Source organism: Streptomyces sp. NPDC051907, from assembly GCF_040681075.1.
Taxonomy (GTDB): domain Bacteria; phylum Actinomycetota; class Actinomycetes; order Streptomycetales; family Streptomycetaceae; genus Streptomyces.
Genome location: NZ_JBFAYB010000006.1, coordinates 57,672 through 171,706, shown reverse-complemented (window position 1 = coordinate 171,706; position 114,035 = coordinate 57,672). Strand labels below are relative to the sequence as shown.

Sequence of the window (114,035 nt, the reverse complement as noted above, 5' to 3'; positions counted from 1 at the left end):
CCGCTAGAGCCAGTCCTTCCGCTTGAAGACCACGTACAGGCTCGTGCACACCACCGCCATCAGCACCACCGCGAACGGATACCCGCCCGCCCAGTGCAGCTCCGGCATGTTGTCGAAGTTCATGCCGTAGATCGTTCCGACAAGCGTGGGTGCGAAGAGAATCGCGGCCCACGAGGAGATCTTCTTGAAGACGTCGCCCTCGCGGCGTTGACCCGCACGAATCGCGATCTGGGGCGTGTTGACCTGCGGAGATGCGGGTTTCCGGCCCTTTCACCGTGACGTCGACTTGCAGGGTCGATACTCCCCAGGCACTCCCCAGGGCGGCTTGATTCTCCCCAGGTTCTCCCCAGCCTCGCTGCCGGGGAGCACGGGTCGCTGCTGGCCAGGAGTCCGATCCAGGTGCCGGCAGGTGCTACGCAAAGTTAATGGACCGGCCAGACAGGTTGGATCTCGTCCGCCAGGGATGGAGTCCGACTCAGAACTGCCGGGAGTCGCGCGGGCTTGCGAAGTGGTACATGAGCCGCAGGGTGAGCTCCTCAGCGATGGTCGGTACCGCGTCGCTGATGTTCGAGGCGTCCCAGATCTCGTCGGGCGGGACGTGCACTGGGCCACCGCGTCCATTTCGTGCCAGGACCGCGCCGGTGGAGGTCCTGGCGGCTTCCAGGCTCATTACGGTCACGAGATCGGCGGGATCGAGGGCCATCGCGGGGGCAAAGCGGGTTCCCGGGACATCATCGAGACGCAGTAGGAGTTGCAGCAGTTCAGCAACACGCTGCTGTGTGTGTTCTGGGTCGAGTACCGGCATGAGCATGCTGCTTGATCGAGGGAGTGACTCCCAGCAGCTTCGCTGGCCAGACCGAGTAATGACCAGACCGCGGCAGCTCCCCTGCCGCGAATCGCGGACGCACGCAGCGGCAAAGTTGGTTTCGAAAATGCTGGATACCTCTTCGGTCGCTGTAAAGAACCCTTCTGCTCGGCCCAGGGAAACGAGCTCATCCGGCAGCCGGTTCAACCGGCGAGCAGGCAACCGCATGCCGCTCTCCGGGAGTAGGTGCACTTCCATCGTGGCGCTCTCGCTGGACCGTGGTGGAAGTAGGTCTTTGCGCCAAGAGATCGACAGAGGCTCTTCGACGAGGGAGTTCGCGATGGGAGAGGCGTCTGCGGCGTCCGAGCGTGAACTCGGCAGCTTGGCGTCGCTTGCTCTTGGGGAGGGCAGCGCCTTGATGGTGGCAATAGTCAGAGCCGCGGCGTTGTCTGCGGCGATGAGCTGGAAGCCGCCGTCATCCGTGTGTTGCTTGTTGCCGTCGGCCCGATCGCTGATACCTCGGATGACCAGTGCCGGAACTTGACCGGCCATGGACGCGGCGCTGGCGAAGCCCGCTCCCTCCGTCTCGATCGCTGCGACGCCGTTGTAGTGCACATCCAGAAGATCTTGAAGAGCGGAGCTCGGGGCGTTCACCACCACCTCACCGGCAGCGATTGGTTTGAAGTGGACTTCGGGCGTCTCTCGGTCCGCAGGCAGTAGAGATTGGGACCAGTCAGGATCCAGCACGGCGAAGTGGGCTGCTTGCTCCAAGCCGTGCGATGCATTCCATGTCTCGGGCCGCGTCTTGAAAGACTCTTCCTGCTTGCCACCTTGATAGGCGAGTACTCGGGTCGCAACGATCACATCGCCTAGCGCGACGTCGTGCTTCATGCCGCCAGCGATGCCCGTGAAGAAGACGGCGTCCGGGGCGATCATGTGGATGGCGCGCTCAGTCAGAACGGCTGCGCCATGATTTCCCTGGCCGACTCGAGCGAGGTATACCTCCCAGCTCGTTCCCGGGATACGGCAGCGCTCGAAGATCGTTCCCGACCCATGGTCGATACGCTCTGGGTCCATCACCTGTGCCCGCACAGCTCGGTACTCCAAGAGAAGCGCGGTGAAGACAACGATCTTTCCGCTGGACGAACGCACGTAGCACCTCGCGAACAATGGCTTGCCTACCCGAGCGATCGTGAGGTCCTGCACCGATGCGCCTGGGACGTGGTCACAGCTTAACGCTGCGGTGTGACAACGTTGTTCGGGAGTGGGAGAGTCGAACTCAAGTAGGGCTGTCGCTCGAATTTTCGGATGGGGGATGCCGTGGCCGAGGCGGAGGATGTCACCGAAAGCAGGCTGCTGTTGGCAGAGTATGACCGCATCAAAGAGGAGCAGAAGGCCCGGATCGGGTTTCGCGACAACCTGCTCTACTTCACGCTCGCTGCTTCGACTGCGGTTTTGGCGATCACCGTCCAGAACAAGCACGCTCAACTCTTGCTCGCTGTCCCCGTTATCTGCCTAGTCCTAGGGTGGACTTACCTGGTAAACGACGAAAAGATATCAGCGATCGGTGGCTACATTCGCGACCAACTGGGGCCAAGGCTGGCCGAGATCAATGGTATGCCTAGTGGTGTCATTTTCAGGTGGGAGATCTATCACCGTGGTGACGTGAACCGCAGAACCCGTAAACGATTACAAATAGCTGTCGATCTGTTCACATTCTTGGCTTTGCCGATGACTTGCGTGATCGTATTCTGGTGCTCGCGCGCAGTTCACCCGGTGCTCTTGGCCGCTTCTATCATGCAGACGGTATCCCTCACCGCTCTGGGCTGGCAGTTCCTGCGTTACGCCGAGCGCTAGAACATGGCTGACCGGCGACCTCTTTGCCCCGACTGAGGTTCGGGCAAGATCGGCACCCGCAGATCTTGTAAACGCGCCGCTCAGGGATTGGTTAGAGGTGGTGCGGCGGAGTCTCGGTTGGCCTCCGGGGGAAGATCATCTCCCAGATTTCTCCCATGGGTGGAGGGTCGTTGCGTCTCGGGTGCGTCTTGGCAACGATTGCTGGCGCGAGTTTGCAGACCGCCGCCCAGGGTGTGACGGGGGACGAACACCTCGCACTCAGGTTCACCGTTGGAAGGCCAGGGAACACCAGCTGTCGTCATGGTGGCTCGGTCACCTCCGTGGGGTCCTCCGGGAGATGACCGTGCAGGCGATACCCCATCTCGTCGGGGTGCCGGGTGACGCGGGCCAGTCGCCAGGCTGCCTCGTACGACATACGGCCATGATTCTGGGCGTGGAGCCGCACTGCCAGCAAGCTGGTGACCGGATCGAGAAGCCACCGCAGGAGCATCACCTTCACTGGAACTCGCCGGCAATGGCGGTGAGGGCACGGGCGGCGTCCTCGTCGCCGAATGCCTTGACGGTGCCTGCGAGTAGGACGAGTAGTTCCTTGCAGCCTTCGGGGCTCAACTTGCTGACGAAATCGTGGATCACCTGAGCGACGACGACCCATTGCTGTCCGGGTTGCCACTGTCTGACTGTGCGGACCAGATCTTCGAGATCCGTACCGGCTGGTGGTCCACCCAGGCGGGGCCAGTTCTCGGCTGAGCCTTCCAGAGCTGTGTAGAGCCGGGCGGCGGCGGGGTTGGCGAGGATGTGATCTTGGAGGAATTCCTCGCGTGCTTTGGCCTGGCGACGGGCCAACTCATCCAGCTCAAGTTCGCGGCGCAGCAGCTCTTCCTGGCGACGGTGGCTCTGCTGTAGCCGCTCCGCGGCGAACGCGCTCTTCCGGGTTGTTTCATCCACCTCGATGCTTACGGTGGCGTCCACGACGATCACCCCCGCGCCGCCGAGAGGCAGGGCTTTCGCGAGTGCGGTGCCGATGTCCTGCTCGGCAGCGTCTGGGCGGAGGACATCACAAGCGGCGGCTGCCTCATCGATCACGGTCCTGACGAGTTGCCCGGCTGCGTAAGGGGCCGCAGGGACGTCGGTGTCGTCGCGGCGCCGCCAGGCTGCTCGGACGTGTGCGCAGAAGTGAAGCGTCGGGTCCGCGCTGCGCGGTCGGTCGGAGAAGGTGGAGACCCAGGTGGCACCGCCCGGCTGGGAGGCGCTTTCGGGGGCGGGGCGGCGCTTCATGCGGCTTCGGGCTCCTCTGACTTGTCTGCCCCGGGGTGTTCCTGCAGCAGGAGCTGCTGGACCTTGGCGAGGTCGGCATCGAGGAGGGAGGAGAGTTCGAGCTTCAGGCTTGCCCGGTCGGGCGAGTACGCGCGGTCTTCGCTCTGGACCCATACTTGTGAGCAGGTGCGCAGGGCCTCGCGCAGGGTCGGGCCTTCAGGACCACGGACGGCCACGGCCCGGCGAAGGGTGTCGAGGATGATCGGTCGCAAAGGCGGCCGCTCGAGGGCCGCATCGAGCCACAGGAAGACGGCCCGGTCGAGTTCGCGATCCCCCGCTGCTCCGTTCGCCTGACGCAGGAGAGTGCGCCACCCGGTGACAAGGCCGGCGACTGGAGGGCGGAAGTCTTCCTCTTCGTCAGCGCCCGGCGTGGTGTCGCTGTGGAGCACCAGCGGTACTCGGTCGGCTTCTGGCGCAGACGACGCGGCGAGAGCCGTGAACGTACGGTGGCCAACGGTGTCCCGGATCTTCTCGTCACCACACCAGTCGACGACGTACCCGAAGAGCGTCTTCCGGACGGAGGCGTCCGCCCACAGCACCTGGATCGCTTCGCGCAGACTGTCTACGACCTCTGGCAGCCCACTGTTGGCCACGCGCTTTAGGCGGCGTAGTGCCTTCCCGGTGTGACGTCGCCCGAACTGTCCGGTGCAGACCTCGACGACGGCCTGCTGGAGGGAGGGATCCTTGCGCTTGGCCCAGGACAGCAGTAGGGAGTGCACATAAGGAGCGCTGGCTGCGTGGATCGCCGCGTTATCGAGCAACTTCACAGCCAAGGGCCACAGTTCTTTATCAGTGCCGTGGACGTACCACGCCGTGACGATGGCCTCTAACGGTTCTTGTCTGCGATGGCGTACGGCCCAGCGCAGCGCGAACTCACCGATGCGGCCGGCCAAGGCGCGGCGGGCGTCCTTGGTGATGGTCTCCAGGGCTTCCTTGTTCGTTCCTGTGTCGTCGACCGGGACCTGGGCGAGCCACTTCAAGAAGGAGGTACGGGCCAGCGGACGGTCGTTCCAGAAGTACTCAATCGCGGCGTCATCCCAGTGCGGGCGGTCGAAACGGAGGGTTCCGTCCTCCTCGCGGCACGCCTTGATGGCCTTGGTCATGGCGATCACGCCCGGGGACTGTTGACCGTGGACGGCGACAGGGGTGTCGCGTTTGTCGAGCGTGTCGGTCAACTCCGCTGCCTTGGCGTATACATGGCCCACCGGGTCGCCGCGCAGGACGGCTGCGGTCAGAAGGAAGCTCCGTTCGAAGCTGGTCCGGACGCGGTCTTTTGGTTCGTGCCACTCGTAGAGCGCGTCTTCCCAGTTGCTGAGAACAGCCACGACATTCGCGATCTGCTCGTCGAGGGAGCGGCGCCGCTCGGCGGAAGTCTGCTGCGCCGATTTTCGGGCGACGTCCGAGAGGTCATCGGCCGCGAGTCGTTCGGCCTTTCGGTGCTCATCGAGCATGAGAGGCGTGACATTCAAGATGTCCGTGGGCGTCATGCCGCCGATGAGGCGGCTTATACCGGTGCTGTCGAGCCAGGAACTGACCGGGAACGACGGCTCCTGTGCCAGCAGCCAGCGGGTGGCGATGTCGTGGGGGTGGATCTCGCCCAGATCCGGCGCGCTGCTCGGCGGTGCGCCGTGGCTGATCCGTCGCCATTGTTCCGGGCGGGTGAGGACGATGAGTCGGTTGTCCCGCCGTGCCAGCTGCTCACCGAGCTTTCCTAGGCCGGAACCGAACGTGTCGGCTACCTGAAAGCCATCTTCGTCTGGCGGGAGCTCGAGCAAGAAGCCGCACCGGTGGTCATGAGGCAGGCGTCGTGCAGGGAAGTGCTGGGCACCGCCGAAAGAGAGCGGGCGCACTTCTGTGATCAAGCCTTCTTCCACGAGCTGCTCGAGAAGGGCGTATGCGGTCGTGGTCCTGCTGCTGTTCGGTGGGCGGTTGATGACCAGTACGGAACCTGAAGGTCGCAGGGCCTCGAGGGCATGGGCAAAAGGACTGCCGGTCCGGTCTGTTTCTTCGTAACGGGGCTTGGCGAAAACCTTGCGGATCACCGCCAAGTATTCAGCCTCGATGGGCGCGTCGGCATCCAACGTCTGCTCGAACACGTATTTCGTGCCGATCATCTCGCCCATGTTGATTAACGCGCGCTGGAGCGTGGCCGCCTGCCCGACGGCCTCGATCGCCGCCGGGGACGGGGGTGCCGTCCTGCCCCGATCAGCTAGTCGCTGTGCTGCCGGTTCCGGGCTATGCGGTGGGATAACAGGGGCAGGGGGGTATGGCGTGGATGCGGATCCTGACTGTGAGTCCGCCGGTGCGGCTACTTCAGGGCGAGCGCGCGCTATTGACTCGGCGTTGGCGTCGACGCCTGCCGTGGGTGCGTCGGCGGAGAGGGCGGAGCCCTCCGCATGGTTGGTCCTTTCTCCGTCGCTGTAGCGATCGGGCAGCGGCGGACGCGCCGGTGAATCTTCTCCGGCGCCGTACGGGCTTCCGGTAGCCGGAACGGACTGCTGCTGCGTGTAGTCCTGCTCGTCGTCGAGAGCCATCAGGTGCGCCGCCTCTCAGCCGATGGTTCCGTCGATCTCGACGCCGACCTGTTCCGCCGCCGCCTCGACGACCTTCGCGGATTGGTCCACGCGTACGCGGCCGGTCTGAGAAATGTCCTGAGCGCGTACGCCGACCTGGTGACCGGTGAGTTGTTCTGCGCGCTGTGTGACGGAGACTCCGGGGCGTGCTGGCCGCTCCTCCTCGTCGCCGAAGGGAAGTTGCCGCCCGTAGATCTCCTCCAAATCCACGCGCAGCGCACCCAGTAGATCCCTGAGCTCCGGATCGTCTCCCTGCAGCAGAGCTGGACGAGCCAAATACACCTGGAGTGCTCCGCGGGCCTCGGTGATGCGCTCGATCCGCCCAGAGGACAGTTCAGCCGGACGGACGGTCAACGGCCCGACCGTACCTTCGACTTGTTCCGGTTCCTCCACGGGAACCCGGCCCGCACGCCGATCGAGAACCGCTCCGGCCCGGTCGAACAGGAACTTGACTGCCTCAGTGAGTGCGGTCCCGACGAGCATCGGAAACGTCAGTGGATCCACGGATGTATGCCCTCCCCGTTGATTGCGCTTCCCGCTGTGTACGTGCAGGCGCAAAACCTGACTGACCGTACGTTCGCTCTCACTCAGAGAGAAGGACCCTTCCAGTCACGCAAGGTGATGTCCTAAATACTCTTGGCGTTCATGTGTGCGATGCCTTTGACGTGGACGCGGTCCGATGGCGCCCGGCTGGCGCGCATATGGCAGAAGCACTTCCGGCCGGAATCATGCGGAACGGCCCGCGTGCGAGCATCCTGGCTTGGCCGAAATGCGGTAAAGGGCCGTACGGCTCCGCCGTGCCTCAGGAGGAGTGAGGCTGGCCTGACACCACGGAAGGCAGTATGGCTGCCCGTTCTCGCTGGTGGCGGTGTCGGCCTCGGGCCTCGGCGCTCGCTCCCTTCGCTGGGGCCGCCCTGGCTGCTCCGCTTGGCGGATACCCCCGCGTCTTCGGGATGCTCGCACTCGTCGCCGGACTAGCGGCACTTATCGCACTCGGGAGCATGCCGCGCTCCACAAGCGCCGCGCGGGATGAGCCCAGAGGCCGCTCAGCCGCCGCATGAGTCAAAGGAAAGCTTACGGAAGGCGTTGCGGATGTCCGCCAAGGGCTGGCGGTCGCGGGTGTAGTAGAGCTTGTTGGTCAGAAGCACTGCCCAACGTTGCTGACGCGGCGAGATCCACATGCCGGTGCCGGTGAAGCCGTAGTGGACCCAGGTGTCATCCACGAGGGCGCTGCCGGGCGCAGGGTGCCAGAACAGGCCCCGTACGGGCTCCAGTTCACCGGTCTGGACCGTCAGCGATTCGGTGGCCCAGGTGCCACCGAACCCTGCGCGGCCGGGTGCCGTGGTCGTGTCGAGCATGTAGCGGAGGAAGGCAGCGAGGTCGTCCAGGACTGTGAACGCGCCGGCAATCCCGCATACTCCGCCCAGGAGCCGCGCGGAGAAGTCGTGGGCGATGCCCTTGAGATGGGCGTCGGTCTCCTGGTCCAATTCAGTTGGGGCGCAACGTGCGGCGATCTCGGTGGGCAAGGGCCCGAAGCAGGTCGCAGCCATGCCCAGCGGCCGCCAAGTCCGCTCCGTCGCGAACTCGTCGAGTCGCTGGCCGGCGAGATACTCGGCGAGGTAGCCGAGGATGAGGGCGGCTCGATCCGTGTACTCGACGGCCTCACCTGGTGAGCGGTGCTGGGCCTCGTGGAGGACCCCGTCACGAACGTCTTGCGGGTCCGTGCCGTAGAGGCTCTTGAGCTGAGCTCGCAGCGGGACGCCAGCGGTGTGTGTCAGCAGCTGGCGAGCGGTTACGACACCGAGCGGGTGGTCCTCGACTTCGGACCAGAAGCTGCCGAGCTGGATGTCGAGGTCGAGTTTGCCTTCCTCCCAGAGGGCACCGATCAAGGCCCACACCGAGAGAATCTTCGTCAGGCTGGCGGCATCGAAGATGGTGTCGCGTCGCATAAGCACATCGGGATCGGCGGGGTCGAGCACTCCGGTGGAGCCGGAGGAGCGGATGCCGGCAGCGTCACCTACGGCCCACACCGCGCCTGGGTAGACCTTGTCGCGGACTCCTTCGCTCAGGAGTTGTTCGATGCTGTCGAGGCGGTACGTCATGGTCTCCCTGTTCGCCGTGTGCATCCCGCCGGGTCAGCCTAGTGACGGGGGCAGGTTCGGTGGGTTATCGGCGTGGCGGCATCGTCTTGCTGTGAGACGTTCAGGTGAACTGGCGGCCAAGGTCCACTAGCGCTTGAGCGGTCGCTGAGAGCGGGTAGCAGGCGGCGTTCGCGTAGCCCGCCTGCCGGAGCGCGGGCAGCAGGCCCGCAGCGGTCCGCAGCCGATCCAGGTCGCGGCCGAGCGTGGCGGGGTGGGTGAAGTCGGTGGATACTCCGGATGTGGCGAGGACTTCGCTGAGGCCGGGCACGGGCTGGTACATGACGGGCAGGCCGCAGGCTTGGGCCTCCAGCGCCACCAGTCCCATGGCCTCCAAGGTGGTGGACGGTATGGCAAGTACGTCGTGCTCGGCGAAGGCTTTCCACAGCTGTGGACGGCGGAGCCAGCCGAGGTACTGAGCGCGCAGGCCAGTCCGCTGAAGGAGCGGGGCCAAGGCGTGGAACTGGGCTCTGGGGGCGGCGATGCTCAGCTCGACGCCTGGAATGTGCGCCAGGCTTGCGACCAGCCGCTCGACGCCCTTCTCGGCTGTCAGGCGACCCGCGTACAGCACCCTCAGTTGGCTGGTCGAGGTCCGGGCGGGCCGGGTCGGCGGACCCGTGAGCAGGCGGTCCGGGATGCCCCATGGGATGCGGACGAGCTTTCGTCGGTCGACTCGTGGGGCGAGTTTGAGCAGGTGATCGGCCATCGCGCTAGTGGGGACCACGATGGCGTCAGCGGCCCTCGCGGTCTCGCGTAGGACCTGAAGCTGTTCGCGGTGGGCCTCGGCGAAGATCAGATCGGTGCCGTGGACCAAGGCGATCCTGGGGTGTGCCGGCAGCGCTCGGAGTAAGGCTGGAGTGGCGCCGAAGGTGAGGTGTTGCAGGTGCAGTACGCCGATCTGTCCAGGGCTGATGGCGGTCACCAGAGCCCTGCGTAGGGCTCCGACGTAGCGACTGAAGCCGACACCTCCCAGGCACTTCCCGGATACCGCCAACAAGTCGAGCCCGGGCGGCAGAGTGGGTCGGGGACCGGTGGGGGCCAGCATGAAGGCCCGCGCGGGGATGAGTGGTCTGTGGCCGGTGTACAGGTCGAGGAAGAGTTCGACGCTGCCGCCAGGGCTTCGGGCCGGGAGGTCCAGGAACGTGGCGGCCAGCGAACCCGCGGCGGGGCGTACGACGGGGGGAGTCACAGTGCTCCTTGACGGATCTCTTCGTACAGGCGGGAGATGCCGATGCCCTTCGTCGCCGCGTACTTGGCGTAAGCCTGCTGGTAGCTGGCCGGGCTGCCGTGGGTGGTGAGGAAGACCAGCTTCCCGAAGGTCATCCTTGGATAGACGCGGGCGGGCCTGGCGACACGGATCTCCAACGTCCAGCGGATCGCGTGGCCCTGGTGGCCGAGCGGGGCGGAGACGTGGACCCAGATGCCGAGGGCGCCGATGGTGCGGTCCCCGTTGAGCAGCTGTGCGTACGTTTCCGAGCTGGTCTTCTCCAGGGTGACGCCCAGGTAGAGCACTCCAGGCTTCAGGACCAAGCCAGCCGCAGGGATGGTGTGTTCGGTGTACGCGGTGGGGGCGGCGGCGTCCAGGTCGGCCTCGCAGGCGCGGATCGTGTCGCCCAGGCGCCAGTCGTAGGCGTTGGGCGAGAGCCGTGCGGGCTCGTAGGGGGAGATGGTGATCTCTCCCGCGCTGATGGCGGCGGCAATGGCGGGCCCCGTAAGGATCATGAGGCCACCGCCTCGACGCGTGCCGTGTCGAGCCAGTAGCGGGAGGACTGTGGGCCTGCGGCGCCCTGGTACTTGCCGCGGTACAGGTCGACGTCACCGGTGGAGACGAAGAACATGATCTGCCCGATCTTCATGCCCGCGTACACCCGCAGTGGGCGGATGGGCGAGAGCATCAGGGTCCACTGGCCGTGGAAGCCGATGTCGCCGATCGGTGCGGTGATCTCGACGAACAGGCCGAGGCGGCCGACGGATGAGCGGCCGAAGAGCAGGGGGACGAAGACGTCCGATCCGACCTCCTCGATGGTGTGCCCGAGATACAGCTCGCCAGGCTGGAGGACGTATCCGTTGGTGTCGATCAGGACCGAACGTGTCGGGTTGGCGTGGTGGGCGTCGATCACCTTGGCCGTGTACATCAGCAGGGTCGGACCGAGGCGGACGTTGTAGCTGTTGGGGTTGGTCTGGTCCGGGGCGAAGGGGGTGATGCGTAAGCGCCCGTCGGCCACGGCGGCTTTGATCTCGGGTCCGGTGAGGATCATTGCTCGCCGCCTTCTGGGGACTGGTCGGAGGTGGGGAGTGACGAGTTGGTCAGGACGCGGCACACGGCCTGCCCGAGTTGTATGCCTGCTTGGTGAGTTCGCCTGCCCAGGTAGCTGTCGGCGAGGTAGTCGGTGGTCAGTACGGTGCGGATCGCCGGGGGCAGGGGAGCAGGGGCGACGACCAGGGGGCCAACGAGTTCGGTGAGGTGGTCGAGCAGCTTGTCGTGGTCCTGGACGTGCGGCTCGGGGAGGAAGGCGTGCACGAGCTGGTTGCCGAAGGGCTCGATGGCCAGCAGGTCGCCGAGGGTCAGGGTGGTGCCGAGTTGTACGGGACGCAGGGCGGTCTCGTTGAGGACGACCGCGTCGGCGCCGAGGCCGGAGTGCAGTCGGCCGGCGATCTCTTCGAGCAGTTCGCGGCGGTCCAACAGCGTATTGCGAAGGCGCTCGTTCACTGCGCCGAGGGGGCTCCTCAGCTGGAGCCCGAGGGCCGAGATCTCATCCATCAGTGAGGCGAGTTGGTGAGGCGCGCCAGAGGAGCCGGGGAAGGCGCTGGTGCGGGCTGCCCAGCCGCTGCCGACGGGCTCGGCGGCGGCGTATCCGACGCCGAGTTCGCGCGCCTTGACCACGAGGGTGTCGCCGACGCGCACGGGACCGAAGCTGTCGCTGTGGCAGTGCCCGGCGAAGATGACGTCGGCGGACGGGCATGCGGCGGCCAGTTTCAGGTCCTCCTCGAAGCCGGAGTGGGACAGCACCATCCAGGCGTCGGCGCGGTGATGGTGCTCCAGCATCACTTCGCGCAGAGCCTGAGCCGGGTCGCTGACGTGATGACCGGCACGCTGGTGAAGTGGGATGGCGTTGAACGCCTGCGGGCCCATCACCGCTGTGACGGCGACTCGTCGCCCTCCGATGTCCTGGATGCGTACGCGGGCTGTCCTCGGCGGTTGTGTTCGCGCACACCGTCATCCGGTGCAGCTGCGGCTCGAAGTAGTGCGGCCAGCCGTGGTTTCCGGGTGCGAGCAGGTCGTAGAGGGTGGTGAGGAGCTCCCGCTCGATGCGCCCCTGGCCGAGGCGGTAGTAGCCGCTGCCCTCGAAGAAGTCGCCGCAGTCCACGATCAGGCTGTCGAGCCTGGCTGCGTGCAGGTGAGCGAGCATCGGGGTGGCCGAGTCGAAGGTGGAGTGGACGTCGGTCGTGGCGATGATCTGGCGGAGCTGCCGGTTCACGGGGTCACCTCGCAGATGTCTGCTCCGAGGGCGTGCAGCTTGACGGGCAGGTCGGCGTGGCCGCGCCGGAGCTGTTCGAGGCCGCCGAGGGTGGTCACGCCGCGAGCGGTGAGTCCGGCGATGAGCAGGGCGGAGCCCGTGCGGATGTCGGTGGCTTCAACTCCGGCACCCGTCAGCTGCTGCGGCCCGGCGAAGCGGCACTGCGTGGGCGAAAGCTCGTCGATCGTGGCTCCGAGACGGACGAGCTGCGGCAGCAGGTTGCCGTGGCGGCCGGGGTTGATCTCGTCGGCGAACAGGTGGATGCCGGGCAAGGTGAGGGCCAGGGCTATCAGTGCCGGCTCGAAGTCCGCGTCCAGGCCGCCGGGGGACAGCGAGGCAATGGCCCGCAGTGGTCGACCGGTGGGCTGGGCCTCCTGAGCCTGGACGGCGAGGGTGCCGTCCTCGGCGTCGGCGGGTACGCCGAGCCAGCGCAGCGCATTGACCAGAGGAGCGATGTCGTCGCGACGTACGCCTAGAATCTGGGCGTTGCCGCCGGTCACCGCGACGGCGCAGGCCAGGGTGCCTGCCTCGATCTTGTCGCCAGGCACCCTCCACGCGATCTCCCCACCGGAGGCGGACGCGGGCGGCTGGAGCACGAGGACGGTCTCGCTGACCCGGCACTCCCACCCGGTGGTTTTCAACGCCTCCACGACGCTGAGTACTTCGGGCGACAGATTGGGCTGCCCCAGACGCAGCGGACGTCCGGCGACGACCGCGCGCAGGACAGCGGCGATGCTCGCCCCACGGGACCGGAAAGGGAGCATGATCGAGACCGTCCCGCGTCCACCCGTGGCCGCCTCCACGAGGTAGCCGTGGTCATCGACGGTCGAGCGGTCGCCGAAGCGTTCGCACACCTTGAAGTGCAGGTCCATCCCGCGTTTCCCGATGGCGCAGCCGCCTGGCCACGGCAGGCGGGCCCGTCCGTAGGCGCCGAGCAGCGCTGGGACCAGGTAGTACGAAGCCCGGATCCGGGCAGCGACCTCGGGATCCGCATCCGGTTGCGGTTTGTCGCTCGGCAGGATCAGCGTGGTGTGCGGATCGCTGACCGGGCGGGCAGCGTGCCAGCCGGCCTGCTGGAGGAGGGTGAGCATCGTCTCGACGTCCGTGTTCGCCGGGAGATTGCTCAGGTGCACGGGGCGGTGCAGGGCCGCGTTCTTCGACCCGTCGACGGTCACCGCCCCGGCAAGCGGAACGCTCGGTCGCACGGCGACCACTTCGGCTGCGACTGGGGAGATTCGTACGGCTGGCAACGGTCAACTCCTCATCTGGGCCACCTGCGTTGGGGCTACTGGGAGCCGGGCGCTGAACTCGAATTCGGCCCAGCAGCGCTTGCCGGAGGGCAACACATCGAATCCGTGGCGGTCGGCGAGCGCGACGACGAGGAACAGGCCGCGCCCGTCTTCCGCGTCCGCATCCGGCAGCCTGACTTCGGGGACTGCGGAGCTGGTGTCGATCACCGCGACCCGCAGTGCCTTGCCGTTCAGGTCAGCCTCGGCTGTGATCGAGCCTTCGTGCGCGTGCCGCACCGCGTTGGTGATCAGCTCTGAGGCCACCAACTCAGCTGCATCCAGGAGTTCAGGCCCGAGAGCGGCACCCCAGTCCCGTCTCTCCTCCGCGATCTGCCGGCGCGCGGACGCGGCACCCGCAGATGTGCCGGAGACGGGAATCCGGATGTGATGCGCTTCCATGAGCGGCCTCCTGATTGGTTCGGCCACTCCACGCAATCGCCACCCGGGCCTCTTGAACCAGGACGTGTGCTGGAGCTGCATCGTCTATGCAGGAGCTGCATCACGGTGAACTGCCCGTCCATTACGCTCGGTTGAGCAGGCAGGATCGGCGGCGGCAGAAGGAGCCGTGGCACAGATGGCCGAAGCGCAAAGCGAAGCGAGACGGATCGGTGAAGTGATCCGTCAGGCACGCGTATTACAGCGGCGCTCGCAGAAGGACGTCGCCTCCGCCCTGGGCTATCACCAGTCCAAGGTGAGCCGCCTGGAGAACGGCAGGGGCACGGACGACGTCCGCATGCTGCGCGCAGTCGCGCAAGTGCTGGCCGTTCCGGCACACCGCCTCGGCCTAGCCGTGGCCTCGGACATCAACCCCTCCGAACCCGAGACAGAGGACATGCGCCGCCGTACCGTTCTCGCCGCTGGCATCGCCGCGCTCGCGGCCCCGACCGTCCCTGGCACCGCCCATCAGGACCTGGTCCAATCCCTGCTGCCCGGAGCAGCCCGCCTGACAGCCGAACCGGTGCCGGATTTCCAGAGCCTGCGAGATCAGATCGCAGGCGTACGCCGTCTCTTCTGCACCTGCGACTACACGAAGCTGGAGGGCACGCTGCCTGTTCTGATCGGGCAGTTGCGGCAGGCCATCAGCGAAAGCCCAGGCTCGACCGACCTGTCCGGCCTCCTCGCCACGGCCTACCAGACCTCGGCGAGCCTTCTGCTCAAGCAGAGCGACCAGGGCAACGCGTGGCTCGCGGTCGGACGCGCCATGTCCGAGGCCGAACGCTCGGGCGACCCCGTCGTCCTCGCCTCCAGTGTCCGCGTGCACGCCCACGCCCTGGCCCGCGACAGCCACACCGCTCAGGCCGTCACCCTTGTCCGGCACACGGCCGACCAGCTCACGGGCTCGTACGACCAACGCTCCCCCAGGTACCTCGCGGCTCTCGGCCTGCTGCTTCTGCGCGGGGTCACCGCCGCCAGCAGCGGTGGTGATCGTTCCGCCACCCAGGACTTCCTAGCCGAGGCGAAGGACGTGGCCCGCTACGTCGCGCTCGACAGCCCCGACGCCTGGGCCAACTTCAGCCCGACCAACGTCGCCCTGCACGGCCTCAGCGCGGCCGTCGTCTTCGGTGACGCGGGTGTCGCCCTGGACACCGCCCGGCCTCTCATGCGCCGCCACATCCCCGTCCCCGAGCGCCGTGCCGCACTGTGGATCGAGGCCGGCCGCGCCTACAGCCAGCAGGGCCGCCTGGCGGACGGGTACCAGGCCCTCCGCATCGCCGAGAGCTGCGCTGCCCAGGACATCCGGCGCCCGGCCGTGCGCGAGCTGGTGGCCGACATGGCAGCCCGCGACCGCCGTCGTACGCTGCCTGAACTGCACCGCTTCAGTCGTCAACTGGGAGTCCCCGCGTGAGCGATCAGCCCGACCAGCAGGCCAAGAAGCCCTTCCTGTACGTCGTCGTGTGCGCCTGTGGCATCGCCGGTGACGTCGGCAAGCTGATCACCGCAGCCCAGAAGGCGAACTGGGACGTGGGTGTCGTCGCCACCCCGCAGGGCCTCGGCTTCCTGGACACCGAGGCGGTCGAGGCACAGATCGGCTACCCGATCCGCTCAGCCTGGCGCTCGCCCGGCGACCCTCGGCCGCTGCCGCCCGCCGACGCCATCGCCGTGGCCCCAGCCAGCTTCAACACGATCAACAAATGGGCAGCGGGGATCTCCGACACCCTGGCGTTGGGCATACTGTGCGAGGCATACGGCTTCGGTATCCCGACGGCCGTCCTCCCGTATCTCAACTCCGCCATGGCGGCCCATCCCGCATACGGCCAGAGCCTGGAGCGGCTGCGCGGGATGGGCGTCCTACTCGGCTCCTACGAGCCCCACAAGCCGAAGGCCGGCGGCGGTGCCGACCGCTTCCCCTGGGAGGAAGCGCTGGAGCTGCTCACTCCCAAGCTGTCCACACCGGCCTGATCAGCGCCGTCGCGCTGGGGGTGCTTGCGGCGGTGGAGTGGCTGCTGCCGAGGGAATGGAGGCAGCGGAGCGTTGCGCGGCGCTGTGGGCCCGGGCTGCCTGTGCTCGGGGACCGGGGGAGTGGCGCTCGCCGAGGCGGCGGATGCGCCAGGTCAGGGTGCGGGCGGGGCTGTGGGCGTCGTCCAGGGTGCGCTGGCCGAGCGCTTGGTCGAGGACAGTGGTCGCATTGTGCCCGGCAGCTTCTGCTTCGGCGAGCACGGTGGCGAGTGCGTCCCAGGCGGCATCGTTGAGGATGCGCTCGGCGTATTCGGGAACGGCCTGTTGGAGATGGCGGGCGTAGCGGTTCTTCATCTGGGGGCTGGGGGCGCGTTGCGCGAGGCCCGCCATGACCGGCTCGGCGATCCGCGCGTAGACGACCTGAAGGTGGACGAGGGCCTGTTCGGCTGCCGCTTCCTGCTGGGCATGCTGGCGCATGCGGTGCCAGTGTGCGGCGAACGCCACCGCGGTGAGCACGGTATCCAGGAGCATCGCGAACCCTGACCCGTCACTGTCCGAGGGCCGTTCGCGCCAGATGGCTTGGACGCTGCGGCGTAGGGCGCGGGTGCTGTCGAGGTCGGCCGTGATGCGGGAGCGGGTGGCGCGCTCGAAGGCGGCGGTGGCCTGTTCGAGTTCGGCCCGCACCGCGGCCGGTGCGCCGATCGGGAGCAGGTCCATCACCGCGCCGAGAGCGACCAGCTGTCCCTGGGCGGTCGGGTCTTCGCCGTGCGTGAGGTGGTGGGGGATACGTTCCGTGGCGGCGGTGGCCTCGTGCCACGGGTCACCCGGCCGGACGGTGACCGGTTCCGGGCTGGTGGTGGCGAGGCTCCTGCGGATCTTGGGCAGCGACAAGTCGGGGGCGAGCGTGGAGCCCGCGTAGAAGACCGGCTCGCCCTTGTCGTTGGTGTCGCCGGGCAGGGCGAAGTTGCAGCCGAGCGCGTCGCCGGAGGGGCCGAGTTTGAAGCGCACGGTCACGCCCGTTGCCTCCAGCAAAACGAAGAACTCGGCCTCGTCGGACGCAGCGGCAACCGCGCGGCGCACCCGCAGGCGCAGGACATCGCGGGTGGCGGCGTCCTGGCCCAGGCGTTTGGCCTTGAAGTGTTCCTTGCTGGTGGGGCGCTTGGCGGCGGTGCCGTCTCCCGGCTTCAATCGCCGGAGCCCGTAGTCGATTTCGATCTTGCGGGCCTCGCGCTGAACGGCACGCTGGTCGTAGCCGCGTTCGGGGCGTCGGCCGTCCTGACGTACGAGGGTGGCGGCGATGTGGATGTGGTCATCGGCGTGGCGGACGGCCACCCAGCGGCAGGCTTCCTCGTCACCGTCGGGGGCGATACCGGCGGCGGCCACCATGCGGCGGGCGATCTCCGCCCACTGGTTGTCGGTGAGGATCGGGTCTTCGGGGGCGGCGCGTACGGGGCAGTGCCACACGGTGTCCTTGGGCGCCTTGTCGCCCAGCATCTTCACGGGCTGGTCGAGCTGCGCGACGAGCTGGGCCATCGCGTCCTTCGGATCGCGGTGGGGGCTGCGGCCGGGGTCGGGGGCGAAGCCGTTCCAGGAGGCCACCAGATGCGGGTCGATGTGCTCGTTGGCCCGGCCCTTGCCGTAGAGGTAGCCGATTGTGCGTCGCGTGGCAGCGGGGCCCGAGCTGAGGATGATCTTTGGTATCACCCGCTCACCGCCCTTCAGTGACCTGAGCGATGGCGGTGTCGGCTGCGGCGATGGCCGCCTCGACTCGCTCCAGGAGACGTTGGACGGTGGCGGGGTGGGGCCAGGTGCCGTCCTTGTTGAGGTGGTGGGCGAGCTGGTTGAGGTTGCTGCCGATCTTGCCGAGCTGCCCGTTGGAGGCCATCAGTGCTTTGACCATGGCGCGGTAGTCGGCGACGGCCGCCGTGGGGTCGTCGGCGCGGGCGGCGGCGAGCGAGCACTCGGCGACGTAGCCGCCTAGCGTCATGCGACTCAGGGCGGCCGCATTCTTGACGAGGGCGAACTCGTCGTCGTTGTAGCGGGGGTGGACGCGGCGCTCGCGCAGCTGCTTGTCGCGCAGGCCGGTCAAGTTCGGCCTGGAGGGACTCCTTGACCTCGTCGAGTCGTTCGCGACCCACACCTAGTCCCTTGTCGCGGATGGCCTTCTCGATATGGCGGCGGGAGACGCGGCCGCCACGTCCGAGCGGAGCGGTCCGACCGATCTCCATGGCCTGGGCGAAGGTGGCGCTCGGTTGCCGAACACGACGTGTGGCTTGCGCCTTCTCGGGATGAGCCACTTGATCCACGGTCTCCTTGGCCAGGTTCTCGATGGACGCCGGTTCCGTTGTGGCAGCCACATCGCGTTCTGGAGCGGTTTCCGTCGTGGTGTGGCGATCGACCTCGGGTGGCTCCGTGTGCGTGGGGCGGCGTTGGACGAGGAGGTAGAGGTGCACCGCACCGGCCAGCGCCAGGGGAGCGATGGCCGAGATGATCCCGACGGTGATGTCGTCGAGCGCGAGCCCGGGGCGGCGTGCTTGCTGGTTGAGGCGGACGGCGTGCAGGACGTTGGCCCAGATGCTGGTGGCGGTGGCGGTACCGACCAGCGCCGGAGACGTACAGCCGAGGGCGCAAGGGCGCGGTACGCAGGACGAGAAGAGCGCCGATGCCGATGGCGATGAAGCCGTCGATCACGAGAGGGAAGGCGTAGGTGAGAGCCGGGTGGATGTGGCTGGCGGCGGCCATCTGACGCAGGGCGTCATAGGAGAGCGCGAAGGCGGCCACGGCCAGGAGCGCCACACCGGTGCGGATTGCCGCGGCCAGCGTCGCCGGTACGGAGGTGGGGGCATGGGTGAGCGAAGACAAGGGCGGAATGGCTCCGAGGGAAGAACGGAGGGCTAGTGCGCCCGTGGAGGGCCGGAACCCGTCGCGACTCGTCGCATGCCTGGTCAGAGCAGATGCGAGAGCGGTGATGATGTCGAGTCGACCCGTTGCGGGCAGATGACCCGTCACGGTGCTGACCTGCACGGCGACGAGTCGCGACGGGTCGTGGCGGGTCAGGCGGCGGTCGTGGAATCCGGCTCGGATTCGGGGCAGTAGCGTGCCCAGGCGTCGGCGAACTGCAGGCGCGTGAAGCCGCGTGCCTGGACGCCGCCAGGGAAGCGGCGGTTGGTCGCGCCGCTGGTGTAGTCCTTCAGCAGGATCTGCAGGCCGCGCGGGGTGAGGCCCTTGTCGGTGTATCCGGGCCAGGGGGACTCGTCATCCTTGTTCAGGATGTCGAGGAGGCGGCTTGTGCGGAGCGCCGATGGGTTGCCCTCGGCGGCGAAGGCGCGGCGGATGTCGCCCAGGAGGCGGATGCCGAGGCTGCTGTTGTCCTGGTCCTGCTCGGCCTCGTGCTTCGTCATCGTCTCGCAGGCGGCACGGGCGAGTTGTGGCCATTGGCCGCCGGCGAGGTCGGCGACGGCGATCAACGGCTGCCAGGTGTCGGCCGCGCGGTCCTCGACCGGCATGGTCGGCGTCAGATCCATCGCTTCCGCGTGGAGCGGGGCCAGCCACCCCACGAGCCTGTCGCGCAGGGCGTGCAGCACGGGGGTGTCCCGTACGGTGCGGAATTCCTCGACCTTCTCGCCCGGCCTACGGCGGCGCATCCGGACCACGACCGAACGGTCCATGATCGTGTCGGGCAGGTCACCGATCCCGGCGAGGGCTGCCATGGCAAAGGTGGGGAACTTCGACACTTCGTGGTTGGGCCCGGAGACCCGCAGAGTGGGCCGGTTGCGCTGATGACCTGCGTTGAGCAGGCCGCGCATCTCCTCGTTCTTCTCCGCGACCTTCACCGAACCAAAGAGGGTGTCGGCCTCATCGACCAACAGTGTCGGCGGGTTGTCGGTAATCGACCGGAACACCGCGGCGGCTGAGGCGTTGACCGTGATGAGCGGGTCGTGGACAGTCTCGGTGATCACGTCCAGCAGGCGGGACTTGCCGCACCGTTTGGCGGGGCCGACGATCGCGAGACGCGGGGCGTGCTGCCACGCCGTTTGCAGGTGGGTTGCCGCCACCCACAGTGTCACCGCCGTGAGGGCCTCCTCGCTCGGCAGTACGACATAGCGCCGGAACTGCGCCCGCAGGTCGGCCAAGACCTGCTCGCCCTCGGGCAGCGAAGCGGGGTCGGACGGGGATATTGACGCCCCACCTATCGCGAGCTGCGAGCAGGTCGGCTGAGTGCCTTCGGGAGAGGGAATCGGGATGTCGGCTTCCAAGGGGCGGCTCCTTCACTGACGGTCGCCGGCAGGGGCGACCAGGTATGGAAAACGGGGCGGGGAATCCGGCAGCGCCGGGGTATGTGGACAACACAGCCACACCTGGTGCGCGAAAGTCCAGACTTGGTTCTGAAACCCTTCACGACTTTTTCGGCGACCCCATGACGGTAGAACCGAAGTCCCGGTTGACGAAATCGCCCACCAGAATGCGTCGACACCGCCATCGCTCACAGCAGACAGGGAAACGCTTTCCAAGTGACCGGCGCGCAAGCTACAACACACCAATGCCGCCACGCCCCCTCGAAATCGGACCCGCCGGACAGGCCGCCGCCCAAGCCATCGAGCGCATCCGCACCGCACGCGGTCACTCCCAGCGCCAGCTCGCCGCCCTGGTCACCGCGCGCGGCCGACCCATGACTTTCACCGCGCTCTCCCGCCTCGAACGCACGGTCCGGCGCTGCGACATCGACGATCTCGTCGCCCTCGCCGCCGCCCTCGGCGTCTCCCCCTGCGCGCTCCTCGGCGGTCCCGTCGAGCCCCTGGAGTCGGTCAGTGCGGGCGCAACATAGCCGACGATCGCCGGTTACCCAAACCGGCGATTCTCCGCATCATTGAACCTCCCAGCGAGACCCCCGTCTCCAAGTTATCCGTGAATCCTTGCGCAGCAGGATCCCCGGCGAGTGGAAACAGAGGCCCTCCGGGAAATCCTGTGGCGACGCACGGTTGCAGTCGTCGCGACAAGCCATTCCTCATCGTGTCCCCTATTGAAGGATCCCTCTTGCCTGAAGTCGCCTCGCTTTCCTCCGTCTATTCGTCCGCCCGCTCGGATTCCTCCGCCGTCGACCGCGCATTTCTTGGCGTGCGGGAAGCGGCTGCCTACCTCGGTCTTTCGCCTCGCACGCTCTACGTCTGGCGGCACCGCCGACAGGGGCCGCCGAGTTTCCGGCTGGGCGCCCGCGGGCGTGTGACGTACCGGCTCGATGCGCTCGATGCCTGGATACGCGAGCAGGAGCAGGCCGACTCGCGCTCAAATCCGGCCCTGGATCCCGTGAGCGCGGCCCCGCAGCGCCGCGCCGACTACTCGGCCACGGCCTGACGTCCCAGCGTCAACGGCACTCCCACCCCCGATCCTGAGGACGTACTTGGCCGGCTACATCGAAGACCGTTGGATCAACAAGAAGAAGGACCCCACCAGCGGCAAGCGGGAGCGCACCGCTCGGTACGGGAAGGGCTCGCGGTACCGCGTCGCCGGAATCCCCGGCGTCCGGAACATGTCGTTCGACACGCTGGAGGACGCCAAGGCGTGGCTTCGCAGGGCCGGAACCGACAGCGAGCGCGGCGAGTTCGTCGACCCGCGTGACGGCTCCATCACGCTGGCCGACTACGTCACCCGCTTCTGGAAGGACGGCGTGAGGGGCGCACCGGCCACGATCAAGCGCGTCGACGAGCGCGTACGTCTCCACATCCTTCCGCACCTCGGCACGGTGGGCCTGAGGGACGTCTCCGCGACCGTCCTGCGCAGCTACATCGCCACGCTCGAAGGCGAGTGCGCGCCGCGCTACGCCCGCCAGATCCTGACCACCCTCTCGAACATCTTCGAGACGGCCATCGACGACAAGCGCCTCGTACGCAACCCGATGCGCGCCAAGTCGGTGCGCTGGCCCAAGGTGCCGGAGGACCAGCGGGAGGCATGGCCGCTGGAGACCGCGCAGCGCATGCGGGACGCGATCAAAGCGCGCTACCGCATCGCGGTCGTGGTCGCCCTTGGTTGCGGGCTGCGGCAGGGGGAGGTCTTCGGCCTCTCACCGGAGGACGTCGACTTCCAGCGCGGGATCATCCGCGTGCGCAGACAGGTCCAACTGCTCAACGGTCGCTTGTACTTCACCCTGCCCAAGGGCGGGAAGACGCGCATCGTGGACATGCCCGGCTCCGTCGCTGCCGAGCTGGCCGCGCACTTCCTGCAGCACCCGGCCGTGGAGGTCGAGTTGCCGTGGGGCGGCCCGGAGCCGGAGCGGGAGAAGCAGACGTTCCCGCTCGTCCTGACGACGACGTACGGCAACGCGCTGCGGGCCAACATCTTCAACGACGAGGTCTGGAAGCCCGCCCTCGCCGCAGCCGGGGTCATCCCCATGCGGGAGAAGGGCAAACGCTGGCAGGCGTCCCGCAAGGACGGCTTCCACGTGCTCCGGCACACCTTCGCCTCGATGATCCTCGAAGCGGGCGAGTCCGTCGTCACCCTGGCCCGCTGGCTCGGCCACTCCAGCCCGACCATCACCCTCGACCACTACGCCCACTTCATGCCGGAGGCCGGCGGGAAGGGGCGGGCGGCCGTCGACGCACTGCTTGGTCCGGGACGACCCGTGTACGTCCCTGAAGACTCTGCTGCTGCCTGAACGGCGGGTGGCACAGTGCGTGATGTGCCACCCGTTTGTGCTGTGCGGCTCCAAGGCCGCAGGTGGGTGGCCGAAGGGGCCGTCGTAGTTGACGTTGCTGAGCGGGGAGCTGAGCAGGACCTTGGGCGCCGGGACGTGGGCGACGCCCGGACAGACACGATGCATGCGGTGTCGAGCAGCGTTGGTGCATGGGACTGGGCATTGATGCGGGTGCTTGCCCGGACGGCATTCGGCGCCTGCCAGAGGTGGTTTGGCGGTGGGAGCCAGGACGGCCGAGGGTTCCACTTCAAGCGCGGTGATGTCATTGCAGCCTGCCGCCAACCAGTTGCCGTATGCCAGTTGAGCAGCGACATGATGTACCGAGCCACGTAGGAGAATAGACGGACGCAGATAGGTTTGCTCGGTGGGCTCCCTGAGGGCTGGGAGTCCGCTGCCGTGCCCTGGAGAAGTGATGCGCAATGGGACTGTCGGGCGGAACAGCGGACAAGGCTGGCAACCGGTACGAGGACTGGTGGACGGCGCTGAGAGTGGCGGAACTTCTGCGTGGGGAAGCGTCCCGGATTCGCCTTGAGCCTCCCGGGCAGGCTGGCGAGGGCATCGAGTTTGAGCTCGAGGCCAATGACAGCACCTGGTGCGATCAGGTGAAGGACGTGCCTTCCAGAGGACCGTGGAATCTGCGTGCGGTGGGGAGGATCCTCAAGGCTGTCGCCGGCCATCTTGCGGACGGCAAGAAGGTGCGCCTCGTTCTCTCGACTGGATCGCCCGAACTGCACGGACTCGCCGAGCGCGCCAGGGCCGCTGTCACGCTCGCAGAGTTCGAGGAGATCCTCACCCAGGCTCAGGAGCCTCACTTCGCAACAGTGCTCGGGTGCTGGGCTGTGAACGGCAAGCCCGTTGCTCGGGAAGTTGCCTGGCGGTATTTGCAGGCCGTGTACGTGGAGCAGTATTCGCCGGAGAACCTGCGACGGCTGGTCCACCTCACCTATGAGCATTTGTTCGTAGGTGCGCCCGAAGCCATCGTCAGACAGCTGAGTGGATACCTGGACAGCCGCCTGCACCAGTGGCTCACGGGTTCGGAGATCCGTAGTCACCTGCTGTCTCTGGACGGAGTCCGGCCCCGTTTGCTGGCGGGAGACAGCAACACCCTGACCGCCTTGGCAAACACTGCCGACAGGTTCTTGCGACGTGTGCACCGCAGCAGGCCCGCTTTCGGACTGGCTGCGCGCCCCCATGCTGAGCAGCTGTACGACCGGCTGGTGGCAGACGGTGGTCCGCAGATCATGCTGTGCGAGGGGCAGGCCGGCTCGGGTAAGTCGACAGTCGCTGCGGATGTACTGGTGCGCCTTACAGGGCAGGGATGGCCGGTCGCTGCCGTCCGCATGGACGGTGCGGACCAGACGGTGCAGACCGCAAGTGGCCTCGGTGCCAGAATGAATCTGCCGGACTCGCCGGGGATTCTGCTGCCCGGAGTCGCGAGCGGAGGGCCAGGGCTCCTCCTTATCGATCAACTGGATGCCGTGAGCCTCTACAGCGGTCGGATGTCGGACGCTTTCGAGGCTGTAGAGGACCTTCTCGAGCAACTATCCGTCACGCCGAACGTCAAAGTGCTCCTGGTGGCTCGCACCGTCGACATCGACCAAGACAGCAGGCTCACACGGCTGGCTGCCGACACTGCCCGAGTGTCGAGATTTCCCGTTGGGAAACTGGCCGAGGAGGCGGTGCGGACCGTCCTCGCTGCTGGTGGGAATGATCCTGAGCGTCTGGGCCCCGTGACGCTGGAGCTGCTGCGTACCCCCTTGCACCTTGCCGTCTTCGGCAGCCTCTCACCTGCAGCTCGAGCAGTGCCCTACCGGACGCTGCAGCAGCTCTACGACCGGTACACCAAGGACCTGCGAGAGCGCATTGAGCTGCAGCTCGGAAGTCTCGACTGGAAGGGGATCACGGGAACCCTGTGTGCCTTCATGAGTGAGCGTGAGAGCCTGCAGGCACCCTGCGCCCTCCTTGACGGGTTCGCCAGCAAGGAGGTCCGGGCCTTGGAGTCACACGGTCTCCTGGTGGGCGACGAAGAGGCCACCGGATTTTTCCACGAGACCTACTTCGACTATCTCTTCGCCCGGTCTTTCCTAACCACCGGAAAGGACGTCCACGACTTCCTGGCGGATTCCGGACAGCACCTGTTCAGGAGAGCCCAGACCCGTCAGATCCTCGAGCACCTCGCCGGGACAGACCGTGACCGGTTCCGTAGCACCACAGTGCGGCTGCTCGACTCCACCAGGATCCGCTCCCACCTGCACGATGTGATCACGGCCGTCCTCGGGCAGCTTGACGCCACTCTTGCGGACTGGCACGCCGTTGAACCCATCGCCTGGGGTCCGACTCCAGCAGCCACTAAGGTACGTCGCCTGCTGGCGCGGCCCGCCTGGTTCGATGCCGCCGACCACGACGGCAGGTGGGAACGCTGGCTGGGCGCCTCCGCGACCGTCGATGCCGCGTTTGCCGAACTGCTAGTTGCGGCACGGGACAGGCCGCAGAGAGCCGCAGAACTGGTACGTCCTCACATCGGCACCACGCCCCAGTGGCGTCAGCGCCTGCTGGCGCTGACGGAGTGGGCACTCACTCCTGGGCTCGTGGACTTGGCTGTCGAATTGATCCATAGCGGTCACGTCGATGAGGTTCGTAGCCGCATCGCAGTCAACAGTGACTTCTGGTCCCTGCTCTACACCCTCGCCGAAACGGATCCCGCTCCATCAGCCCGACTCGTCGGCGCCTACCTCGATCGGCAACTGAACCGAGCACACGACGACGGCCTCGACGATCCGTTCGCCGGTCCGTACCTGTCGAATCATTCGCAGACCGCCTCCACCGTTCTGTCCAAGATCGCCGGCGGCGCACCCAAGGCGTACGTGGACCACGTCCTGCCGTTCGTCATTGGCATCGCCGAATCCGGCAGTGTCCCTGACGGGCAGCCGGACAGAGCTTGGGGATATCGCCGCTTGGGCGGCAGCAGCGTCGATGCTGAGCTGCTCTCCGCCCTCGACACCGCATTGCGCGCATTGCCTGCCGCCGACCCGGCCTCGGCCGTCAGCATCCTTCGGATGCTGAGCGACTCCACGACGGAGATCTCACGCTTCCTCACCTGCCGCCTTCTCACCGCCTATGGCGCAGCCGACGAGGCGATCACTTGGTTGTGTGGCAACGAACGGAACCTCAGCCTGGGCTGGGTGGACAGCCCCCGTTGGGCATCCCGTGAACTCATCGAGGCCGCCACACCCCACTGCAGCGCCGGCGCACTCGACCGTCTGACAGCCATGCTGCTTGCCCACTACCCCCCACGGGAGCTCCGGAGGGAGAAGGGCCAGCCCAGCCGGTGGGGTTTGGCCCAGTACGAGCTACTGTCAGCGGTCTGCTCTCCGCGCCACAGTGACAAGGTTCGACGGAGGCTCGCTGAGCTGGAACGGAAGTTCCCCGGATTCAGCCCATCCCCGCCTTCCGAGATCCTCGCCGAATGGGTCGCCTCTCCGATCAGCGACCACGCAGCGCAGCACATGACGGATGACCAATGGCACCGGGCCCTCGACAAATACGCTTGCCCCCAGCCCGATCGATTCTGGCCGCCCCAGGGCGGTGTACACGAGCTTGCCGGCACACTCGGCTCACGCGCACAACAGGAGCCTGCCCGCTTCGCTGCTTTCGGTCTCACTCTCGGCCCCGACGAGCCCGGAGCGTATCTGTGCGCGGTCGTGGACGCAGTCGCAACCCACCTGGACACTGACCAATGGGAGCGGCTGGTCCTCCATGCTCACCGGAACCTCGGCCAAGAAGCTGCCTTCACGCTCTGCCGAGCCTTGCAGTCGGCCCCGGACCACTACACGCCTGCCCTGCTTCCCATGCTCGCGACCTACACGACGGCCGCCCAACCCGAGGGGGAGACCTGCGAGCTGGACGACGAAGGCACACGCACTGATCTGCTGACGGCTGGCCTCAATTCCACCCGTGGCCAAGCCGCCCTCACCTACGCAGCCCTCCTCTTCCACGATGCTCAGCACCTGTCCGCGCTCAGACCGCTCATCCTCCGGCTGGCGACCGACCCCGTAATCGCCGTCCGTGTCTGCGCCGCCGAGGCCGTACGCGCCCTGATGAACCACGATCCGCAAGCTGCCCTGGAGACAGCCAGCCAGCTGATGACACATCAGGACCTCAACGTCCACAACGCACAGACCACCCAGCGGTTGCTCATCCACGCTTTGGCCCGCGACCCCGCCCGATTCGCTCCCCACCTCGCCCAGGCGCTCAACGGTCCTCGACAGGCCGCGGAACTCGCAGGTCAGACTTGGGCCGTGGCGGCCCTCCAAGGCAACCTCACGGCGGACCTGCCCGTCACCGCACAGCAACTGAACACCATCGCCCGGCGTGGTGCTGCCGCAGTCCTCGCCCGCAACCCCGAGCACTACCCACGTCTGCTGCCCCTGTTCAACGACTCCGACGAAGATGTCCGCAACAACGCCTCCGTCGTAATGAGGCACGCTTTCGATTTGCTTCCCTCCCAAACCGAGGAGCTCGTGCAGACCTTCCTCACCAGCCAGGCGTTCCCAGACAACCTCGGGCAGCTTGCCTTCGCGCTCCACGATCCGACCGGCCCATTGCCGCAGACGGCGTTGGACGCTTGCGAGCACATCATCTGGCAGGCGGGCAGCAGCCTGTCCGACATCCGGACCAGCCACGCAGCTCACGGGCATTACGTGGTCACAGCAGTCCTGCGCCTGTACCGACAGAGCCCACCCAGTATGCGTACCCGCTGTCTAGACATCATTGACAGCCTTTCCCGAGCTGACGCTCCAGGTCTCAACACGGCTTTGGAAGGCGAACGCTAATTCCTTCCCGCGGACTCGGTAACTCCAGGCTGGCTGCACCTGTTGACCGAGTTCAGGAGAAACACTGCCTGCGAACCACGGTTCGTACGGCAGAGCAGAAGGAGCATGGCCGTGCAGTAGACGCCGAGCGCGGACGCAGCGCGACGACCGCTCCCCAGTGCGGCGCATTCTCCCCAGATTCTCCCCAGGTCGCCGAAACAGACCCCAAGAGCATTTCGCTACTGCGAACTTCAATGGCCTGAGTGGCTTGCACTCTACAGCCAGTCCCGCCGCTTGAAGACGAAGTACAGGCTGACGCAGACCACGGCCATGAGCAGGATCGCGAAGGGGTACCCGCCAGCCCACTTCAGCTCGGGCATCGTCTCGAAGTTCATCCCGTAAATCGTTCCCACCAACGTGGGAGCAAACAGGATGGCCGCCCACGAGGAGATCTTCTTGATCTCCTCGTTCTGCTCGAAGCCCGCCTCCGCCAGCGCCCGCATCTCCGCGTTCTGCTGCTGGGTCACCAGCGTCGCGTTCACCGCCAGGATGTCCGTCAGTGCCTGGCGGAAGCCGTCCACGCGCTCGCTGGTCTGGGTCACGTGGTCGGCCACATCGCGCAGGCGGCGCTGGAGCTCCTCGTCCGTGCCGTACTTCGCGAAGCCCGAGATCAGGCCGTGCAGCATGCCCACCAGGGGGCGCGTCGCGCGCTGGAACTCCACCACCTCGCGGGAGAGTTCGTAGATGCGGCGGGACACCGCCGGGTCGCCGCCGAAGACTTCTGTCTCGATCTCGTCGATGTCGTTCTGGACGCCCGCCACGACCGGGGCGTAGCCGTCGACCACCGCGTCCAGGATCGCGTACAGCACCGCCTCCGGGCCCAGTGCCAGCAGTTCGGGCGTCTGCTCCATCCGGTGGCGTACCGCAGACAGGTCCGGGGCCGCGCCGTGGCGGACCGTGATCAGGAAGTCCTTGCCGACGAAGATGTGCAGCTCGCCGAAGTCGACCTCCTCCGGGGCGTCGAGGTAGCGGGCCGCGCGCAGCACCACGAACAGCGTGTCGCCATAGCGCTCCAGCTTGGGGCGCTGGTGGGCCTCCAGGGCGTCTTCGACGGCCAGTTCGTGGAGGTCGAACTCCTCGGCCAGCGAGAGGACTTCCGCCTCCGTCGGGCGGTGCAGGCCGATCCAGGCCATGCCGTCGCGGTGCTCACGCAGCCGGCGGAACGTGTCGGCCAGCGAGTCCGGGGTCGCCACGCGGTGGCCGTCGCGGTAGAGCGCGGCCTGGACGATGCTGGCCTGGTCGCGGTTCGCGGGGTCGTGCTCCTCGGGCTCGGCGCGCGGCGTCGGGCCGTTCTGCGGCGGGGAGTGGGTCGGGACCACGGAGCGGCGGCGCCAGTTGTGCTTCCTCGGGGGCATCGTGTGTCTCACCTTCCGCCGTCGGGCGCCTGTCGGCGGCCTGCGGTCTCTTGCCCTCGGCTCACAGCTTCGGCTCTCGGCTCTCCGTCGCGGCGGTCGGTCCACGGCCGTCGGTCACGGCCTCCCGCAGGATATCCGGGGCGTATCGCTCCAGCGTGACGGGGTGCGAGGCGCGGGCGCGGGCGGCGCCGGATCTCGCTTGCGGACAGAAACTGTCCGCAAGGCTGGGTAGCGTTGTGCGCATGGCCTCGAAGACGACGAACCCCGTACTCGGCGAACGCGCCCTCAACCGCGCCACCCTGGAACGCCAACTCCTGCTCAGCCGCGCCCCCCAGTCCGCGATGTCCGTCAAGGGCGCCGTCGAGCACCTCGTCGGCCTCCAGGCGCAGAACGTGAAGCCGCCCTACTTCGCGCTCGCCGCCCGCATCGAGGGATTCGACCCCGAGGACCTCTCCGCGCTGATGGCCTCCCGCGAGGTCGCCCGGCTGGTCACCATGCGCTCGACCATCCACACCCACACCGCCGACGACTGCCTCAGCCTGCGGCCGCTGGTCCAAGCGGCCCGGGACCGGGAGCTCCACCAGTTCCGAGGCGGGCTCGTCGGCGTCGAGCTGGACCGGCTCGGGGCGATCTCCCGCGAACTGGTCGAGGAGCGGCCCCGGACCATGAAGGAGCTGCGCGAGGCGCTGCTGGCCCAGTGGCCGGACGCCGATCCGTTCGCGCTGTCCGTCGCCGCCCGCTGTGTGCTGCCGCTCGTCCAGGTCACCCCGCGCGGCCTGTGGGGCCGCAGCGGCCAGGTCATGCTGACCACCGCCGAGCACTGGTTCGGCCGGCCGGCGCAGCCGGCGCCCGCCCCCGACGCCACCGTGCTCCGCTATCTCGCCGCCTTCGGCCCCGCCTCGGTCAAGGACATGCAGACCTGGTCCGGGCTGACCCGGATGCGCGAGGTCTTCGAGCGGCTGCGGCCCCAGCTCGCCGTCTTCCAGGACGAGCACGGCGTCGAGCTCTTCGACCTCCCCGACGCCCCGCGCCCCGACCCGGGCGCCCCCGCCCCGCCGCGCTTCCTGCCCGAGTTCGACAACCTGCTGCTCTCGCACGCCGACCGCAGCCGCGTGGTGCCGCAGGAGTACCGGATGCGCGCCTGGAAGGGGAACCAGGCCTTCTGTACGTTCCTCGTCGACGGGTATCTGGCCGGTATCTGGCGGCTGACCGAGCCCAAGGCGAAGGGCGCCGACGGCCGGGCGACCCTCACCGTGCAGGCCTTCGGCGAGCTGACCCGCGCGCAGCGCGACGCGGTGGCCGAGGAAGGCGAGCGCATGCTCGCCGTGATGTCCTCGGCCACCGCGTACGACATCCGCTTCGAGGCGTTCAACGAGTAGCGGGGTCTGAGCAACGGGTCGTTTGCGGGGGATAGGCCGCCGTCTACAGGCCGACGTCCCGTCTGCGGTGGTCGTCGAAGGTCTCGCGTCGCATCAGCAGCCGCGAGCTCCCCTGCGAGACCGCCACCACCGGCGGCCGGCCGGTCATGTTGTACCCGGACGCCATCGACACCTGGTACGCCCCGGACGCGGGCGCCGCCAGCACATCCCCGGGACGTACGTCCTCCGGCAGCTCCACCGCCTCCGCGAGCACGTCGCCCGCCTCGCAGTGGCGCCCGACGACCGTCGTCGTGCGCATCGGCGCGGACGAGGCGCGCCCCACCATGCGGACGGTGTACCGCGCGCCGTACAGCGCGGGCCGCGGGTTGTCGCTCATCCCGCCGTCCACGGCCACGAACACGTCGCCGCCGCTCCGCTTCACCGCGAGCACCCGGTACAGGGCGACGCCGGCCGGCGCCATGATGGACCGGCCCGGCTCGACGGTCAGCCGGGGCATGGGGTAGTCGAACTCCGCGCAGACGCGGACCAGTTCGTCGTTGATCCGCCGTCCGTACGCCGCCGGGGACGGCGCCGGATCCCCGGGCAGATACGCCACGGCGAATCCGCCGCCCAGGTCGAGCTCGGGAAGCGTGACGCCATAGCGCTCGCGGATGCGCGCCATGAACGCGATGACCCGCCGCACACTCTGCGCGTACGGCTCCGGGGAGGCGATCTGCGAGCCCAAGTGGCTGTGCAGGCCGGTCAGTTCGAGCCGTGGCTGGCCCAGGACGCGCGCCACCGCGTCCTCCGCGTCGCCGCTCGCTATAGAGAGGCCGAACTTCTGGCCCTCCGCTCCGGTCCGGATCTTCCGGTGGCCGCCCGCCTCGATGCCGGGCAGTACGCGGATCATCACCTGCTGCGCGTCCGGCCCGGGCACCTGGGCCGCCAGCCGGGCGATCTCGCAGTCGGAGTCGATGACGATCCGGCCGACGCCCAGACGCAGCGCGGTCCGCAGATCCTGGGGCGACTTGGCGTTGCCGTGCATCACGATCCGCTCGGCGGGGAAGGCACGGGTCGCGGCCAGCTCCAGCTCGCCCGCGGAGCAGACGTCGAGGCCGAGGCCCTCCTCCTCCACCCAGTCGACGACCGCCCGGGACAGGAACGCCTTGCCCGCGTAGACGATCTCGGCGTCGGGCAGCGCCCGCCGCCAGGCCCGTGCGCGGGATCGCACCTCCTCCTCGTCCAGGACGTAGAGCGGCGTGCCATAGCGCTCGGCGAGCTCGGCGAGCGGCACCCCGGCGACCGCGACGTCCCCGCCGGGCGCCGACACGGCGGACGCGGGCCACACCGGCGGCCACGCCGCGGGCTGGCCGGGCAGCTCGGACGGTCCTGGCGGTCCGGAGAGCTCCGTCGGCGAGAGGGGAACTGCGGGTACTGCTGTCATCCCTGCGCCTCCAGGCATCAGTTGAGAAAGGTGTGGATCGCGGTGACCGCGGACCATGCGAAGGCCGCGGCGGCGGTCACCCGGAGTGCTCCGGCGGCGTTCGGGTCCCACGGGCCCCGGCGCGCACACGGCTGCGCGGCGGCCGCCTCGGCGCCAGCGGGCCGCGGCGCCGACGGGGGTGCCGTGAGCTGGGGGTCCACCGTCACAGCGGTGACCCCGAGCGGTTCGGCGAGCGAGCGCAGCGCGGGCGCCGCGAGCCTGATCCAGGGCTGCTCCTCGCCCAGCACGGCGACGAGCCGTTCGTGGCTGCTGAAGCCGATCGCGGTGCGCACGCCGAGCGCGGTGCGCATGAAGCGCACGTGGTGTCCTCCGGCAGAGCCGAGCCGAACCGGCACGTACAGCGGCCCTGCCGGGCGACGTTCGTCGGGGTCCGCCTTCTCGCGGACGAGGGTCGTCTTCATGGTGTTCTCCACGGGAAGTCGGGACTCCGGAGTCGGAGAGTCGAGCGGTGTCGCTGACTGCTCGAAGCTATGCCCGCGGGGAGGCGGGACAGCGGTCCCCTGACACGGCGCTGATGTGCGGCGCGGGTCAATTGACGCGGCCTTAACCCGTCGCGGGCACCGGTGGCCCGGCTGCGTCGGCGGCTGTGGCTGTTCCCCCGGCTCCGGGTTCCCGTGGCGCCGACGGCTCCGGGTGCCGGTGGCCCGGCTGGGCCTGCGCCACTGCGGTGCGGGCGGCTGTGGCTGTTCCACGGATCCGGCTTCCCATGGTGCCGAGGGCTCCAGGCGGGCCCGCGCCACTGCGGGGCCAGCGGCTCCGGCTGGTCCGACGGTTCCGGGTGCTCCCGCGCTCCCTGCGGGTCGGCTGCTTCCGTGGTGCTGACACCCCGGGCTCCCGCGCTCCCGCGCCCTCCGCGTTCCCGGCTGCTCCCGCAGCGTTCCGCGCCCCCGCGGCTACCGCGGTGCCCGCATCCCCCGGCTCCCGCGACCCCGGCCGTGCCAGCCGCTCCCGCAACGCTGGCGGCCCGACCGCCCCGCCGCCCTCGCAGCGCCCCCGACTCCTGCGCCCCCGCGCTCCCGGTTGCTCCCGAGGTGCCCGCGTCCCGCAGGCTCCCGCGGTGCGGGCGGGCTCAGGCTGGTCCGACGGTTCCGGGTGCTCCCGCGCTCCCTGCGGCTCGGCTGCTTCCGCGCTCCCGGCTGTTCCCGCCACGCTGGCGGCCCGGCCGCCCCCGCAGCGCCCCCACCCCCCCCGCACGGAACCGCCCCGCCTCGCCCCCCTGGCACCGCCCCGCCTGGCCGCCCGGCGGTCAGTCCGCGCGGCCCGTCGCCGCCACCGTTACTCCTAGGCCGATCATCGCGAAGCCACCCGCCCCGCCCACCATCGACAGCCTGCGCTCCGACCGTGCGAACCAGCCCCGGGCCGCCGCCGCTCCCAGCCCCCACAGCGTGTCCGTGACCATGCCGATGGAGATCGGCACCAGGCCCAGCACCAGCATCTGCGCGGTCAGATGACCCGCCGAGTGGTCCACGAACTGCGGCAGCACCGCGGCGAAGAAGACGATGCCCTTCGGGTTGGTGACGCCCACCAGAACGCCGTCCACGACCGTGCGCACATCGCCGCGCCGCTTCGATCCCGCAGGCGCCGCCATGTCCGAGACCTTCATCGCGCCCCGGTGCCGGAACGCCTGCACGCCCAGATAGACCAGGTACGCCGCGCCCGCCAGCTTCACCGCCAGGAACACCGTCGCCGACCGCTCCACCAGCGCGCCCACGCCCAGCGCGACCGCCACCACCAGGGCGTACGAGCCGATGACGTTGCCCAGCGCCGTCGCCAGCGCCGTACGGCGGCCGTGCGCGAGGGCGCGGCCGATCACGAAGAGCACGCTCGGCCCGGGAATCACGATCACCAGCAGGGACATCGCGGCGAAGGCGAGCAGACGATCGGTGGAAACCATGGTCGCCATTGAAGCAGCCGGCGCCGAGGACGCCCAGGAGCTTGGGCAGCAGCCCGGCCGCCGGGCGGGCCTCGACGCGCACACCACCCCCGTAAGCGGGTAGTGAGATCTGGGTCACCGATTACACGATGTCGATGACCGGTCCCGCAACGAGGAGGACACATGACGTCTGGCAGCGCGACGGAGAGGTTCCGGGCCGCCCGGGACTTCCTGCTGCAGCACCGGGAGGACTATGCGACCGCGTACGAGGGCTTCGCCTGGCCGCGGTTCGAGCGCTTCAACTGGGCGCTCGACTGGTTCGACGTCATCGCCGAGGGCAACGACGCCGCCGCGCTGCACATCGTCGAGGAGAACGGCGCCCAGCAGCGGGTCTCCTTCGCCGAGATGTCCGCCCGCTCCGACCAGGCGGCCAACTGGCTGCGCGCCCAGGGGGTGCGCGCGGGCGACCGGATCCTCGTCATGCTCGGCAACCAGGTGGAGCTCTGGGAGACCGCCCTCGCCGCGATGAAGCTGCGGGCCGTCCTGATCCCGGCGACCCCGCTGCTCGGGCCTGCCGATCTGCGCGACCGGATCGACCGCGGCAACGTCCGCCATGTGATCGTGCGCGCCGAGGACGCGCCGAAGTTCGACGAGGCGCCCGGCGCGTACACCCGGATCGCCGTCGGCGGGAAGGCGGGCACAGGCGACGACCTCGGCGGGAAGGCGGGCACGGGCAACGGCCTCAGCCCTGAGACCGGCGACGGCCCCGAGACCGGCGACGGCCCCGAGACCGGCGACCGCTGGCTTCCGTACGAGGAGGCGTACGCCGCGCCCGAGGCCTTCGAGCCCGACGGGATCACCCGCGCCGACGACCCCCTGATGCTCTACTTCACCTCCGGCACCACCGCCCGGCCCAAGCTCGTCGAGCACACCCATGTCTCCTACCCGGTGGGCCATCTGGCGACGATGTACTGGATCGGCCTCAAGCCCGGCGACGTTCATCTGAACATCTCCTCGCCCGGCTGGGCCAAGCACGCCTGGTCCAATCTCTTCGCGCCGTGGAACGCCGAGGCGACCGTCTTCATCCACAACTACACCCGCTTCGACGCGAGCCGCCTGATGGCCGAGATGGACCGCGAGGGCGTCACCAGCTTCTGCGCCCCGCCCACCGTGTGGCGGATGCTGATCCAGGCCGACCTGAGCCGGCTGCAACGGCCCCCGCGCGAGGTCGTCGCGGCCGGAGAGCCGCTCAACCCCGAGGTCATCGAGACCGTGCGGCGTGAGTGGGGCGTCACCGTCCGGGACGGCTTCGGGCAGACCGAGACCGCCGTCCAGGTCGCCAACAGCCCCGGCCAGCTGCTCAAGGCCGGGTCGATGGGCCGCCCCAGCCCCGGATACGCCGTCGAGCTCCTCGACCCGGTCACGGGCGAGCCCGGCGCGGCGGAGGGCGAGATCGCGCTGGACCTCTCCGCCGACCCGGTCGGCCTGATGACCGGCTACCACGGCGATCCGGAGCGTACGGCCGAGGCGATGGCGGACGGCTACTACCGCACCGGCGACATCGGCGCCCGCGACGCCGAGGGGTACGTCACCTACGTCGGCCGGTCCGATGATGTTTTTAAGGCATCCGACTACAAGATCTCGCCGTTCGAGCTGGAGAGCGTGCTGCTGGAGCACGAGGCGGTGGCGGAGGCGGCGGTCGTGCCGGCCCCGGATCCGCTGCGGCTCGCCGTGCCGAAGGCGTACATCGTGCTGGCGGAGGGCTGGGAGCCGGGAGCGGACACCGCGAAGCTCCTCTTCGAGCACTCGCGCGCGGCCCTCGCGCCGTACAAGCGCATCCGCCGCCTGGAGTTCGCCGAGCTGCCGAAGACCGTCTCGGGGAAGATCCGCCGCATCGAGCTGCGCGAGCGCACGGCGGCGGGCTCGACGGCCGAGTACGACGAGGGGGACCTGCGATGACGCTCTCGTACGCCCATGGAACGGGCGAGACCGCCCTGCTCGGCGACACGATCGGCGGCAGCCTCGACAAGGCGGTGGCCGCCTGGCCCGAGCGCGAGGCCCTGGTCGACGTGCCGTCCGGGCGGCGCTGGACGTACGCCGAGTTCGGCGCGGACGTCGACCGGCTGGCGCGGGCGCTGCTCGCCGTCGGGATCCGCAAGGGCGAGCGGGTCGGCATCTGGGCGGTGAACTGCCCGGAGTGGGTGCTGGTGCAGTACGCCACCGCGCGGATCGGCGCGATCATGGTGAACATCAACCCCGCCTACCGCGCGCACGAGCTGGAGTACGTGCTCAACCAGGCCGGGATCTCGCTGCTGTTCGCCTCGCTCGCGCACAAGACGAGCGACTACCGCGCGCTGGTCGGGCAGGTCTCGGGACGCTGTCCCGACCTGCGCGAGACCGTGTACTTCGGCGATCCGAGCTGGGACGCGCTGCTCGCACACGGCACGCCCGAGCTCGCCGGCCGACTGGCCGCCCGAGAGGCCGAGCTGTCCTGCGACGACCCGGTCAACATCCAGTACACCTCGGGCACCACCGGCTTCCCCAAGGGCACCACCCTCTCCCACCACAACATCCTCAACAACGGATACTTCGTGGGCGAGTCGATCGCCTACTCCGAGCAGGACCGGATCTGCATCCCCGTCCCGTTCTACCACTGCTTTGGCATGGTCATGGGAAACCTGGCCGCGACCTCGCACGGCGCGTGCATGGTCGTCCCCGCGCCGTCGTTCGACCCGGCGGCCACGCTGCGCGCCGTCGCCGAGGAGCGCTGCACCTCGCTGTACGGCGTGCCGACGATGTTCATCGCCGAGCTGAACCTGCCCGACTTCCCGGCGTACGACCTCTCGTCGCTGCGCACCGGCATCATGGCGGGCTCGCCCTGCCCGGTGGAGGTCATGAAGCGGGTCGTCGCCGAGATGAACATGGCGGAGGTGTCGATCTGCTACGGCATGACCGAGACCTCGCCGGTCTCCACCCAGACGCGCCGCGAGGACGACCTGGAGCGCCGCACCGGCACGGTCGGCCGGGTGCTGCCGCACGTCGAGGTCAAGGTGGTCGACCCGGCGACGGGGGTGACGCTGCCGCGCGGCGAGGCGGGCGAGCTGTGCACCCGCGGCTACAGCGTGATGCTCGGCTACTGGGACGAGCCGGAGAAGACCGCAGAGGCGGTCGACGCGGGGCGGTGGATGCACACCGGCGATCTGGCGGTGATGCGCAAGGACGGCTACCTCCAGATCGTCGGCCGGATCAAGGACATGATCATCAGGGGCGGCGAGAACGTCTATCCGCGTGAGATCGAGGAGTTCCTCTACGCCCATCCCAAGATCGCCGATGTGCAGGTGGTCGGCGTCCCGGACGAGAAGTACGGGGAGGAGATCCTGGCCTGTGTGATCCCTCGCGACCCGGCCGACCCGCCGACGCTCGAGGAGATCGCCGCGTACTGCCGCGAGCAGCTGGCGCACTACAAGATTCCGCGCAGGGTGGAGGTCCTCGCCGACTTCCCGATGACGGTGAGCGGCAAGGTCAGGAAGGTGGAGCTGCGTCGGCGGTACGGGCGGGAAGGGCAGGAGGGGCAGGAAGGGCAGGGTGCCTCGGCCGCCGCGCCGGCGCCTGTGGGGGACGCGTCGCCCTAGCGCGGCGCGATCAGCCGAGCCGGGGCGGGGACGGACAGTACGGGTCGGGCGGGTCGGGCCGGTGCCCGTGCCCGTGTCGCTCCTCAGACCAGCTCGCGGCGCATGCACACCCGGGGCCAGCAGTCCAGGCCGTGCAGGGCCTCGGCTCGCCTGATCTCCCGTAGCCCGTCGGTGAGTTCGGCCTCCCTCAGCGTGCGGAAGCCCAGGCGCGTGTAGTACGGCGCGTTCCACGGGATCTCCGTGAACGTCGTCAGCGTCAGCGCGGTCAGCCCGTCGGCGAGGGAGCAGGCGGCGAGATGGTCGATCAGCGCGCGGCCCAGGCCCCGGTGGGCCGCCGCCGGATGGACCGAGACCTGCTCGATGTGGGCCGCGCCGTCGACCTCGTCGGAGATCAGGTAGGCGAGCGGCCGGCCGCCCTCGTCGGCCGACACCCAGGCGCGGCCCTGACGGCGGTAGCGGTCGAGCAGGTCGAGCGCCGGCGGCTCGTCGTCGGCGATCGTCGCCATGCCGAACGCGCGGAAGGGCTCTCCGGCGGCCCTCTCGATGTCCTGGAGCAGAGGGAGATCGGCGACTGCGGCCGGTCGGATACGCATACGGGGAGTATGGCCCAGCCCCGTCGGGCCCCGCACTCGGCTTCGTACGTCCGTCACGTGTTCGTACGTCCGTCACGCGTTGGTACGTCCGTCACGCGCCGGCGGAGACCAGCTCGTCGGCCGGGCCGTTGACCGGCAGGGGGCGGCCGGTGAGGTCCATGACGAACAGCGCGATGCCGAGGGAGTCGGCGCGGGCCCGGGCGTCGGGGGCGTAGCCGGCCAGGGAGAAGAAGACGCTGACCGCGCAGGCGCTCAGCCCGTTCAGCCACAGGCACTCCACGTCGCGCAGCGTGGCGGGCCGGGTCGACGGGTCGACCTGGGCGACCAGGCCGGGGCCGCGCAGATCTATCCCCGAGGACGGCCTGACCTCGGGCTGGGCGATGTCCCGGAACCCCAGCCACTTCAGATAGAGCGCCGCTGCCGTCACCGCGTCGCGCGCGGTGCGGATGGTCACCGGGCGGAACGAGGGGCGGGGCACGGTCGCCGTCCGCGGCAGCGGGATATGGGAGGGGCGCCCGGCGGACGTGCTCGGCGCAGAGGGGCCGGAGGGGCCTAAGGGGCCTGAGGGATTGCCCTGGCCGGTGGGCGGCGCGTCGGGAGACCGCGGCTTCGGCGCCGCCGACCCCCGAGCCGACGACGGAGCGTTGGGAGCGTTCGGCCGGACCGGCCTGGCCGGCGAGGCGGGCATGGGAGCGCTGACCGGGCGGACCGGGACGCGCAGCACCGTGCCGCACGGGCAGCCCAGCTCCGGCTGCGGCCACTGGTCCTGCCGCCCGCACTCCAGGCAGCGGACCGTCACCCAGTCGTCCGTCCAGGTGCGGTGGGTGATCGGCTCGCAACGGGCGGTGCGCAGCAGCGGCGGGGCGAGCGGAGCGCCGCACGCGCAGGGGTAGACCGGCGCCGCGTACACGTGGTCGCGGCGGCAGGTCGGACAGCGCACCGGCACGGTATCGGCCATGGCGGGTCCCCGCTTTCCCTCTGAGCTCCGGTCCATCGTCCACCAAGTGCGCGGGGTTGGGGAGGGTGTTCGGTCATCCCTTGACGCCGCAGGGCGGGCGTCCTACATTGCTTCCGTATAGCAGAACTAAACTTCCGCATTATGGAATCGACTACGGAATCGATGCTCGCGAGTGATGCAAGAGACCGCGATGAGCCCGAGTCCGCCTGGCCGAAGCAGGAGCACCCATGCCTCGTATGACCGCTGCCCGAGCGGCAGTTGAGATCCTCAAGCGCGAAGGCGTCACGAACGCGTTCGGTGTGCCCGGCGCGGCGATCAACCCCTTCTACCGAGCCCTGAAGGAGGGCGGGGGCATCGACCACACCCTCGCCCGCCACGTCGAGGGCGCCTCGCACATGGCCGAGGGCTACACCCGCGCCAAGGCCGGCAACATCGGCGTCTGCATCGGCACGTCGGGCCCGGCCGGCACCGACATGATCACGGGCCTGTACTCGGCGATCGCCGACTCCATCCCGATCCTGTGCATCACCGGCCAGGCGCCGGTCTCCAAGCTCCACAAGGAGGACTTCCAGGCCGTCGACATCTCCTCGATCGCCAAGCCGGTCACCAAGAAGGCCACCACCGTCCTGGAGGCCGCCCAGGTCCCGGGCGTGTTCCAGGAGGCCTTCCATCTGATGCGCTCCGGCCGCCCCGGCCCGGTCCTCGTCGACCTGCCGATCGACGTCCAGCTGACCGAGATCGAGTTCGACCCGGAGACCTACGAGCCGCTGCCGGTCTACAAGCCGCAGGCCACCCGCGCCCAGGCCGTCAGGGCGTTGAGGTTCCTGCTGGAGTCCGAGCGCCCGCTGATCGTCTCCGGCGGCGGCATCGTCAACGCCGACGCCTCCGATCTGCTGGTCGAGTTCGCCGAGCTGACCGGCGTCCCGGTCATCTCCACCCTGATGGGCTGGGGCACGATCCCGGACGACCACGAGCTGAGCGCCGGCATGGTCGGCGTGCAGACCTCGCACCGCTACGGCAACGCGACCTTCCTCGAGTCGGACTTCGTCCTCGGCATCGGCAACCGCTGGGCCAACCGCCACACCGGCTACAACCTGGACGCCTACACCAAGGGCCGGAAGTTCGTCCACGTCGACATCGAGCCGACGCAGATCGGCAAGATCTTCGCCCCGGACTTCGGCTTCGCCTCCGACGCGAAGGTCGCGCTGGAGCTCTTCATCGAGGTCGCGAGGGAGCTCAAGGCCGCGGGCGAGCTCCCCGACTTCTCGGCCTGGGCCGCCTCCGCCCAGGAGCGCAAGGCCAGCCTGCTGCGCCGTACGCACTTCGACGACATCCCGATGAAGCCGCAGCGCGTGTACGAGGAGATGAACAAGGCCTTCGGCCCGGAGACGCGCTACGTCACCACCATCGGCCTCTCCCAGATCGCCGGCGCGCAGATGCTGCACGTCTACAAGCCGCGCAACTGGATCAACTGCGGCCAGGCCGGCCCGCTCGGCTGGACCATCCCGGCCGCGCTGGGCGCCGCCGTGGCCGACCCGGAGACGCCGATCGTCGCGCTCTCCGGCGACTACGACTTCCAGTTCATGCTGGAGGAGCTGGCGGTCGGCGCGCAGCACCGGATCCCGTACGTCCACGTCCTGGTGAACAACGCCTACCTGGGCCTGATCCGCCAGGCGCAGATCGGCCTGGACATCAACTTCCAGGTCAACCTGGAGTTCGAGAACATCAACACCCCGGAGCTGGGCGTCTACGGCGTCGACCACGTCAAGGTGGTCGAGGGCCTGGGCTGCAAGGCGATCCGCGTGACCGACCCGAGCGAGCTGGGCGCGGCCTTCGAGGAGGCCAAGAAGCTGGCCCAGGCGTTCCAGGTCCCGGTGGTGGTCGAGGCCATCCTGGAGCGCGTCACCAACATCTCGATGAGCAAGACGGTCGACATGAGCAACGTGACCGAGTTCGAGGAGCTGGCCACCGAGCCCGGCCACGCGCCGACGTCGATCAAGCCGTTGAAGGTCTGACACGCCTGCAAGGTCTGACGCACCGCCCGCCGGCTCAGTCGGCACGAGAGCGGCCCCCGTCCACGACGGGGGCCGCTCTCGCGTATGGAAAGGCGTACCCGGCGGCGCGGTCCGCGCCGGTCCTCCTCCCCGTCTTCCCGTCCTCGGGCATGACGAAAGGGCGTGGAGTACGGGACCGTCCGTACTCCACGCCCTGGCTGTGACGTTGGTACCGCCCGACGGAGCGAGGCTGGCGCGACAGGACGTTCGCACCGCCGGGCGGAGTCTGTGGTGGGAGGGGCGACACGAGGTCGCCGGGGGAGGGGATCTCGGTGTCGGGTTGGGACCGCAGCGGGGCGATTGCTCCCCGGGCCCCCTCCTTCAGGTCAGAAGGAGGCCTCGGAGACCTTCACCACCGCACTGGCATCGCCTGCCGCTGCGGTCCTTGCCCACCCGTGCCGCAGGACCACCCCTCATCCGGGTCTGCGGCCGGGTTCGGCGTCCGGGTCCCTGACCTCCCGTCAGGGACCCGGACGCGGCTTGCGGATCAGTCCTCGCGCAGGGCGCGGACCGCCTTCTCGACGCGCTGGCCGTAGTCGGCGTCCGCCGCGTGGAAATGAGCGAGGTTCTTCTCGATCACATCGTCGCGGGCGACCTGCGAGAGGCCGCCGGCGATGTTCGCGACGAGACGGGACTTCTCCTCTTCGGACATCAGCCGGTACAGCTCGCCCGCCTGGAAGAAGTCGTCGTCCTTGACGTGGGCGGGGGCCGCGTGCGTGCCCGTGTAGCCCTGGACGGCCAGCGGGGCCGACAGCGCCGCGTCCGTCTGGGCGGGGCCCGCGTACGAGTTGGGCTCGTAGTTCTTGTCGTGGCGCGAGCCGTTGCGCAGCGCCATCGCGCCGTCGCGGCCGTAGTTGACCGCCTCCGTCGCCTTGGGGGCGTTCACCGGCAGCAGGGTGTGGTTCACGCCGAGGCGGTAGCGGTGGGCGTCGGCGTACGCGAACAGGCGGCCCTGGAGCATCTTGTCCGGCGAGGGGCCGATGCCCGGCACGAAGTTGTTCGGCGAGAACGCGGCCTGCTCGACCTCGGCGAAGACGTTCTCCGGGTTGCGGTCGAGGACCAGACGGCCCACGCGCTGCAGCGGGTAGTCCGCGTGCGGCCACACCTTGGTGAGGTCGAACGGGTTGAAGCGGTAGTCCGCGGCCTCGGCGGCCGGCATCACCTGGACGTACAGCGTCCACGAGGGGTTCACACCGCGCTCGATGGCCTGCAGCAGGTCCGTCTGGTGCGAGTTCGCGTCCTTGCCGACGAGCTCGGCGGCCTGGTCGGCGGAGAGGGAGCGCACGCCCTGGTTGGTCTTGAAGTGGTACTTGACGAAGAAGGCCTCGCCCGCGGCGTTCGTCCACTGGTAGGTGTGCGAGCCGTAGCCGTTCATATGGCGGTACGAGGCGGGGATGCCGCGGTCGCCCATCAGCCAGGTGATCTGGTGCGTCGCCTCGGGGGCGTGCGCCCAGAAGTCCCAGACGTTGTCCGGCTCCTGCCTGCCCGTGAAGGGGTCGCGCTTCTGGGAGTGGATGAAGTCGGGGAACTTGATCGGGTCCTTGATGAAGAACACCGGGGTGTTGTTGCCGACGAGGTCGTAGTTGCCGTCCTCGGTGTAGAACTTCAGCGCGAAGCCGCGCGGGTCGCGGACCGCGTCCGCGCCGCCGAGCGAGTCGGCGACGGTGGAGAAGCGGAGGAACGTCTCCGTGCGCTTTCCGACCTCGGAGAGGAAGTCCGCCCTGGTGAACCCGGTGACGTCGTCGGTCACCTCGAAGTAGCCGTACGCGCCGGAGCCACGGGCGTGCACCACGCGCTCCGGGATGCGCTCGCGGTTGAAGCGGGCGAGCTTCTCCAGCAGATGCTGGTCCTGGAGGAGGAGCGGGCCACCGACGCCGGCGGTGGCGGAGTTCTGGTTGTCGGCGACCGGGGCGCCTGACTCGGTCGTAAGCACACGCTGCGTCATGGTGGCGGGTTGACCTTCCGTACTGGGGCTGCTGGCGGTTCGAGGAGCGTAGGGACGCTCCGAAGCTCGCGTCAACAGTTTGTTGAATTCGAGGGTGGTGTTCCGGGCGACGCCGACGCCTGGGCGCGACAGGACAGGTGTCAGCGCCGACGCCGCCCGGAGATCAGGGGCCCGGCCGAGCCGGGACAGGGGCCCGGTCGAGCCGGGACAGGGGCCCGGTCGAGCCGGGACGGGGGTGGGACCGAGCCGGGACCGGGGTGGGGCCGTGCGGTCAGGCCTGCTGGCCGGAGAGGCGCTCGACGGCGCGCAGCAGGGCCGAGTGGTCCAGGCCGCCGTCGCCCTGGGCGCGCAGCGAGGCGACCAGCTGGGCGACCACGGCGCCGACGGGCAGCGCCGCGCCGACGTTGCGGGCGGCGTCGGTGACGATGCCCATGTCCTTGTGGTGCAGGTCGATGCGGAAGCCCGGCTTGAAGTCCCGGTTCAGGAAGTTGTCCTTCTTGCGGGTGAGCACGGTGGAGCCGGCGAGACCTCCGTTCAGGACGTCCAGGGCGGCCTGGAGGTCCACGCCGGACTTCTCCAGGAAGACCACGGCCTCGGCGCACGCCTGGATGTTGACCGCGACGATCAGCTGGTTGGCGGCCTTCACCGTCTGGCCGGAGCCGTGCGGGCCGCAGAGCACGATGGTCTTGCCGAGCGCCTCGAGGATCGGCAGTGCGGCGTCGAAGTCCGCCTGCTCTCCGCCGACCATGATGGACAGCACGGCCTCGATCGCGCCCGCCTCGCCGCCGGAGACCGGGGCGTCGACGACGCGAATGCCCTTCTCGGCGGCGTTCTTGGCGAGGTCGACCGACGTCTGCGGGGTGATCGAGGACATGTCGATCACGAGCGCGCCCTGCCTGGCGTTCTCCAGGATGCCGTCGGGGCCGTACGCGATGGCCTCGACCTGCGGGGACGCGGGCACCATCGTGACGATCACATCGGCGTCCGCGACGGCCTCGGCGATCGAGGCCGCGGCCTTTCCGCCGGCCGCGGCGAGCCGGTCCAGCTTGTCCTGCTCCAGCGTGAAGCCGGTGACCGAGTAGCCGGCCTTCAGCAGGTTCTCGGACATGGGGGAGCCCATGATGCCGAGGCCGATCCAGGCGACCTTGGGGAGACTGCTCATTGCGGGTACCTCTCTGCGGGTTGTACGAAGGTGAGGCGGCGGGGACTTGGGGCGCTGCCCCGCGCCGGCCGGTCAGCGCGCCGCGCGCGCCTCGGAGGGGAGCCAGTCGAAGGACTCCGCGCTCGGACGGTCGCCGGCCTTGTACTCCAGGCCGACCCAGCCGTCGTAACCGGCCTTCGACAGCTGCCCGAGGAGCTCCTCCAGCGGCAGCGAGCCGGTGCCCGGCGCGCCGCGGCCGGGGTTGTCGGCGATCTGGACGTGGCCGGTCCTGCCGGCGTACGCCTCGATGACCTGGCCGACGTCCTCGCCGTTCATCGACAGGTGGTAGACGTCCAGCAGGAACTTGGCGTTGCCGAGACCGGTCGCCGCGTTCACCTTGTCGACGACCTCGATCGCCGACGGGGCGCTCACCAGCGGGTAGTACGGCGACTCCGGCTTGTTGAGCGTCTCGATCAGGAGGATCGCGCCGATCCGGTCGGCCGCGCGGGCGGCCAGCACCAGGTTCTCCAGGGCGAGGGCGTCCTGGACCTGCGGCTCGGCGCCCTCGACGCGGTTGCCGTACAGGGCGTTGAGCGCCTTGCAGCCGACCGAGGCGGCGAAGTCCGCGGCCACCTCGATGTTGGCGCGGAAGCGGTCCGACTCCTCGCCGGGCACGGAGAGCGCGCCGCGGTCGGGGCCGGGCAGCCGCCCGGCGTAGAAGTTGAGTCCCACCAACTGCGTGCCCGCGTCGTCGAGCGCCTTCTTCAGGGCGTCGAGCTCGGTCTGCGAAGGGGTGGGGGTCTCGATCCAGGGCCACCACAGCTCGACCGCCGTGAAGCCCGCCGCGGCCGCGGCCGCGGGGCGCTCCAGGAGCGGGAGTTCCGTGAAGAGGATGGAGAGGTTCACATCGAAGCGCTGGTCGCTGTATCCCATGAGGGGTGCGCGCTCCTTCCGTATTGCGGAAGTCAATTTCTGCTTAACGGAAGATTGCAGTCGGAGCGCGCGGCTTGTCAAGGGGGCCGGGTCCGTTTCCGTCCGCCTCGCGTTAGGTTGAGCCCGTGCGATTGAGAGTGGAGTTCACGACCGAGCCCTTCGACCTGGACGAGGCGCCCGCCCACGCGGTGGTCGCCCGCGAGGTCATCCAGGCGGCCCAGCTGGACGCCGTCGACGTGGGCCCGTTCGGCAACACGGCGGAAGGCGGCTCGGACGAGGTGCTGGGCGCCGTCGAGGCGCTGCTGCGCCGCGCGCTGGAGGCCGGCGCGACCCGGGTCTCCCTGCAGGTCAATGTGATCGGGGAGGGCGAGAAGTGACCCAGCCCGGAGAGCACCCGCTGACCGCGGCCGTCAAGCCCCTGGTCGACGCCATGGGCGCGGAGATCATCCGCCCCGAGCAGGCGAGCCCCGACGACGTGGTGCTCTCCTGGGAGGGCGAGGGCATCATCGCCGTGCGCCTCCCGCAGCTCTCCGACTCGCTGGACCACATCCTGGCGGCCATGGAGCGCCGCCACGGCATGCCCCTGTCGGAGCTGGACCGCAAGACGAAGCAACAGGTCGTACGGACGCTGGAGGCGCGCGGCGCGTTCTCCGTACGGCACGGCGTGGAGACGGTCGCCGGCGCCCTGGGCGTCAGCCGTTTCACCGTCTACAACTATCTGAACAGGGAGAACGCGGCGAAGGACGCCTAGCGGAGCCGGGCCGCCCGCCCGTACGGCCGCCGTCGCTCCGTCGCTGCGATCACTCTCCGGGCGCGCTGCGTCACAAGCCGTCGTCCGCACGTTTGGACGGCGGCTTCTGCGTTTCCCGAGTTCCCCGAGTTTTCAACAAAGTGTTGACGTTGTGTTGCCGAGGGCGTTAGCTATCCGCAGCCCGTCCAACGCACAGCGAGTAACAGCCACGGAGGCTCCCGTGACTTCGAGTCCGCCACCGGGCCTCGCCCGGTTCAACACCTCTGACGACAGCGCGGCCCAGACCGCCCTGCACGAGGTGTGCGCCAGTTCGGCGTGGGGGAGCAAGCTGCTCGCCCAGCGCCCGTACGCCACCGTGGAAGCCCTCCTCGACGCCTCCGACGCCGCCATGGCGGAGCTGCGCGCCGAGGATCTGGCCGAGGCGATGGCAGGGCACCCGCCGATCGGCCGCCCGAAGCCGGGGGACCCGACCTCCTCCCGCGAGCAGCGGGGCATGGCCGGAGCCTCCGAGGAGCTCAAGGCCGAGATGCTCGAGATGAACCTGGCCTACCAGGAGCGGTTCGGACACGTCTTCCTCGTCTGCGCCACCGGCGCCACCGGCGAGCAGATGCGCGACGCGCTCAAGGCGCGCATCGGCAACACGCCCGACCAGGAGCGCGAGAACGTCCGCACCGAACTGGGCAAGATCAACCGCATCCGGCTGACCCGCCTCGTGGAGGAAGAGACCGCATGAGCACCGAGACCACGGCGTCCGTGTCCACCCACATCCTGGACACCAGCGTCGGCCGCCCCGCCGAGGGCGTCGCCGTCTCCCTGTCGGCGCGCGGCGGCCAGGGCGCCCCGTGGACCGCCCTGGGCGGCTCCGCCACCGACGCGGACGGGCGATGCAAGGACCTGCCGGCGCTGCCGGAGGGCACCACCCACGTACGCCTCGACTTCGAGACCGAGGCGTACTTCGACAAGAAGCAAGCCGAGGCGCAGCAGGACGCCCCCCGCGTAAGGGACAGCGGTGCGTTCTTCCCGGAGGTGGCGATCACGTTCGCCGTCGTGCCGGGCGAGCACTTCCACGTACCGCTGCTGCTCAACCCGTTCGGCTACTCCGTTTACCGAGGGAGCTAGCAGACAGATGACGGCCAATTCCCACCACTCCCGCCCTGTGATTCTCGGCCAGAACCAGTACGGCAAAGCAGAGAACCGCGTCGTCAAGATCACGCGGGACGGCGACACCCACCACATCAAGGACCTGAACGTCTCGGTCGCCCTCTCCGGCGACATGGACGACGTCCACTACTCCGGCTCCAACGCCAACTGCCTGCCGACCGACACCACCAAGAACACGGTGTACGCGTTCGCCAAGGAGTACGGCATCGAGTCCGCCGAGCAGTTCGGCATCCATCTGGCCCGGCACTTCGTGACCAGCCAGGAGCCGATCCACCGGGCGCGGATCCGGATCGAGGAGTACGCCTGGGAGCGCATCGCGTCCTCCGACGGCAACTCCAAGTTCATCGGCGCCGACGAGGTCAACCACTCCTTCGTCCGCAAGGGCCAGGAGACCCGCACCACGGAGATCACGTTCGACGGCTCGACGTGGCAGGTCATCTCCGGTCTGAAGGACCTGGTCGTGATGAACTCGACCAACTCCGAGTTCTGGGGCTACGTCAAGGACAAGTACACGACCCTCCAGGAGGCGTACGACCGCATCCTGGCCACCCAGGTCGCCGCCCAGTGGCGCTACAACTGGACCTCGGACGAGGACCGGATGCCCAACTGGGAGAAGTCCTACGCCCAGGCGAAGAAGCACATGCTCCACGCCTTCGCCGAGACGTACTCCCTCTCGCTGCAGCAGACCCTCTACCAAATGGGCTCGCGCATCATCAACAGCCGCAGCGAGATCGACGAGATCCGGTTCTCCCTTCCGAACAAGCATCACTTCCTGGTGGACCTCGAGCCGTTCGGCCTGAAGAACGACAACGAGGTCTACTTCGCGGCGGACCGCCCGTACGGCCTGATCGAGGCCACTATCCTGCGGGACGGCGTGGAACCGCGCATTCCGGTCGATATGACCAACCTGTAGTACCTCCGCCCAACCCCCGACGCGTGCGCCGGCGTCGAGTCCCAGGGGGAGAGCGGGGGCATCTGCGCAACAAAAGCACCGCGGACCCGGTCGTCACCCCGCTCGACCCCCGGGCCCGTTCCGTCAATGGGAAGAACGAGGAACCGCCATGGCGGCTTCGCGCATCGTCATCGAGAACTGCGCCATCGCGACCGTGGACGCGAACGACACCGAGTACGCCTCGGGCCATGTCGTCGTCGCGGACAGCCGGATCGAGTCGGTAGGGGCCGGCAAGGCCCCCGGCAGCCTGGAGAACGTGGTCCGCCGGATCGACGGCGCCGGCCATCTGGTCACTCCCGGACTGGTCAACACGCACCACCACTTCTACCAGTGGATCACTCGGGGCCTGGCCACCGACCACAACCTCTTCAACTGGCTGGTCGCGCTCTACCCGACCTGGGCGCGCATCGACGAGCCGATGGTCCGCGCCGCCGCGCAGGGCTCCCTCGCGATGATGGCCAAAGGCGGCGTCACCACCGCCATGGACCACCACTACGTCTACCCGCGGGGCGCCGGCGACCTGTCCGGCGCGGTCATCGGCGCGGCCAGCGAGATGGGCGTCCGCTTCACCCTCGCCCGCGGCTCCATGGACCGCGGCAAGTCGGCCGGCGGCCTGCCGCCGGACTTCGCCGTCGAGACCCTCGAGGGCGCGCTCGCCGCCACCGAGGCGACCATCGACAAGCACCACGACGCCTCCTTCGACGCGATGACGCAGGTCGCCGTCGCGCCGTGCTCCCCCTTCTCCGTCTCCACCGAGCTGATGCGCCAGGGCGCCGAGCTGGCCCGCCGCAAGGGCGTCCGGCTGCACACCCACGGCTCGGAGACCGTCGAGGAGGAGGAGTTCTGCAAGGAGCTCTTCGGGATGGGCCCGACCGACTACTTCGAGTCGACCGGCTGGCTCGGCTCGGACGTATGGATGGCCCACTGCGTCCATATGAACGACTCGGACATCGCCGCCTTCGCCCGCACCGGCACCGGCGTCGCCCACTGCCCGTCCTCCAACGCCCGCCTCGCCGCAGGCATCGCCCGTGTGCCGGACATGCTGAAGGCGGGCGTCCCCGTCGGCCTCGGCGTCGACGGCACCGCCTCCAACGAGTCCGGCGAGCTCCACACCGAGCTGCGCAACGCGCTCCTCATCAACCGCCTCGGCGCCCACCGCGAAGCCGCGCTCAACGCGCGCCAGGCCCTGCGCCTGGGCACCTACGGCGGCGCCCAGGTCCTCGGCCGCGCCGACCAGATCGGCTCCATCGAGGCCGGCAAGCTCGCCGACCTGGTGCTGTGGAAGCTCGACACGCTCGCCCACTCCTCCATCGCCGACCCGGTGGTCGCGCTCGTCTTCGGCGCGGCCGCCCCGGTCGCCCTCTCCCTCGTGGGCGGCAGAACCGTCGTCGAGGCGGACCGCCTCACCACGGTGGACGAGGACGCCATCGCCCGCTCGACGCGGGACGAGGCACAGCGCCTGGCGCGGATCGCGGCCCAGGACTGACCCAGACGTCCGGTCGAGGGGGACGGCCCTCGACCGGAGGCCGTGGACCCGAGCGGGGCTCACGGCAGCCGTGACCGGGGGGTGCGGCGCCGCACATCGGCGTCCGCACCCCCCGGGACGGTGACTCGTGTCTTCACACCCCAGAAGACCTGCGCCCGTTGCTGCCGCACCGCACTGCGGTTCGACCCCCCTGCACCACCTGCACCAACGCACCACACCGCACCACCTCCCTGACATCCGCGTCACCCCCGACGTGTAACCGACCGGAGGAACCGCCGTGGCAGCCACGCCCAGGTTTCAAGACGATGCAGCCGATCCGCCCGCACAACAGCCCTCGTCCGACGCGGATCTCCCCGCTGGGCGGACCCAGTCGACGGGCGAGAAGCAGCCGGCCCCCGAGAAGGCCCCCGAGACGCAGTCGGCGGCCACGGAGCAGCCGACTGCGGACAAGCACCCCGTAGACGAGAAGCTCCCGCCCGCCAAGATGTTCACCAGCGGCCTTCAGCACGTGGCCGCCATGTACGCGGGCGTGGTCGCCCCGCCCATGATCGTGGGGCCCGCCGTGGGCCTCAGCGCCAAGGACACCGCCTTCCTGATGGGGGCGAGCCTCTTCACGGCCGGCATAGCCACGCTCCTGCAGACCCTCGGCTTCTGGAAGGTCGGCGCCCGGCTCCCCTTCGTCAACGGAGTCTCCTTCGCCGGCGTGACCCCGATGATCGCCATCGGCAAGGACCGCGGGGCGGACGGCATCGCCGTCATCTTCGGCGCGATCATCGTCGCCAGCGTGCTGGGCTTCGTCCTCACTCCGTACTTCTCGAAGCTGGTCCGCTTCTTCCCGCCCGTCGTCACGGGCACCGTGATCACCCTGATCGGCGTCTCGCTGCTGCCCGTCGCCTTCAACTGGTCGCAGGGCGGCAATCCGACCGCGACCGACTACGGCTCGATGAAGAACATCGGCATGGCGGCGCTCACCCTGGTGATCGTGCTCGCCCTGCGCAAGTTCCTGCGCGGCTTCCTCCAGCAGATCGCCATCCTGCTCGGCCTCGTCGTCGGCACGGCCATCGCCGTCCCGATGGGCATGACGGGCCTGGACGCCATCAAGGACGCCGACGTCGTCGGCTTCCCGACGCCGTTCCACTTCGGCGCGCCGCAGTTCGAGATCGCCGCGATCGTCTCGATGTGCATCGTGATGCTGGTCTGCATGACCGAGTCCACCGCCGACATGCTCGCCCTGGGCAAGATCGTCGACCGGCCCGCGGACGAACGGACCATCGAGGGCGGACTGCGCGCCGACACCCTCGGCAGCGCCGTCAGCCCGCTCTTCAACGGCTTCATGTGCAGCGCCTTCGCCCAGAACATCGGCCTGGTCGCCATGACGAAGGTGCGCAGCCGCTTCGTCGTCGCCGCGGGCGGCGGCATCCTGATCCTGCTGGGGCTGTGTCCGGTCGCCGCCTCGGTGATCGCCCTCGTCCCGCTGCCGGTCCTCGGCGGCGCGGGGATCGTCCTCTTCGGCTCGGTCGCCGCCAGCGGCATCCAGACCCTGGCCACCGCGGCCCTGGAGAAGGGCGAGAACGCGCTGATCGTCGCGGCGGCCGTCGGCATCGGGCTGATACCGATCGCCGCGCCGGAGTTCTACCACGCCTTCCCCAAGGATCTGCTGGTCGTGCTCGACTCGGGCATCTCCACCGGGTGCATCGTGGCGATCGCCCTCAACCTCGCCTTCAACCACCTGGGGAGGACGGGGGCTTCGGACGCGTCCTCGGAGCAGGGCTCCCAGGAGGGAGCGCCAGCCGCCGGCACGGAGCCGGTCGCCGTGCACTGAGCCGTACGCAGGTCTCCCGGGCCCGCCGCCCGGTGGGGCCGGGGCCGCCCCGGTACCCCCACGCATGTGAGCGTATCGATCGCATCCGATCGATACGCTCACGCGCGTCTGCGGGCCGGGGCTCGACGGATCGGGTCAGGGGTACTCCGGGGTGCAGGGCAGGGCGCGCGGCATCGCGGCGTCCCCGCCGACCTGGCGCCTGATCGCGTACGACGACGAGGCCGCCTGTCTCGCGGACGTTCCGCTGACCGTGGTCGCCCCGCCCATGCGCACGGTCGGCGAGCTCGCCGCGTAGCCGCTGCTGCGACGGCTCGCCGAGCGGTCGGGTGGGCGACGGCCGCTGCCCGGCCGGCACGGGGAGCGGCTTCCGGAGCCTGGGGATCCGCGCCTCGTGCGGGGCGCCGGACGGGGAGGCGGCACGGGCCCTCGGGCATGCGGCGCAGGCGCCGGGCACGCGGCCGGTCCGGCGGAGCACCCAGGGGAGCGTCCCGTCCCGCAGGCTTCCCTGGCTTGGCGACCGCCTCCTCCTCGGCGTTCGATCGTTCTGATTGACCTGCTCGTTCGCGCTTGACGCCGGTTCCGGGCAGCCCGAAGGATGGCCGGAGCTGTCCTCGGTCGCCCGGACGAAAGAGCCGTAGATGAACGACTCGACTGTGCCCGACACCAGTTACGTCGAATCCCGCGCCCCGGGCAGCGGCCGCGCCGCACCCCGCGCGGCCTTCGAGTCCGACGCGCCCCGCGTCCTGCTGGACGGCGACTGGCGCTTCCGCGCGGCTCCCGGGCTGGCCGAGCTCACCGCCGGGTTCGAGGCCCCCGGCTACGACGACAGCGCCTGGGACGTCCTGCCCGTGCCCTCCTGCTGGCAGCTGCACGGCTTCGGCTCGCCCGGGTACACCAACATCGTCTACCCCTTCCCGATCGACCCGCCGCGCGTGCCGGACGAGAACCCGACGGGCGAGTACCGCCGGGAGTTCGAGCTGCCCGACCACTGGCCGGCCGGCCGCAGCGTGCTCCGCTTCGAAGGCGTCGACTCCTGCTTCGCCGTCTGGCTCAACGGCGAGCGCCTGGGCGACGGCAAGGGCAGCCGGCTGCCCACCGAGTTCGAGGTGACCCAGCTGGTCGTCCCCGGCCGCAACACCGTCGCCGTACGCGTCCACCAGTGGTCGGCCGGCAGCTACCTCGAGGACCAGGACATGTGGTGGCTGTCCGGCGTCTTCCGGTCCGTCGCCCTGCTCTCGCGCCCGCACGGCGGCCTCGACGACTTCTTCGTCCACGCCGACTACGACCACCGCGGCGGCGAGGGCATCCTCTCGGTCGACACGGACGCGCCCGCCCGGCTCAGCGTCCCCGAGCTGGGCATCCTCGACGCGGACCCCGCAGGCCCCCACACCGTCCCCGGCGTCGTCCCCTGGACCGCGGAGCAGCCGCGCCTCTACGACGCCGAGTTGACGGCGGGCGGCGAGCGGATCCGGGTGCGCATCGGCTTCCGCACGGTCGCCGTCGAGGACGGACTGCTCACGGTCAACGGCCGCCCCCTCCTGCTGCGCGGCGTCAACCGCCACGAATGGCACCCCGAGACCGGCCGCACCGTCGGTCGCGAGACGGCGCTGCACGACGTCCTGCTGATGAAGCGCCACAACATCAACGCCGTGCGCACCAGCCACTACCCGCCGAGCAGCGAATTCCTGTCCCTGTGCGACGAGTTCGGCCTCTGGGTCGTCGACGAGTGCGATCTGGAGACGCACGGCTTCGAGCGCGTCGGCTGGCGCGGCAACCCGAGCGACGACCCCCGGTGGCGCGAGGCGTTCCTCGACCGGATGAGCCGCACGGTCGAGCGGGACAAGAACCATCCCAGCGTCGTCATGTGGTCGCTCGGCAACGAGAGCGGCACGGGCGCGAACCTGGCCGCCATGGCCGAGGCGGCCCGCACCCGCGACCCCGGCCGCCCGCTGCACTACGAGGGCGACTGGGACAGCGGATACGTCGACGTCTATAGCCGTATGTACGCCGACCACGCCGAGACCGAGCTGATCGGCCGCGGCGAGGAGAAGGCCACCCGGGACCCGGCCCTGGACGCCCGTCGGCGGCGGCTTCCGTTCATCCTCTGCGAGTACGCGCACGCTATGGGCAACGGTCCCGGCGGACTGAGCGAGTACCAGCGGCTGTTCGAGAGGTACCCCAGACTCCAGGGCGGCTTCGTCTGGGAGTGGATCGACCACGGCATCGCCCAGCGGACCGCCGACGGACGGACGTACTACGCGTACGGAGGCGACTTCGGGGAGCCCGTGCACGACGGGAACTTCGTCGCCGACGGCCTGGTCTTCCCCGACCGCACACCCTCGCCCGGCCTCGTCGAGTACAAGAAGGTGATCGAGCCGCTGCGGATCGAGCCCGGCGAGGACGGGATCGCCGTCCGCAACGGTCACGACTTCCGCGACACGTCCCATCTGCGCTTCCGCTGGCGCGCCGAGGACCGCGACGGGCTGTTCATGGAAGGCGTGCTGGACGTGCCCGTCCTCGCGCCCGGCGAGAGCGCGACCGTGGCCGCCCCGGCGATCGGCGCCGGCAGTGGCGGTGGCAGTGGCAGTGGCAGCGGCGGCGGCGAGCGGGTGCTGAGAGTCGTCGCCGAGCTCGCCGAGGACGAGCCGTGGGCCGCCGCCGGGCACGAGGTCGCCTGGGGCGAGCGGGTGTTCGCGGCTGCCCCGCTCCCGTACGCCCCGGTTCCGTACGCCAGCGGGCCGCTCGTCGCCGCCGCCCGCGCGGGGAGTGTGATCACCCTCGGTCCGGGCGTCTTCGACGCGGCCACCGGGCTGCTGCGCGAGGTCGGCGGCCTAGAGGTGGAGGGACCCCGGCTCGACCTATGGCGGGCGCCGACGGACAACGACGTGCTGGGCCCGCGCCTCGCCGACCGCTGGCGGACCGCAGGGCTGCACCGGCTCACCCATAAGCTCCTCGGCTTGGACGCCGGCCCGGACGGGGTCCGGGCGACCACGCGCGTCGCCGCCGCCGGGACGGACGCCGCGATGACGGCGGTCTATAGCTGGCGGGCCGAGGCGGACCGCCTCTGGCTGGAGCTCACCGCCGAGCCGGAGGGACAGTGGACCGGTCCGCTGCCGAGGATCGGGGTGCGGCTGGTCTGTCCCGGCCGGCTCGACACTGTGGAGTGGTTCGGCCTGGGCCCCGGCGAGGCGTACCGCGACACGACGGCCGCCGCCAGGACCGGCCGCCACCGGCTGACCGTGGACGAGATGCAGACGCCCTACGTACGCCCCCAGGAGAACGGCAACCGCCGCGACGTCCGCCGCGCGCTGCTCAGCGGGCCCGGTGGCGGACTGCTGATCACCGGCGCCCCCCGCTTCGACCTCACGGTCCGCCGGTGGACCGCCGAGGACCTGGACGCGGCCCGCCACACCGCCGAACTCGTCCCGCGCGACCGGGTCTTCGTCACCCTCGACGCCGCCCACCACGGCATCGGCAGCGCCTCCTGCGGGCCGGGGACGCTGCCCCAGCACACCCTGGAAGCCGGGGCGAAGACCGTGCGGTTCGGCCTCAGCCGAGCCTGACGACGGTCCCCGTACGCGCGGGTCAGCCCAGCCGGTCGACCAGCGCGCGCTACTGGTCGCGGAGACCGTCGGCCTCCTCGGCGCTCAGCCGTACAGCCGCCCATCGCCGACGGTGCCCGCTCGGCCCGTCGTCGCGCTGCGGCTGGGCGGCTGGGGCCGCTGGTGGGCCGGTGGGTTGCCTACTCCGCGTCGACGCGGTCGATGCGGTAGTCGTCGCCGTACACCTTCCAGGTGAGCGGAAGCTCCAGGCCGAGCTTTCCCTCCCGTACGAAGACCCGCTGGGCCGTCTCGATGCGGCTGGTGTCCGTGTGCGAGGGCTCGTGGCCGATGGCCTCGACGCGGGCGTCGAGGAACGCGTTCAGATACGCCTTCTCGTCGCCGCCGCGCGCCGGGGGCTCGGCGGCGCGCTGGGCGTTCTTGCGCAGCGTGGCGAAGCCGATCGAGCCCTTGGAGTCGCCGTGGCCGTGCATCACATAGGCGTCGTAGTAGATGAACTGCCCCAGCGCGCCCAGCCCGTCGGCCTCGGCCTGCCGGACGGCGGGCGTGAAGTACGAGCGGTCCCGCTCCGCGTCCTGCGCCGCCCGGAACGCCGCGTCGGATGCGGCGGCCCGCGCCCAGGCGTCGGTGAAGGGGCGGCCCAGGCCCTTGTGCGAGTCGCTGCCCTTCACCGCGCGCAGCGCGGGCAGGAAGGGCGCGAGAGCGTTGCCCGGCCGGGCCTTGGTGTACTTCTCGACCACGGTCAGCATGTCGCCGGTGCCGGAGCAGAAGCCGATGATTCCGGCGGTGTAGCCGCGGCCGTCGCCGATGTCCTCGATGTACTCGTACTGGGCTCTCCAGTCCAGCGAGGAGTTCTCGGCGCTGGAGACGAGCCGCATGGCGATCTCCTTCTTCGCCGGGTCGGCGAGCCCGGCGGTGTCCCGCTCCCGCTCCGGCCCCGAACCGGAGCCTGAACAGGCGCAGAGCGCCAGCAGCATCAGCGCGGACAGCGCTCTGAGCACGGACTTCACGACGGTTCCCCCTCCCGGGGTCAGGGCGCCCCGGCCTTGCCTTGAGGTTACTGAACCGCTCGGGCCGCTCGATCGGCAGTCGATCGGCGGCGGTGTGGCGGGTCCCTCGGTCGCATACGACGACTGGGACGGCCCGATAGTTCCGGGCCCGCCCGAGTCGCCACACCTGGTCAGACGCGGGCGACTGCTCCCGCCCGCTCCCGACCGGCCGCCGAGGCGTCCGGGAACTCCGCGTTCTCGGGCGCCGTAGCGGCCTCGGCGACCGCCGCGAGCTCCGAGGGCTCCGAGCCTCGCGCCGCCGACTCGCCCGCCCGCCGCAGGTGTTCCGCGCGTCCCGAGGCCGGTGCCGACAGGACCGCGAGGAGGGCCTAGGGCGAGAGCCTCGGGGAGGGGCCTCGGGGAGAGCCTCGGGGAGGATTGTCAGACGCCCGTGCGATGCTCCTGCTCATGGATCTCGCACAGGATTTCGCCGGCTTCGACGATCTGGACAGCCGGCCGTGGGCCGAGCTGCACCATGCGTACGGCACCGCCGAAGACGTGCCCGCGATCCTTCGAGCGCTGGCCGGCGGCGACGAGGACGCGGAGGGCGGGGCGCTGTCCGAGCTCTGGTCCAGCATCATCCACCAGGGCACGGTCTACCGCGCCACCGCCGAGGCGGTGCCCTTCCTCGCGCGGATGGCGGCGGCCGGGATCAAGTCCTCCGACCTGCTGGTCCTGCTCGGCTCGATAGCCGAGACCGAGGACGAGCACGAGGTCGGCGAGCCGGGCGCCTGCCGGAGTGCCGTCGCGGCTCAGCTGCCGCTGATGCTGCCGATGATCGAGTCCGAGGACCCGGAGATCCGCCGGGCGGCGGCGTGGACGGCGGCGCAGACCCGGGCCGCGGCGCCGGTGCTCCCCGTGCTGCTGCGGTGCTGGACGCAGGAGCGGACGCCGTCCGTGCGGGCGGAGCTGCTCGCGGGAATGGTCCATCTCGACCCGGCGGGCTCGACGGACGCGGCACTGGAGTCGATCGGTCCGGACCAGCCCTTCGAGCTGCGCGTCGTCGCCGTGCTGGCCTGCCTGGACGCCGGATTGCCCTGGTCGGCGGCGCACCGAGACGCGCTGCTCGCGCTGCTTCCCGCGGAGACCTGGGTCTACGAGCGCTTCGACCTGGAGCGTACGGAGCCGCTGACGTACGCGGTCGACGCGCTGCTGCGACGCGACACGGACGAGGACCGCGACGCGGCGTACGAACTGCTGGAGGCCGCCCTGCGCTCCGCGGAGCCCGACGGGCAGGCCGAGGCGCTGCGGGCCGCCGACCACGCGTGCACGATCTCGCGCAGCGCGCCGGGCCGGCTCGCGGCGCCCCTCGTCGCCCTGCTGGACGACGCCGCGCACACCGAGCGCGTGCTGGAGATCCTCGGCAAGCTCGGCGAGCACGCGGCGGCGGCCGCCCCCGCACTGGCCGCCCTCGTCGCCGAGGACGGCGACCTCGCGGACGCGGCGCTCGCGGAGCTCGTCCACATCGCGCCGGAGCCGGCCGCCCCGCTGCTCGCCCGCGATCTGACGCGGTGGCCCCGGGCGCTGGAGTCGGCGTGCGGGTTCTCGATCCTGCGGCCCCTGCCTGTGATCGCCTTCGCGCCGGAGCTGCTGGACGCGATCCGCACCCGGCTGCCGCTCGCGGACCCCGAGAGCCGCGAGGCGGCCTCGCTGCTCGCGATGCTGACGCACTGGGGCCCGGCCGCCGCGCCCGCGCTGCCTGAGCTGACCGCGGCGCTCGAGCGGTATCCCTCCCTCGTGCCGAAGGCGCTCGCGGCCGTCTGCCCTCCCGAGGAGCGCGAGCGGATCGCGGGCCTGCTGCGCGGCGCGGCCGACTCGGGGCCGCAGCCGGGGCGGCATGCCGCGGCCGAGGCGCTGTACGACCTGACCGGCGATCAAGGCCCGCTGGTGCGCGAGGTCACGGCCCTGCTGGCGGAAGGGGTCGACTCGGGGGCGGCGACCCACGTCGGTCGACTGGGCCCGGACGCAAGGGCCCTGGCGCCTCGGCTGCGCGCGGGGCTGTCCGCGCCCGGCGAGCCGCGCACGGCCCCGCAGTTGGACGCGGCGATCGCCGTCGCGCTGTGGCGGCTGACCGGTGCGGCGGACGAGGCGGTCGCGGTGCTCAAGGGCGTCTTCGCGGTTCTGGCGGACGACCCGTGGGTGAGCATGTGGTCCGCGCGGGGCGCGATCGACGCGGCCGCCGAGCTCGGCCCGGCGGGGGCCGACCTCGGCCCGGCGCTGGAGGCCTTCGTGGACGACGTGGACAAGCGCCCGTCGGCGTTCCTGGCCCTCCTCGCCGTGGGACACGACGTCGACCGCGAGGCGGCGGCGGACGCGCTCCTGTCGTCAGCCGAGCAGTCCTCGCACCCGGGCCAGGCGCTCGCCGCCCTCGCGGCGCTGGGCCCGGCCGTGCTCACCCCGCCGGTCACGGCTCGTCTGACGGCGCTCGCGGAGCGCGACCTGCGGGTGGTCACCCCGAGCTCAGAAGTGATCGACGGCTCGGACCAGGCGGTACGCGAACGGGCCCGCGCGCTGCTGGCCCAGGTCAGTCCCCGGGCCGCCAGTCCGGCCGACGGCCGCTGAGCCCGACGACCCGATCGAGAAGGGGCGCGCTGGAGGGCACGGAGACGACCGGCCCGAAGATCTCGTCCCGGCCAGGATCGTCGTCGGAGGGCTGGAGCATCTCGTACGACACCTGCAGGCTCGCGTCCCCGGGGTCGTAGTCCTGCCCGGTGGCGCGGGCCAGGTCCCACCCGTGGATCACCAGCTCGTTGAGCGCCACCCGCCCGGCGATAGCCGCCGGGAACGTGATCCCGCCTGCCTGGGTGTCGCCGTCCCACGCCCCGCTCTGCCGCCATGCCTCGGCGAGCTCGCCCAGCCGCTGCGGGAGCACGGCGCGCCAGCCCTCCTCCAGCACGGGCAGCGCGGCCCCCGCCGGCGTCTGGGTGCTGGGCCCGAGGTCCTTGCGGGCGGCGTCCCGAAAGGCGGTGGCCAGCCCGACGATATGCCCGAGCAGCTCGCGTACGGCGTACTTGGGACAGGGGGTGGGGTCCCCGAGCCGGGCGTCGTCGACCCCGTCGAGCAGCTGGGCGACGGCGTGGGCGGCGGGGCCGAGGTCGGGCGACGAGGTCTGCGTAGTGGAGTCCATGCAGTGACGACCGGTCCGCTCGCCGAAACTCATCGCTGCGGCGGCCGGAATCTCGGAGAAGTGAGCTGCCCTCGTCCCCGACGGATTGAGTCCGGGGCCTTGTCGCGGCGGCGATGCTGTGTCATATAGGTCTGGACCAATGCCCTCGTCCGCGGAGGCCCACCGTGCAACGACCCCCCACCATTGCCGCGTTGGCGTGTGTCGCCGTCCTGGCTCTCGCCGCCTGCGCAGGCGAGGAGACGGACACCGAACGCCCCTCTGCCCCTGCCGGAGTGACCGCCCAGGCGGGCAGCGCCACCTCCGTTCACGTCATGTGGGAGCAGTCCACCGACAACAAGGCCGTGACCGGGTACGAGGTGTACCAGAAAGGGGTCAAGGTCAAGACGCTTCCCGCCGCCCAGCACATGGTCGACGTCGAGCGGCTCGCTCCCCAGACCCCGTACACCTTCACGGTCCGGGCCCGGGACGCCGCCGGGAACCTCTCCGAGCCCAGCACGGCGATATCGGTCACCACCCCGGCCCCCACGCCGGACGACCGGAGACCGCCCACCCGGCCGGCGCGGCTGAGCGGGCGGATCGGGGGCGGCACGGACGCCACGCTGACCTGGGGCCGCTCGACCGACGACATAGGCGTCACCTCGTATGACGTCTACCAGGAGGACTCCCGCATCCACAGCGTGAGCGGGACCGAGACCACGGCCCGCGTCACCGGCCTGCGGCCCGGGACCGTCTACACCTTCACGGTGCGGGCCCGTGACGCCGCCGAGAACTCCTCGCCGGACAGCAACGCGGTGGACCTCCCGACCGCGTCCGCCCCCGGGAAGGGCCCCAGCACGGCGCCCACCGACCTCCAGGCGACGGCCCGCAAGGGGGTGGTCGATCTCAGCTGGACCCCGCCGCGGGCAGGCGGACCGGTCAAGGAGCATCAGCTGTTCCTAAACGGGAAGCTGGCCACGACCATCGTCTGGGGCGCCGCGCCGCCCGCCGGGACGGCGAAGTACACCATGACGGTCACGGACGAGCCCGGCACCCGCTACAGCGTCAAACTCCGCGCCAAGCTGCCCGACGGCGAGTGGGGCGACTTCTCCGCGCAGCGGACGGTGGTGATCGCCTAGGAGGCGGCGATCCTCGCGACTCAGACTTGCGCGGCGAAGGCCACGAACTCGGCCCAGGCGGTGGGGGAATGGGCGAGGTGGGGGCGCTGTACGTCCTTGGAGTCGCGGACGTGGATTGAGTGGGGAGCGGCGGCGACCTCGACGCAGTCGTCGCCGTCGCCGCTGCTGTAGCTGCTTTTGAACCAGGCCAGTTCCGTGGTGTTCATGGCGCTCCTCGAAGTCGCTTCAGCAGGCCTACGGGTCTCGTGACTCAGACCTGCGCGGCGAAGGCCACGAACTCGGCCCAGGCGGTGGGGGAGTGAGCGAGGTGGGGGCGCTGTACGTCCTTGGAGTCGCGGACGTGGACCGAGTGGGGAGCGGACGCGACCTCGACGCAGTCGTCGCCGTCGCCGCCGCTATAGCTGCTCTTGAACCAGACCAGTTCCGTGCTGCTCATGGCGCTCCTCTAAGTCGCTCCAGCAGGATCGTGGAGTCCTCCGGCGTGAGGGCCTGCGAGCGCAGTATCGCATACCGCATCTGGAGCACGCTGATCTCCTTCGGGTCGGAGATGAACTGCCCGCCGCGTTGCGCCTCGCAGTAGGCGAAGTGCTGGTGCTCGGGGGTCTCCAGCAGTCGGATGGGCCCATCGAGGCCAGCGTGTACCTCCCGCACCAAGGGCACGACCTGAAGTTCGATGTTCCGCAACGACGAGACGTCGAGTACATGGTCGATGAGCTCCCGGGTGATCTCCGCCCCGCCCATACGGCGCAGAAACAGATGCTCTTCGAGGATGAAGCTGAACGCCGTGTTCGGCCGTTCCCGCAGCAGGCGTTGGCGCTCTTGGCGAGCCGCCAACTGAGCCTCGATCTGTTCGTCGGTCAGCGGCGGGAGTTGGTTCTCGAAGAGCCTCCTGGCGTACGCCTCCGTCTGCAACAGCCCCGGCATCAGACGGCATTCGTATGTGCACATGCTCAGCGCCCGCTCCTCCAGCTCTGCCCACTGGTGGAACCATGACGCCAGCCCCGACTTGCGGCAGAGGTGCCGTGCCGCCTTGCGCAGCGCTCCGAACGCGCCGAGCGCCTCCTCCGCCCGATCGATGAACTCCTTGGGCGGGAACCGCCTCCCCTGCTCGACGGAGGCCACGAAATGCGGCGAGTACTGCACGAGCGGAGCGAGCGACTCCTGGGTGAGACCGGCGTGTTCGCGGAAAGCCTGAAGCACCGCGCCGAATGTCTTGAGGCTTTCGGACGGCTCGGGTTCGGTGTTGCCTGACATGTCGGCCGCTCCCCGTGGTGGTCGGATACCGGTTCAACGCCGCTCGGTCGCCAACTGTCACGGACGGTTGCTCGTACTGTCCATCCGGTGTACTCGTACGCCGACTGGCGTACGAGTACACCGCCTGTCAGCGATGCAGCAGGAAGGTCGGTAGAGGTCCACCCATGAGCAGCCCCGGCAGCAGATCCACCAGCGAGCGGCCCGCACGCCGCCGCCCGCCGACAGCGGTGGTCGTGATCGTCGCGATTCTTGCCTGCGTCGCCGCGATCGTCGGCGCGTTCGCGTTCGTTGCCGATCACGTGTCGTCGGACCAGTCAGACCAGTCGGACAACGAGATGAACTGCTGCTGGAAAAGCGGTGCCACACCTGACTGGTTGAGCGATGAGATCGGCATCCGGATCCCGGCGAAGGCATCTGACCGCCGCGCCGGTTACAAGACCGGCCAGCGCTACGACACGGGGCTGCTCTCCTTCACCCTTTCCAGTCAGGAGGCGGACGTCTACACGTCCCGGCTGATTCGGAACGGTACGAAGATGATCCGCAACTTCCACCCGGAGAAGAAGGACTACCGGCCGGCCGCCGCCTTCGCCCACCTTGGGCTGACCGAGCCGGAGACGCTCGTCGAGGGTCTGCGGAAGGTCAGCCTCTGCCCTGACGACCTCAAGACCCCTGAAGGACGCTATCTCCAGCGGTGCGTCGATCTCTTCGCTCACGAGTTCAAGCCGGGCAGCACGCGGATCTATGTACGGTCGACGATCGAGCCGGGTGTGACACCGCCCTCAGCGACCACTGAGTAGTCGCGGACAGAAGTCATCAGCGCGGTGAGGACGGCGAAGACCGTTCCCAATCCATGTCCAGGTCGACCACGAATTCCCGGCAGTCGTCGCGGAGTTGGTCGAAGGATCGAACGAGCGCCTCGACCACTAGCTCGCGCTCGGGTTCCCGCAAGCCTGCGAGGTCGTGGACGACGACCGCTGTCGTGCCTTCCAGCCTGCGCACCCGGGCTACGGCGGAGGTGTCGTACGCGAGCCACAGGCGGACGGCTATGCCGCCGTCGCCCGGGTCTGCCAGGACGGCGGCGAGGTCCCTCGGGTCGTGTACCGGCAGCGCGGGCCCACCCGCGACAGCGGCCCGGGACACGAACACGTCACCGGTGAGCGGGTTGCGGGCCGTCAGGCCGGAAGCCTCCAGGCTCTGCAGCAGTAGGGCGCTGATCTGCGGGGTCAGATCCGACAGGTACCACGAGCAGAACCCGTCGGTGTCCGTCGCGCCGCTCGATCGAGCCGCGGACGGCGAGCTGCCGAAGACCTCCTGGAATATCTCTTCGATGCGGTGGCGGGGCACAGGAGGCGCGCTGTAGCGAGCGGCGCGCACGAGCGCCGAGAACTCCTCGGGCAACTGGGCGTGGTAGCGCTCCACGTAGTGGCTCAACTCGTGTGGCCACAGCCAGGCGCCGTCCGTGACGAGCGATCCCGCTCCGGGAATCCACGCGTCGCCCGTCATCACATCGCGTTCCGCTCCCATGGCACTGAAGATCTCGGTCCCCGAGGCCAGGTACGCCACCAGGCCGGCCTCGTCCTGCGGTCCGGTCGGTCTGACGGCGTCATGGATCGACGGAGCCGAGAGATCCGTGTTCTGTGGGTCGAATTCGCGGAAGAACCCCAGCCGCTTGATCACGCTTGCCTCCGTCGACCGTCCGCTGTTCTGCCATGGTCGGGCGGAGCCGAACCCCGCCCCTGCTCCGCACCATAGTGTCAGCGTCAGCCGCGTCACCCGTCCCACCAGCCGAAAGGCGTCTCCTGTGAACACACCAGCTGACCCCACGCCCACCCCGGACCACCGCGTCCAGATCGAGTACTGCACTCAGTGCCGCTGGCTCCCTCGTGCCGCGTGGCTGGCGCAGGAGCTGCTCACCACCTTCGAATCCGAGCTGACCGAGGTCGCCCTCAAGCCGGGGACCGGTGGGGTCCTCGTCGTGCGCGTCGACGGCGATGTGGTGTGGGACCGGCGCGAGCACGGGTTTCCGGAGCCGACCGCCGTCAAGCGGCTGGTGCGCGACCGCGTGGCGCCCGGGCGGACCCTGGGGCACTCCGACAGGTCGACGGGCCAGTCGACGGACTAGGGCACGGCAACGCCCCCGGCGCCGTGCGCGGTACCGGGGGCGTCGAAGCGGTGGTACGGAGACTCAGCCGCGCAGCTGCTCGTACGCCGACAGCGTCAGGAAGTCCTCGTAGTTCTCGTCCAGGGCGACCTTCAGCAGCAGATCGTGCGCCTGCTGCCAGTTGCCCGACGTGAACGCCTCCTCGCCCAGCTCGGCGCGGATCGCCGACAGCTCCTCCGCGGCGACCTGGCGGGCCAGCTCGGGGGTCGCCAGCTCGCCGTTCTCGAAGACGACGCCCGCGTTGATCCACTGCCAGATCTGGGAGCGGGAGATTTCCGCCGTCGCCGCGTCCTCCATCAGGTTGAAGATCGCGACCGCGCCGAGGCCGCGCAGCCACGCCTCGATGTAGCGGATGCCGACCTGGACGGCGTTGCGCAGGCCGTCGTACGTGGGCTTGGCGTCCAGGGAGTCGACGGCGATCAGATCGCCGGGCGCCACCGAGACGTCCTCGCGCAGCCGGTCCTTCTGGTTGGGCTTGTCGCCCAGCACCGCGTCGAAGGAGGCCATCGCGATCGGCACCAGGTCCGGGTGGGCGACCCAGGAGCCGTCGAAGCCGTCGCCCGCCTCGCGGTCCTTGTCCGCCTTGACCTTCTCGAAGGCGACCTTGTTGACCTCGGCGTCGCGCCGGGACGGGATGAAGGCCGCCATCCCGCCGATCGCGTGCGCGCCTCGCTTGTGGCAGGTGCGCACGAGCAGCTCGGTGTACGCGCGCATGAACGGCGCCGTCATCGTCACCGCGTTGCGGTCCGGCAGCACGAACTTCTCGCCGCCGTCACGGAAGTTCTTGACGATCGAGAAGAGGTAGTCCCAGCGGCCCGCGTTGAGGCCGGCCGCGTGGTCGCGCAGCTCGTAGAGGATCTCCTCCATCTCGTACGCCGCCGTGATCGTCTCGATCAGCACGGTCGCGCGGACGGTGCCCTGCGGGATGCCGACGTAGTCCTGCGCGAAGACGAACACGTCGTTCCAGAGGCGGGCCTCCAGGTGCGACTCCGTCTTCGGGAGGTAGAAGTACGGGCCCTTGCCGAGGTCGATCAGGCGCTGGGCGTTGTGGAAGAAGTACAGGCCGAAGTCGACCAGCGCGCCGGGGACCGCGCGGCCGTCGAGGCGCAGATGACGCTCCTCCAGGTGCCAGCCGCGGGGGCGCATCACCACGGTCGCGAGCTGGTCGTCGTCCTTGAGGGCGTACGACTTCCCGGACCTCGGGTCGGTGAAGTCGATCCGGCGCTCGTAGGCGTCGATCAGATTGAGCTGGCCGAGGACGACGTTCTCCCAGGTGGGGGCGGAGGCGTCCTCGAAGTCGGCGAGCCAGACCTTCGCGCCCGAGTTCAGGGCGTTGACGGTCATCTTGCGGTCGGTCGGTCCGGTGATCTCCACCCGGCGGTCGTTCAGGGCCGTCGGCGCCGGCGCCACCTTCCAGGAGTCGTCCGCGCGGATCGCGGCCGTCTCCGGGAGGAAGTCCAGCGAGGAGGTGCGGGCGATCTCGGCGCGGCGTTCGCTGCGGCGGGCGAGGAGCTCGTCACGCCGGGGCGTGAAGTTCCGGTGCAGCTCGGCCACGAAGGCGAGGGCCGCTTCGGTGAGTACCTCGTCCTGCCGGGGCAGGGGCTCGGCGTCGACGATGGCCAGCGGGGACGGCGCTGGTGCGGACATGAGCTGTCACTTCCTTCGGCGGGCGGCGCCTGGCGGTCGGCGTGCGGGGAGATACGGCACTCCGTGCCGCACAGCCGGGAAACGGCCGCAGGGCGCCGGCTGGGATCTCGGGCGCTTCTGACCTGTGGATAGTAGTTTCCTCATGGTGGAAGTTCAATGGTTTGTTGATATCGAGATTCTCCGGGTCGACAGACCATGGCTCTGAGTGCCACGCCGTGCACGGAAGGTGCGTCCGACGGGCGCCGGCTACTCGAGCCGGGGCAGGTCCTGCGGTGTGTCGATGTCGTACGCCTCGGCGACGTCCCCGCACTCGACGAGCGCGAGAGCCCACTCGTGCGCCTTCAGATACGAGCGTGCCCCGCGGTCGCCGACCGCGCTCGTCGCGACGTCCTTCCAGCGGTGCGCGCCGAAGAGGACGGGGTGGCCGCGCTCGCCTCCGTACGCGGCCGCCGCCAGCGCGTCCCGGGAGTCGTACGCGCGGCGGATCCGGGCCACCGCCGCCGCGCCGATCCCCGGCTGGTCCACCAGCGACACCAGCGCCGCGTCCGCCTCCGTCGCCGCCAGCGACCGAAGGCCCGCCCGCAGGGAGGAGCCCATGCCCTCCTCCCAGGCGGGGTTGTCGACCAGGAAGCAGCCGGTGAGGTCCGCCCGCTCGCGCACCAGCTCGGCCGATGCGCCCAGCACCACGTGCACCGGGCCGCAGCCGCCCTCGCGCAGCACGCGCACCGCGTGCTCGACCAACGGCCTGCCCCGGTGCACCAGCAGCGCCTTCGGGCGTCCGCCGAGCCGGCGGCCGCCGCCCGCCGCGAGCAGCAGTCCGGCGACGACCGGCGGCTTCGATTCGTTTGGCATGAGGACTCCCTACCTCATATCGGGAAGAAGCGCGCGCCGTTCGAACCCCGTCCTCGCGCCGTGGAACCGACTGGTCCGCGCAGGTCGTCGTCGCGTGGAGAGGTCGGGGCGACCTTGGATAGGGTGCAGCTCCAACAACTGAAGTTCGCCATGGGGGACAAGAGTCGATGAGTGGCCGCGTACAGGGCGTCGTGTTCCAGCCGCTGGGTGAAGAGGATCCGCAGAACGTCGCGGGATACAAGCTCGCCGCCCGGCTCGGCGCCGGCGGCATGGGCAAGGTGTACCTCTCGTACACGCCCGGCGGGCGGCCGGTCGCCATCAAGGTGATCAGGCCCGACTTCGCACAAGACGCCGAGTTCCGCCGCCGGTTCGCGCAGGAGGTGCAGGCCGCGCAGCGCGTCCAGGGCCTGTACACCGCCCCGGTCATCGACGCCGATCCGGAGGCCAAGCAGCCCTGGCTCGCCACGGCTTACGTCCCCGGGCCCTCGCTCGCCGACGCCGTGATCGAGCACGGCAAGCTGCCGGTGGACACCGTGCTGCTGCTCGTCGCCGGGATCGCCGAGGCGCTGCACGTCATCCACGGCGCGGGCATCGTGCACCGCGACCTCAAGCCCGCCAACGTGCTGCTCGCTTCTGACGGGCCGCGCGTCATCGACTTCGGCATCGCCCGCGCCGCCGACGCCACATCGCTCACCAGCAGCGGCGTCACCATCGGCACGCCCTCCTTCATGGCCCCCGAGCAGGCCGCGGGCAGCCATGTCACGCCCGCCACCGACATCTTCGCGCTCGGCCAGGTCGCGGCCTACGCGGCGACCGGCAGCCCCGCCTTCGGCGAGGGCACCTCGCACGGCGTGCTCTACCGGATCGTGCACGAGGACCCGGATCTGAGCGGAGTGCCCGAGCAGCTGCGGGAGTTGGTGACCCGCTGCCTGGCGAAGGACCCCGAGGCCCGTCCCTCGGTCGCCGAGCTGCTCACGATCTGTCAGGCCGCCAACGCGGAGACGGTGCTGCGCCGGCCCGAGGAGTGGCTGCCGGGCGCGGTCGCCGCGGAGATCACCACGCGCAAGGCCGCGCCCGCGCCGCCGGTGACGCCGCCGGCCGGTGCGCCGGTCGCTCCCGCCGCTCCTGTCGCTCCCGCCGCTCCCGCTCAGGCGCCCATAGCGCAGGCCCCGGCTCAGGCGCCCATGACGCAGGCCCCCGCTCAGGCGCCCGTCGTGCCGACGCCCACCGCCCACGCCGCCCCGGCCACCCCGCCGCCCGGCTTCGGTCCGGCCCCGCAGCCTCCGACCCAGCCCCAGCAGCAGCATCTCCAGCAGCAGCCCCAGCCGCAGGCGTACGGGTATCCGCAGGCGCACACGCAGGCCACGCCTCCGCCCGGATACGGGTACCCCCAGCAGACACAGCAGCAGTACGCGACGGCTCCTGTCCCCGCCGCCGAGCTGCCCAAGAAAAAGAAGAAGACCGGGCGCAATCTGGCCATCGCCTTCCTCGCGACGATCGTCCTCGGCGGACTCGCGGGCGGCGGCGCGTACCTGTACCTGTCCAAGGACGACGGCAAGGACGAGCAGGCCAAGTCCCAGGACGAGTCCCCGGACGAGGGCGGCGAGACGACGCAGGAGGAGCCCACGCCGGACCCGGTCGCGGAGGACTCCACCGCCGGCGGCGACGGGACCCCCGAGGAGTCCCCCACGGCCGCGGTGCCCGACCCGGAGCCCAAGACCTACAACGGCCTCGAAGTGGTGGACAACTACCACATCACCCTGGGCGACGACCCGATCAAGCCGATCGGCGACGACTCCAACGAGGACGTCGGCTATGAGTACAACCTCGACCAGATCGATGTCGAGAACGCCCGGCTGATCCTGCTCCGCACCGGCCAGAACGCCGATCTCCAGACGTGCCGCAGCGAGACCCGCTACGCGACCAGGCTCGAGCTCGACAGCCTGTCGAAGGGCGCCAAGTTCTGCGTGCTGACCAACTCCGGACACATCGGCGTGGTGACCTACCAGGGGAAGTCGCCCGACTCGGACCCCAGCAGGTTCATCACCCTCGATGTGACCGTCTGGCGCAACGCCCTCGACCCGGTGCAGCCGTCGTCCTGAATGGTGCGGCCGTCGTCCTGAATTACGTCCGCGGAGTGGCGCGTACCGCATCGGATGGCGTTTACTGGCCCGCGACTCAGGGTGTCTGACCATCACCTGACGGTCGTCGAACCAGCACGAGGATGTGCGAGGGGGAGGGCTTGTTGCGGAGCGTGGGGCAGACGCGGGTGACCGGGAGCGGCGAGGACCCGAGGGCGACGGAGCTGAGAGCTGCCGTCTCCCGGCTCCGTCGCGAGCTGGCCGGTCACCCGGCGGAGTTCCCCGACCGCGACATCGCGGAGGACGAGCTCGCGGTCCTCGCGGCGATGGTGGCGGGCGGGGGGCCGGAGATTCCGCGGATGCGTCGCTCGCTGCTGTTGATCGCGGGGGCGATTGGGTCGGTGAGTGCGTTGGGGCCGGCGTTGATGGATGTGCGGAACGCGGTCGATCTGTTCGGCGAGATGCCGCCGAGGTGGCGGGGGTAGCGCGCGGGCTGCTTGCCGGGGCACCGGCCTGGCCGGGGGCTCCGCCCCCGGGCCCCCGCGCCTCAAACGCCGGCGGGGCTGAATTTGCCCGGCCATCCCAGCCAGTTCCGAGGCACGGGGGCGAGCAATTCCAGCCCGTTGGGGGTCCCCCCGGACGAAGTCTGGGGGAGTTTGAGGACGGACCTTGCGCGGGAGGTCCCGCAGGAACGGTCGCCGGCCCCCGCGGGGCTCCGCCCCGGACCCCGCGCCTCAAACGCCGGCGAGGCTGGGTTTCGCGGGCGAGGCTGGGTTTCTCCGGCGGGGCTGGGGGTTACGTCGGGTTCTGGCTTGCCAGGGCCGTTGAGAGGTCCTTCGCTACCTCCTGGAGGATGGGGACGATCTTCTCCGTCGCCGCCTCCGTGACGCGGCCCGCGGGGCCCGAGATGGAGATCGCCGCTGCGGTGGGGGAGTTGGGGACCGGGACCGCCAGGCAGCGGACGCCGATCTCCTGTTCGTTGTCGTCCACCGCGTAGCCGCTCTGCCGCACCAGTTCCAGGGCGTGCAGGAAGCCGTCCGGCGTGGTGATCGTCTTCTCGGTGGCCGCCGGCATGCCGGTGCGGGCGAGCAGGGCTCGTACCTCGTCCGCCGGGGTGTCGGCGAGCAGCGCCTTGCCCACGCCCGTGGAGTGCGGCAGCACCCGCCGGCCGACCTCGGTGAACATCCGCATGGAGTGCTTGGACGGAACCTGCGCGACGTACACGATCTCGTCGCCGTCGAGCAGCGCCATGTTCGCCGTCTCTCCGGTCTCCTCGACCAGCCTGGCGAGGTAGGGGCGCGCCCAGGTGCCGAGCAGGCGGGACGCGGACTCGCCGAGGCGGATCAGCCGGGGGCCGAGCGCGTAGCGGCGGTTCGGCTGCTGGCGTACGTAGCCGCAGGCCACCAGCGTCCGCATCAGGCGGTGGATGGTCGGCAGCGGCAGGCCGCTGGCGGCGGAGAGCTCGCTCAGCCCCACCTCGCCGCCCGCGTCGGCCATTCTCTCGAGCAGGTCGAAGGCGCGCTCCAGGGACTGCACGCCACCGCTGGAGGCGGTCTTGGCGGCGTCGGTGGCGCTGGCGCTGGACGTCGGCACGTGGGCGGTCCTTTCGGGCAGGCAGGGCAAGGCAGCAGCCTACCGGGCCGCTCCACCGGGCACATCGGTCCAGGCGAGGAGTCCTAGCCGGTCAGGGCCCGTTTGCCGGTGTGCTGGAGGTGGTCTCCCGCGGTCTGCTGACACTGCCCTTGGCTCAAGCAACGTTCTGCTCCACGAAATTCTAGTTCCACTTTATGGAAACGTCCAAGGGTTGCCGCCGGGTCCGCGGGGTCTTGACTGAGGGGGCGCGGAAGTGAAGACTCCTTCAACAGTTCGTTGAAGTTTCGCAGTGCGGAATCGAAGAGAATGGAAGAGAGGGGCACGGGTGTCCAATGTGGACGTGAGCCTGGACGTAGACCTGGTACTGCGCTCGAGACGCGTCGTCACCCCGGAGGGGACGCGCGCCGCGTCGGTCGCCGTCGCCGCCGGGAAGATCGCGGCGGTGCTGGCGTACGACGCGGAGCCGCCGGCCGGCGCCCGGCTGGAGGACTTCGCGGACGACGTCCTGCTCCCCGGTCTCGTCGACACCCACGTCCATGTGAACGACCCCGGCCGCACCGAGTGGGAGGGCTTCTGGACCGCCACCCGGGCGGCCGCCGCGGGCGGCGTCACCACCCTGCTGGACATGCCCCTCAACTCCCTGCCGCCGACCACGACCCCGGCGAACCTGGTCGTCAAGCAGGACGTGGCCCGCAGCAAGGCGCATATCGACGTCGGGTTCTGGGGCGGGGCGATCCCGTCGAACGTGCAGGATCTGCGGCCGCTGTACGACGCCGGAGTCTTCGGGTTCAAGTGCTTCCTCTCGCCCTCCGGGGTCGAGGAGTTCCCCGAGCTCGACCAGGAGCGGCTCGCCCGGGCGATGGCCGAGATCGCCGGCTTCGACGGCCTGCTGATCGTGCACGCCGAGGACCCCCACCACCTGGCCGCGGCGCCCCAGGAGCCCGGCCCGAAGTACGCCGACTTCCTCGCCTCCAGGCCGCGCGACGCCGAGAACACCGCGATCGACACTCTGATCGCACACGCCAAGCGCCTGGGCGCCCGGGTGCATGTGCTGCACCTGTCCTCGTCCGACGCGCTGCCGCTGATCGCCGCCGCCAAGCGCGAGGGCGTGCGGATCACGGTCGAGTCCTGTCCGCACTTCCTCACCCTCACCGCGGAGGAAGTCCCGGACGGGGCTACGGAGTTCAAGTGCTGCCCGCCCATCCGCGAGGCCGCGAACCAGGACGCGCTCTGGCAGGGGCTGGCCGACGGCGTCGTCGACTGCATCGTCTCCGACCACTCGCCGTGCACCACCGACCTCAAGACCCCGGACTTCGCCTCCGCCTGGGGCGGCATCTCCTCTCTCCAGCTCGGCCTGCCCGCGATCTGGACCGAGGCGCGCAAGCGCGGACACACCCTCGAGGACGTCGTCCGCTGGATGTCCGAGGCCCCCGCGCGGCTCGCGGGACTGAGCCAGAAGGGCGCGATCGAGGCCGGCCGCGACGCCGACTTCGCCGTCCTCGCGCCCGACGAGACCTTCACCGTCGACCCGGCCGAGCTCCACCACCGCAACCAGGTCACGGCCTACGCGGGCAAGACGCTCCACGGAGTCGTCAGGTCGACGTGGCTGCGCGGCGTGCGCATCGTGGAGAACGGCGCCCTGGCCGAGCCGACCGGCCGGCTGCTCGAAAGGAACAAGTGATCGTGTCCATCCCTTCCTTCACCGGTGACGCCAGCCCGTTCGGCGGCGGCGACCCGTACGCCGACTACCGCACGGCCGGTCCGTCGGGCTTCCCGTTCGCGCACTACCCCGACCTCGCCGACCGGAGGCTCGGCGCGGGCGTGATCGCCGCCAACGACGAGTTCTTCGCCGAGCGCGAGAACCTGCTGAAGCCGGAGCCCGCCGAGTTCGACCCGGAGCACTTCGGCCACAAGGGCAAGATCATGGACGGCTGGGAGACCCGCCGCCGCCGCGGCGTCTCCGCCGAGCAGCCGCACCCGACGGACGAGGACCACGACTGGGCGCTGGTACGGCTCGGCGCGCCCGGCGTCGTCCGCGGCATCGTCGTCGACACCGCCCACTTCCGCGGCAACTACCCGCAGGCCGTCTCCATCGAGGCCACGTCGGTGGCCGGCGCCCCCTCGCCCGAGGACCTCCTCGCGGACGAGGTGAAGTGGGTGACGCTCGTACCCCGTACCGCCGTCGGCGGACACGCGGCGAACGGCTTCGCCGTCGACGTCGAGCAGCGCTTCACGCATCTGCGCGTCAACCAGCACCCCGACGGCGGCATCGCCCGCCTGCGGGTCTACGGCGAGGTCGCGCCCGACCCGGCGTGGCTGGCCGCGCTCGGCGCCTTCGACCTCGCGGCGCTGGAGAACGGCGGCCAGGTCGAGGACGCGTCCGACCGCTTCTACTCCCCGGCCACGAACACCATCCAGCCGGGCCGCTCCCGCAAGATGGACGACGGCTGGGAGACCCGCCGCCGCCGGGACAAGGGCAACGACTGGATCCGCTACCAGCTGGCGGCGCAGTCCGAGATCCGCGCGGTCGAGATCGACACGGCGTATCTGAAGGGCAACAGCGCGGGCTGGGCGGCGCTCCTCGTACGCGACGGCGCGCAGGGCGAGTGGGTCGAGGTGCTGCCGCGCACCCGGCTCCAGCCCGACACCAACCACCGCTTCGTCCTGGACGCTCCTGCGGTCGGCACGCAGGTGCGCGTCGACATCTTCCCCGACGGCGGCATCTCGCGGCTGCGGCTGTTCGGCTCGCTGACCGAGGAGGGGGCGACCCGGCTGGCGGCCCGTCACCAGGAGCTCGGCGGCTGACGCGAGAAGGCCGACGGCACGAGGCCCGACAGCGCGAGGCCACGAGGCCCGAGGCCCGAGCTCCGAAGCCACCAGGCACGACGAGGTCCGCCCCGGACCCGCGCACGGCGCAGAGCCTCGCGGGGTCCGGGGCGGAGCCACGTGGGCCCAGGGACGCGTGCTCCCAGGACGCGTGCTCCCAGGGCTCGTCGCGCGGTCCCCGAGCGCGGGCCGGCGACCGCGTGCCGCTATGCCGCGTGGCCGCCGTCCAAGGAAACCGGCCCTGCTTCCTCGGCGCCGGCGGCAAACGGACGTTGAATCGCTGGCGTGACCCTCCAGCAAGAGATCGTCGGAACCGCCGTACAGATGGCGGTCGTCTCCCTGCAGCCAGGCCAGACGGTGTACTGCGAGGCCGGCAAGTTCCTGTTCAAGACCGCCAACGTGACGATGGAGACCCGGCTGTCAGGTCCTGCGGGCGGCGGAGGCACGGGCGGCGAAGGCACCGGCCCAGGCGGTTCGGGGGGCATGGGCGGGATGCTGCGTCAGGCCATGGGCACCGCCCTGCAGGCCGGCCAGCGCGCCGCCGTCGGCGAGTCCCTCGCCTTCCAGTACTTCAGCTGCGCGGACGGCGAGGGCACCGTCGGCTTCGCCGGCGTGCTCCCCGGCGAGATGCGGGCGCTCGAACTCGACGGCAAACGCGCCTGGTTCGCCGAGAAGGACGCCTTCGTCGCCGCCGAGTCCACCGTCGAGTTCGGCATCGCCTTCCACGGCGGCAGGACCGGCCGCAGCGGCGGCGAGGGCTTCGTCCTGGAGAAGTTCACCGGCCGCGGCACCGTCGTCGTCTGCGGCGCGGGCAACTTCATCGACCTCAACCCCGCCGACTTCGGCGGCCGCATCGAGGTCGACACCGGCTGCATCGTCGCCTTCGAGGAGGGCATCCAGTACGGAGTCCAGCGCGTCGGCGGCCTGAACCGCCAAGGCCTCATGAACGCCGTCCTCGGCGGCGAGGGCCTCTCGCTGGCCACCTTGGAGGGCGACGGCCGGGTGGTCCTCCAGTCGCTGACCATCGAGGGCCTCGCCAACGCCCTGCGCAAGGCCCAGGGCGGCGACAAGCAGGGGCCGACCGGCGGGCTGTTCTCCACGCACGCCGGCTGAGCGCCCCGTCCTGGCGAGCGGCCCCCCGGCCCGTCGCCGTCCGTCCCCCGAGATGAGTTCCCGGCACGGGCCGGGTCTCAGCTGATGAGAAGGCTCCACGCACTCGAGAAGCTCCACCGCACTCACGGAAGCAGGCACCTGTCATGGCACAGCTCTCGATCACCACCTTCCTCACCCTCGACGGCGTGATGCAGGCCCCCGGCGGCCCGGAGGAGGACACCAGCGACGGCTTCGACCTGGGAGGCTGGTCCGTGCCGTACGGCGACGAGGACTTCGGCGCCTTCGTCGACGAGGTCTTCGGCCGGGTCGGGGCCTTCCTCCTCGGCCGTCGTACGTACGAGATCTTCGCCGGCTACTGGCCCAAGGTGACCGACCCCGACAACCCCGTCGCCTCGAAGCTCAACTCGCTGCCGAAGTACGTCGCGTCGACGACGCTCGACAAGGCCGACTGGGCGGGCTCCACCGTCATCGGGGGCGACCTCGTCAAGGAGGTCGCCGCGCTCAAGGAGCGCACCGAGGGCGAGCTCCAGGTCCACGGAAGCGCTCGCCTCGCCCACTTCCTCCTCTCCCACGACCTGGTCGACCAGCTCAATCTGCTGGTCTTCCCCGTCGTCCTGGGCAAGGGCCGCCGCCTCTTCGCGGACGGCGTGACGCCCACCGCGTTCCGGCACACCGGAGCGAGGACCACGGCCGCGGGCGTGGCCATCAACACATACGAGCGGGCCGGCCGCCCCGAGTTCGGCACCTATCTGGCCGAGTAGGGGCGGCCCGGCAAGAGCCCCCGAGAAAAGCATGTAGCACTCACGCTTCCGCCCCGGTACGGTGATCGTCCCCGTGCGAGCCGCCGACGTCTCCACCAGTCCTTCCTGTGGGAGATCCAGGTGTCGTCGATCGCCGTACCCGCGCCCGCCCTCGCCCCGCGCCGGGCCTGGCTCACCGATCTGCCCGTCCTGCTGGTGGCCGTGGTGTGGGGCGCGAGCTATCTCGCAGCCAAGGGCATCACCACGACGCACACCGTCGTCGCCGTCCTGGTCCTGCGCTTCGCGCTGGTCCTGCCCGTGCTCGCCGCGGCCGGACACCGCAGACTGCGGGCCCTGACCGCGGCCCAGTGGCGGGGCGCCGGGCTCCTGGGACTCGTGCTGAGCGGGGTCTTCCTGCTGGAGACGTACGGCGTCGTGCACACCTCCGCCACCAACGCCGGGCTCATCATCAGCCTCACCATGATCTTCACGCCGCTCGCCGAGGCCGCGGTCGCCAGGACCCGGCCGCCCCGGGCGTTCGTGGCGGCGGCCGGGCTGTCCGTCCTCGGCGTGGTGCTGCTGACCCAGGGCGGCGGCTTCACGGCGCCCTCGCTCGGCGATCTGCTGATGCTGCTGGCGGCCCTCGCCCGCACCGTCCACGTACTGGCGATGTCCAGGGCCACGGCACTGCGGGACGCGGACTCGCTCTCGCTGACGACGGTTCAGCTGGGCGGCGCCGTGGCGGTGTTCGCGGTGCTCGCCGCGCTGCCGGGGACGGGCGCGTCGCCGTGGTCCGTCGCGATCGGCTTCGGCCCGCGCGAATGGGCCGGGCTGTTCTTCCTCTCCGTGTTCTGCACGCTGTTCGCGTTCGCCGTGCAGACGTGGGCGGTGCGGCGCACCTCGCCGTCCCGGGTCAGCCTGCTGCTCGGCACCGAGCCGCTGTGGGCCGCGGCGGCGGGCGTCGCGATCGGCCATGAACGGCTGGGCCCGCTGGGCCTGCTGGGCGCGGCGCTCGTCCTGGCGGGCACGACATGGGGGCGGCGCGCGGCCGACCGAGCCTGAAGACGTAGGGAGGCGTGGGGGCGGGCGCCTTCGCGGTGAGCGCCGGCCCGGGTGGTCACGCCTTGCGGTGCCGGTCCGCGATCATCAGCAGCGCGAAGCCCACCACCGCCAGCGCGAAGTGCGCGAACAGCTCCCGGTCCTGGAGGAAGCCGATGTGCTCGACGAAGAAGCGGGTGAACCCCAGAAAGGGGAACCAGCCCGTCAGCTCGCGCAGCACCCCGCAGGCGCCCACGACGAGCAGGATCACACCGAAGGTCTCCAGTATCTTCTTCATGCGCCGATCCTGGCCCGCGCCGGCCCGGCGCCGCGTCGGTCCTTGGGATGCGCCGCGGCTGCCGAAAGTCTGAGCCTTCGCGACTTTGGTAGCTCGCTGCGGGCAGGGCGCCTGCTCGGCGCCGCCGTCTGCGTACCGTCGTCGACATGATGCGTACGGAGTACCGCTGGCTGCTGCCGTCGGCGATGGCGGACCCCATGGCCCCCACAGACCCCACGGCTACCACGGACCCCGTGGCCCCCGGCGTCAGACCCCGCCGGCCTCGCCGGACCGTGCGCGACTGGGTGGTCGACACCCTCGCCTTCCTTTTCGCCGTGGCCTTCGGGATGGTCGCCGCCGAGGCGAGCGACGCGGCCAACGAATCGGACGTCGTCGTCCTCGCCGACCAGCTGAGCGGTGTGGCGGCCTGCTGCGCCCTGTGGCTGCGGCGCCGGTGGTCCCTGGGGCTCGCCCTGACGCTGGTCGCCATCTGGCCGGTCGCCCCGGTCGCCGGCGGAGCGGTCCTGGTGAGCCTGTTCAGTATCGCCGTGCACCGCCCGTTCAAGCCCGTCGCCGTCGTCGGGGCCGTCGCCCTCGCGGCGTCGACCGTGCAGGCGTTCGTCCGCCCGGACCCGTCGGTCAGCACCTGGGGCAACATCGTCCTCGGCGCCGTCCTGGTGCTGCTGGTGATCGGCTGGGGGCTGGTCGTCCGCTCCCGGCGCCAGCTCGTCGCCGCCCTCGCCGAACGCGCCCGCCGCGCCGAGAGCGAGGCAGAGCTGCGCGCCGCCCACGCCCAGCGGCTCGCACGGGAGGCCATCGCCCGCGAGATGCACGACGTGCTCGCCCACCGGCTGACGCTCCTCAGCGTGCACGCGGGCGCCCTCGAGTTCCGCCCCGACGCGCCCCCGCCCGAGGTCGCCCGGGCCGCGGGCGTCATCCGGGACAGCGCGCACGAGGCGCTCCAGGACCTCCGCGAGATCATCGGCGTGCTGCGCGCCCCCGGCGACGCAGACGGCGCCGACCGGCCGCAGCCCACCCTCGCCACCCTCGACGCGCTGGTCGCCGAGTCACGGCAGGCCGGCATGAAGGTCACCCTCGACAACCAGGTCGCCGACCCGTCCGCCGTGCCCGCGGCCGTCGGCCGGACCGTCTACCGCATCGCCCAGGAGGGCCTGACCAACGCCCGCAAGCACGCGCCGGGCGCGGAGGTCACGGTGGCCGTCGGCGGCGGGCCGGGCAGCGGGCTGACCGTGGACGTCGACAACCCGGCCCCCGTCGGCGAGGCGCCGGAGGTGCCCGGCTCCGGCCAGGGACTGATCGGCCTCACCGAGCGCGCCACGCTCGCGGGCGGCCGGCTGGAGCACGGAGCGACGGCGGGCGGCGGATTCCAGGTCAGGGCCTGGCTACCGTGGCCCTCATGACTATCCGGTTGATCGTCGTCGATGACGACCCGCTCGTACGCGCAGGACTGGCCCTGATGCTCGGCGGGGCGGAGGACCTGGAGATCGTGGGGGAGGGGGCGGACGGCTCCGAGGCGGCGGCGCTCGTCGACGAGCACGCGCCCGACGTCGTGCTGATGGACATCCGGATGCCGGTCGTGGACGGCCTGAGCGCCACCGAGGCGCTGCGCCGCCGGCCGGACGCGCCCGAGGTCGTCGTCCTCACCACCTTCCACGCCGACGAGCAGGTGCTGCGGGCGCTGCGGGCGGGGGCCGCCGGGTTCGTGCTCAAGGACACGCCGCCCGCCGAGATCGTGGCGGCGGTGCGCAGGGTGGCGGCCGGCGATCCGGTGCTCTCCCCGGCGGTCACCCGCCAGTTGATGAGCCATGTCGCGGACAGCGCGCCCGAGAGCCGCAAGGGCGCGGCGGCGCGGCGGATCGACTCGCTCGCCGAGCGCGAGCGGGAGGTGGCGGTCGCGGTGGGCCGGGGCCGGTCCAACGCGGAGATCGCGTCGACGCTCTATATGAGCGTGCCCACGGTCAAGACGCACGTCTCGCGCATCCTGGCCAAGCTCGGCCTCAACAACCGTGTGCAGATCGCGCTGTTGGTGCACGACGCCGGTCTGCTGGACGGGCGGGAGCCGACGTAGGCTGGCTCGATGGGGATCGTCGATCTGGGGGAGCACGGAGCGGACTTCACCGCGAATCCGTATCCGTACTATGCGCGGCTGCGCGCGTCGGGGCCGGTCCATCAGGTGCGGCTGCCCGGCGGCGGCGAGTGCTGGCTGATCGTCGGCCACGAGGAGGCGCGCGCCGCGCTCGCCGATCCACGGCTGTCCAAGTCGCCCGCGTCGATCGGCGCGCTCATGCTCGACGAACAGGTCGTCGGCCCCTATCTGCTGGTCCTGGACCCGCCGGACCACACCAGGCTGCGCAGGCTCGTGGCGCGCGAGTTCACCGCGCGCCGGGTGGAGGGCCTGCGCCCGCGCATCCAGCGAATAGCCGACGAGCTGCTCGACGCGATGGTCCCGGCGGGCCGGGCGGACCTGGTCGACGCGCTGGCGTTCCCGCTGCCGATCATCGTCATCTGCGAGCTGCTGGGCGTCCCGGCCGCGGACCGCGACGCGTTCCGGGCCTGGTCCAACGAGATCGTGGCCCCGACCGGGCCCGAGAGCGAACGCGACGCTGTCCACGGGCTCGCCGCCTACCTCGACGAGCTGATCGAGGACAAGCGCTGCTCGGCGCCGGCCGGCGATCTGCTCTCCGCCCTGGTCCGCACCCGCGCCGAGGACGACGACCGCCTCTCGGCCGCCGAACTGCGCGCCCTGGCCTATCTGCTGCTGGTGGCCGGCCATGAGACGACGGTCAACCTGATCTCCAACGCCGTACGCGCCCTGCTCGCGCACCCGGACCAGCTCGCGGAGCTGCGCGCCGACTCCGGTCTGCTCGACGGCGCGATCGAGGAGACGCTGCGCTACGACGGCCCGGTGGAGACGGCCACCCTCCGCTTCACCGCGACCGCCGTCCCGGTCGGCGACACGGTGATCCCGTCGGGCCAGACGGTCCTGGTCGCGCTCGCGGCGGCCGACCGCGACCCCAAGCGCTTCCCGGAGCCCGACCGCTTCGACGTCCGCCGCGACGCCCGCGGCCACGTCGCCTTCGGCCACGGCATTCACTACTGCCTGGGCGCCCCGCTGGCCCGACTGGAGGCCAAGATCGCGCTCCACACCCTGCTGACCCGCTGCCCCGACCTGGCCGCGGACCCGTCGGCCGGCCCGTACGACTGGCTCCCCGGCGTCCTGATCCGCGGGGTGCGCCGCCTGCCGGTGCGGTGGTAGGGCGATGGCCGAGCGTGCGCGCTACGCGATCCTCCGCGACGGGGTCTGGCGCCAGCACTACAACCGCTGGGGAGGTCCGTACCTCGCCGTCGACGTGCTCGAGGGTCCCGATGGATTCAGCCGCTTCGCCGCCGCCCACGAACAGGTGGGGATGCGCGACTGGATGGACGACGTGCAGTGCGAGGCCGCCGCGGTCGTCGACCACGACGCCCGGGTGCTGCTGCTGTTCACCTGGCATCTGGAGGACTGGGACGAGAGGGAGGCTCTGTTCTCGATGCTGGCCGGCGCCTGGCCGGGATGGCAGGTGCGGTGGGCGTACGACGGACTGGAGGACGTCGTCGCGTACGCGGGCGTGGAGCGGGGGCTCGTACGCTCCGACCTCGCCCTGCGGGGAGGGTATGCGCCTCTCCAGCCGGCCGACCCGGACGAGCCGGATGTCACGCTCGCCGTGACCGTGGCCTACCGCGACGGGACGCGGGGCCACCTGGTGGCCGGGGAGAACGTCCAGGACGTGCTGGGCCACGGGCCGCGCGTGGTCTCGTATCTGCTGCCCGACACCAGGGCGCGGGCGGCGCCGCGGATTCCGTACGGCGGTGTCCACATCGACGTGCCCGCGCGGGTGGTCGCCGCCTGGACGTGGGGCAACTTCTACGGCGGCGCGGCCCGCGGGCGGCCGCCCGGGTGGGAGGGGTGGGAGTGGACTTGCTGGCACGGCGCGTACGACCGCCATGCCCAGGCGTGCGCGGGCGCCCTGCGCTTTCCCGAGCCCGATCCGGCCGCCGGGGTGCGTACGCTCGCCGAACGTCTGCGCAGCCGACCTCCCAAGGAGCCCCGCCATGCCTCCCCTTGACCTCTCGCTCGCCCAGAAGGTCCTCGACAGCCAGCCCTTCAGCGTGCTGCTCCAAGCGAGGATCACCGCCTTCGGCGACGGGCAGGCCGTGCTGGAGGTGGACGTGCGCGACGAGCTGCTCCAGCAGAACGGCTACCTCCACGGGGGCGTCCTCGCCTACGCCGCCGACAACTCCATCACCTTCGCCGCCGGGACCGCGCTCGGTCCTGCCGTGCTCACCAGCGGGTTCTCGGTGCAGTACGTCCGGCCCGCGACCGGCCGCAGGCTCGTCGCCCGCGCCGCCGTCGTGCACGCCGGGCGGCGGCAGGCCGTCGCCCGCTGCGATCTGTTCACCGTGGACGCGGACGGCGGCGAGACCCTGTGCGCCGTCGCCCAGGGGACCGTGCTGTCCGCTCAGCAGTCCTGAGCCCGCGAACCTCCGAGGACCAGAGCCGTGCGAACCGTTCGAGCCACCAGCCACGAGAGGGAAGACCGTGACCACCGAAGCCGCCATCGTCGATCTCGCCGCCCTCGGCGAGGACTTCACCCGCGACCCCTATCCCTTATACGCCTCGTTACGCGCCCAAGGGCCCGTCCACCGGATACGGATGCCCGAGGGGCCCCTCGCCTGGCTGGTGGTCGGGTACGAGGCCGGGCGCGCCGCCCTCGCCGACCCCCGGCTCTCCAAGCAGTGGAGCAGCGCGTCGCCCGAGCTCGGCATCCGGCCCGTCTCGCCCGGCGTCACCATGCTCAGCGCCGACCCGCCGGACCACACCCGGCTGCGCAGGCTCGTGGCGCGCGAGTTCACGGCACGGCGGGTGGAGCGACTCGCCCCGCGCGTGCAGGAGATCACCGACCGGCTGCTGGACGCCATGGCCCCCGCCGGGCGCGGAGACCTCGTGGACAAGCTGGCGTTCCCGCTGCCCATCTTCATCATCTGCGAGCTGCTCGGCGTGCCCTTCCTCGACCAGGACTCCTTCCGCGCCTGGTCCAACGCCGCCGTCGGGGAGACCGACCCCGAGCTGCGCATGGCCGCGGCGGGGCAGCTGAACCGGTATCTCGCCGACCTCCTCGACGACAAGCGCGAGCGGCCGGGCGAGGACCTGATGAGCGCGCTGATGCACGCCTCGGACGCCGACGACGACCGGCTCGACGGCGAGGAGCTGATGGGCATGGCCTGGCTGCTCCTGGTCGCCGGGCACGAGACCACCGTCAACCTCGTCTCCAACGGCGTGCTCGCCCTGCTGACCCACCCGGACCAGCTCGCCGCCCTGCGGGCCGACTTCAGCCTGCTCGACGGCGCGGTGGAGGAGATGCTGCGGTACGAGGGCCCGCTCGAGACGCCCACCTACCGCTTCACCGTCGATCCGCTGGAGATCGGCGGGAGGACCGTTCCGGGCGGCGGCGAGCTGGTGCTGATCGCCATCGCCGACGCGGACCGCGACCCGGAGCGCTTCGCCGAGGCCGACCGGTTCGACATCCGCCGGGACGCCCGGGGGCATCTCGCCTTCGGGCACGGCATCCACTACTGCCTGGGCGCTCCGCTGGCCCGGCTGGAGGCCAAGATCGCGATCCGCTCGCTCCTCGAACGCTTCCCGGACCTCGCCCTCGACGCGCATCCCGCCGCGCTGAGCTGGCGGACCGGCATGCTGATCCGGGGGCCGCAGAGGCTGCCCGCGACCTGGTAGCGCCGGGCGACGGATCACCCGGGCGAGGGGGACGGGCGACGGGTGCCGGACTACCCGGGCGAGGAGCACGGGCGTCGGGGTGTGCCCAGGCACCGGATCCCCCGGGCGACGGCTCGGGCCCGGGCGCCGCGTCAGCCGCCGCCCGGGCCCGCCCCGTCGCCTCAGTCCGGTCAGTCCGTTCAGTCCGCCGGGATCTCCTCCAGCCGCACCGGCCTGCGCTCCCGCCGCGACAGCTCGCACGCCTCCGCGATCCGCAGCGCGGTCAGCGCCTCCCGCCCGTCGCACGGGTTGTCCGTCCCGCCCTGGACCACCTTGACGAACGCGTCCAGCTCCGCCTCGTACGCCGGGGCGAACCGCTCCAGGAAGCCCGGCCACGGCTTGTCCGCCGCGGGCGGGCCCTGGGGCTCGGTCGAGGTGATCGGAGTGCGGTCGTCCAGGCCGACGGCGACCTGGTCCAGCTCGCCGGCCAGCTCCATCCGGACGTCGTACCCCGCGCCGTTGCAGCGCGTGGCCGTCGCCGTGGCCAGCGTGCCGTCGTCGAGCGTGAGCACCGCCGCGGCCGTGTCCACGTCGCCCGCCTCGCGGAACATCGCGGGCCCGTGGTCCGAGCCGGTCGCGTACACCTCGACGACCTCGCGCCCGGTCACCCAGCGCAGGATGTCGAAGTCGTGGACCAGGCAGTCGCGGTACAACCCGCCCGAGAGCGGCAGATACGCGGCCGGCGGCGGGGCCGGGTCGGAGGTGATGGCCCGTACGGTGTGCAGCCGGCCGAGCCGGCCCGACCGCACCAGCTCGCGGGCGGCCGTGTACCCCGCGTCGAAGCGGCGCATGAAGCCGAGCTGGAGCACTGTGCCCGCGTCCTCGACCGCGCGCAGCGCGGCGAGGGTGCCCGGCAGGTCCAGTGCGATGGGTTTCTCGCAGAAGGCGGGGAGCCCGGCGCGGGCGGCGCGGGCGATGAGGTCGGCGTGGGCGGCGGTCGCGGAGGCGATCACCACGGCGTCCACGCCCCAGGAGAAGATCTCGTCCGCGCTGGGCGCGGCCGTGGCCCCCGTGCGGTCGGCCACCTCCGTCGCCCGAGCCGCGTCCACGTCCGCGACGACCAGTGAGCCCACCTCCCTGTGGCGGCTGAGGACGCCTGCGTGAAAGGCGCCGATACGTCCCGTCCCGATGAGTCCGATGCGCATGGCCCAAAGGTGGAGCCGGGCCCGCGTCCCTGTCAAGACTTTGTCCTGACAATCGAACTTCACGACTTCCCGTCAACATTCGCTGCGACTACGCTCTGCCCGTGCCCAAGCAGCCGAGACATGTGACCGACCCGTCCCTGTCGCTCCAGCTGAGCGTGGACCGCACGAGTCCGGTCCCGCTCTACTTCCAGCTGTCCCAGCAGCTGGAATCGGCCATCGAGAACGGGACCCTCACCCCGGGCAGCCTGCTCGGCAACGAGATCGAGCTGGCGGGCAGGCTCGGGCTCTCCCGGCCCACGGTCCGCCAGGCCATCCAGTCCCTGGTCGACAAGGGCCTCCTGGTGCGCCGCAGAGGCGTCGGCACGCAGGTCGTGCACAGCCAGGTCAAGCGCCCGCTGGAGCTCAGCAGCCTCTACGACGACCTCGAAGCCGCAGGTCAGCGCCCTGCGACCGTGGTGCTGCGGAACGCCTTCGAGCCGGCGACCGCCGAGGTCGCGGCGGCCCTCGGCGTGCCCGAGGGCAGCAGCGTGCAGCTGGTCGAACGGCTGCGGTACGCGCACGGCGAGCCCATGGCCCATCTGCGCAACCATCTGCCCGCCGGGCTCTTCGACTGCGACACCGAGCGGCTCGAGGCCACCGGTCTGTACCGGATGATGCGCGCCGCCGGGATCACCCTGCACAGCGCCCGCCAGTCGGTCGGGGCGCGCGCCGCCACCGAGGCGGAGGCCGAGCTGCTCACCGAGTCGGTGGGCGCGCCGCTGCTCACCATGGAGCGCACCACCTTCGACGACACCGGACGCGCGGTCGAGTTCGGCTCGCACGTCTATCGAGCCTCGCGGTACGCCTTCGAGTTCCAGCTCCTGGTCCGGCCGTGACCTCGGCGTGACCGCGTCGACGTACAGGTTGTGACCTGCCGCAGGGCCTTCACACGCTCTTCGCGGCGGCCGGTTCGACCGCGTCCTTCTCCGCCTTCTTCGCAGGTCGCAGGGGGTGCGGGAGGTCGGGCCGGGACCTCCCTTCGATCATGGTCCGCGTAAGAATGTTCGGACAAAGTCTTGACGGGCTTCCGTGACCGCCGTAGAAACTCACCCAGCCGCAACCGGGCGGCCGGGAGAGAAGGCGGACCCACCATGCGAACCACCCGCACGGCAGCAGCGCTGCTCGCCGCATGTGCCCTGGTCGTCGTCGCCGGATGCAGCAGTTCCGGCGGCAAGGGGGCCAAGGACAGCCCCTCCAAGGACGGCGGAGGCGGCGAGGCGGCCGGCACCCCCAGAATGAAGATCGCGATGGTGACGCACTCGGGCGAGGGCGACACCTTCTGGGACATCGTGCAGAGCGGCGCCAAGGTCGCGGCGCGCAAGGACAACGTCGAGTTCCTCTACGCCGCCAACAAGGAGGGCAAGGAGCAGGCCCAGCTCATCCAGACGTACATCGACCAGAAGGTCGACGGCATCGTGGTGACCCTGGCCAAGCCGGAGGCCGTCCAGGACGCCGTCAAGAAGGCCGTGGCGGCCGGCATACCCGTCGTCACGATCAACTCCGGCGCCGAGTTCTCCAAGGGCCTCGGCGCCCTCAGCCACATCGGCCAGGACGAGTCGGTGGCCGGCGAGGCCGTGGGCGAGGAGCTCAACAAGCGCGGCAAGAAGAAGGCGCTCTGCGTCATCCACGAGCAGGGCAACGTCTCGCTCGAAGCTCGCTGCGACGGGGTGAAGAAGACCTTCGAGGGGACCGTCGAGAACCTCAACGTCGAGGGCACCAACATGCCCGCGTCCACCTCCTCCATCGAGGCGAAGCTCCAGAGCGGCCAGGACATCGACGCCATCGTGACGCTCGGCGCGCCGTTCGCCGCCGCCTCCGTCAAGGCCAAGCAGGGCGCGGGCTCCAGCGCGGAGGTCAACACCTTCGACCTCAACGAGGAAGTGGTCAAGCAGCTGAAGGCCAAGGAGATCGGCTTCGCCGTCGACCAGCAGCCCTACCTCCAGGGCTACCTCGCCATCGACGAGCTGTGGCTCAACAAGACCAACCTCAACGTCATCGGCGGCGGAAAGCCGATCCTGACCGGGCCCGCCCTCGTCACCGAGAAGGACGTGCCCGCGCTGGAGAAGCTCACCGCCGACGGCACGCGATGACCTGCCCCGCCTACCCGACGATGTACGCGGAGCACCCCGTGCCCACCCTCCGACCTGCTGTGACAGATACTTGGGCGGCCGGGGCGCGATCAGCCCTCCGGCCGCACCGAGAAGCGCAGCGAGTACGGCAAGAAGGGCACGGCGTCGTGGCTAGGGCAAGGACAGGGGTACGCGCGCTCGGCGCGGTGCTGGCGGCGGTACTCGGAGCCTCCCTCGCGGGATGCAGCAGCACCGGGGGCAAGCGCGCCGAGGACGCCCGCAAGGCCCGTGCCGCCGCGGGGAAGGCGGCGGTCGACACCCCCCGCTGGACCTTCGCGATGGTCACCCACTCGGGCGACGGCGACTCCTTCTGGGACATCGTCCAGAAGGGCGCGGACCAGGCCGCGGTCAAGGACAACATCAACTTCCTGTACTCCCACAGCGACGAGGGCCAGCAGCAGGCCCAGCTCGTCCAGGCGGCCATCGACAAGAAGGTCGACGGCCTGATCGTCACCCTCGCCAAGCCGGACGCGATGAAAGCCGTCATCGCCAAGGCCCGGGCCGCGGACATCCCCGTGATCACCGTCAACTCGGGATCCGAGCAGTCCAAGGCGTACGGCGCGCTCACCCACATCGGGCAGGACGAGTCGATCGCCGGCGAGGCCGTCGGCGACGAGCTCGACGAGCGCGGGCGCAAGAAGGCCCTGTGCGTGCTGCACGAGCAGGGCAACGTCGGCCACGAGCAGCGCTGCGCCGGCGCGAAGAAGACCTTCGACGGCGAGCTGCAGAACCTGTACGTCGACGGCACGAACATGCCCGACGTCCAGGCGTCCATCGAGGCCAAGCTCCAGGCCGACCCCGCCATCGACACCGTGGTCACGCTCGGGGCGCCCTTCGCCGACGCCGCCGTGCAGGCCAAGAAGATCGCGGAGAGCGAGGCGGAGGTCGACACCTTCGACCTCAACGAGAAGGTCGCCGCCGGCCTGCGGGCCGGGACGCTCGGCTTCGCCGTCGACCAGCAGCCGTACCTCCAGGGCTACGAGGCCGTGGACCTGCTGTGGCTCTACAAGTACAACGCCGACGTGCTCGGCGGCGGGCGGCCCGTGCTCACCGGGCCGCAGATCATCACCAAAACGGACGCCGCCGAGCTCGCGGAATACACGGAGCGGGGGACCCGATGAGCGCGACCGCACCACCTGTCACACCCGGCAAGACGGACGAGCGGCTGCTGCGCGTCTCGCCGCTGCGCAAGCTGATGGGCCGGCCCGAGCTGGGCTCGGTCGTCGGCGCGGCAGCCGTCTTCGTCTTCTTCTCCATCGTCGCGGACTCGTTCCTGCGGGCGTCCAGCTTCTCCACCGTGCTGTACGCGGCCTCGACGCTCGGCATCATGGCCGTGCCCGTGGCGCTGCTGATGATCGGCGGCGAGTTCGACCTGTCGGCGGGCGTCCTGGTGACCAGCTCGGCGCTGATCTCCTCGATGTTCAGCTACCAGATGACGGCCAACGTCTGGGTCGGCGTCCTGGTGTCGCTGCTGGTCACGCTCGCCGTCGGGGTCTTCAACGGGGTGATGCTGACCCGGACGAGACTGCCCAGCTTCATCATCACGCTGGGCACGTTCCTGATGCTGACCGGACTCAACCTCGGCTTCACCAAGCTGATCAGCGGCACCGTGTCGACGAAGTCCATCGCCGACATGGAGGGCTTCGAGTCCGCCAAGAAGGTCTTCGCCTCCGAGCTCACCCTCGGCGACGTCACCCTCAAGGTCACCATCCTGTGGTGGTTCGTCCTGGTCGCCGTCGCCACCTGGATCCTGCTGCGCACCCGCTTCGGCAACTGGATCTTCGCGGTCGGCGGCGGCGCGGACGCGGCCCGCGCGGTCGGCGTGCCGGTCGACCGGACCCGTATCGGCCTCTACATGGGCGTCGCCTTCGCCGCCTGGATCTCCGGGCAGCACCTGCTCTTCTCGTTCGACGTGGTGCAGTCCGGCGAGGGCGTCGGCAACGAGCTGACGTACATCATCGCGGCGGTCATCGGCGGCTGTCTGATCACCGGCGGCTACGGATCGGCCATCGGCTCGGCGGTCGGCGCGTTCATCTTCGGCATGACCAGCAAGGGCATCGTGTACGCGGAGTGGAACCCGGACTGGTTCAAGTTCTTCCTCGGAGCGATGCTCCTCCTGGCCACCCTGCTCAACGCATGGGTCCGCAAGCGTGCGGAGGCAACCTCATGACGGCTCTCGTCGAGCTCGACGACGTCAGTAAGTACTACGGCAACATCCGCGCCCTTCAGGGCGTCTCGCTCGAGGTCCACGCCGGGGAGATCACCTGTGTGCTGGGCGACAACGGCGCGGGCAAGTCGACCCTGATCAAGATCATCGCGGGGCTGCACCAGCACGACGCGGGCACGTTCCTCATCGACGGAGAGCAGACCACCCTGGCCAGCCCGCGCGAGGCGCTGGACCGCGGGATCGCCACGGTCTACCAGGACCTGGCCGTCGTGCCGCTGATGCCGGTCTGGCGGAACTTCTTCCTCGGCTCCGAGCCGACCAAGGGCGCGGGCCCCTTCAAGCGCCTCGACGTCGACACGATGCGCGAGACCACCCGGTCCGAGCTGCTGCGCATGGGCATCGACCTGCGCGACGTCGACCAGCCCATCGGCACGCTCTCGGGCGGCGAGCGCCAGTGCGTGGCCATCGCCCGGGCCGTCTACTTCGGCGCGAAGGTCCTGGTGCTCGACGAGCCGACCGCGGCGCTCGGCGTGAAGCAGTCCGGGGTCGTCCTGAAGTACGTGGCGGCGGCGCGCGACGCCGGACTGGGCGTGGTGCTGATCACGCACAACCCCCACCACGCGTATCTGGTCGGCGACCGCTTCGTGCTCCTCAAGCGCGGAACGATGTCGGCGAGCCACACCAAGGACTCGGTCACCCTGGACGAGCTGACACGGCAGATGGCCGGGGGCAGCGAGCTGGACGACCTGCGCCACGAGCTGGAGCGCGCGCCCGCCCCGGCCCACCTCGGCGAAGGCGCCCCCAAGGGCGCCGCTGCCTCGCCGGTGGCCTCCAAGGACGCGGGCGAGGGCCCGGAGGGCTCTGGGGACGCCTAGGCCCGGGCGGCCCCACCGTGATCGCCGCGGGGGCGCCCGTCCGGCTTCCGCGGCGCCGCCTCCAGCGAGGCGACTCCTGCCGGACGGGCACGGATCGGGCCCGACGGGGTACAACAGGGGCAGGGAAGGCCGAGCCGGGAGGAGCGCGACATGGAGGACATGACCTTCTGGCTCGTCGCTGCCGTGGCACTCGCCGTGGCGGCGGCGGTGTACGCGGCCGTGCTGCTCGTACGGGTGTTCCGGGCGCGACAGCTGCTGATGGACGCCGGTGTGCCCCTGCGCTCCAAGGCCCTGTTCTGGGCCGCGGTGCTCTACACGGTCTCCCCGGTCGACCTGGTTCCGGACCCCGTCTACCTCGACGACATCGGTGTGCTCCTGGTCGCCCTGCGGGCGCTGCACACCGCCGTCGCCGACCGGCCCGGCCGCAGCGCCCCGCCGTGAGGGACGTTCGCCCAGGCTGAGCCCCTCAGACCGGCGTCCTCATGGGCCGCGCTCCAGGCGCGGCGCCCCTGAGGACGCCGGCCGGCCGGGCCCCGGCGGCCCAGCGCCTCGGTGGCCCGGATCGCCCGGGCCCCGGCGGGCGAGGCCGCGTCCGGCGCCCACGGATGGCAGAATCGGCCTCCAGACCGCCGACCGCCCGCCGACCCCGCAGGGGACATGAGCACGTACCGAGACTTCGCCAACCGGGGCTCCTCCCGCGCCACCGTCCTTCGGACCGTCGGCACCCGCGAGCGGCGCTCGCATCTGACCGCGCCGCGCGTACCCACCGTCGGCATCGACATCGGCGGCACGAAGGTGATGGCGGGCGTCGTCGACGCCGACGGCGTGATCCTGGAGAAGGTCCGCACCGAGACGCCGGACAAGTCCAAGAGCCCCAAGGTCGTCGAGGACACCATCTGCGAGCTGGTCCTCGACCTCTCCGACCGGCACGATGTGCACGCCGTGGGCATCGGCGCGGCCGGCTGGGTCGACGCCCACCGCTCCAAGGTCCTCTTCGCACCCCACCTGGCCTGGCGCAACGAGCCGCTGCGCGACGCGCTCTCCGCCCGCCTCGCCGTCCCCGTGCTGGTCGACAACGACGCCAACACCGCCGCCTGGGCCGAGTGGCGCTTCGGCGCCGGACGCGGCGAGGACCACCTCGTCATGATCACGCTCGGCACCGGCATCGGCGGCGCGATCCTGGAGGACGGCCAGGTCAAGCGGGGCAAGTACGGAGTCGCCGGCGAGTTCGGCCATATGCAGGTCGTGCCCGGCGGGCACCGCTGCCCGTGCGGCAACCGCGGCTGCTGGGAGCAGTACAGCTCCGGCAACGCGCTGGTGCGCGAGGCCCGCGAGCTCGCCGCCGCCGACTCCCCGGTCGCGCACGGCCTGATCGAGCGCGTCGGCGGCAACATCCCCGAGATCACCGGACCGCTGATCACCGAGCTCGCCCGCGAGGGCGACGCCATGTGCGTCGAGCTGCTCCAGGACATCGGCCAGTGGCTCGGCGTCGGCATCGCCAACCTCGCCGCCGCCCTCGACCCCTCCTGCTTCGTCATCGGCGGCGGCGTCAGCGCCGCCGACGATCTGCTCATCGGCCCCGCCAGGGACGCCTTCCGCCGCCATCTGACCGGCCGCGGCTACCGGCCCGAGGCACGCATCGCCAAGGCCCAGCTCGGCCCGGAGGCGGGTATGGTCGGCGCCGCGGACCTGGCCCGCCTCGTGGCGCGCCGCTTCCGCCGGGCGAACCGGCGGCGGGTGGAGCGCCATGAGCGCTACGAGCGCTACGCGCAGGCCATCCGCAGCTCCAGTACGTCCCGCACCGCCCAGGAACCGCCCTCATGACCGTGCCCCGACAGTCCACACCGCCCGACGAGAGCGTCGCCCCGATCGAGAGCCGGCGGCACATGATCTTCCGCCGCTGGCTCACGGCGATCACCATCGTGCTGCTCGTCGGGGTCCCGGCCGGCTATCTGGTGATCTCCGCCGAGCAGAGCCGGGACAGCGGCCGGGACAAGGAGGCGGAGTCCTCCTCCACCGGCCTGCGGGACACCTGGCCGTCGCTGATGAAGCGCCGCGTCTTCGAGGTGCCGATCCCCGAGGGGTCCAGGCGGGTCGCCTACTACGAGACGAGCAACTGGAAGACCAGCCGGCTCTATGTGCAGTTCCGCACCTCGCCCGCCGGCCTCGACGCGTTCCTCAAGGGCGTGGGCAAGAGCCGCGCGGACCTCGAGGACGGCGCCGTCACCATCGGCGACCGCGACGCCGAGACGGTCGGCTGGAACTTCGGCCTGGAAGGACGTGCCTGGGCGGGGCTCACGCACAAGCAGAAGGACCCACGGCCCTCGCAGGACATCACGACAGATATGACCGAACCGGACCGGCCGTGGGTGTATGTCGTCTCAACTGCGACCCCCTGACCCGGAGGCTGTCATTCCGTTCACTACCGTGGAGCGGGTGAGTCAGACGCAGACGCCCCCGAAGACCCTGCAGTACCGGATCGACGGCCCGGACGAAGCCCCGGTGCTCATCCTCGGCCCCTCCCTCGGTACGACCTGGCATATGTGGGACCGCCAGATCGCCGAGCTGTCCCGCCAGTGGCGGGTGATCAGGTTCGACCTGCCGGGCCACGGAGGCGCCCCCGCGCATCCGGTCGCCTCGGTCGCCGAGCTCGCCGACCGGCTGCTCGCCACCCTCGACGGCCTGGGCGTGGCGCGCTTCGGATACGCCGGCTGCTCCATAGGCGGCGCCGTCGGCATCGAGCTGGCGCTGCGCCAGCCGCACCGCGTCGCCTCGCTGGCGCTGGTGGCCGCCTCGCCCCGGTTCGGCACCGCCGACGAGTTCCGCCAGCGCGGGGTGGTCGTCCGCACCAACGGACTGGACCCGATCGCCCGCAGCGCGCCCGAGCGCTGGTTCACCCACGGCTTCGCCGCGGCCCAGCCCGCGATCGTCGAGTGGGCCGTCCAGATGGTGCGCACCACCGACCCCGGCTGCTACATCGCCGCCTGCGAGGCCCTCGCGGCCTTCGACGTGCGCGCCGAGCTCGGCCGGGTCGGCGTGCCCACACTGGTCCTGGTCGGCTCCGAGGACCAGGTCACCGGCCCCGCCGAGGCCCGCACCCTGGTCGCGGGGATACCGGACGCCCGGCTCGCGCTGGTGCCCGGCGCCTCCCATCTGGCGCCCGTCGAGCAGCCCGCCGCCGTCACGGACCTGTTGGCGCACCACTTCTCGTCCGCCTGGCAGCCCGCCGCCGACTCCACGACCGGCCTCGCGGCCATCCCGGCCGCGCAGGCGATGCCCGCGGCCTGCGCGCCCGCGGGACCCGTCGCCGAGATCGCCCCCGCGTCCGAGCAGCACCAGCCGCCGCACGCCGTGCGCCCCGATCCGTACGACGCCGGGATGAAGGTCCGCCGGGAGGTGCTCGGCGACGCGCACGTGGACTCGGCGACGGCCGCCGCCGACGACTTCACCGGCGACTTCCAGGAGCTGATCACCCGCTACGCCTGGGGCGAGGTGTGGACCCGCGAGGGCCTGGACAGACGCACCCGCAGCTGTGTGACGCTCACCGCGCTGGTCGCGGGCGGGCACCTGGACGAGCTGGCCTTCCACACCCGCGCCGCGCTGCGCAACGGGCTCACCCCCGCCGAGATCAAGGAAGTGCTGATCCACGCGGCCGTCTACTGCGGGGTCCCCGCGGCGAACGCCGCCTTCAAGGTCGCCCAGGCCGTGATCCAGGAGGAGACGACCCCCAAGCCGTAGCAGGATGGGGTCATGAGGCTCACGAAGAAGCGGCACGCCTGCATCCGGCTCGAGAAGGACGGGCGCACGCTCGTCGTCGACCCCGGCAACTTCAGCGAGGAGGACGCCGCGGTCGGCGCGGACGCCGTCCTGGTCACGCACGAGCACCCCGACCACTTCGACGAGGGCCGGCTGCGGGCCGCCCTGGAGGCCGGCCCCGGCGCGGAGATCTGGACCCTTAGGAGCGTCGCCGAGCAGCTCTCGGCGGCGTTCCCGGGCCGCGTCCACACGGTCGGCCACGGCGACGCCTTCACCGCGGCCGGCTTCGACGTCCAGGTCCATGGCGAGCTGCACGCGGTGATCCACCCGGACATCCCGCGGATCACCAACGTCGGATATCTGCTGGACGGTTCGCTCTTCCACCCCGGCGACGCGTTCACCGTGCCCGAGCACCCCGTCGAGACCCTGATGCTGCCCCTGCACGCGCCCTGGAGCAAGATCTCCGAGGTGATCGACTATGTGCGCGAGGTCAAGCCGCGGCGCGCCTTCGACGTCCACGACGCCCTGCTCGCGGACCTCGCCCGGCCCATCTACGACCGGCACGTCGGCAATCTCGGCGGCGCCGACCACACCCGGCTCGCGCCCGGGGAGTCGACGGAGCTCTGAGCGCCGCCCGCACAGGGGCCGCCACGGTGGATCCGGTGACTGTCAGACCCCCCGGCTAGGCTGTCCGACATGCGCATCGCCACCTGGAACGTCAACTCGATCACCGCTCGGCTGCCCCGGCTGCTGGCCTGGCTGGAGAGCACCGGCACGGACGTGCTGTGCATCCAGGAGACCAAGTGCACCGAGGAGCAGTTCCCCGCCGAGGAGCTGCGCGAGCTCGGATACGCCTCGGAGGTCCACGCCACCGGCCGGTGGAACGGCGTGGCCCTGATCTCCCGCGTCGGCCTGACCGACGTGGTCAAGGGACTGCCCGGCGGCCCGGACTACGAGACGGCCCAGGAGCCGCGCGCGATCTCCGCGACCTGCGGCCCGGCCCGCGTCTGGTCGGTGTACGTGCCCAACGGCCGCGAGGTCGCCCACGAGCACTACGCCTACAAGCTGCGCTGGCTCGAGGCGCTGCGCACGGCCGTCGCCGAGGACGCGGCGGGCGCGCGGCCGTTCGCCGTCATGGGGGACTTCAACATCGCGCCGACCGACGACGATGTGTGGGACCCGTCGTTCTTCGAGGGGATGACCCATGTGACCCCGGCGGAGCGGGAGGCGCTCCAGGCGCTGCGCGACGCCGGGCTCAGCGACGTGGTGCCGCGCCCTCTGAAGTACGACCGCCCCTTCACGTACTGGGACTACCGCCAGCTGTGCTTCCCCAAGAACCGGGGCATGCGCATCGACCTGGTGTACGGCAACGAGCCGTTCGCCGAGGCCGTCAAGGACAGCTATGTCGACCGGGAGGAGCGCAAGGGCAAGGGCGCCTCGGACCACGCGCCGGTTGTTGTAGATCTCGACATCTGAGGTTTGTTGACGCGCGCCCAGTGGTGCGCGCGGTCGCAGGGATGCGAGGGTGAGCAGTATGAACATCCCTTTCTTGGACGGCTGGCTCAAACGGCACGGCGGTGAACAGGACCAGGACCACCGTGCCGCAGCCGATTTGAACGACCCGGCACGGGCGGCGGGAGTGGCCGAGCTGCTCTCCGAGTGCGAGCTGCTGCGCGTCCGAGCGGAGGAGGCGGGGCTGGAACTGGACGACTCTCCGGCCTCGTTGACCGCACTGGACCAGCTGCCGCCGCGCTGGCGGGACGACCCGGAGGAGCTGCCCTGGCTGGGCAACGACGCGGGCCTCTACCTCGGCACGGTGATCGTCCGGACGGTCCAGGGGGCGGTCTGGCACATCTGGCCGGGCGGTCACCCTGTGGTGCGGCTCGCCTCGGGCCGTGAGATCAGCGTGGTCGAGGCGGGTCTGGAGTGGGCGGTGAACGGAGCGCCGGAGCTCTCCCAGGTGTACGCGGAGGCCGCGGAGGCGTGAGCGCTCATTAATACGGCTTATGCCCTCCTTATGCGTGTCGGGTGCGAAGTCCCTTGGCGGGCTGGATAGTTTGCGCTGACCTCGACACCGCTGAGAGTGGGTAGGGCAGCGTATGGCCGTCGATCCGTTGATCGAGCTGCGAGACGTCACCGCGTACGCCCTGGCCGGGCTCCGCGCGGACGCCTGCATGGTCTTCCAGTCCTTCGACCCCCACGACCCTCACCACCCCTTCGCCGACCAGGCGCCCGCGTTCCCGGCCACGATCCTCAAGCACTGACGGGGGCGCCCAGTGGACACCCTTCGTGTGCACGGGAATTCAGGAGCTGCTGCCGACGGGGCTGGGCGAGGGGCTCATGCCGCGCGTCCTGGCGCCCCCAGGGGTCCGTGCCGAGCCGGCGGTCCTCGTCGGCCAGTTGGCCCTCGCCCTGAAGGGCGCCTCGCTCTGCTGTCCGATCGCCTATGAGGAGTTCCTCCACGCGGGCAAGCTCATCGCGTCGAATCTCGACTACGATTTGCCGTTCATCCCTGTGGTGATGGTGATCTCGCCGATCTCGACAGAGGCAGCGGACGTCTCCGCTGCCGAACCAGGGACGCTGCTGCCGTGCGGGGTCCCCCCGCCGGCCCCAAGCCGTAAGGGGGCTCCCGCCCGCGCCCGCCAGGGCGCAGGGGAAGAGCAGCAGCTGAGGGGCAGTGCCCGCCCGGCGGCAGCCGGTGATCACTTCTCGCGCAGCGGGACCGACAGATACGACGGGTCGGCTGCGGACGAGGAGAAGGTCAGCTGCGCGCCGGTCGGGTTGTGCTCGATATAGAGCGGGTCGACGGTGTCGACGACCACCGCGAGGCGGTGGCCGGCCGGTACGTCGTAGGCCGTGGAGAAGAGCTCCAGGTCGACGGCGAACGGCTGGCCGGGCGTCTTGTCGTGGAAGGTGTACGGCGCGTTGCCGACCAGCTTGCCGAGGCCGAGCGGGCCCACGTCGTAGAGGTACGCGACGAGGGTGCCGCTCGTCTTGGTGCTGGTGACCGTGGTGTGCAGCCTCGCCGTGCCGCGCACCTGCTGCGCGGAGCCGTACCGCTCGGACTGCCACACGGCGGCGAAGGAGCGCGGCAGCAGGGGTATCGAGGCCATCGGGGGCAGCTTGGCGAACTGGTCCAGGACGCTGGAGAGGAAGATGATCCCGCCGTTGGCCCCCGAGTCGATGTTCGCCCGGATCCTCTTGGTCCCGCCGAGCTCGATCTTCCGCTCGGCCGCGGCCACCGACTTCCAGTCGGGGTAGGACTCGTAGCCGCCGCTGGAGCGGGACTTGAGGCGGACCGGCTGCTCGCGGTCGACGCCGTTGTCGAGGCCTTTGAGATGATGGTCGAACCAGCGGTGGGCGCTGGTCCAGGTGTCGTTGGGCAGGCCGAGCAGTCCGCTTCCCTCCGCGGTGGCGTGGTCGCCGGGACGGAACTCCAGGCGCTTGGGGCCGGTGAGCTTCTCGTAGAAGGCGGCGTACTGGTTGGGCGGGAAGAGCGAGTCGCCCCAGGCGTTGCCGAGCATGATCGCCGCGCCGTTGGCGTTGATCTGGTCCAGATAGGTCGCGGGGGAGCGCTTTCGCCCCCAGTCGATCATCTGCTGCTCCTTGGCGAGGTTGGAGCCGAGGAAGTCGCCCATGACCTCCTGGAGTTCGGCGCTGGGCCGGCCGGTGAGATAGCCGGCCCCGCTGAGCATCAGGGCGGCCTGCAGATGCTGGGTGCGGCCGCTGTAGATGGACTCGATGAGGTCGCCCCAGCCGCTGAGCGCGGCCACGGCCTTGATCCGCTTGTCGTGGGCGGCGGCCAGCAGGCTGATGCCCGCGCCGTAGGAGACGCCGGCCATGCCGACCCTGTCCGGGTCGGCGGGCGTGTTGGCGAGCGCCCAGTCGATCACCTTGGAGGCGTCCGCGACGTCGGGCGGGCCGGCCACCTCGATGCGGCCGCCGGACTGCCAGAAGCCGCGGGAGTTGTAGCTGACCACCACATAGCCGGCGTCGGCGAGCTTCCTGGCCTGGGCGACGTACTCGATCTGCGGCATGGCCCAGCTGGTGGGCAGCACGATCACGGGGTACGTGCGTCGGCCGTCCCAGCCGGCCGGGGTGACGACGTTGGCCTTGAGCACGGTGCCGCCGTCGCCCTCGATGTCGACGAACCGCACGCCCGCGGCGGCCTGCGCTGCCTGGGTCCCGGGTGCGGCCGTCGGGGCGGCGGGGGCTGCTCCGACGGCCGGTCCGGCGAGAAGCGCGGCCGAGACGGCGCCGATCGCGGTCGTGCGCAGAACGTTGCGCGACTGTCCCACGGGTCACACTCCTCACTCGAGTCACACCAAAGTGACCCGACGGTAACCGCAGGGACTTACTCGTGGTAACTCCCCGGTAAGTTACGTGAGGGTAACGAAATTGGACGCCGCGTCAGCAGCGGCTCAGCGCAGCGCGCTCTTCGCCTGCCACTGGGTCCAGCTCAGATTCCACTCGCCATAGCCGTTGTTGAGGGCCTGCGTGCCCTTGGCGTCGCCGCCCTCGATCTCGAAGGGGTCGCCGACCTGAACCGTCTCGTAGACCCACTTGGCGTCGGCGTCGCTCATGCCGATGCAGCCGGAGGACTTGTTGGCGCTGCCGAAGTACGCCGAGTTCCAGGGCGCGGCGTGCGCGTACATCCCGGACCAGGTCAGCCGCATCGAGGAGTCGACCATCTTGTCGTAGGCGTCGCCCAGGCCCACCGTCTCGGAGCGCATGTTGATGGTGCCCTCCTTCGACATCAGCACGGCCTTGCCGCGCCAGGAGGCCTTCTCGCCGCCCGGCGTGCCCGCCGACATCGGCACGTCCTTGACCTGCTGGCCGTCGCGGAGCAGCTTCAGCCGGTGGTTGTCGAGGTCGACCTCGACCACCTGGCTGCGCCCGATCGTGAACTGCGTGGAGTAGTCGCGTACGAACCAGCCGCCGCCCGCGCCCGAGTCGACGCCGTTCAGCCCGGCGTCCAGCGTGACCTTGGTGTCCGGCTTCCAGTACTCCTTGGGCCGCCAGTCGGCCCGGTCCTTGCCCGACCAGTCCTGCATCCAGCCCCAGGAGCCCTCGGTGTTGTTCGAGGTCGTCACCTTGAGGTTCTTCTCCACCTCGGCCTTGTTCTTCACCGGGTGGTCGAAGACGATCGACAGCGGCTGGGCGATGCCGACCGTGGTGTTCTTCCCCGGCGCGAGGGTCAGCTTGTTGACCTTGTCCGCGGCGACGGTGGTGAACTCCGCGGCAGCGCTGCCGCCGTCCGCGTCCTTGGCCTCCACGCTGTACGCGGTGCCGGGCGCGGCCTTGCGGGCCGAGGTCCAGCTCTTGCCGTCCGCGGCGATCTCGCCCTGAAGGCTTCCGCCCTTGGAGTCGGTGACCTTGACCGAGGCGAGCTTGCCCGCGGCGAGGGTCACCTTGACCGGCTCGCCCGGCTTGGCCTTGGCGCCCGTGAGGTTGACCGAGATGGACGTCTGCTTCTTGCCGCCGCCCTGGCCGGCGTCAGAGTCGGCGCCGCCCCCGCCGGAGCACGCGGTGAGCGCCATGGCGAGCACCGCGGCGCCGGCTATCGCGGCGTGACGGACCGGGCGACGGCTGAGCGGGGTGCGCGGGCGTATGCGGGTCAACGGGAAAACCTCCGGTGTGAGCACTGTCTGCCGTTAGAGAGCCCGCAGAGCGGCCGCCGGTTGCCAAAAGATCCTGATTTCCCAGTAACTCCTGTGTGACGAGGAACGCAGTGGAAAGGGCCCTTGGTCCCTTGGGCAGGGCCTTTGGTCCCGTGGAAAGGTCGTCGCAGCCCTCTGGCGTTCTGCGCCGGCGGAGGGCAGGCTCGCGGTGTGGACACGGGGAACGGAAGCCGGACGCTGCGACTGCGGCTGCGCCGCCAGGTGGAATGGGCGCCCGTCGCCGCGATCGTGCTCCTGGTCGTGTGGGCGGTCGCCGTCGCCTCGATCGTCGAGGGGCCCAACGGCACGGCGGGCGGCATCGCCATGTCGGTGCTCGGCGTGCCCCTCGCCGTCATCGCGGTGAGCTCCGCCGCCCATCTGGTGCGGCCCCTGAGCGTCACCGTCGACGCGGACGGCCTGACCGTACGGCTGCCGGCCTGGCCGGCCAGATGCGTGCCCTGGTCCCAGATCTCAGCCGTCTCCCTCGCCCCCGACGAGGATCAGCCGCGCTACGTCCTCGTCGACTGCCGGGCGCCCGTCGGCGGGCTCCCGTGCACCTGCCGGCCGCGCGCCGCCTACCGCAGGCTCGCCGACACCCTGCACCGCCCCGCGCGCGCCGAGGGGCTCTGTTTCGAGACAGCGGTCTTCGATCTGGATCCGGCCGAAATGATCGGGGCGGTGCGCGCGTACGCGCCGGTAGGGCTCGCGGCAGCGCACGAAACAGGCCAGTAGGCATCCGGCGGCCCCCCACCGGCCTTGCCCGGCGGGGGAGTTGACATCACCGTGGTGCCCTACGCCTCCGCCGCCGATCGGAGAAGCAGTGGCCGCCCCCCTCCTCCTGCCCCATTCACTGCACGGATCCGGCCCCCACCGGATCATCGCCGTGCACGGCTGGCTCGCCGACCGCGCCGACTACGCCACCGTGCTGCCGGACCTCGACCGGGAGCACTTCACCTACCTCTTCGTCGATCTGCGCGGCTATGGCGAGGCCCGCGACCTGCCCGGCTCGTACACCACGAGCGAAGGCGCCGGCGACGTCCTCGCGCTCGCCGACCGCCTCGGCTGGGACTCGTTCTCGCTCGTCGGGCACTCCATGGGCGCATCCGTCGCCCAACGCGTCCTCGCCGCGGCCCCCGGCCGGGTGCGCCGCCTGGCCGGCATCTCCCCGGTGCCCCCGAGCGGCCTGAAGATGCCGCCGGAGCAGTGGGAGGTGTTCGCCTGCGCGGCCGAGAAGCCCGCCAACCGGCGCGCCATCATCGACTACACCACCGGCTCCGTGCGACCTGCCGCGTGGCTGGACCGCATGGTCGACCGCTCGCTCTCCCGCAGCGACCCCAGGGCCTTCCGCGCCTGGCTCGACTCCTGGGCCGGCGAGGACTTCCAGGCCGAGGTGGCCGGATCGCCCACCCCGGCGCTCGCGGTGACCGGGGCGCTCGACAAGGCCATCAGCGCGGACTTCATGCGCACCACGTGGCTGCGCACCTACTCCCGCGGCGAGCTGGTCGAGCTGGAGTGCGCCGGACACCACGCGATGGACGAGACGCCGCTCCAGCTGATCCGCACGGTCGAGGACTTCCTGAGGGCGGACGACACGGGGTAAGAGTGCACGCATGACCGCTGCGCACCGCCCCAGCGACGACGTGCCCGACGTCTTCGACCCGCGGATCTACGCCCGAGGGCTGCCGCACGACGCCTTCCGCGAGCTGCGCGAGAGCCGCCCGGCGGCCTGGCAGGAGGAGTACGAAGTCCTGGGCTGGCCCGCCGGCCCGGGCTTCTGGGCGATCACCCGGCACGCCGACGTCGTCCGCGTGCTCAAGGACTCCCAGACGTACTCCTCCCATCTCGGGGCCACCCAGATCCGCGACCCCGATCCGGCCGATCTGCCTTTCATCCGGCGCATGATGCTCAACCAGGACCCCTCGCCTCGCTTCGCGGGCCAGTCGCCCTCGGACCACAGCCGGCTGCGGCGGCTGGTCAGCCGGGCCTTCACGCCCGCCCGCGTCGACCGCTTCGCCGACGGCGCACGCAGGCGCGCCCGCCGGCTGCTGACCGAGGCGCGCGCGTCGGGGCCCGTCTTCGACATGGTCGCGGCCGTCACCGACGACTACGCCCTGCTCAACCTGTCCGACCTGCTCGGAGTGCCCGAGTCCGACCGGGCGCTGCTGCTGAAGTGGACCGAGCGGGTCATCGCGTACCAGGACCCGGACGAGCCGACCGAGCTCGCGGCCGACGGCCGGCCCGTCAACCCCCGCTCGCCGGCGATGCTGGAGGAGATGTTCGCGTACGCCCGTCAGCTCGCCGCCTACAAGCGGCGCCGGCCCGCCGACGACGTCATGACCTCGCTCGCGCACTCCGAGCTCCTGGACGCCGAGCTGGAGATGTTCTTCTTCCTGCTCACGGTCGCCGGCAACGACACCGTGCGCAGCGCCGCCCCCGGCGGCTTCCTCGCGCTGGCCGAGCACCCGGACGCGCAGCGCGCGCTGCGGGCGGGGGAGGCGGACCTGGGCCGGGCCGTGGAGGAGTTGCTGCGGTGCCATCCGCCCGTGCTCAGCTTCCGGCGCACGGCGAGGCGGGATACGACTCTGGCCGGAGAGCGGATCCGGGCGGGGGAGAAGGTCGTCGTCTTCCACGCCTCCGCCAACTACGACGAACGGGTCTTCGACGCGCCGCAGGGCCTCGACCTCTCCCGCTCCCCGAACCCGCACGTCTCCTTCGGGGACGGACCGCACGTCTGCCTTGGCGCGCACTTCGCCCGGCTGCAGCTGCGGGTGCTGCACGAGGAGGCGCTCGACGTGCTGCCGGCGACCGTGAGCGCGGGACCGCCGCGCCGGCTCGTGTCCAACTTCATCAACGGGATCAAGGCGCTTCCGCTCACCGCGGCCTAGCGCCCGGGGTCTGGCGGGCCGAGCGCGGCCGGGGAGCCGTCAGTCGGCCGCGCGGTGCGAGGCGCGCCCCACCGGGAGCGGGGCCTGGGCGGTGCGCGTCACATCGGCGACCAGCTCCACCACGTCGGGCCCGTACGCCTGGGAGTTGGTGACCTTCAGCAGCAGACAGAACGAGTTGCCGCCGTGCTTGCGGCTGAGCTTGGTGTGGTTGCGGGCCAGATAGCGGGTGGCCGCCTGGTTGGTGATGGCGCGCTGGCCGCAGAAGAGGAAGACCGGCCGGGCGTCCTGCCCGGCGGTCAGCCGTGCCAGCAGCACGTACTCGCAGACACCGGGCTCCATGCGGTACTGCTCCGAGCCGATCTGGAAAGCACCCTGGTCAGGGCCCGGTTCGGGCTCGGTGTTGATCTTGATGCCGGGGAGCAGGGACTGCAGATGGGCGGCCATCCGGCGATTGACCACCGGGCCGCCCACGCAGAACTCCGTGCGCTCGCCGAAGCCCTGCTGGGCTATGTCGTGCCAGACGATCTGGGCGTTCGCCCCGCAGTCCTTGATCAGGGCGGCGAGCTCGAGCAGCGCGAAGACGTCGAAGCGGTGCACCGAGCCGTCGCGGCCGGCCTCGCGGTTGACGACGAGCAGGGACTCCGAGTTGCCCGGCAGCCCGAAGAACGCCTGCTTGCGGCGGAGTCTGCGCCGCCAGAGGTAGGTGCGGGCGAGCCAGCCGAGAGTCGCGCTGATCCCGGTGGCCGCCACGCCGAGCACGATGTTGCGTACGTCGTCCGTCATGGGCGCGCATGTTAGCGGTGAGGCGGACCGTTGTTCGAGGCGGTCCTGACGTCGGACCGGCGGTGAAGTTACGCTGCGCAGACGTACGTTGACTGGAGGTACGGATGCGTCGTTCCGCCGCACGGAATGTCTCGTTTTTGGCCGTTGCAGCGGCCGTTGTCTCGATCGGAGCGGCCGCCCCGCCGACCCACTCCCCGCCGGCGGGGGCGGCGGCGGACACAGCGCCCGTCAAGACGCCGGTGGCGGCCGGATACGGCGGCGCGGTCTCCAGCGTCGACGCGGACGCCTCGGCGGCCGGCATCGAGGTGCTGCGGCGCGGCGGAAACGCCGTGGACGCGGCCGTCGCGACCGCCGCCGCCCTCGGCGTCACCGAGCCGTACTCCGCGGGCATCGGCGGCGGAGGCTACTTCGTCTACTACGACGCCCGCTCCCGTCAGGTCCACACCGTCGACGGCCGCGAGACCGCCCCGCGCTCGGCGGACGCGTCCCTGTTCCTGGAGAACGGCAAGCCCATCCCGTTCGAGGAGGGCATGACGAGCGGCCGCGGGGTCGGCGTCCCCGGCACCCCGGCGACCTGGGAGGCCGCGCTCGACGCCTGGGGCACCCGGCCGCTGCGGCAGCTGCTGAAGCCCGCGGAGCGGCTGGCGAAGGACGGCTTCACCGTCGACGAGACGTTCCGCTCGCAGACCGCGGCCAACGAGGCGCGCTTCGCCGACTTCCCCGCCACGGCCGAGCTGTTCCTGCCCGGCGGGCGGCTGCCCGTCGTCGGGTCGGTCATCAAGAACCCCGATCTGGCGCGCACCTACGGGGAGCTGGGACGCAAGGGCGTCGGCGCGCTCTACGAGGGGAAGCTGGCCGAGGACATCGTCCGCACGGTGCAGAGGCCCCCGGTGAGCCCGAAGGCGACCCGGGTCGTGCGCTCCGGCGATCTGACCCTGCGGGACCTGCGGTCCTACGAGACCATCCGGCGCGCGCCCACCAAGACGAACTACCGCGGTCTGGACGTCTACAGCATGGCGCCGTCCTCGTCGGGCGGCACGACCGTCGGCGAGGCGCTGAACATCCTGGAGCGGACCGACCTGTCCGAGGTCTCGCAGACCCAGTATCTGCACCGCATGATCGAGGCGAGCCGTATCGCCTTCGCGGACCGGGGACGGTGGGTCGGCGACCCGGCCTTCGAGGACGTGCCGACCAAGGGCCTGCTCTCGCAGCGGTTCGCCGACTCGCGCGAGTGCCTGATCAAGGACGACGCGGTGCTCGCCAGCCCGCTCGCGCCCGGCGATCCCAGGAAGCCGGCGCGGTGCGGGGGTTCGGGCACGCCGGCCCCCACCACGTACGAGGGCGAGAACACCACGCATCTGACGGCCGCCGACAAATGGGGCAACGTCGTCGCGTACACCCTCACCATCGAGTCGACGGGCGGCAGCGGCATCACCGTGCCGGGACGCGGCTTCCTGCTCAACAACGAGCTGACCGACTTCTCCTTCGCCCCGGCGAACCCCGCGGTCCACGACCCGAATCTGCCGGGCCCGGGCAAGCGCCCGCGCTCGTCGATGTCGCCGACGATCGTCCTGGAGGACGGCCGGCCGGTGCTGGCGCTGGGCTCCCCGGGCGGCGCGACCATCATCACCACGGTGCTGCAGACGCTGACGGGTCGTCTGGACCGGGGTCTGCCGCTGGTGGAGGCCATCGCGGCCCCGCGCGCCAGCCAGCGCAATCAGCCGACGACCGAGATCGAGCCCGGTCTGTGGGACAGCAAGCTGCGGGCGGAGCTCGAGGCGATCGGGCACGGCTTCCGGCAGAACCCGGAGATCGGCGCGGCGACCGCGATCGAGCGGCTGCCGGACGGGCGATGGCTCGCGGCGGCGGAGAAGGTCCGGCGCGGCGGCGGCTCGGCGATGGTCGTCCACCCGAGCCACGGCTCGGGGCGCTAGCCGCAGGACAGGTCCGAACAGCCGCCGGGCGTAACCCGTCCGGCGGCTGACCGGAGGCGGGCCGGCGCATCAGGGGTAGGGAGCTGTCTGAACAGAAAGGCTCCCTGTGCGCATTCGACACTCAGCCCTCGCCGTGGCCGGCGGCGCCGCCCTGCTCGCGGCCGCCGCCCTGCCCGCCGCCGCCTCGGCCGACACCCCTTTGAGCGCCGCCTTCCAGGAGGCGAGCGCGAGCGGCGAGCGCCTGGAGGGCTTGGAGGATGGATCCATGCCTGAGGATGGATCCATGCCGCGTCTGGAGGCCTCGGGGCATGCGGATGCCTCGGACCATGCGGACGGCTCGGTGCATGCGGAGTCCTCGGCGCCTGTGGAGGGCTCGGAGCGCTCGGCGCCTGTGGAGGCCTCCGTGCCTGTGGAGGGGTCGGTGTCCGCGGCCGATCTGCTCGCCGAGCTCGGCAGCTGCACCCAGATCTCCAAGGGCAAGTACCGCACGGACGCGGCCGCCGGCGCGACTGTGCCGGTGTGCGGGCTCAAGGGGGCGGTCTACTGGAAAGCCGACATGGACATCGACTGCGACGGTCAGCGGACCACCCAGTGCAACGCCACGACCGACCCGTGGTTCCAGCCCAACACCGCTTTCCAGCAGTCCGACGGCAAGCATCTCAACTCGGCGAAGCTGCCGTTCGTCGTCGTGCCGAGCCCCAGCACTGCCTGGAACTACAAGACGTCCGAAATCTCCGGCGGTTCCGTGGCGGCGGTCGTCTACGACGGCAAGGTCGAGTACGCCGTCGTGGGCGACACAGGACCCGTCGGCATCATCGGCGAGGCCTCCTACGCAGCCGCCAAGGCGCTGGACATCGACCCGGATCCGCGGACGGGCGGGGTCGCGTCGGGGGTGGCGTACATCCTGTTCAAGAACTCCAAGGCGACGCCGATCGAGAGCCACAGCGCCGCGGTCGAGCTCGGCGACTCGCTCGCGCGGCAGTTCCTGGCGGACAACTGAGACGCGCGCCTGAACTGACGGAACGTCAATCCGGCCGGGTCGTCAGCCTGGCCGGATCGCCAGACCTGGCCGGGGGTCCGGGCGGCGCGTCCGGGCGGTGCGAGCCGCCCGGGTCGCGGTGCGGGTGACCGCCCGGGGTCGCCGTCCGGGTCACAGTGCGGTGAGGATCCGCGGGCCGTCGTCCGTGATCGCCACCGTGTGCTCGGCGTGCGAGGCGCGGCTGCCGTCCGTTGTACGGATCGTCCAGCCGTCGTCCGCGGTGTAGTGCCAGTCAGAGCCGCTGGCGATCACCATGGGCTCGATCGCGAGCACCATGCCGTGGCGCAGCGGCATGCCCCGGCCCGGCCGCCCCTCGTTCGGCACGCCCGGGTCCTCGTGCATCTGGCGGCCCACGCCGTGGCCGCCGAAGCCGTCCGGGATGCCGTATCCGGCGGTGCGGCAGACCCGGCCGACGGCATGGGCGATGTCCCCGATGCGGTTGCCGACGACGGCGGCCGCGATGCCCGCCTCCAGGGCCCGCTCGGCGATGCGGATCAGCCGCACGTCCTCGGGGCGGGCGGTCCCGACCGTGAAGCTGACCGCCGCGTCCCCGACCCAGCCGCCGCGGATCGCGCCGCAGTCGACGCTCACCAGGTCGCCGTCGCGCAGCCGGTAGTCGTCGGGGATGCCGTGCACGATCGCGTCGTTCACGGACGTGCAGACGACGGCCGGGAAGGGGGTCGGCGCCCAGTCGGGGCGGTAGTCGAGGAAGGGCGAGCCGGCGCCGGACGCTACGAGGACCGCGCGGGCCGCTCTGTCGAGCTCGCGGAGGCTGACGCCGACCGCCGCCTTGTCCTGGACCGCCGCGAGAGCCTGGGCGACGACGCGGCCGGCCTCGCGCATCGCCTCGATCGAGGCGTCTGTCTTGATCTCCACCATGCCAATTACTATACCGGTCCTTCCGGTATATGAATACCGGCATTAGAATAACGCCATGGTCCGTACCCCTCTCACCCCAGAAGAACGCGAACGCGGCGAGCGGCTCGGCCGGCTGCTGCGCCTGGCGCGCGCCGAGCGCAGCATGGTGGAGATCGCCGGGGCCGCCGGGATCTCCCCTGAGACGCTGCGCAAGATCGAGACGGGCCGCGCCCCGACCCCCGCCTTCTTCACGGTGGCGGCGCTGGCCGCGGTGCTCGGCCTCTCCATGGACGAGCTGGTGACGAGCTGCGCGCTGGCCCCCGCGGCCTAGCCGGCGGCCGCGGTCGCCCGGGAAGCGGCGTAGGCTCCGCTCGTGAGCATCGAGGACTTCGCCGGCGCCCGGTACATCAGCCTGACCACGTTCCGTAAGAACGGGACGGGAGTCGCCACGCCCGTGTGGTTCGCGGCGGACGGCGGCGAGCTGTTCGTCTGGTCCCGCTCCGACGCGTGGAAGATCAAGCGGCTGCGCAACGACACCCGTGTCGTCGTCACGGTCTGCGACGCGCGCGGCCGGATCGCGGAGGGCGCGCCGAGCGCCGAGGGCACCGCCCGGCTGCTGGACGAGGCCGGCACGGGCCGGGTCCGCAAGCTGCTGGCGCGCAAGTACACCTGGCAGTACTGGCTGGTCGACTGGCCCGCGACGGTCGTGCGCCTCGGCAAGCGCCCGCACACCGGCATCGCGGTCACTATCTGAAAACAGCGCGTAGCAGCGTCGTAACACAACTGCGGTCGAATGCCTCCGGTGCCTAAAGGACCGGAAGACTCCAGTTCGACGGTGGGGCGGGACGGCGGTGACGGTGCATCGACTTCCGGTGGAAGCGGATGTGTTCGCGCGATATCTGCGGGACCTGGTCGCGCTGCTCGACCCCGGGGACGGCTGGTGCGCGATCTTCTGGCAGCGGGACCCCGACGGGATGCGGGCCTGCCTCGACGGGACCGAGATACCGCCCTGGGACGTGGTGGAGGCGCTGCTCCAGGACCTCGCGGGGGTGCGCGGCGAGGCCGCCGCGCAGGCCGAGGCCGTCCGCGCGTCGGGGCTGCACGCGGCCGCCGCAGCGGTCCACGACCGGCAGCCGGGCGGGCGCGAGGCGCTGACGGAGCGGCTGGAGCTGATGCTGCGCGAGCAGACGTACGCGAGGGCCCGGACCGAGGAGCTGCTGCATCTGCTGAGCACGACGGCGCAGGGCACGGCGGAGGCCGAACAGCTCGCCCATGAACTGGCCTGGACCCGCGACGACCACACCCGAGCGACGGCCCGCGTCGCGGAGATCCACTCAAGGCTCGCGGGGTGGGAACGGGGGACCCGCGCCGACGCGGAGGCGCGGTTCGGGGCCCAGGGTGAGGCCGAGGCGCGGGCCCAGGCGCGGTTCGAGGCCGAGGCGCAGGCCCAGTTCGAAGGTCAGACTCAGACCCAAGCTCAGGTCCGGGCCCGGTTCGAGGCCCAGGCCGAGGCGCAGGCTCAGGGCCAGCCCCAGGCCCAGGCGCAGGCCCGGTTCGAGGCCCAGGCGCAGGCTGAGACCGACGCCCAGGCCCGGTTCGAGGCCCGAGCTCAGGCTCCGACCCAAGCCCAGGCTGAGGCCGACGCCCAGGCCCGGTTCGAGGCCGAGACGCAGGCCCAGTTCGAGGGTCAGGCTCAGACCCAAGCTCAGGCCCAGGCCCAGTTCGAGGTCCAGGCCCAGGCGCAGGCAGAGGCCGACGCCCAGGCCCGGTTCGAGGCCCAGACCCAAGCTCAGGCGCAGGACCAGATCCAAGCCCAAACCCCGGCCCTCCCGCAGTCCGAGATCCCGACCCAGCCCCAGGTCGAGCCCCCCTTCGAGCCCCATCTCCCGCCCGAGCCGGGTCCCCAGGCGCAAACGTGGTCCGCCTTCACCGACGCGGGCCAGGACGCCCCCGCCCCGCAGACGCCCGCCTACGACGCGCCACTCGACCGCCCTGCCCAGCCCGCGCCCCCCGCGTGGTCCGAGAAGCCCGCCCCAGCCGGCAAGCCCGGCAAGCCCGGCAAGCCCGGCAAGCCCGCCAAACCCGCCAAGAAACGACGCCCCCGCGGCGCCCGGTTCGCCGGAGTGGAGGACGAGGGTCGCGAGGTCGCCGCCGTTCCCCTGCTGCCCGTCGCCGACGGCGTACGCCGCGGCGCCCGCTATGGCGGCGCCGCCGCTCCCGCGGACCACGCCCCCGCCGCGCCGCCCCCTCCCGAGGGCGCGCTGCGCGCCGCCCGCGATACCGTCGCCGAACTCGTCGGGCTCCGCGCGCAGGGCCGCGGCGGCGAGGCCCACGTCCTGCTCTGCGAGGCCGCCGGCCGGCCCGCCCCCTGGCTGCCCGTGATCGCCGCCGAACTCCACCGCGCGGGCCTCGACGCCGACTGGCAGACGCTGCTCTGGGAGGTCGCCTCCCAGCCGGCCTTACAGCTCTCGGCCGCGGCCGACGCGCTCGCCGCCGAAGGCCATGTCGAGGACGGCCGCCAGCTGCTGCGGCAGGGAGTCGCCCGTTCCGCCGACGAGATCGCCTCCGCTGTGCTTACGCTGGAGGACGAGGGCCGCGAGCCCCAGGCGGGCGCGTTGCTGACCGCCTTCGTACAGGTGCGCACCGCCGAGGAGACCGCCAAGATCGCCGATCGCGACCCGCGTCGGCTCGTGCCGCGACTGCTGTCGGCCGCGCGTGCGATCTCCGCAGGCCGTGAGCGCGATCTCGTCCACGCGCTGCGCGTGGCAGGCCACCTCGGCGGCTGAACCCGTTCGGTGTGGACCGCTCGGGTGCGAAACATGATCGACTCTGCGGGTTAATGACGATGGTCTTGCCCCAGTGTGTGACGGGGCTTACGTTCTCCTCCTACGCACCGCATCTACGTGCGTAGAAGCTCGTTGACGCGCCGTCGAAGGAGCACCTCATGGCTGATGTCGTACGCGCCGCGCTCGTCCAGGCGACCTGGACCGGCGACACCGATTCCATGATTGCCAAACATGAGCAACACGCCAGAGAGGCGGCCCGGCAGGGCGCCAAGGTCATCGGCTTCCAAGAGGTCTTCAACGCTCCGTACTTCTGCCAGGTCCAGGAGGCGGAGCACTACCGCTGGGCCGAGCCGGTCCCCGACGGCCCCACCGTGCGCCGGATGCAGGACCTCGCCCGCGAGACCGGCATGGTGGTCGTCGTCCCGGTCTTCGAGATCGACGGCTCGGGCTTCTACTACAACACCGCCGCCGTGATCGACGCCGACGGCGCGTATCTCGGCAAGTACCGCAAGCACCACATCCCCCAGGTGAAGGGCTTCTGGGAGAAGTACTACTTCAAACCCGGAAACCTCGGCTGGCCCGTCTTCGAGACGGCCGTCGGCAAGGTCGGCGTCTACATCTGCTACGACCGGCACTTCCCCGAGGGCTGGCGGCAACTGGGCCTCAACGGCGCTCAGCTGGTCTACAACCCCTCCGCCACCTCGCGCGGCCTGTCCGGGCATCTATGGCAGCTGGAGCAGCCCGCGTCCGCCGTCGCCAACGCCTACTTCGTGGCCGCGATCAACCGCGTCGGCCAGGAGGAGTACGGCGACAACGACTTCTACGGCACCAGCTACTTCGTCGACCCGCGCGGCCAGTTCGTCGGCGAGGTCGCCAGCGACAAGGAGGAGGAACTGGTGGTGCGGGACCTCGACTTCGGGCTGATCGAGGAGGTGCGCCAGCAGTGGGCGTTCTACCGAGACCGGCGCCCCGACGCCTACGAGGGGCTGGTCCAGCCGTGAACGACCTCTACGCCCGCCACAAGGCCGTCATCCCCGACTGGGTCGCGCTCTACTACAAGCAGCCCATAGAGATCACGCACGGCGAGGGCCGCCACGTCTGGGACGCCGACGGCAGGCGCTACCTGGACTTCTTCGGCGGCATCCTCACCACCATGACCGCCCACGCGCTGCCCGAGGTCACCAAGGCGATCAGCGAGCAGTCCGAGCGGATCATCCATAGCTCGACGCTCTACCTCAACCGCCCTATGGTCGACCTCGCCGAGCGGGTGGCCACCCTCTCCCAGATCCCCGACGCCCGGGTCTTCTTCACCACCTCGGGCACCGAGGCCAACGACACCGCCCTGCTGCTCGCCACCGCCTACCGCCGCTCCAACCAGATCCTGGCGATGCGCAACAGCTACCACGGCCGCTCCTTCTCGGCCGTCTCCATCACCGGCAACCGAGGCTGGTCGCCGACCAGTCTCTCGCCGCTGCAGACGCTGTACGTGCACGGCGGCGTCCGCACCCGGGGGCCCTATTCCCATCTGTCGGACGCGCAGTTCGTCGAGGCGTGCGTCGCCGACCTCGAGGACCTGCTCGGCCACACGCGCGACGTCGCCGCGCTGATCGCCGAGCCCATCCAGGGCGTCGGCGGCTTCACCTCGCCGCCGGACGGTCTGTACGCCGCGTTCCGCGAAGTGCTCGACCGGCACGGCATCCTGTGGATCTCGGACGAGGTGCAGACCGGCTGGGGCCGCACCGGCGAGCACTTCTGGGGCTGGCAGGCGCACGGCGTCAACGGGCCGCCGGACGTCCTCACCTTCGCCAAGGGCATCGGCAACGGCATGTCCATCGGGGGCGTCGTCGCCCGCGCGGAGATCATGAACTGCCTGGACGCCAACTCCATCTCGACGTTCGGCGGCTCGCCGGTCACCATGGCGGCCGGCCTCGCCAACCTCTCGTATCTGCTGGAGCACGACCTCCAGGGCAACGCCCGCCGGGTGGGCGGACTGCTCCTGGAGCGGCTGCGCGCGATCGGCGCGGGCGTGCCGGAGGTGCGGGAGGTGCGCGGCCGGGGTCTGATGGCCGGCATCGAACTGGTCAAGCCGGGCACCGACGAGGCCAACCCCGAGGCCGCGTCGGCCGTGCTGGAGGCCGCCCGCGACGGCGGGCTGCTGATCGGCAAGGGCGGCGGCCACGACACCAGCGTCCTGCGCATCGCCCCGCCGCTGTCGCTGACCGTGGCCGAGGCGGAGGAAGGCGCGTCGATCCTCGAACAGGCGCTCCGCAGCCTGTAGTCCAGGTCCAGGGCGCCCCGGAGGAGGGCCGAGCGAACGGAGAGCGCGAGGCGCCGAGCGTGCCGCGCCGACCCGACCGTACTGAGCCCGACCGCACTGACCGCACCGACCGTACTGAGCCTGACCGTACCGAGCTTGACCGTACTGAGAGGGAGCAGAGGGAGCATGAGCAGCATCCGCACCCTGATCCGGGGCGGCCTGGTCATCACCGCCGCGGACGAGATGCACGCCGACGTACTGATCGAGGACGGCCGGATCGCCGCGCTCGCCGCGCACGGCTCGCCCACCGCGGAGTCCTGGACCGCAGGCCGCACCATCGACGCGACGAACAAGTACGTCATCCCGGGCGGCGTCGACGCCCACACCCATATGGAGCTGCCGTTCGGCGGAACCTTCGCCTCGGACACCTTCGAGACCGGGACGCGGGCCGCCGCCTGGGGCGGCACCACCACCATCGTCGACTTCGCCGTCCAGTCCGTCGGGCACTCGCTGCGCGAGGGCCTGGACGCCTGGTACGCCAAGGCCGACGGCAAGTGCGCGATCGACTACGCGTTCCACATGATCCTCTCCGACGTCAACGAGCGTTCGCTGAAGGAGATGGACCTGCTGGTGGAGGAGGGCATCACCTCCTTCAAGCTCTTCATGGCCTACCCCGGCGTCTTCTACAGCGACGACGGCCAGATCCTGCGCGCCATGCAGCGCTCCGCCGGCAACGGCGGGCTGATCATGATGCACGCCGAGAACGGCATCGCGATCGACGTCCTGGTCGAACAGGCCCTCCAGCGCGGCGAGACCGACCCCCGCCACCACGGCGAGGTGCGCAAGGTCCTGCTGGAGGCCGAGGCCACCCACCGCGCGATCCAGCTCGCCCGGGTCGCCGGAGCGCCGCTGTACGTCGTGCACGTCTCGGCCGAGGAGGCCGTCGCCGAGCTCGCCACCGCGCGTGACATGGGGCTCAACGTCTTCGGCGAGACCTGCCCGCAGTACCTCTTCCTGTCCACCGACAACCTCGCCGAGCCGGACTTCGAGGGCGCGAAGTACGTGTGCTCGACTCCGCTGCGGCCCAAGGTGCACCAGGCGGCGCTCTGGCGCGGACTGCGCACCAACGACCTCCAGGTCGTCTCCACGGACCACTGCCCGTTCTGCTTCACGGGGCAGAAGGAGCTGGGCCGCGGCGACTTCTCCAAGATCCCCAACGGACTGCCCGGCGTGGAGCACCGGATGGACCTGCTCCACCAGGCGGTCCTGGACGGGCATCTGACCCGGCGGCGCTGGATCGAGATCGCGTGCGCCACCCCGGCCAGGATGTTCGGGCTCTACCCCAAGAAGGGGACCATCGCCCCGGGCGCCGACGCCGACGTCGTCGTCTACGACCCGCACGCCGAGCAGACCATCTCGGCCCAGACCCATCACATGAACGTCGACTACTCGGCGTACGAAGGCAGGCGGATCACCGGCCGGGTGGAGACCGTGCTCTCGCGCGGCGACGTCGTCATCGACGAGCGGGACTTCACCGGCCGGGCGGGACACGGCCAGTACACGCCCCGCGGCACCTGTCAGTACCTCCTCTAGCACTTCACTCAGGGGTGCTGAAGTTCCTCATCTAGGAGTGGCCAGGCCATGGACTTCGGACTTGTCCTGCAGACCGACCCGCCGGCCTCGGCGGTGGTCGGCCTGATGCGGCGCGCGGAGCGCAACGGCTTCCGCTACGGCTGGACTTTCGACTCGGCGGTGCTCTGGCAGGAGCCCTTCGTGATCTACAGCCAGATCCTCGAGCACACCAGCAAGCTCATCGTCGGACCGATGGTGACCAACCCCGGGACCCGGACCTGGGAGGTCACCGCCTCCACCTTCGCGACGCTCAACGACATGCACGGCAACCGCACGGTGTGCGGCATCGGCCGCGGCGACTCGGCGATGCGCGTCGCGGGGCGCAAGCCCAACACCCTCGCCCGCCTCGGCGAGGCGATCGACGTCATCCGCGACCTGGCGGAGGGGCGCGAGGCCGTCGTCGACGGGCAGCCGCTGCGGCTGCCGTGGGTGCGCGAGGGCCGGCTGCCGGTCTGGATGGCCGCCTACGGCCCCAAGGCGCTGGCGCTCGCCGGGCAGAAGGCCGACGGGTTCATCCTCCAGCTCGCCGACCCCTATCTCACCGAGACGATGGTCAAGGCCGTGCGCACCGCGGCCTCCGACGCCGGGCGCGACCCGTCCTCGGTGACCATCTGCGTCGCCGCGCCCGCCTACGTGGGCGACGACGTCGAGCACGCCCGCGACCAGTGCCGCTGGTTCGGCGGCATGGTCGGCAACCACGTCGCCGACCTGGTCGCCCGGTACGGCGAGCACTCCGATCTGGTGCCCGAGGCCCTCACCTCGTACATCAAGGCGCGCGAGGGCTACGACTACAGCCACCACGGCCGCGCGGGCAATCCGTCCACGGACTTCGTGCCGGACGAGATCGTCGACCGCTTCTGTCTGCTCGGCCCGGCCGAGGCGCACATCGAGAAGCTGAAGGCGCTGCGCGAGCTGGGCGTCGACCAGTTCGCCGTCTACGACATGCACGACGCCAAGGAGGCGACCATCGACGCGTACGGAGAGAAGGTCATCCCCGCGCTGAGGTGAGGCCGGGACGGGGGGCCCGGCCGTACGGCGATCGACCACGGACGACGGACAGTCCGGCGCCCTCGGGGCGCCGGGTTCGGGGCGGAGCCCCGGCAACGGCACGCAGGCGCTCGTACCTGAACGGAAGGCTCCCCTCCATGAGCGACACCGTCATACCGCGCACCCACGACGACGGCCGCGTCGAGCTCGCCCCGGGCGCCGTCCCCGCCGACGGCCGCTTCGTCAACGACGACCTGCTGCCGGTTCCGCTCGCCAAGCGCCGCTGGACCACCTACAACTTCGCCGCCCTGTGGGTCGGCATGGCCCACAACATCCCGTCCTGGCTGCTCGCCTCGGGCCTGGTCGCCCTGGGCATGGACTGGAAGCAGGCGGTCTTCACGATCGCCCTGGCCAATGTGATCGTGCTGTTCCCGATGCTCCTCACCGGCCACGCGGGACCCAAGTACGGCATTCCCTTCCCGGTGCTCGCGCGCGCCTCCTTCGGGCTGATCGGGGCGAACCTGCCGGCCCTGATCCGGGCCGGGGTGGCCTGCGCCTGGTTCGGCATCCAGACCTGGATCGGCGGGCAGGGCATCTTCATCCTGCTCGGCAAGATCTTCGGCGGCTGGGCGACCGCGACGGAGGTCGGCGGGCAGCCGTGGACGCTCTGGGTGTGCTTCGTGCTCTTCTGGGCGCTCGAACTCGCCATCATCTACCGGGGGATGGAGGCGCTGCGCCGCTTCGAGAACTGGGCGGCGCCCTTCGTCATCGTCGGCGCGGTGGTCCTGCTGGTCTGGATCGCGATGAAGGCCGGCGGCCTCGGCCCGCTGCTCGACCAGCCCTCCAAACTGGGCTGGGGAGAGGACTTCTGGCCGGTCTTCTTCCCCGCGCTGATGGGCATGATCGCCTTCTGGTCCACCCTGTCGCTGAACATCCCCGACTTCACCCGCTTCGGCGCCGGCCAGCGCGCCCAGATCTGGGGCCAGTCGCTCGGCCTGCCGACCACGATGACGCTCTTCGCGCTGCTGTCGGTCTTCGTCACCTCCGGCTCCCAGGCGGTCTACGGAGCGGCGGTCTGGGACCCGGTCCAGCTCGCCGCCAAGACCGACAACGTCTTCGGGCTGCTCTTCGCGCTGGTGACCGTGCTGATCGCCACGATCTCGGTGAACATCGCGGCGAACGTCGTCTCGCCCGCGTACGACCTCGCCAACCTCGCGCCCAAGCTGATCGACTTCCGTGCGGGAGCGCTGATCTCCGGGGTCGTCGGCGTACTGATCATGCCGTGGAAGCTGACCGAGACGCCCGAGCTCTACATCTTCACCTGGCTCGGGCTGGTCGGCGGCCTGCTCGGCACGGTCGCGGGCATCCTCATCGCGGACTACTGGATCATCCGCCGGACCGTCTTGGACCTCGCGGCGCTCTACACCCCGGGCGGGCGCTACTGGTACGCCTCCGGCTGGAATCTGCGGGCCGTGGCCGCCTTCCTGGTCGGCGGGCTGCTGGCGGTGGGCGGCTCGCACTCCGCCGAGGGCAAGGGACCCTTCCCCGAGGAGGGCCTGATCCCCTTCCTGAGGCCCCTCGCGGACTACGGCTGGGCGGTGGGGCTCGCGGCGGCGCTCGGGCTGTACACCGTGCTGATGCTGCCGGAGCGCGAGCGGAGCGCCTGAGCGCGCGGGCCGTGCCTCAGCGGCGGGAGCGCTGGGCGGCGACCATCTGACGGAGCGTCCTGTCGCCCGCGCCCAGGCGCTGCACCCGCTCGGCGAACCCCGGGAACTGGCCGGCGACGGCGCTCAGCAGCCTCAGCTCCAGCGGGGCGACGTTGACCTCGGCCGCGTCGCGCTCCACCGCGCGCACGACGCCCGCCACCAC

102 protein-coding genes and 3 pseudogenes (1 of these 105 only partly in view) are annotated in these 114,035 nt (G+C 70.6%); 64 read left to right on the top strand and 41 right to left on the bottom strand.

Features of this window, described 5'->3' with window-relative positions; all coding sequences use genetic code 11:
• Window positions 1-3: 3 nt before the first annotated feature.
• Complete coding sequence (locus AB0M39_RS06560) at window positions 4-228, bottom strand: CorA family divalent cation transporter (protein WP_365360861.1); 225 nt, start codon at window positions 226-228, stop codon at window positions 4-6.
• A gap of 247 nt (window positions 229-475) precedes the next feature.
• Complete coding sequence (locus tag AB0M39_RS06555) at window positions 476-1,957, bottom strand: 5'-methylthioadenosine/S-adenosylhomocysteine nucleosidase (RefSeq protein ID WP_365360815.1); 1,482 nt, start codon at window positions 1,955-1,957, stop codon at window positions 476-478.
• A 156-nt stretch (window positions 1,958-2,113) separates the two neighbouring features.
• Between AB0M39_RS06555 and AB0M39_RS06550 the strand changes: the two genes are divergently transcribed.
• Window positions 2,114-2,662, top strand: coding sequence for a hypothetical protein (locus AB0M39_RS06550; RefSeq protein WP_365360813.1), 549 nt, complete (start codon window positions 2,114-2,116; stop codon window positions 2,660-2,662).
• A 495-nt stretch (window positions 2,663-3,157) separates the two neighbouring features.
• On the opposite strand, the gene AB0M39_RS06545 is transcribed toward AB0M39_RS06550, so the two are convergent.
• The 10 genes and pseudogenes from AB0M39_RS06545 to AB0M39_RS06500 all read right to left on the bottom strand — a co-directional run bounded on the left by AB0M39_RS06545 (window position 3,158) and on the right by AB0M39_RS06500 (window position 13,893).
• Window positions 3,158-3,937, bottom strand: coding sequence for a hypothetical protein (locus AB0M39_RS06545; protein ID WP_365360811.1), 780 nt, complete (start codon window positions 3,935-3,937; stop codon window positions 3,158-3,160).
• Window positions 3,934-6,099 carry a hypothetical protein gene (locus AB0M39_RS06540; RefSeq protein WP_365360809.1) on the bottom strand — a complete coding sequence of 722 codons (2,166 nt, stop codon included), beginning with the start codon at window positions 6,097-6,099 and terminating at the stop codon, window positions 3,934-3,936. The genes AB0M39_RS06545 and AB0M39_RS06540 overlap by 4 nt, the downstream gene beginning before the upstream one ends.
• A gap of 426 nt (window positions 6,100-6,525) precedes the next feature.
• Complete coding sequence (locus AB0M39_RS06535) at window positions 6,526-7,053, bottom strand: hypothetical protein (protein ID WP_365360807.1); 528 nt, start codon at window positions 7,051-7,053, stop codon at window positions 6,526-6,528.
• A gap of 542 nt (window positions 7,054-7,595) precedes the next feature.
• The gene (locus tag AB0M39_RS06530) at window positions 7,596-8,651 is read right to left on the bottom strand and encodes a serine hydrolase domain-containing protein (protein WP_365360805.1); all 1,056 of its coding nucleotides are present in this window, start codon (window positions 8,649-8,651) and stop codon (window positions 7,596-7,598) included.
• 100 nt (window positions 8,652-8,751) lie between these two features.
• On the bottom strand, window positions 8,752-9,876 hold the full coding sequence (locus AB0M39_RS06525) for a glycosyltransferase family 4 protein (RefSeq protein WP_365360803.1): 1,125 nt from the start codon (window positions 9,874-9,876) through the stop codon (window positions 8,752-8,754).
• Window positions 9,873-10,409 carry a deoxycytidine triphosphate deaminase gene (locus tag AB0M39_RS06520; protein WP_365360801.1) on the bottom strand — a complete coding sequence of 179 codons (537 nt, stop codon included), beginning with the start codon at window positions 10,407-10,409 and terminating at the stop codon, window positions 9,873-9,875. Before AB0M39_RS06520 ends, AB0M39_RS06525 begins: the two co-directional genes overlap by 4 nt.
• Entirely contained in the window at window positions 10,406-10,945 is a 540-nt protein-coding gene (gene dcd / locus AB0M39_RS06515; RefSeq protein ID WP_365360799.1) for a dCTP deaminase, read from the bottom strand. The genes AB0M39_RS06520 and dcd overlap by 4 nt, the downstream gene beginning before the upstream one ends.
• Window positions 10,942-12,166, bottom strand: a pseudogene (locus AB0M39_RS06510) (metallophosphoesterase). Before AB0M39_RS06510 ends, dcd begins: the two are co-directional and overlap by 4 nt.
• Complete coding sequence (locus AB0M39_RS06505) at window positions 12,163-13,419, bottom strand: UDP-N-acetylglucosamine 1-carboxyvinyltransferase (RefSeq protein ID WP_365360859.1); 1,257 nt, start codon at window positions 13,417-13,419, stop codon at window positions 12,163-12,165. The pseudogene AB0M39_RS06510 and the gene AB0M39_RS06505 overlap by 4 nt, the downstream one beginning before the upstream one ends.
• 39 nt (window positions 13,420-13,458) lie before the next feature.
• Window positions 13,459-13,893, bottom strand: coding sequence for an ATP-binding protein (locus AB0M39_RS06500; protein ID WP_365360797.1), 435 nt, complete (start codon window positions 13,891-13,893; stop codon window positions 13,459-13,461).
• Window positions 13,894-14,068: 175 nt separating this feature from the next.
• Here AB0M39_RS06500 and AB0M39_RS06495 point away from each other — a divergent pair, with 175 nt between their 5' ends.
• On the top strand, window positions 14,069-15,340 hold the full coding sequence (locus tag AB0M39_RS06495) for a helix-turn-helix transcriptional regulator (protein ID WP_365360795.1): 1,272 nt from the start codon (window positions 14,069-14,071) through the stop codon (window positions 15,338-15,340).
• Window positions 15,337-15,894 carry a flavoprotein gene (locus AB0M39_RS06490; protein WP_365360793.1) on the top strand — a complete coding sequence of 186 codons (558 nt, stop codon included), beginning with the start codon at window positions 15,337-15,339 and terminating at the stop codon, window positions 15,892-15,894. Before AB0M39_RS06495 ends, AB0M39_RS06490 begins: the two co-directional genes overlap by 4 nt.
• On the opposite strand, the gene AB0M39_RS06485 is transcribed toward AB0M39_RS06490, so the two are convergent.
• The 4 genes and pseudogenes from AB0M39_RS06485 to AB0M39_RS06470 all read right to left on the bottom strand — a co-directional run bounded on the left by AB0M39_RS06485 (window position 15,895) and on the right by AB0M39_RS06470 (window position 20,084).
• Complete coding sequence (locus AB0M39_RS06485; protein WP_365360791.1) at window positions 15,895-17,595, bottom strand: mobilization protein; 1,701 nt, start codon at window positions 17,593-17,595, stop codon at window positions 15,895-15,897.
• A gap of 4 nt (window positions 17,596-17,599) precedes the next feature.
• Complete coding sequence (gene mobC, locus AB0M39_RS06480; protein ID WP_365360789.1) at window positions 17,600-17,980, bottom strand: plasmid mobilization relaxosome protein MobC; 381 nt, start codon at window positions 17,978-17,980, stop codon at window positions 17,600-17,602.
• Window positions 17,976-18,711: pseudogene (locus AB0M39_RS06475) on the bottom strand (DUF2637 domain-containing protein); the annotation flags it as partial. The pseudogene AB0M39_RS06475 and the gene mobC, both read right to left, overlap by 5 nt.
• A 233-nt stretch (window positions 18,712-18,944) precedes the next feature.
• A complete protein-coding gene (locus AB0M39_RS06470; protein WP_365360857.1) occupies window positions 18,945-20,084 on the bottom strand; it encodes a DUF3631 domain-containing protein in 1,140 nt (379 codons plus the stop codon).
• 347 nt (window positions 20,085-20,431) lie between these two features.
• Here AB0M39_RS06470 and AB0M39_RS06465 point away from each other — a divergent pair, with 347 nt between their 5' ends.
• The 4 genes from AB0M39_RS06465 to AB0M39_RS06450 all read left to right on the top strand — a co-directional run bounded on the left by AB0M39_RS06465 (window position 20,432) and on the right by AB0M39_RS06450 (window position 27,411).
• Window positions 20,432-20,716, top strand: coding sequence for a helix-turn-helix transcriptional regulator (locus tag AB0M39_RS06465; RefSeq protein WP_365360787.1), 285 nt, complete (start codon window positions 20,432-20,434; stop codon window positions 20,714-20,716).
• Window positions 20,717-20,925: 209 nt separating this feature from the next.
• Complete coding sequence (locus AB0M39_RS06460) at window positions 20,926-21,243, top strand: helix-turn-helix domain-containing protein (protein ID WP_365360785.1); 318 nt, start codon at window positions 20,926-20,928, stop codon at window positions 21,241-21,243.
• A 46-nt stretch (window positions 21,244-21,289) separates the two neighbouring features.
• Window positions 21,290-22,540, top strand: a complete 1,251-nt coding sequence (locus AB0M39_RS06455) for a site-specific integrase (protein WP_365360783.1) — start codon at window positions 21,290-21,292, stop codon at window positions 22,538-22,540.
• A gap of 458 nt (window positions 22,541-22,998) precedes the next feature.
• Window positions 22,999-27,411: an ATP-binding protein gene (locus tag AB0M39_RS06450; protein WP_365360781.1), complete on the top strand. Its 4,413-nt coding sequence runs from the start codon at window positions 22,999-23,001 to the stop codon at window positions 27,409-27,411.
• A 254-nt stretch (window positions 27,412-27,665) separates the two neighbouring features.
• Here AB0M39_RS06450 and AB0M39_RS06445 read toward each other — a convergent pair whose 3' ends face one another.
• Window positions 27,666-28,805, bottom strand: a complete 1,140-nt coding sequence (locus tag AB0M39_RS06445) for a magnesium and cobalt transport protein CorA (RefSeq protein WP_365360779.1) — start codon at window positions 28,803-28,805, stop codon at window positions 27,666-27,668.
• A 242-nt stretch (window positions 28,806-29,047) separates the two neighbouring features.
• Here AB0M39_RS06445 and AB0M39_RS06440 point away from each other — a divergent pair, with 242 nt between their 5' ends.
• The gene (locus tag AB0M39_RS06440; RefSeq protein ID WP_365360777.1) at window positions 29,048-30,184 is read left to right on the top strand and encodes a winged helix DNA-binding domain-containing protein; all 1,137 of its coding nucleotides are present in this window, start codon (window positions 29,048-29,050) and stop codon (window positions 30,182-30,184) included.
• Window positions 30,185-30,227: 43 nt separating this feature from the next.
• On the opposite strand, the gene lysA is transcribed toward AB0M39_RS06440, so the two are convergent.
• From lysA to AB0M39_RS06425, 3 genes are all read right to left on the bottom strand, one after another.
• Window positions 30,228-31,607: a diaminopimelate decarboxylase gene (lysA, locus tag AB0M39_RS06435; RefSeq protein ID WP_365360775.1), complete on the bottom strand. Its 1,380-nt coding sequence runs from the start codon at window positions 31,605-31,607 to the stop codon at window positions 30,228-30,230.
• A 17-nt stretch (window positions 31,608-31,624) separates the two neighbouring features.
• Window positions 31,625-32,068, bottom strand: a complete 444-nt coding sequence (locus AB0M39_RS06430; RefSeq protein ID WP_365360773.1) for an SAV_915 family protein — start codon at window positions 32,066-32,068, stop codon at window positions 31,625-31,627.
• 845 nt (window positions 32,069-32,913) lie between these two features.
• Entirely contained in the window at window positions 32,914-33,561 is a 648-nt protein-coding gene (locus AB0M39_RS06425; RefSeq protein ID WP_365360771.1) for a LysE family translocator, read from the bottom strand.
• A gap of 162 nt (window positions 33,562-33,723) precedes the next feature.
• On the opposite strand from AB0M39_RS06425, the gene AB0M39_RS06420 reads away from it, so the two are divergent.
• Together AB0M39_RS06420 and AB0M39_RS06415 are read left to right on the top strand one after the other, a co-directional pair.
• Window positions 33,724-35,499 carry an AMP-binding protein gene (locus AB0M39_RS06420; protein WP_365360769.1) on the top strand — a complete coding sequence of 592 codons (1,776 nt, stop codon included), beginning with the start codon at window positions 33,724-33,726 and terminating at the stop codon, window positions 35,497-35,499.
• Window positions 35,496-37,172: an AMP-binding protein gene (locus tag AB0M39_RS06415; RefSeq protein WP_365360767.1), complete on the top strand. Its 1,677-nt coding sequence runs from the start codon at window positions 35,496-35,498 to the stop codon at window positions 37,170-37,172. The genes AB0M39_RS06420 and AB0M39_RS06415 overlap by 4 nt, the downstream gene beginning before the upstream one ends.
• Window positions 37,173-37,255: 83 nt before the next feature.
• Here AB0M39_RS06415 and AB0M39_RS06410 read toward each other — a convergent pair whose 3' ends face one another.
• Together AB0M39_RS06410 and AB0M39_RS06405 are read right to left on the bottom strand one after the other, a co-directional pair.
• Window positions 37,256-37,765: a GNAT family N-acetyltransferase gene (locus tag AB0M39_RS06410; RefSeq protein ID WP_365360765.1), complete on the bottom strand. Its 510-nt coding sequence runs from the start codon at window positions 37,763-37,765 to the stop codon at window positions 37,256-37,258.
• Between the two features lie 91 nt (window positions 37,766-37,856).
• Window positions 37,857-38,723 carry a hypothetical protein gene (locus tag AB0M39_RS06405; RefSeq protein WP_365360763.1) on the bottom strand — a complete coding sequence of 289 codons (867 nt, stop codon included), beginning with the start codon at window positions 38,721-38,723 and terminating at the stop codon, window positions 37,857-37,859.
• A 227-nt stretch (window positions 38,724-38,950) separates the two neighbouring features.
• Between AB0M39_RS06405 and gcl the strand changes: the two genes are divergently transcribed.
• Window positions 38,951-40,738 carry a glyoxylate carboligase gene (gcl, locus tag AB0M39_RS06400; protein WP_365360761.1) on the top strand — a complete coding sequence of 596 codons (1,788 nt, stop codon included), beginning with the start codon at window positions 38,951-38,953 and terminating at the stop codon, window positions 40,736-40,738.
• 526 nt (window positions 40,739-41,264) lie between these two features.
• Here the strand turns inward: gcl and AB0M39_RS06395 are convergent.
• From AB0M39_RS06395 to AB0M39_RS06385, 3 genes are all read right to left on the bottom strand, one after another.
• The gene (locus AB0M39_RS06395; protein WP_365360759.1) at window positions 41,265-42,722 is read right to left on the bottom strand and encodes a catalase; all 1,458 of its coding nucleotides are present in this window, start codon (window positions 42,720-42,722) and stop codon (window positions 41,265-41,267) included.
• Window positions 42,723-42,993: 271 nt separating this feature from the next.
• Window positions 42,994-43,884 (bottom strand): 2-hydroxy-3-oxopropionate reductase, encoded by an 891-nt coding sequence (locus tag AB0M39_RS06390; RefSeq protein WP_365360757.1) that lies wholly within the window; start codon window positions 43,882-43,884, stop codon window positions 42,994-42,996.
• Window positions 43,885-43,956: 72 nt separating this feature from the next.
• Window positions 43,957-44,796 (bottom strand): TIM barrel protein, encoded by an 840-nt coding sequence (locus tag AB0M39_RS06385; protein WP_365360755.1) that lies wholly within the window; start codon window positions 44,794-44,796, stop codon window positions 43,957-43,959.
• 125 nt (window positions 44,797-44,921) lie between these two features.
• On the opposite strand from AB0M39_RS06385, the gene AB0M39_RS06380 reads away from it, so the two are divergent.
• The 9 genes from AB0M39_RS06380 (at window position 44,922) to AB0M39_RS06340 (ending at window position 54,531) form a co-directional block, all read left to right on the top strand.
• Entirely contained in the window at window positions 44,922-45,173 is a 252-nt protein-coding gene (locus AB0M39_RS06380) for a thiamine-binding protein (RefSeq protein ID WP_365360753.1), read from the top strand.
• Window positions 45,170-45,547: a helix-turn-helix domain-containing protein gene (locus tag AB0M39_RS06375; protein ID WP_365360751.1), complete on the top strand. Its 378-nt coding sequence runs from the start codon at window positions 45,170-45,172 to the stop codon at window positions 45,545-45,547. The genes AB0M39_RS06380 and AB0M39_RS06375 overlap by 4 nt, the downstream gene beginning before the upstream one ends.
• A 220-nt stretch (window positions 45,548-45,767) precedes the next feature.
• Complete coding sequence (gene uraD / locus AB0M39_RS06370; protein WP_365360748.1) at window positions 45,768-46,280, top strand: 2-oxo-4-hydroxy-4-carboxy-5-ureidoimidazoline decarboxylase; 513 nt, start codon at window positions 45,768-45,770, stop codon at window positions 46,278-46,280.
• Window positions 46,277-46,666 carry a hydroxyisourate hydrolase gene (gene uraH / locus AB0M39_RS06365; protein WP_365360746.1) on the top strand — a complete coding sequence of 130 codons (390 nt, stop codon included), beginning with the start codon at window positions 46,277-46,279 and terminating at the stop codon, window positions 46,664-46,666. Before uraD ends, uraH begins: the two co-directional genes overlap by 4 nt.
• Window positions 46,667-46,673: 7 nt before the next feature.
• Window positions 46,674-47,621, top strand: coding sequence for a factor-independent urate hydroxylase (gene pucL / locus AB0M39_RS06360; RefSeq protein WP_365360744.1), 948 nt, complete (start codon window positions 46,674-46,676; stop codon window positions 47,619-47,621).
• 148 nt (window positions 47,622-47,769) lie between these two features.
• Window positions 47,770-49,146, top strand: coding sequence for an 8-oxoguanine deaminase (locus tag AB0M39_RS06355; protein WP_365360742.1), 1,377 nt, complete (start codon window positions 47,770-47,772; stop codon window positions 49,144-49,146).
• Window positions 49,147-49,423: 277 nt separating this feature from the next.
• Complete coding sequence (locus tag AB0M39_RS06350; RefSeq protein ID WP_365360740.1) at window positions 49,424-50,968, top strand: nucleobase:cation symporter-2 family protein; 1,545 nt, start codon at window positions 49,424-49,426, stop codon at window positions 50,966-50,968.
• A gap of 151 nt (window positions 50,969-51,119) precedes the next feature.
• A complete protein-coding gene (locus AB0M39_RS06345; protein ID WP_365360738.1) occupies window positions 51,120-51,263 on the top strand; it encodes a hypothetical protein in 144 nt (47 codons plus the stop codon).
• A 343-nt stretch (window positions 51,264-51,606) separates the two neighbouring features.
• Window positions 51,607-54,531: a glycoside hydrolase family 2 TIM barrel-domain containing protein gene (locus AB0M39_RS06340; RefSeq protein WP_365360736.1), complete on the top strand. Its 2,925-nt coding sequence runs from the start codon at window positions 51,607-51,609 to the stop codon at window positions 54,529-54,531.
• A 179-nt stretch (window positions 54,532-54,710) separates the two neighbouring features.
• On the opposite strand, the gene AB0M39_RS06335 is transcribed toward AB0M39_RS06340, so the two are convergent.
• The gene (locus tag AB0M39_RS06335) at window positions 54,711-55,505 is read right to left on the bottom strand and encodes a chitosanase (protein ID WP_365360855.1); all 795 of its coding nucleotides are present in this window, start codon (window positions 55,503-55,505) and stop codon (window positions 54,711-54,713) included.
• A gap of 480 nt (window positions 55,506-55,985) precedes the next feature.
• Between AB0M39_RS06335 and AB0M39_RS06330 the strand changes: the two genes are divergently transcribed.
• The gene (locus AB0M39_RS06330) at window positions 55,986-58,139 is read left to right on the top strand and encodes a hypothetical protein (protein WP_365360734.1); all 2,154 of its coding nucleotides are present in this window, start codon (window positions 55,986-55,988) and stop codon (window positions 58,137-58,139) included.
• Here the strand turns inward: AB0M39_RS06330 and AB0M39_RS06325 are convergent.
• Entirely contained in the window at window positions 58,102-58,704 is a 603-nt protein-coding gene (locus AB0M39_RS06325; protein ID WP_365360732.1) for a TIGR03086 family metal-binding protein, read from the bottom strand. The two genes, AB0M39_RS06330 and AB0M39_RS06325, sit on opposite strands and share 38 nt — an antisense overlap.
• A gap of 113 nt (window positions 58,705-58,817) precedes the next feature.
• Between AB0M39_RS06325 and AB0M39_RS06320 the strand changes: the two genes are divergently transcribed.
• A complete protein-coding gene (locus AB0M39_RS06320; RefSeq protein ID WP_365360730.1) occupies window positions 58,818-59,819 on the top strand; it encodes a fibronectin type III domain-containing protein in 1,002 nt (333 codons plus the stop codon).
• Window positions 59,820-59,839: 20 nt separating this feature from the next.
• On the opposite strand, the gene AB0M39_RS06315 is transcribed toward AB0M39_RS06320, so the two are convergent.
• The 3 genes from AB0M39_RS06315 to AB0M39_RS06305 are packed head-to-tail and all read right to left on the bottom strand — an operon-like array spanning window position 59,840 to window position 61,073.
• On the bottom strand, window positions 59,840-60,025 hold the full coding sequence (locus AB0M39_RS06315; protein WP_365360728.1) for a DUF397 domain-containing protein: 186 nt from the start codon (window positions 60,023-60,025) through the stop codon (window positions 59,840-59,842).
• 44 nt (window positions 60,026-60,069) lie between these two features.
• Window positions 60,070-60,255, bottom strand: coding sequence for a DUF397 domain-containing protein (locus AB0M39_RS06310; RefSeq protein WP_365360726.1), 186 nt, complete (start codon window positions 60,253-60,255; stop codon window positions 60,070-60,072).
• The gene (locus AB0M39_RS06305; protein WP_365360724.1) at window positions 60,252-61,073 is read right to left on the bottom strand and encodes a helix-turn-helix transcriptional regulator; all 822 of its coding nucleotides are present in this window, start codon (window positions 61,071-61,073) and stop codon (window positions 60,252-60,254) included. The genes AB0M39_RS06310 and AB0M39_RS06305 overlap by 4 nt, the downstream gene beginning before the upstream one ends.
• A 164-nt stretch (window positions 61,074-61,237) precedes the next feature.
• On the opposite strand from AB0M39_RS06305, the gene AB0M39_RS06300 reads away from it, so the two are divergent.
• Window positions 61,238-61,870 carry a hypothetical protein gene (locus AB0M39_RS06300; protein WP_365360722.1) on the top strand — a complete coding sequence of 211 codons (633 nt, stop codon included), beginning with the start codon at window positions 61,238-61,240 and terminating at the stop codon, window positions 61,868-61,870.
• 16 nt (window positions 61,871-61,886) lie between these two features.
• Here AB0M39_RS06300 and AB0M39_RS06295 read toward each other — a convergent pair whose 3' ends face one another.
• Window positions 61,887-62,750, bottom strand: coding sequence for a hypothetical protein (locus tag AB0M39_RS06295; protein WP_365360720.1), 864 nt, complete (start codon window positions 62,748-62,750; stop codon window positions 61,887-61,889).
• A 124-nt stretch (window positions 62,751-62,874) separates the two neighbouring features.
• Here AB0M39_RS06295 and AB0M39_RS06290 point away from each other — a divergent pair, with 124 nt between their 5' ends.
• Complete coding sequence (locus tag AB0M39_RS06290) at window positions 62,875-63,195, top strand: SelT/SelW/SelH family protein (protein ID WP_365360718.1); 321 nt, start codon at window positions 62,875-62,877, stop codon at window positions 63,193-63,195.
• Between the two features lie 63 nt (window positions 63,196-63,258).
• Here AB0M39_RS06290 and aceB read toward each other — a convergent pair whose 3' ends face one another.
• Both aceB and AB0M39_RS06280 read right to left on the bottom strand, forming a co-directional pair.
• Window positions 63,259-64,881, bottom strand: coding sequence for a malate synthase A (gene aceB / locus AB0M39_RS06285; RefSeq protein ID WP_365360716.1), 1,623 nt, complete (start codon window positions 64,879-64,881; stop codon window positions 63,259-63,261).
• 246 nt (window positions 64,882-65,127) lie between these two features.
• Entirely contained in the window at window positions 65,128-65,733 is a 606-nt protein-coding gene (locus AB0M39_RS06280) for a nucleotidyltransferase family protein (RefSeq protein ID WP_365360714.1), read from the bottom strand.
• A gap of 167 nt (window positions 65,734-65,900) precedes the next feature.
• Here AB0M39_RS06280 and AB0M39_RS06275 point away from each other — a divergent pair, with 167 nt between their 5' ends.
• Window positions 65,901-67,835, top strand: a complete 1,935-nt coding sequence (locus AB0M39_RS06275; protein ID WP_365360712.1) for a serine/threonine-protein kinase — start codon at window positions 65,901-65,903, stop codon at window positions 67,833-67,835.
• A 140-nt stretch (window positions 67,836-67,975) separates the two neighbouring features.
• Window positions 67,976-68,299, top strand: coding sequence for a DUF5955 family protein (locus tag AB0M39_RS06270; protein ID WP_365360710.1), 324 nt, complete (start codon window positions 67,976-67,978; stop codon window positions 68,297-68,299).
• Between the two features lie 310 nt (window positions 68,300-68,609).
• On the opposite strand, the gene AB0M39_RS06265 is transcribed toward AB0M39_RS06270, so the two are convergent.
• The gene (locus AB0M39_RS06265; protein ID WP_365360708.1) at window positions 68,610-69,407 is read right to left on the bottom strand and encodes an IclR family transcriptional regulator; all 798 of its coding nucleotides are present in this window, start codon (window positions 69,405-69,407) and stop codon (window positions 68,610-68,612) included.
• Window positions 69,408-69,753: 346 nt separating this feature from the next.
• Between AB0M39_RS06265 and allB the strand changes: the two genes are divergently transcribed.
• From allB to AB0M39_RS06240, 5 genes are all read left to right on the top strand, one after another.
• The gene (allB, locus tag AB0M39_RS06260) at window positions 69,754-71,088 is read left to right on the top strand and encodes an allantoinase AllB (RefSeq protein ID WP_365360853.1); all 1,335 of its coding nucleotides are present in this window, start codon (window positions 69,754-69,756) and stop codon (window positions 71,086-71,088) included.
• The gene (alc, locus tag AB0M39_RS06255) at window positions 71,088-72,212 is read left to right on the top strand and encodes an allantoicase (RefSeq protein ID WP_365360851.1); all 1,125 of its coding nucleotides are present in this window, start codon (window positions 71,088-71,090) and stop codon (window positions 72,210-72,212) included. The genes allB and alc overlap by 1 nt, the downstream gene beginning before the upstream one ends.
• 306 nt (window positions 72,213-72,518) lie before the next feature.
• On the top strand, window positions 72,519-73,346 hold the full coding sequence (locus AB0M39_RS06250) for an AIM24 family protein (protein ID WP_365360706.1): 828 nt from the start codon (window positions 72,519-72,521) through the stop codon (window positions 73,344-73,346).
• 143 nt (window positions 73,347-73,489) lie between these two features.
• Complete coding sequence (locus AB0M39_RS06245; protein ID WP_365360704.1) at window positions 73,490-74,107, top strand: dihydrofolate reductase family protein; 618 nt, start codon at window positions 73,490-73,492, stop codon at window positions 74,105-74,107.
• Window positions 74,108-74,227: 120 nt separating this feature from the next.
• Complete coding sequence (locus AB0M39_RS06240) at window positions 74,228-75,148, top strand: DMT family transporter (RefSeq protein ID WP_365360702.1); 921 nt, start codon at window positions 74,228-74,230, stop codon at window positions 75,146-75,148.
• Between the two features lie 55 nt (window positions 75,149-75,203).
• Here the strand turns inward: AB0M39_RS06240 and AB0M39_RS06235 are convergent, their stop codons facing one another.
• Complete coding sequence (locus AB0M39_RS06235) at window positions 75,204-75,422, bottom strand: hypothetical protein (RefSeq protein ID WP_365360700.1); 219 nt, start codon at window positions 75,420-75,422, stop codon at window positions 75,204-75,206.
• A 146-nt stretch (window positions 75,423-75,568) separates the two neighbouring features.
• On the opposite strand from AB0M39_RS06235, the gene AB0M39_RS06230 reads away from it, so the two are divergent.
• The 6 genes from AB0M39_RS06230 to AB0M39_RS06205 all read left to right on the top strand — a co-directional run bounded on the left by AB0M39_RS06230 (window position 75,569) and on the right by AB0M39_RS06205 (window position 81,195).
• Window positions 75,569-76,822 carry a histidine kinase gene (locus tag AB0M39_RS06230; RefSeq protein WP_365360698.1) on the top strand — a complete coding sequence of 418 codons (1,254 nt, stop codon included), beginning with the start codon at window positions 75,569-75,571 and terminating at the stop codon, window positions 76,820-76,822.
• Entirely contained in the window at window positions 76,819-77,490 is a 672-nt protein-coding gene (locus tag AB0M39_RS06225) for a response regulator transcription factor (protein WP_365360696.1), read from the top strand. The genes AB0M39_RS06230 and AB0M39_RS06225 overlap by 4 nt, the downstream gene beginning before the upstream one ends.
• A 9-nt stretch (window positions 77,491-77,499) precedes the next feature.
• Window positions 77,500-78,678, top strand: coding sequence for a cytochrome P450 (locus AB0M39_RS06220; protein ID WP_365360694.1), 1,179 nt, complete (start codon window positions 77,500-77,502; stop codon window positions 78,676-78,678).
• Between the two features lie 4 nt (window positions 78,679-78,682).
• Window positions 78,683-79,528 (top strand): hypothetical protein, encoded by an 846-nt coding sequence (locus AB0M39_RS06215; RefSeq protein WP_365360692.1) that lies wholly within the window; start codon window positions 78,683-78,685, stop codon window positions 79,526-79,528.
• Entirely contained in the window at window positions 79,515-79,934 is a 420-nt protein-coding gene (locus AB0M39_RS06210; RefSeq protein ID WP_365360690.1) for a PaaI family thioesterase, read from the top strand. Before AB0M39_RS06215 ends, AB0M39_RS06210 begins: the two co-directional genes overlap by 14 nt.
• A gap of 67 nt (window positions 79,935-80,001) precedes the next feature.
• Window positions 80,002-81,195 (top strand): cytochrome P450, encoded by a 1,194-nt coding sequence (locus AB0M39_RS06205; RefSeq protein WP_365360688.1) that lies wholly within the window; start codon window positions 80,002-80,004, stop codon window positions 81,193-81,195.
• Between the two features lie 179 nt (window positions 81,196-81,374).
• Here the strand turns inward: AB0M39_RS06205 and AB0M39_RS06200 are convergent, their stop codons facing one another.
• The gene (locus AB0M39_RS06200; protein WP_365360686.1) at window positions 81,375-82,379 is read right to left on the bottom strand and encodes a Gfo/Idh/MocA family oxidoreductase; all 1,005 of its coding nucleotides are present in this window, start codon (window positions 82,377-82,379) and stop codon (window positions 81,375-81,377) included.
• Window positions 82,380-82,534: 155 nt separating this feature from the next.
• Between AB0M39_RS06200 and AB0M39_RS06195 the strand changes: the two genes are divergently transcribed.
• The 14 genes and pseudogenes from AB0M39_RS06195 to AB0M39_RS06130 form a co-directional block, all read left to right on the top strand.
• On the top strand, window positions 82,535-83,254 hold the full coding sequence (locus tag AB0M39_RS06195; protein WP_365360849.1) for a GntR family transcriptional regulator: 720 nt from the start codon (window positions 82,535-82,537) through the stop codon (window positions 83,252-83,254).
• A 255-nt stretch (window positions 83,255-83,509) separates the two neighbouring features.
• Window positions 83,510-84,508, top strand: coding sequence for a sugar ABC transporter substrate-binding protein (locus AB0M39_RS06190; protein WP_365360684.1), 999 nt, complete (start codon window positions 83,510-83,512; stop codon window positions 84,506-84,508).
• Between the two features lie 146 nt (window positions 84,509-84,654).
• The gene (locus AB0M39_RS06185) at window positions 84,655-85,668 is read left to right on the top strand and encodes a sugar ABC transporter substrate-binding protein (RefSeq protein ID WP_365360682.1); all 1,014 of its coding nucleotides are present in this window, start codon (window positions 84,655-84,657) and stop codon (window positions 85,666-85,668) included.
• Window positions 85,665-86,717, top strand: a complete 1,053-nt coding sequence (locus tag AB0M39_RS06180; protein ID WP_365360680.1) for an ABC transporter permease — start codon at window positions 85,665-85,667, stop codon at window positions 86,715-86,717. The genes AB0M39_RS06185 and AB0M39_RS06180 overlap by 4 nt, the downstream gene beginning before the upstream one ends.
• On the top strand, window positions 86,714-87,589 hold the full coding sequence (locus AB0M39_RS06175) for an ATP-binding cassette domain-containing protein (RefSeq protein WP_365360678.1): 876 nt from the start codon (window positions 86,714-86,716) through the stop codon (window positions 87,587-87,589). Before AB0M39_RS06180 ends, AB0M39_RS06175 begins: the two co-directional genes overlap by 4 nt.
• A 159-nt stretch (window positions 87,590-87,748) precedes the next feature.
• Window positions 87,749-88,030: a YkvA family protein gene (locus AB0M39_RS06170; protein WP_365360847.1), complete on the top strand. Its 282-nt coding sequence runs from the start codon at window positions 87,749-87,751 to the stop codon at window positions 88,028-88,030.
• A 216-nt stretch (window positions 88,031-88,246) separates the two neighbouring features.
• Entirely contained in the window at window positions 88,247-89,413 is a 1,167-nt protein-coding gene (locus AB0M39_RS06165; protein WP_365360676.1) for an ROK family glucokinase, read from the top strand.
• Window positions 89,410-89,988 (top strand): hypothetical protein, encoded by a 579-nt coding sequence (locus tag AB0M39_RS06160; protein WP_365360673.1) that lies wholly within the window; start codon window positions 89,410-89,412, stop codon window positions 89,986-89,988. The genes AB0M39_RS06165 and AB0M39_RS06160 overlap by 4 nt, the downstream gene beginning before the upstream one ends.
• A 37-nt stretch (window positions 89,989-90,025) precedes the next feature.
• Entirely contained in the window at window positions 90,026-91,327 is a 1,302-nt protein-coding gene (gene pcaC / locus AB0M39_RS06155) for a 4-carboxymuconolactone decarboxylase (protein ID WP_365360671.1), read from the top strand.
• Between the two features lie 12 nt (window positions 91,328-91,339).
• Entirely contained in the window at window positions 91,340-91,972 is a 633-nt protein-coding gene (locus AB0M39_RS06150) for an MBL fold metallo-hydrolase (protein WP_365360669.1), read from the top strand.
• A gap of 69 nt (window positions 91,973-92,041) precedes the next feature.
• On the top strand, window positions 92,042-92,821 hold the full coding sequence (locus AB0M39_RS06145; RefSeq protein WP_365360667.1) for an exodeoxyribonuclease III: 780 nt from the start codon (window positions 92,042-92,044) through the stop codon (window positions 92,819-92,821).
• Window positions 92,822-92,879: 58 nt separating this feature from the next.
• A complete protein-coding gene (locus AB0M39_RS06140) occupies window positions 92,880-93,332 on the top strand; it encodes a DUF6278 family protein (protein ID WP_365360665.1) in 453 nt (150 codons plus the stop codon).
• A gap of 112 nt (window positions 93,333-93,444) precedes the next feature.
• A complete protein-coding gene (locus AB0M39_RS06135; RefSeq protein ID WP_365360663.1) occupies window positions 93,445-93,609 on the top strand; it encodes a hypothetical protein in 165 nt (54 codons plus the stop codon).
• 124 nt (window positions 93,610-93,733) lie between these two features.
• Window positions 93,734-93,940: pseudogene (locus AB0M39_RS06130) on the top strand (amino acid ABC transporter permease); the annotation flags it as partial.
• 107 nt (window positions 93,941-94,047) lie between these two features.
• On the opposite strand, the gene AB0M39_RS06125 reads toward AB0M39_RS06130, so the two are convergent.
• Together AB0M39_RS06125 and AB0M39_RS06120 are read right to left on the bottom strand one after the other, a co-directional pair.
• Window positions 94,048-95,643, bottom strand: a complete 1,596-nt coding sequence (locus AB0M39_RS06125; protein WP_365360661.1) for an alpha/beta fold hydrolase — start codon at window positions 95,641-95,643, stop codon at window positions 94,048-94,050.
• 123 nt (window positions 95,644-95,766) lie between these two features.
• Window positions 95,767-96,957, bottom strand: a complete 1,191-nt coding sequence (locus AB0M39_RS06120; protein WP_365360845.1) for an Ig-like domain-containing protein — start codon at window positions 96,955-96,957, stop codon at window positions 95,767-95,769.
• A gap of 219 nt (window positions 96,958-97,176) precedes the next feature.
• Here AB0M39_RS06120 and AB0M39_RS06115 point away from each other — a divergent pair, with 219 nt between their 5' ends.
• The 3 genes from AB0M39_RS06115 to AB0M39_RS06105 all read left to right on the top strand — a co-directional run bounded on the left by AB0M39_RS06115 (window position 97,177) and on the right by AB0M39_RS06105 (window position 99,890).
• Complete coding sequence (locus AB0M39_RS06115) at window positions 97,177-97,737, top strand: hypothetical protein (protein WP_365360659.1); 561 nt, start codon at window positions 97,177-97,179, stop codon at window positions 97,735-97,737.
• Window positions 97,738-97,825: 88 nt separating this feature from the next.
• Window positions 97,826-98,605 carry an alpha/beta hydrolase gene (locus tag AB0M39_RS06110; RefSeq protein ID WP_365360657.1) on the top strand — a complete coding sequence of 260 codons (780 nt, stop codon included), beginning with the start codon at window positions 97,826-97,828 and terminating at the stop codon, window positions 98,603-98,605.
• Window positions 98,606-98,615: 10 nt separating this feature from the next.
• A complete protein-coding gene (locus AB0M39_RS06105) occupies window positions 98,616-99,890 on the top strand; it encodes a cytochrome P450 (protein ID WP_365360655.1) in 1,275 nt (424 codons plus the stop codon).
• 39 nt (window positions 99,891-99,929) lie between these two features.
• Here the strand turns inward: AB0M39_RS06105 and AB0M39_RS06100 are convergent, their stop codons facing one another.
• Window positions 99,930-100,673: a hypothetical protein gene (locus tag AB0M39_RS06100; RefSeq protein ID WP_365360653.1), complete on the bottom strand. Its 744-nt coding sequence runs from the start codon at window positions 100,671-100,673 to the stop codon at window positions 99,930-99,932.
• 104 nt (window positions 100,674-100,777) lie between these two features.
• Between AB0M39_RS06100 and ggt the strand changes: the two genes are divergently transcribed.
• Entirely contained in the window at window positions 100,778-102,607 is a 1,830-nt protein-coding gene (ggt, locus tag AB0M39_RS06095; RefSeq protein WP_365360651.1) for a gamma-glutamyltransferase, read from the top strand.
• 283 nt (window positions 102,608-102,890) lie between these two features.
• Window positions 102,891-103,607, top strand: coding sequence for a glycoside hydrolase family 75 protein (locus AB0M39_RS06090; protein WP_365360843.1), 717 nt, complete (start codon window positions 102,891-102,893; stop codon window positions 103,605-103,607).
• 150 nt (window positions 103,608-103,757) lie between these two features.
• Here the strand turns inward: AB0M39_RS06090 and map are convergent, their stop codons facing one another.
• Window positions 103,758-104,525 (bottom strand): type I methionyl aminopeptidase, encoded by a 768-nt coding sequence (map, locus tag AB0M39_RS06085; protein WP_365360649.1) that lies wholly within the window; start codon window positions 104,523-104,525, stop codon window positions 103,758-103,760.
• A 55-nt stretch (window positions 104,526-104,580) separates the two neighbouring features.
• Here map and AB0M39_RS06080 point away from each other — a divergent pair, with 55 nt between their 5' ends.
• From AB0M39_RS06080 to AB0M39_RS06045, 8 genes are all read left to right on the top strand, one after another.
• Entirely contained in the window at window positions 104,581-104,835 is a 255-nt protein-coding gene (locus AB0M39_RS06080) for a helix-turn-helix transcriptional regulator (protein ID WP_365360648.1), read from the top strand.
• Window positions 104,836-104,877: 42 nt separating this feature from the next.
• Window positions 104,878-105,258, top strand: a complete 381-nt coding sequence (locus AB0M39_RS06075; RefSeq protein WP_365360646.1) for a PPOX class F420-dependent oxidoreductase — start codon at window positions 104,878-104,880, stop codon at window positions 105,256-105,258.
• A gap of 118 nt (window positions 105,259-105,376) precedes the next feature.
• Window positions 105,377-107,290, top strand: coding sequence for a hypothetical protein (locus AB0M39_RS06070; RefSeq protein WP_365360645.1), 1,914 nt, complete (start codon window positions 105,377-105,379; stop codon window positions 107,288-107,290).
• A gap of 158 nt (window positions 107,291-107,448) precedes the next feature.
• Complete coding sequence (locus AB0M39_RS06065; protein ID WP_365360643.1) at window positions 107,449-108,291, top strand: nitrilase-related carbon-nitrogen hydrolase; 843 nt, start codon at window positions 107,449-107,451, stop codon at window positions 108,289-108,291.
• Window positions 108,288-109,568, top strand: a complete 1,281-nt coding sequence (locus AB0M39_RS06060) for an aspartate aminotransferase family protein (protein WP_365360641.1) — start codon at window positions 108,288-108,290, stop codon at window positions 109,566-109,568. Before AB0M39_RS06065 ends, AB0M39_RS06060 begins: the two co-directional genes overlap by 4 nt.
• A 165-nt stretch (window positions 109,569-109,733) precedes the next feature.
• The gene (gene hydA, locus AB0M39_RS06055) at window positions 109,734-111,140 is read left to right on the top strand and encodes a dihydropyrimidinase (RefSeq protein WP_365360639.1); all 1,407 of its coding nucleotides are present in this window, start codon (window positions 109,734-109,736) and stop codon (window positions 111,138-111,140) included.
• Between the two features lie 48 nt (window positions 111,141-111,188).
• Window positions 111,189-112,187: a TIGR03842 family LLM class F420-dependent oxidoreductase gene (locus AB0M39_RS06050; protein ID WP_365360637.1), complete on the top strand. Its 999-nt coding sequence runs from the start codon at window positions 111,189-111,191 to the stop codon at window positions 112,185-112,187.
• Window positions 112,188-112,324: 137 nt separating this feature from the next.
• Complete coding sequence (locus AB0M39_RS06045) at window positions 112,325-113,833, top strand: NCS1 family nucleobase:cation symporter-1 (protein WP_365360635.1); 1,509 nt, start codon at window positions 112,325-112,327, stop codon at window positions 113,831-113,833.
• A 16-nt stretch (window positions 113,834-113,849) separates the two neighbouring features.
• On the opposite strand, the gene AB0M39_RS06040 is transcribed toward AB0M39_RS06045, so the two are convergent.
• Window positions 113,850-114,035: the 3' end of an SDR family NAD(P)-dependent oxidoreductase gene (locus AB0M39_RS06040; RefSeq protein ID WP_365360633.1), read on the bottom strand. The gene runs 606 nt beyond the window's last position; 186 of the gene's 792 nt are visible here — the last part of the coding sequence; its start codon lies off the right edge, out of view — the gene reads right to left on this strand; the stop codon is at window positions 113,850-113,852.

Bases quoted from the DNA above. Each gene is read 5' to 3' on its own strand.
- AB0M39_RS06550 (WP_365360813.1), top strand. From the start codon at position 2,114: ATGGGGGATGCCGTGGCCGAGGCGGAGGATGTCACCGAAAGCAGGCTG.
- AB0M39_RS06545 (WP_365360811.1), bottom strand. From the start codon at position 3,937: ATGAAGCGCCGCCCCGCCCCCGAAAGCGCCTCCCAGCCGGGCGGTGCC.
- AB0M39_RS06540 (WP_365360809.1), bottom strand. From the start codon at position 6,099: ATGGGCGAGATGATCGGCACGAAATACGTGTTCGAGCAGACGTTGGAT.
- AB0M39_RS06530 (WP_365360805.1), bottom strand. From the start codon at position 8,651: ATGACGTACCGCCTCGACAGCATCGAACAACTCCTGAGCGAAGGAGTC.
- AB0M39_RS06520 (WP_365360801.1), bottom strand. From the start codon at position 10,409: ATGATCCTTACGGGGCCCGCCATTGCCGCCGCCATCAGCGCGGGAGAG.
- dcd (WP_365360799.1), bottom strand. From the start codon at position 10,945: ATGATCCTCACCGGACCCGAGATCAAAGCCGCCGTGGCCGACGGGCGC.
- AB0M39_RS06500 (WP_365360797.1), bottom strand. From the start codon at position 13,893: ATGGAAGCGCATCACATCCGGATTCCCGTCTCCGGCACATCTGCGGGT.
- AB0M39_RS06495 (WP_365360795.1), top strand. From the start codon at position 14,069: ATGGCCGAAGCGCAAAGCGAAGCGAGACGGATCGGTGAAGTGATCCGT.
- AB0M39_RS06465 (WP_365360787.1), top strand. From the start codon at position 20,432: ATGCCGCCACGCCCCCTCGAAATCGGACCCGCCGGACAGGCCGCCGCC.
- AB0M39_RS06450 (WP_365360781.1), top strand. From the start codon at position 22,999: ATGGGACTGTCGGGCGGAACAGCGGACAAGGCTGGCAACCGGTACGAG.
- AB0M39_RS06445 (WP_365360779.1), bottom strand. From the start codon at position 28,805: ATGCCCCCGAGGAAGCACAACTGGCGCCGCCGCTCCGTGGTCCCGACC.
- AB0M39_RS06440 (WP_365360777.1), top strand. From the start codon at position 29,048: ATGGCCTCGAAGACGACGAACCCCGTACTCGGCGAACGCGCCCTCAAC.
- lysA (WP_365360775.1), bottom strand. From the start codon at position 31,607: ATGACAGCAGTACCCGCAGTTCCCCTCTCGCCGACGGAGCTCTCCGGA.
- AB0M39_RS06430 (WP_365360773.1), bottom strand. From the start codon at position 32,068: ATGAAGACGACCCTCGTCCGCGAGAAGGCGGACCCCGACGAACGTCGC.
- AB0M39_RS06425 (WP_365360771.1), bottom strand. From the start codon at position 33,561: ATGGTTTCCACCGATCGTCTGCTCGCCTTCGCCGCGATGTCCCTGCTG.
- AB0M39_RS06420 (WP_365360769.1), top strand. From the start codon at position 33,724: ATGACGTCTGGCAGCGCGACGGAGAGGTTCCGGGCCGCCCGGGACTTC.
- AB0M39_RS06415 (WP_365360767.1), top strand. From the start codon at position 35,496: ATGACGCTCTCGTACGCCCATGGAACGGGCGAGACCGCCCTGCTCGGC.
- AB0M39_RS06410 (WP_365360765.1), bottom strand. From the start codon at position 37,765: ATGCGTATCCGACCGGCCGCAGTCGCCGATCTCCCTCTGCTCCAGGAC.
- AB0M39_RS06405 (WP_365360763.1), bottom strand. From the start codon at position 38,723: ATGGCCGATACCGTGCCGGTGCGCTGTCCGACCTGCCGCCGCGACCAC.
- gcl (WP_365360761.1), top strand. From the start codon at position 38,951: ATGCCTCGTATGACCGCTGCCCGAGCGGCAGTTGAGATCCTCAAGCGC.
- AB0M39_RS06395 (WP_365360759.1), bottom strand. From the start codon at position 42,722: ATGACGCAGCGTGTGCTTACGACCGAGTCAGGCGCCCCGGTCGCCGAC.
- AB0M39_RS06390 (WP_365360757.1), bottom strand. From the start codon at position 43,884: ATGAGCAGTCTCCCCAAGGTCGCCTGGATCGGCCTCGGCATCATGGGC.
- AB0M39_RS06385 (WP_365360755.1), bottom strand. From the start codon at position 44,796: ATGGGATACAGCGACCAGCGCTTCGATGTGAACCTCTCCATCCTCTTC.
- uraH (WP_365360746.1), top strand. From the start codon at position 46,277: ATGAGCACCGAGACCACGGCGTCCGTGTCCACCCACATCCTGGACACC.
- pucL (WP_365360744.1), top strand. From the start codon at position 46,674: ATGACGGCCAATTCCCACCACTCCCGCCCTGTGATTCTCGGCCAGAAC.
- AB0M39_RS06355 (WP_365360742.1), top strand. From the start codon at position 47,770: ATGGCGGCTTCGCGCATCGTCATCGAGAACTGCGCCATCGCGACCGTG.
- AB0M39_RS06340 (WP_365360736.1), top strand. From the start codon at position 51,607: ATGAACGACTCGACTGTGCCCGACACCAGTTACGTCGAATCCCGCGCC.
- AB0M39_RS06335 (WP_365360855.1), bottom strand. From the start codon at position 55,505: ATGCTGCTGGCGCTCTGCGCCTGTTCAGGCTCCGGTTCGGGGCCGGAG.
- AB0M39_RS06330 (WP_365360734.1), top strand. From the start codon at position 55,986: ATGGATCTCGCACAGGATTTCGCCGGCTTCGACGATCTGGACAGCCGG.
- AB0M39_RS06325 (WP_365360732.1), bottom strand. From the start codon at position 58,704: ATGGACTCCACTACGCAGACCTCGTCGCCCGACCTCGGCCCCGCCGCC.
- AB0M39_RS06320 (WP_365360730.1), top strand. From the start codon at position 58,818: ATGCTGTGTCATATAGGTCTGGACCAATGCCCTCGTCCGCGGAGGCCC.
- AB0M39_RS06315 (WP_365360728.1), bottom strand. From the start codon at position 60,025: ATGAACACCACGGAACTGGCCTGGTTCAAAAGCAGCTACAGCAGCGGC.
- AB0M39_RS06310 (WP_365360726.1), bottom strand. From the start codon at position 60,255: ATGAGCAGCACGGAACTGGTCTGGTTCAAGAGCAGCTATAGCGGCGGC.
- AB0M39_RS06305 (WP_365360724.1), bottom strand. From the start codon at position 61,073: ATGTCAGGCAACACCGAACCCGAGCCGTCCGAAAGCCTCAAGACATTC.
- AB0M39_RS06300 (WP_365360722.1), top strand. From the start codon at position 61,238: ATGAGCAGCCCCGGCAGCAGATCCACCAGCGAGCGGCCCGCACGCCGC.
- aceB (WP_365360716.1), bottom strand. From the start codon at position 64,881: ATGTCCGCACCAGCGCCGTCCCCGCTGGCCATCGTCGACGCCGAGCCC.
- AB0M39_RS06280 (WP_365360714.1), bottom strand. From the start codon at position 65,733: ATGCCAAACGAATCGAAGCCGCCGGTCGTCGCCGGACTGCTGCTCGCG.
- AB0M39_RS06275 (WP_365360712.1), top strand. From the start codon at position 65,901: ATGAGTGGCCGCGTACAGGGCGTCGTGTTCCAGCCGCTGGGTGAAGAG.
- AB0M39_RS06245 (WP_365360704.1), top strand. From the start codon at position 73,490: ATGGCACAGCTCTCGATCACCACCTTCCTCACCCTCGACGGCGTGATG.
- AB0M39_RS06235 (WP_365360700.1), bottom strand. From the start codon at position 75,422: ATGAAGAAGATACTGGAGACCTTCGGTGTGATCCTGCTCGTCGTGGGC.
- AB0M39_RS06230 (WP_365360698.1), top strand. From the start codon at position 75,569: ATGATGCGTACGGAGTACCGCTGGCTGCTGCCGTCGGCGATGGCGGAC.
- AB0M39_RS06225 (WP_365360696.1), top strand. From the start codon at position 76,819: ATGACTATCCGGTTGATCGTCGTCGATGACGACCCGCTCGTACGCGCA.
- AB0M39_RS06220 (WP_365360694.1), top strand. From the start codon at position 77,500: ATGGGGATCGTCGATCTGGGGGAGCACGGAGCGGACTTCACCGCGAAT.
- AB0M39_RS06215 (WP_365360692.1), top strand. From the start codon at position 78,683: ATGGCCGAGCGTGCGCGCTACGCGATCCTCCGCGACGGGGTCTGGCGC.
- AB0M39_RS06210 (WP_365360690.1), top strand. From the start codon at position 79,515: ATGCCTCCCCTTGACCTCTCGCTCGCCCAGAAGGTCCTCGACAGCCAG.
- AB0M39_RS06200 (WP_365360686.1), bottom strand. From the start codon at position 82,379: ATGCGCATCGGACTCATCGGGACGGGACGTATCGGCGCCTTTCACGCA.
- AB0M39_RS06190 (WP_365360684.1), top strand. From the start codon at position 83,510: ATGCGAACCACCCGCACGGCAGCAGCGCTGCTCGCCGCATGTGCCCTG.
- AB0M39_RS06180 (WP_365360680.1), top strand. From the start codon at position 85,665: ATGAGCGCGACCGCACCACCTGTCACACCCGGCAAGACGGACGAGCGG.
- AB0M39_RS06175 (WP_365360678.1), top strand. From the start codon at position 86,714: ATGACGGCTCTCGTCGAGCTCGACGACGTCAGTAAGTACTACGGCAAC.
- AB0M39_RS06170 (WP_365360847.1), top strand. From the start codon at position 87,749: ATGACCTTCTGGCTCGTCGCTGCCGTGGCACTCGCCGTGGCGGCGGCG.
- AB0M39_RS06165 (WP_365360676.1), top strand. From the start codon at position 88,247: ATGAGCACGTACCGAGACTTCGCCAACCGGGGCTCCTCCCGCGCCACC.
- AB0M39_RS06160 (WP_365360673.1), top strand. From the start codon at position 89,410: ATGACCGTGCCCCGACAGTCCACACCGCCCGACGAGAGCGTCGCCCCG.
- AB0M39_RS06150 (WP_365360669.1), top strand. From the start codon at position 91,340: ATGAGGCTCACGAAGAAGCGGCACGCCTGCATCCGGCTCGAGAAGGAC.
- AB0M39_RS06145 (WP_365360667.1), top strand. From the start codon at position 92,042: ATGCGCATCGCCACCTGGAACGTCAACTCGATCACCGCTCGGCTGCCC.
- AB0M39_RS06140 (WP_365360665.1), top strand. From the start codon at position 92,880: ATGAACATCCCTTTCTTGGACGGCTGGCTCAAACGGCACGGCGGTGAA.
- AB0M39_RS06135 (WP_365360663.1), top strand. From the start codon at position 93,445: ATGGCCGTCGATCCGTTGATCGAGCTGCGAGACGTCACCGCGTACGCC.
- AB0M39_RS06105 (WP_365360655.1), top strand. From the start codon at position 98,616: ATGACCGCTGCGCACCGCCCCAGCGACGACGTGCCCGACGTCTTCGAC.
- AB0M39_RS06100 (WP_365360653.1), bottom strand. From the start codon at position 100,673: ATGACGGACGACGTACGCAACATCGTGCTCGGCGTGGCGGCCACCGGG.
- ggt (WP_365360651.1), top strand. From the start codon at position 100,778: ATGCGTCGTTCCGCCGCACGGAATGTCTCGTTTTTGGCCGTTGCAGCG.
- AB0M39_RS06090 (WP_365360843.1), top strand. From the start codon at position 102,891: ATGCCGCGTCTGGAGGCCTCGGGGCATGCGGATGCCTCGGACCATGCG.
- map (WP_365360649.1), bottom strand. From the start codon at position 104,525: ATGGTGGAGATCAAGACAGACGCCTCGATCGAGGCGATGCGCGAGGCC.
- AB0M39_RS06080 (WP_365360648.1), top strand. From the start codon at position 104,581: ATGGTCCGTACCCCTCTCACCCCAGAAGAACGCGAACGCGGCGAGCGG.
- AB0M39_RS06065 (WP_365360643.1), top strand. From the start codon at position 107,449: ATGGCTGATGTCGTACGCGCCGCGCTCGTCCAGGCGACCTGGACCGGC.
- hydA (WP_365360639.1), top strand. From the start codon at position 109,734: ATGAGCAGCATCCGCACCCTGATCCGGGGCGGCCTGGTCATCACCGCC.
- AB0M39_RS06050 (WP_365360637.1), top strand. From the start codon at position 111,189: ATGGACTTCGGACTTGTCCTGCAGACCGACCCGCCGGCCTCGGCGGTG.
- AB0M39_RS06045 (WP_365360635.1), top strand. From the start codon at position 112,325: ATGAGCGACACCGTCATACCGCGCACCCACGACGACGGCCGCGTCGAG.